The sequence below is a fragment of the Streptomyces sp. NPDC021622 genome, assembly GCF_040640795.1.
Classification (GTDB): domain Bacteria; phylum Actinomycetota; class Actinomycetes; order Streptomycetales; family Streptomycetaceae; genus Streptomyces.
In genome coordinates, this window is the sequence record NZ_JBFACK010000021.1 from 1 (window position 1) to 112532 (window position 112532).

General features: G+C 70.8%; 100 protein-coding genes, 1 rRNA gene and 1 pseudogene (1 of these 102 running past the window's edge). 66 read left to right on the forward strand and 36 right to left on the reverse strand.

What is annotated here, in order from left to right:
- Positions 1-200: 200 nt before the first annotated feature.
- The 3 genes and pseudogenes from rrf (at position 201) to AB0G47_RS33860 (ending at position 2429) form a co-directional block, all read left to right on the forward strand.
- Positions 201-317: ribosomal RNA gene (gene rrf / locus AB0G47_RS33850) — 5S ribosomal RNA — on the forward strand.
- Positions 318-461: 144 nt separating this feature from the next.
- A pseudogene (locus AB0G47_RS33855) lies at positions 462-1397 on the forward strand (hypothetical protein); the annotation flags it as partial.
- A gap of 225 nt (positions 1398-1622) precedes the next feature.
- Positions 1623-2429, forward strand: a complete 807-nt coding sequence (locus tag AB0G47_RS33860; RefSeq protein ID WP_360778057.1) for a tetratricopeptide repeat protein — start codon at positions 1623-1625, stop codon at positions 2427-2429.
- 78 nt (positions 2430-2507) lie between these two features.
- Here AB0G47_RS33860 and AB0G47_RS33865 read toward each other — a convergent pair whose 3' ends face one another.
- A complete protein-coding gene (locus tag AB0G47_RS33865) occupies positions 2508-3785 on the reverse strand; it encodes a DUF1015 domain-containing protein (protein WP_360777797.1) in 1278 nt (425 codons plus the stop codon).
- Between the two features lie 72 nt (positions 3786-3857).
- On the opposite strand from AB0G47_RS33865, the gene AB0G47_RS33870 reads away from it, so the two are divergent.
- The gene (locus AB0G47_RS33870; RefSeq protein ID WP_360777799.1) at positions 3858-4886 is read left to right on the forward strand and encodes an HAD hydrolase-like protein; all 1029 of its coding nucleotides are present in this window, start codon (positions 3858-3860) and stop codon (positions 4884-4886) included.
- Positions 4887-4989: 103 nt separating this feature from the next.
- Here AB0G47_RS33870 and AB0G47_RS33875 read toward each other — a convergent pair whose 3' ends face one another.
- The 3 genes from AB0G47_RS33875 to AB0G47_RS33885 are packed head-to-tail and all read right to left on the reverse strand — an operon-like array spanning position 4990 to position 7867.
- Positions 4990-5823 (reverse strand): siderophore-interacting protein, encoded by an 834-nt coding sequence (locus AB0G47_RS33875; protein WP_360777801.1) that lies wholly within the window; start codon positions 5821-5823, stop codon positions 4990-4992.
- Entirely contained in the window at positions 5823-6833 is a 1011-nt protein-coding gene (locus tag AB0G47_RS33880) for an ABC transporter substrate-binding protein (protein ID WP_360777803.1), read from the reverse strand. Before AB0G47_RS33880 ends, AB0G47_RS33875 begins: the two co-directional genes overlap by 1 nt.
- On the reverse strand, positions 6833-7867 hold the full coding sequence (locus tag AB0G47_RS33885; RefSeq protein WP_360777804.1) for an ABC transporter substrate-binding protein: 1035 nt from the start codon (positions 7865-7867) through the stop codon (positions 6833-6835). Before AB0G47_RS33885 ends, AB0G47_RS33880 begins: the two co-directional genes overlap by 1 nt.
- A 53-nt stretch (positions 7868-7920) precedes the next feature.
- Between AB0G47_RS33885 and AB0G47_RS33890 the strand changes: the two genes are divergently transcribed.
- From AB0G47_RS33890 to AB0G47_RS33900, 3 genes are read left to right on the forward strand one after another with little or no spacing between them, the layout of a single operon-like run.
- On the forward strand, positions 7921-8964 hold the full coding sequence (locus tag AB0G47_RS33890; protein ID WP_360777806.1) for an iron chelate uptake ABC transporter family permease subunit: 1044 nt from the start codon (positions 7921-7923) through the stop codon (positions 8962-8964).
- Entirely contained in the window at positions 8961-9989 is a 1029-nt protein-coding gene (locus AB0G47_RS33895; RefSeq protein ID WP_360777808.1) for an iron chelate uptake ABC transporter family permease subunit, read from the forward strand. The genes AB0G47_RS33890 and AB0G47_RS33895 overlap by 4 nt, the downstream gene beginning before the upstream one ends.
- Positions 9990-10021: 32 nt before the next feature.
- Positions 10022-10948, forward strand: coding sequence for an ABC transporter ATP-binding protein (locus AB0G47_RS33900; RefSeq protein ID WP_360777809.1), 927 nt, complete (start codon positions 10022-10024; stop codon positions 10946-10948).
- On the opposite strand, the gene AB0G47_RS33905 is transcribed toward AB0G47_RS33900, so the two are convergent.
- Positions 10932-11279, reverse strand: a complete 348-nt coding sequence (locus AB0G47_RS33905; protein ID WP_360777811.1) for an SCP2 sterol-binding domain-containing protein — start codon at positions 11277-11279, stop codon at positions 10932-10934. The genes AB0G47_RS33900 and AB0G47_RS33905 overlap by 17 nt on opposite strands.
- Before the next feature lie 42 nt (positions 11280-11321).
- Here AB0G47_RS33905 and AB0G47_RS33910 point away from each other — a divergent pair, with 42 nt between their 5' ends.
- From AB0G47_RS33910 to AB0G47_RS33920, 3 genes are read left to right on the forward strand one after another with little or no spacing between them, the layout of a single operon-like run.
- On the forward strand, positions 11322-11639 hold the full coding sequence (locus AB0G47_RS33910) for a hypothetical protein (protein ID WP_360777813.1): 318 nt from the start codon (positions 11322-11324) through the stop codon (positions 11637-11639).
- Between the two features lie 7 nt (positions 11640-11646).
- Positions 11647-12462, forward strand: a complete 816-nt coding sequence (locus AB0G47_RS33915; protein ID WP_266868597.1) for a TlyA family RNA methyltransferase — start codon at positions 11647-11649, stop codon at positions 12460-12462.
- 11 nt (positions 12463-12473) lie between these two features.
- Positions 12474-13379: an NAD kinase gene (locus tag AB0G47_RS33920; RefSeq protein ID WP_360778058.1), complete on the forward strand. Its 906-nt coding sequence runs from the start codon at positions 12474-12476 to the stop codon at positions 13377-13379.
- Positions 13380-13485: 106 nt separating this feature from the next.
- Here AB0G47_RS33920 and AB0G47_RS33925 read toward each other — a convergent pair whose 3' ends face one another.
- A complete protein-coding gene (locus AB0G47_RS33925; RefSeq protein WP_360777815.1) occupies positions 13486-14835 on the reverse strand; it encodes an FtsX-like permease family protein in 1350 nt (449 codons plus the stop codon).
- A 210-nt stretch (positions 14836-15045) separates the two neighbouring features.
- Here AB0G47_RS33925 and recN point away from each other — a divergent pair, with 210 nt between their 5' ends.
- The 3 genes from recN to AB0G47_RS33940 all read left to right on the forward strand — a co-directional run bounded on the left by recN (position 15046) and on the right by AB0G47_RS33940 (position 19065).
- The gene (gene recN / locus AB0G47_RS33930; protein ID WP_360778060.1) at positions 15046-16773 is read left to right on the forward strand and encodes a DNA repair protein RecN; all 1728 of its coding nucleotides are present in this window, start codon (positions 15046-15048) and stop codon (positions 16771-16773) included.
- A 141-nt stretch (positions 16774-16914) separates the two neighbouring features.
- On the forward strand, positions 16915-17673 hold the full coding sequence (locus tag AB0G47_RS33935) for a hypothetical protein (RefSeq protein ID WP_360777817.1): 759 nt from the start codon (positions 16915-16917) through the stop codon (positions 17671-17673).
- A gap of 255 nt (positions 17674-17928) precedes the next feature.
- Positions 17929-19065: a glycosyltransferase family 4 protein gene (locus AB0G47_RS33940; RefSeq protein ID WP_360777819.1), complete on the forward strand. Its 1137-nt coding sequence runs from the start codon at positions 17929-17931 to the stop codon at positions 19063-19065.
- A gap of 212 nt (positions 19066-19277) precedes the next feature.
- On the opposite strand, the gene AB0G47_RS33945 is transcribed toward AB0G47_RS33940, so the two are convergent.
- Positions 19278-20921: a PucR family transcriptional regulator gene (locus tag AB0G47_RS33945; RefSeq protein ID WP_360777820.1), complete on the reverse strand. Its 1644-nt coding sequence runs from the start codon at positions 20919-20921 to the stop codon at positions 19278-19280.
- Between the two features lie 159 nt (positions 20922-21080).
- On the opposite strand from AB0G47_RS33945, the gene AB0G47_RS33950 reads away from it, so the two are divergent.
- Both AB0G47_RS33950 and AB0G47_RS33955 read left to right on the forward strand, forming a co-directional pair.
- Entirely contained in the window at positions 21081-22604 is a 1524-nt protein-coding gene (locus tag AB0G47_RS33950) for an APC family permease (RefSeq protein ID WP_360777822.1), read from the forward strand.
- 10 nt (positions 22605-22614) lie between these two features.
- Entirely contained in the window at positions 22615-24240 is a 1626-nt protein-coding gene (locus AB0G47_RS33955) for an NAD(P)/FAD-dependent oxidoreductase (protein ID WP_360777824.1), read from the forward strand.
- Positions 24241-24272: 32 nt separating this feature from the next.
- Here the strand turns inward: AB0G47_RS33955 and AB0G47_RS33960 are convergent, their stop codons facing one another.
- Positions 24273-26084: a glycoside hydrolase family 15 protein gene (locus AB0G47_RS33960; protein ID WP_360777826.1), complete on the reverse strand. Its 1812-nt coding sequence runs from the start codon at positions 26082-26084 to the stop codon at positions 24273-24275.
- A 409-nt stretch (positions 26085-26493) separates the two neighbouring features.
- Between AB0G47_RS33960 and AB0G47_RS33965 the strand changes: the two genes are divergently transcribed.
- The 11 genes from AB0G47_RS33965 to AB0G47_RS34015 all read left to right on the forward strand — a co-directional run bounded on the left by AB0G47_RS33965 (position 26494) and on the right by AB0G47_RS34015 (position 39064).
- A complete protein-coding gene (locus tag AB0G47_RS33965; RefSeq protein WP_360777828.1) occupies positions 26494-28155 on the forward strand; it encodes a CTP synthase in 1662 nt (553 codons plus the stop codon).
- Positions 28156-28243: 88 nt separating this feature from the next.
- A complete protein-coding gene (locus tag AB0G47_RS33970; RefSeq protein ID WP_360777830.1) occupies positions 28244-28870 on the forward strand; it encodes an NUDIX hydrolase in 627 nt (208 codons plus the stop codon).
- 279 nt (positions 28871-29149) lie between these two features.
- Entirely contained in the window at positions 29150-31129 is a 1980-nt protein-coding gene (locus AB0G47_RS33975; protein ID WP_360778062.1) for a tetratricopeptide repeat protein, read from the forward strand.
- Between the two features lie 145 nt (positions 31130-31274).
- Positions 31275-32390 carry an alanine dehydrogenase gene (ald, locus tag AB0G47_RS33980; protein WP_360777832.1) on the forward strand — a complete coding sequence of 372 codons (1116 nt, stop codon included), beginning with the start codon at positions 31275-31277 and terminating at the stop codon, positions 32388-32390.
- 366 nt (positions 32391-32756) lie between these two features.
- Complete coding sequence (locus AB0G47_RS33985) at positions 32757-33899, forward strand: ParA family protein (RefSeq protein WP_360777833.1); 1143 nt, start codon at positions 32757-32759, stop codon at positions 33897-33899.
- Positions 33884-34441 (forward strand): hypothetical protein, encoded by a 558-nt coding sequence (locus AB0G47_RS33990; RefSeq protein ID WP_360777835.1) that lies wholly within the window; start codon positions 33884-33886, stop codon positions 34439-34441. The genes AB0G47_RS33985 and AB0G47_RS33990 overlap by 16 nt, the downstream gene beginning before the upstream one ends.
- An 18-nt stretch (positions 34442-34459) precedes the next feature.
- On the forward strand, positions 34460-35449 hold the full coding sequence (locus tag AB0G47_RS33995; protein ID WP_360777837.1) for a segregation/condensation protein A: 990 nt from the start codon (positions 34460-34462) through the stop codon (positions 35447-35449).
- Complete coding sequence (gene scpB, locus AB0G47_RS34000) at positions 35446-36087, forward strand: SMC-Scp complex subunit ScpB (protein WP_266868619.1); 642 nt, start codon at positions 35446-35448, stop codon at positions 36085-36087. The genes AB0G47_RS33995 and scpB overlap by 4 nt, the downstream gene beginning before the upstream one ends.
- Positions 36088-36097: 10 nt before the next feature.
- Positions 36098-37234 (forward strand): pseudouridine synthase, encoded by a 1137-nt coding sequence (locus AB0G47_RS34005; protein WP_360777839.1) that lies wholly within the window; start codon positions 36098-36100, stop codon positions 37232-37234.
- A 73-nt stretch (positions 37235-37307) separates the two neighbouring features.
- Positions 37308-38057, forward strand: coding sequence for an NUDIX domain-containing protein (locus AB0G47_RS34010; protein WP_360777841.1), 750 nt, complete (start codon positions 37308-37310; stop codon positions 38055-38057).
- Positions 38054-39064 carry an ADP-ribosylglycohydrolase family protein gene (locus tag AB0G47_RS34015; protein ID WP_360777843.1) on the forward strand — a complete coding sequence of 337 codons (1011 nt, stop codon included), beginning with the start codon at positions 38054-38056 and terminating at the stop codon, positions 39062-39064. Before AB0G47_RS34010 ends, AB0G47_RS34015 begins: the two co-directional genes overlap by 4 nt.
- On the opposite strand, the gene AB0G47_RS34020 is transcribed toward AB0G47_RS34015, so the two are convergent.
- Genes AB0G47_RS34020 through AB0G47_RS34035 form a run of 4 tightly spaced genes read right to left on the reverse strand, consistent with a single transcriptional unit; the run spans position 39061 to position 41561 of the window.
- On the reverse strand, positions 39061-39759 hold the full coding sequence (locus AB0G47_RS34020; RefSeq protein ID WP_360777845.1) for a nucleotidyltransferase domain-containing protein: 699 nt from the start codon (positions 39757-39759) through the stop codon (positions 39061-39063). The two genes, AB0G47_RS34015 and AB0G47_RS34020, sit on opposite strands and share 4 nt — an antisense overlap.
- A gap of 22 nt (positions 39760-39781) precedes the next feature.
- Positions 39782-40246, reverse strand: coding sequence for a Rieske (2Fe-2S) protein (locus tag AB0G47_RS34025; protein WP_360777847.1), 465 nt, complete (start codon positions 40244-40246; stop codon positions 39782-39784).
- Positions 40243-40836, reverse strand: a complete 594-nt coding sequence (locus AB0G47_RS34030) for a DUF6529 family protein (RefSeq protein WP_360777849.1) — start codon at positions 40834-40836, stop codon at positions 40243-40245. Before AB0G47_RS34030 ends, AB0G47_RS34025 begins: the two co-directional genes overlap by 4 nt.
- Before the next feature lie 44 nt (positions 40837-40880).
- Positions 40881-41561, reverse strand: coding sequence for a hypothetical protein (locus tag AB0G47_RS34035; RefSeq protein ID WP_360777851.1), 681 nt, complete (start codon positions 41559-41561; stop codon positions 40881-40883).
- A 259-nt stretch (positions 41562-41820) separates the two neighbouring features.
- Between AB0G47_RS34035 and aroH the strand changes: the two genes are divergently transcribed.
- The 5 genes from aroH to der all read left to right on the forward strand — a co-directional run bounded on the left by aroH (position 41821) and on the right by der (position 46243).
- The gene (gene aroH / locus AB0G47_RS34040) at positions 41821-42183 is read left to right on the forward strand and encodes a chorismate mutase (protein ID WP_360777852.1); all 363 of its coding nucleotides are present in this window, start codon (positions 41821-41823) and stop codon (positions 42181-42183) included.
- A complete protein-coding gene (locus tag AB0G47_RS34045) occupies positions 42180-43265 on the forward strand; it encodes a prephenate dehydrogenase (protein ID WP_360777854.1) in 1086 nt (361 codons plus the stop codon). The genes aroH and AB0G47_RS34045 overlap by 4 nt, the downstream gene beginning before the upstream one ends.
- Positions 43266-43354: 89 nt before the next feature.
- Positions 43355-44050, forward strand: coding sequence for a (d)CMP kinase (cmk, locus tag AB0G47_RS34050; RefSeq protein ID WP_360777856.1), 696 nt, complete (start codon positions 43355-43357; stop codon positions 44048-44050).
- 56 nt (positions 44051-44106) lie between these two features.
- Positions 44107-44694, forward strand: a complete 588-nt coding sequence (locus AB0G47_RS34055; protein WP_360778063.1) for a lysophospholipid acyltransferase family protein — start codon at positions 44107-44109, stop codon at positions 44692-44694.
- A 79-nt stretch (positions 44695-44773) separates the two neighbouring features.
- Complete coding sequence (der, locus tag AB0G47_RS34060; RefSeq protein WP_360777858.1) at positions 44774-46243, forward strand: ribosome biogenesis GTPase Der; 1470 nt, start codon at positions 44774-44776, stop codon at positions 46241-46243.
- Between the two features lie 91 nt (positions 46244-46334).
- Here der and AB0G47_RS34065 read toward each other — a convergent pair whose 3' ends face one another.
- Entirely contained in the window at positions 46335-46691 is a 357-nt protein-coding gene (locus AB0G47_RS34065) for a hypothetical protein (RefSeq protein WP_360777860.1), read from the reverse strand.
- A gap of 116 nt (positions 46692-46807) precedes the next feature.
- On the reverse strand, positions 46808-47587 hold the full coding sequence (locus tag AB0G47_RS34070; RefSeq protein ID WP_360777862.1) for a hypothetical protein: 780 nt from the start codon (positions 47585-47587) through the stop codon (positions 46808-46810).
- A gap of 522 nt (positions 47588-48109) precedes the next feature.
- On the opposite strand from AB0G47_RS34070, the gene AB0G47_RS34075 reads away from it, so the two are divergent.
- On the forward strand, positions 48110-48730 hold the full coding sequence (locus AB0G47_RS34075) for a transglycosylase family protein (RefSeq protein ID WP_360777864.1): 621 nt from the start codon (positions 48110-48112) through the stop codon (positions 48728-48730).
- Between the two features lie 110 nt (positions 48731-48840).
- A complete protein-coding gene (locus AB0G47_RS34080) occupies positions 48841-49473 on the forward strand; it encodes a transglycosylase family protein (RefSeq protein ID WP_360777866.1) in 633 nt (210 codons plus the stop codon).
- A gap of 2 nt (positions 49474-49475) precedes the next feature.
- On the opposite strand, the gene AB0G47_RS34085 is transcribed toward AB0G47_RS34080, so the two are convergent.
- The 3 genes from AB0G47_RS34085 to AB0G47_RS34095 are packed head-to-tail and all read right to left on the reverse strand — an operon-like array spanning position 49476 to position 53837.
- Positions 49476-50162 carry an ATP-binding cassette domain-containing protein gene (locus AB0G47_RS34085; RefSeq protein WP_360777868.1) on the reverse strand — a complete coding sequence of 229 codons (687 nt, stop codon included), beginning with the start codon at positions 50160-50162 and terminating at the stop codon, positions 49476-49478.
- Positions 50159-53323, reverse strand: a complete 3165-nt coding sequence (locus AB0G47_RS34090) for an ATP-binding cassette domain-containing protein (RefSeq protein ID WP_360777870.1) — start codon at positions 53321-53323, stop codon at positions 50159-50161. The genes AB0G47_RS34085 and AB0G47_RS34090 overlap by 4 nt, the downstream gene beginning before the upstream one ends.
- 4 nt (positions 53324-53327) lie before the next feature.
- Entirely contained in the window at positions 53328-53837 is a 510-nt protein-coding gene (locus tag AB0G47_RS34095; protein ID WP_360777872.1) for a hypothetical protein, read from the reverse strand.
- A gap of 200 nt (positions 53838-54037) precedes the next feature.
- On the opposite strand from AB0G47_RS34095, the gene AB0G47_RS34100 reads away from it, so the two are divergent.
- From AB0G47_RS34100 to AB0G47_RS34120, 5 genes are all read left to right on the forward strand, one after another.
- Positions 54038-54538 carry a hypothetical protein gene (locus tag AB0G47_RS34100; protein ID WP_360777874.1) on the forward strand — a complete coding sequence of 167 codons (501 nt, stop codon included), beginning with the start codon at positions 54038-54040 and terminating at the stop codon, positions 54536-54538.
- Positions 54513-55799: an ABC transporter substrate-binding protein gene (locus AB0G47_RS34105; protein WP_360777876.1), complete on the forward strand. Its 1287-nt coding sequence runs from the start codon at positions 54513-54515 to the stop codon at positions 55797-55799. The genes AB0G47_RS34100 and AB0G47_RS34105 overlap by 26 nt, the downstream gene beginning before the upstream one ends.
- Positions 55800-55962: 163 nt before the next feature.
- A complete protein-coding gene (locus AB0G47_RS34110; protein WP_360777878.1) occupies positions 55963-57228 on the forward strand; it encodes a glycosyltransferase family 4 protein in 1266 nt (421 codons plus the stop codon).
- Positions 57225-58100, forward strand: a complete 876-nt coding sequence (locus AB0G47_RS34115; RefSeq protein ID WP_360777880.1) for a hypothetical protein — start codon at positions 57225-57227, stop codon at positions 58098-58100. Before AB0G47_RS34110 ends, AB0G47_RS34115 begins: the two co-directional genes overlap by 4 nt.
- A 78-nt stretch (positions 58101-58178) precedes the next feature.
- Positions 58179-59183 (forward strand): YafY family protein, encoded by a 1005-nt coding sequence (locus AB0G47_RS34120; RefSeq protein WP_360777882.1) that lies wholly within the window; start codon positions 58179-58181, stop codon positions 59181-59183.
- Here the strand turns inward: AB0G47_RS34120 and ctaD are convergent.
- Positions 59098-60822 (reverse strand): cytochrome c oxidase subunit I, encoded by a 1725-nt coding sequence (gene ctaD / locus AB0G47_RS34125; RefSeq protein ID WP_360777883.1) that lies wholly within the window; start codon positions 60820-60822, stop codon positions 59098-59100. The two genes, AB0G47_RS34120 and ctaD, sit on opposite strands and share 86 nt — an antisense overlap.
- Positions 60823-61237: 415 nt before the next feature.
- On the opposite strand from ctaD, the gene AB0G47_RS34130 reads away from it, so the two are divergent.
- Positions 61238-61453: an I78 family peptidase inhibitor gene (locus tag AB0G47_RS34130; protein WP_266868660.1), complete on the forward strand. Its 216-nt coding sequence runs from the start codon at positions 61238-61240 to the stop codon at positions 61451-61453.
- 105 nt (positions 61454-61558) lie between these two features.
- Here AB0G47_RS34130 and AB0G47_RS34135 read toward each other — a convergent pair whose 3' ends face one another.
- Both AB0G47_RS34135 and AB0G47_RS34140 read right to left on the reverse strand, forming a co-directional pair.
- The gene (locus AB0G47_RS34135) at positions 61559-62578 is read right to left on the reverse strand and encodes a phosphatase PAP2 family protein (RefSeq protein ID WP_360777885.1); all 1020 of its coding nucleotides are present in this window, start codon (positions 62576-62578) and stop codon (positions 61559-61561) included.
- A 238-nt stretch (positions 62579-62816) separates the two neighbouring features.
- Positions 62817-63977 (reverse strand): glycosyltransferase family 39 protein, encoded by a 1161-nt coding sequence (locus AB0G47_RS34140; protein ID WP_360777887.1) that lies wholly within the window; start codon positions 63975-63977, stop codon positions 62817-62819.
- Positions 63978-64217: 240 nt separating this feature from the next.
- Here AB0G47_RS34140 and AB0G47_RS34145 point away from each other — a divergent pair, with 240 nt between their 5' ends.
- Both AB0G47_RS34145 and AB0G47_RS34150 read left to right on the forward strand, forming a co-directional pair.
- On the forward strand, positions 64218-65849 hold the full coding sequence (locus AB0G47_RS34145; RefSeq protein WP_360777889.1) for an MFS transporter: 1632 nt from the start codon (positions 64218-64220) through the stop codon (positions 65847-65849).
- Between the two features lie 114 nt (positions 65850-65963).
- On the forward strand, positions 65964-67157 hold the full coding sequence (locus tag AB0G47_RS34150) for an acyl-CoA dehydrogenase family protein (protein ID WP_360777891.1): 1194 nt from the start codon (positions 65964-65966) through the stop codon (positions 67155-67157).
- A gap of 13 nt (positions 67158-67170) precedes the next feature.
- Here the strand turns inward: AB0G47_RS34150 and AB0G47_RS34155 are convergent, their stop codons facing one another.
- Positions 67171-67611 carry a cell division protein SepF gene (locus tag AB0G47_RS34155; RefSeq protein WP_135331402.1) on the reverse strand — a complete coding sequence of 147 codons (441 nt, stop codon included), beginning with the start codon at positions 67609-67611 and terminating at the stop codon, positions 67171-67173.
- Between the two features lie 291 nt (positions 67612-67902).
- Between AB0G47_RS34155 and AB0G47_RS34160 the strand changes: the two genes are divergently transcribed.
- Positions 67903-69168 carry a DUF5685 family protein gene (locus tag AB0G47_RS34160; RefSeq protein WP_360777894.1) on the forward strand — a complete coding sequence of 422 codons (1266 nt, stop codon included), beginning with the start codon at positions 67903-67905 and terminating at the stop codon, positions 69166-69168.
- Between the two features lie 73 nt (positions 69169-69241).
- Here AB0G47_RS34160 and AB0G47_RS34165 read toward each other — a convergent pair whose 3' ends face one another.
- On the reverse strand, positions 69242-70204 hold the full coding sequence (locus AB0G47_RS34165; RefSeq protein WP_360777896.1) for an ABC transporter substrate-binding protein: 963 nt from the start codon (positions 70202-70204) through the stop codon (positions 69242-69244).
- Between the two features lie 456 nt (positions 70205-70660).
- Here AB0G47_RS34165 and AB0G47_RS34170 point away from each other — a divergent pair, with 456 nt between their 5' ends.
- The 10 genes from AB0G47_RS34170 (at position 70661) to AB0G47_RS34215 (ending at position 81017) form a co-directional block, all read left to right on the forward strand.
- Positions 70661-71518: an amino acid ABC transporter permease gene (locus AB0G47_RS34170; protein WP_360777898.1), complete on the forward strand. Its 858-nt coding sequence runs from the start codon at positions 70661-70663 to the stop codon at positions 71516-71518.
- A complete protein-coding gene (locus AB0G47_RS34175) occupies positions 71515-72393 on the forward strand; it encodes an amino acid ABC transporter permease (protein ID WP_360777899.1) in 879 nt (292 codons plus the stop codon). The genes AB0G47_RS34170 and AB0G47_RS34175 overlap by 4 nt, the downstream gene beginning before the upstream one ends.
- Complete coding sequence (locus AB0G47_RS34180; RefSeq protein ID WP_360777901.1) at positions 72390-73151, forward strand: amino acid ABC transporter ATP-binding protein; 762 nt, start codon at positions 72390-72392, stop codon at positions 73149-73151. Before AB0G47_RS34175 ends, AB0G47_RS34180 begins: the two co-directional genes overlap by 4 nt.
- 25 nt (positions 73152-73176) lie before the next feature.
- Complete coding sequence (locus AB0G47_RS34185; RefSeq protein ID WP_360777903.1) at positions 73177-74148, forward strand: ABC transporter substrate-binding protein; 972 nt, start codon at positions 73177-73179, stop codon at positions 74146-74148.
- Between the two features lie 100 nt (positions 74149-74248).
- On the forward strand, positions 74249-75244 hold the full coding sequence (locus AB0G47_RS34190) for an LLM class flavin-dependent oxidoreductase (RefSeq protein ID WP_360777905.1): 996 nt from the start codon (positions 74249-74251) through the stop codon (positions 75242-75244).
- On the forward strand, positions 75237-76592 hold the full coding sequence (locus tag AB0G47_RS34195) for an NtaA/DmoA family FMN-dependent monooxygenase (protein WP_360777907.1): 1356 nt from the start codon (positions 75237-75239) through the stop codon (positions 76590-76592). Before AB0G47_RS34190 ends, AB0G47_RS34195 begins: the two co-directional genes overlap by 8 nt.
- A gap of 5 nt (positions 76593-76597) precedes the next feature.
- Positions 76598-77425 (forward strand): DUF1684 domain-containing protein, encoded by an 828-nt coding sequence (locus AB0G47_RS34200; protein ID WP_360777909.1) that lies wholly within the window; start codon positions 76598-76600, stop codon positions 77423-77425.
- A gap of 259 nt (positions 77426-77684) precedes the next feature.
- The gene (locus AB0G47_RS34205) at positions 77685-78584 is read left to right on the forward strand and encodes a S1 family peptidase (RefSeq protein ID WP_360777911.1); all 900 of its coding nucleotides are present in this window, start codon (positions 77685-77687) and stop codon (positions 78582-78584) included.
- 190 nt (positions 78585-78774) lie between these two features.
- On the forward strand, positions 78775-79656 hold the full coding sequence (locus AB0G47_RS34210) for a slipin family protein (RefSeq protein ID WP_360777913.1): 882 nt from the start codon (positions 78775-78777) through the stop codon (positions 79654-79656).
- 275 nt (positions 79657-79931) lie between these two features.
- Positions 79932-81017: a S1 family peptidase gene (locus AB0G47_RS34215; RefSeq protein WP_360777914.1), complete on the forward strand. Its 1086-nt coding sequence runs from the start codon at positions 79932-79934 to the stop codon at positions 81015-81017.
- Between the two features lie 165 nt (positions 81018-81182).
- On the opposite strand, the gene AB0G47_RS34220 is transcribed toward AB0G47_RS34215, so the two are convergent.
- Entirely contained in the window at positions 81183-82214 is a 1032-nt protein-coding gene (locus AB0G47_RS34220; protein ID WP_360777916.1) for a DUF3533 domain-containing protein, read from the reverse strand.
- Positions 82215-82377: 163 nt separating this feature from the next.
- Here AB0G47_RS34220 and AB0G47_RS34225 point away from each other — a divergent pair, with 163 nt between their 5' ends.
- The 5 genes from AB0G47_RS34225 (at position 82378) to AB0G47_RS34245 (ending at position 89972) form a co-directional block, all read left to right on the forward strand.
- On the forward strand, positions 82378-85818 hold the full coding sequence (locus tag AB0G47_RS34225; protein WP_360777918.1) for a DNA polymerase III subunit alpha: 3441 nt from the start codon (positions 82378-82380) through the stop codon (positions 85816-85818).
- Positions 85815-86798 (forward strand): hypothetical protein, encoded by a 984-nt coding sequence (locus AB0G47_RS34230; RefSeq protein ID WP_360777920.1) that lies wholly within the window; start codon positions 85815-85817, stop codon positions 86796-86798. Before AB0G47_RS34225 ends, AB0G47_RS34230 begins: the two co-directional genes overlap by 4 nt.
- 170 nt (positions 86799-86968) lie before the next feature.
- On the forward strand, positions 86969-88246 hold the full coding sequence (locus AB0G47_RS34235; RefSeq protein ID WP_360777922.1) for a sensor histidine kinase: 1278 nt from the start codon (positions 86969-86971) through the stop codon (positions 88244-88246).
- Positions 88243-88914, forward strand: coding sequence for a response regulator transcription factor (locus tag AB0G47_RS34240; protein ID WP_360777924.1), 672 nt, complete (start codon positions 88243-88245; stop codon positions 88912-88914). The genes AB0G47_RS34235 and AB0G47_RS34240 overlap by 4 nt, the downstream gene beginning before the upstream one ends.
- Positions 88915-89102: 188 nt before the next feature.
- Entirely contained in the window at positions 89103-89972 is an 870-nt protein-coding gene (locus tag AB0G47_RS34245) for an alpha/beta fold hydrolase (protein ID WP_360777926.1), read from the forward strand.
- A 59-nt stretch (positions 89973-90031) separates the two neighbouring features.
- On the opposite strand, the gene AB0G47_RS34250 is transcribed toward AB0G47_RS34245, so the two are convergent.
- Both AB0G47_RS34250 and AB0G47_RS34255 read right to left on the reverse strand, forming a co-directional pair.
- Positions 90032-91009, reverse strand: a complete 978-nt coding sequence (locus AB0G47_RS34250; protein ID WP_360777928.1) for a lytic polysaccharide monooxygenase — start codon at positions 91007-91009, stop codon at positions 90032-90034.
- A 304-nt stretch (positions 91010-91313) separates the two neighbouring features.
- A complete protein-coding gene (locus AB0G47_RS34255; RefSeq protein ID WP_360777930.1) occupies positions 91314-92000 on the reverse strand; it encodes a response regulator in 687 nt (228 codons plus the stop codon).
- 194 nt (positions 92001-92194) lie between these two features.
- On the opposite strand from AB0G47_RS34255, the gene AB0G47_RS34260 reads away from it, so the two are divergent.
- The 4 genes from AB0G47_RS34260 to AB0G47_RS34275 are packed head-to-tail and all read left to right on the forward strand — an operon-like array spanning position 92195 to position 95676.
- Positions 92195-93178 carry a tripartite tricarboxylate transporter substrate binding protein gene (locus AB0G47_RS34260; RefSeq protein ID WP_360778065.1) on the forward strand — a complete coding sequence of 328 codons (984 nt, stop codon included), beginning with the start codon at positions 92195-92197 and terminating at the stop codon, positions 93176-93178.
- A complete protein-coding gene (locus tag AB0G47_RS34265; protein WP_360777932.1) occupies positions 93175-93726 on the forward strand; it encodes a tripartite tricarboxylate transporter TctB family protein in 552 nt (183 codons plus the stop codon). Before AB0G47_RS34260 ends, AB0G47_RS34265 begins: the two co-directional genes overlap by 4 nt.
- Before the next feature lies 1 nt (position 93727).
- The gene (locus AB0G47_RS34270) at positions 93728-95236 is read left to right on the forward strand and encodes a tripartite tricarboxylate transporter permease (protein ID WP_360777934.1); all 1509 of its coding nucleotides are present in this window, start codon (positions 93728-93730) and stop codon (positions 95234-95236) included.
- On the forward strand, positions 95233-95676 hold the full coding sequence (locus AB0G47_RS34275; RefSeq protein ID WP_360777936.1) for a GNAT family N-acetyltransferase: 444 nt from the start codon (positions 95233-95235) through the stop codon (positions 95674-95676). Before AB0G47_RS34270 ends, AB0G47_RS34275 begins: the two co-directional genes overlap by 4 nt.
- A gap of 22 nt (positions 95677-95698) precedes the next feature.
- Here AB0G47_RS34275 and AB0G47_RS34280 read toward each other — a convergent pair whose 3' ends face one another.
- Positions 95699-95839, reverse strand: a complete 141-nt coding sequence (locus AB0G47_RS34280; protein WP_266868703.1) for a hypothetical protein — start codon at positions 95837-95839, stop codon at positions 95699-95701.
- 109 nt (positions 95840-95948) lie between these two features.
- Between AB0G47_RS34280 and AB0G47_RS34285 the strand changes: the two genes are divergently transcribed.
- A complete protein-coding gene (locus tag AB0G47_RS34285; protein WP_360777939.1) occupies positions 95949-97064 on the forward strand; it encodes a methyltransferase domain-containing protein in 1116 nt (371 codons plus the stop codon).
- Here AB0G47_RS34285 and AB0G47_RS34290 read toward each other — a convergent pair.
- Positions 97046-97789, reverse strand: a complete 744-nt coding sequence (locus AB0G47_RS34290; protein WP_360777941.1) for a metallophosphoesterase — start codon at positions 97787-97789, stop codon at positions 97046-97048. The genes AB0G47_RS34285 and AB0G47_RS34290 overlap by 19 nt on opposite strands.
- Before the next feature lie 100 nt (positions 97790-97889).
- Between AB0G47_RS34290 and AB0G47_RS34295 the strand changes: the two genes are divergently transcribed.
- Positions 97890-98519 carry a CGNR zinc finger domain-containing protein gene (locus AB0G47_RS34295; RefSeq protein WP_360777943.1) on the forward strand — a complete coding sequence of 210 codons (630 nt, stop codon included), beginning with the start codon at positions 97890-97892 and terminating at the stop codon, positions 98517-98519.
- On the opposite strand, the gene AB0G47_RS34300 is transcribed toward AB0G47_RS34295, so the two are convergent.
- Both AB0G47_RS34300 and AB0G47_RS34305 read right to left on the reverse strand, forming a co-directional pair.
- Positions 98489-99007, reverse strand: a complete 519-nt coding sequence (locus AB0G47_RS34300) for a DUF402 domain-containing protein (RefSeq protein ID WP_360777945.1) — start codon at positions 99005-99007, stop codon at positions 98489-98491. The two genes, AB0G47_RS34295 and AB0G47_RS34300, sit on opposite strands and share 31 nt — an antisense overlap.
- Positions 98988-99914 (reverse strand): GNAT family N-acetyltransferase, encoded by a 927-nt coding sequence (locus AB0G47_RS34305; RefSeq protein ID WP_360777947.1) that lies wholly within the window; start codon positions 99912-99914, stop codon positions 98988-98990. Before AB0G47_RS34305 ends, AB0G47_RS34300 begins: the two co-directional genes overlap by 20 nt.
- 70 nt (positions 99915-99984) lie before the next feature.
- On the opposite strand from AB0G47_RS34305, the gene AB0G47_RS34310 reads away from it, so the two are divergent.
- Positions 99985-100374, forward strand: coding sequence for a GntR family transcriptional regulator (locus tag AB0G47_RS34310; protein WP_360777949.1), 390 nt, complete (start codon positions 99985-99987; stop codon positions 100372-100374).
- A 194-nt stretch (positions 100375-100568) separates the two neighbouring features.
- Here AB0G47_RS34310 and AB0G47_RS34315 read toward each other — a convergent pair whose 3' ends face one another.
- Positions 100569-101663, reverse strand: coding sequence for a DUF5925 domain-containing protein (locus AB0G47_RS34315; protein ID WP_360777951.1), 1095 nt, complete (start codon positions 101661-101663; stop codon positions 100569-100571).
- 142 nt (positions 101664-101805) lie between these two features.
- On the opposite strand from AB0G47_RS34315, the gene AB0G47_RS34320 reads away from it, so the two are divergent.
- Positions 101806-103230 (forward strand): xylan 1,4-beta-xylosidase, encoded by a 1425-nt coding sequence (locus tag AB0G47_RS34320; RefSeq protein ID WP_360777953.1) that lies wholly within the window; start codon positions 101806-101808, stop codon positions 103228-103230.
- A gap of 33 nt (positions 103231-103263) precedes the next feature.
- Here the strand turns inward: AB0G47_RS34320 and AB0G47_RS34325 are convergent, their stop codons facing one another.
- The 6 genes from AB0G47_RS34325 to AB0G47_RS34350 form a co-directional block, all read right to left on the reverse strand.
- Positions 103264-107055: a lipopolysaccharide biosynthesis protein gene (locus AB0G47_RS34325; protein WP_360778067.1), complete on the reverse strand. Its 3792-nt coding sequence runs from the start codon at positions 107053-107055 to the stop codon at positions 103264-103266.
- A gap of 151 nt (positions 107056-107206) precedes the next feature.
- Positions 107207-108007, reverse strand: a complete 801-nt coding sequence (locus tag AB0G47_RS34330; RefSeq protein WP_360777955.1) for a polysaccharide deacetylase family protein — start codon at positions 108005-108007, stop codon at positions 107207-107209.
- Complete coding sequence (locus AB0G47_RS34335) at positions 108004-109041, reverse strand: glycosyltransferase family 2 protein (protein WP_360777957.1); 1038 nt, start codon at positions 109039-109041, stop codon at positions 108004-108006. The genes AB0G47_RS34330 and AB0G47_RS34335 overlap by 4 nt, the downstream gene beginning before the upstream one ends.
- Positions 109038-109871, reverse strand: coding sequence for a glycosyltransferase family 2 protein (locus AB0G47_RS34340; protein ID WP_360777959.1), 834 nt, complete (start codon positions 109869-109871; stop codon positions 109038-109040). Before AB0G47_RS34340 ends, AB0G47_RS34335 begins: the two co-directional genes overlap by 4 nt.
- Before the next feature lie 391 nt (positions 109872-110262).
- A complete protein-coding gene (locus AB0G47_RS34345; RefSeq protein WP_360778069.1) occupies positions 110263-111363 on the reverse strand; it encodes a GNAT family N-acetyltransferase in 1101 nt (366 codons plus the stop codon).
- A gap of 1 nt (position 111364) precedes the next feature.
- Positions 111365-111697 carry a hypothetical protein gene (locus tag AB0G47_RS34350; protein WP_360777961.1) on the reverse strand — a complete coding sequence of 111 codons (333 nt, stop codon included), beginning with the start codon at positions 111695-111697 and terminating at the stop codon, positions 111365-111367.
- Between the two features lie 332 nt (positions 111698-112029).
- Between AB0G47_RS34350 and AB0G47_RS34355 the strand changes: the two genes are divergently transcribed.
- On the forward strand, positions 112030-112532 hold the 5' portion of the coding sequence (locus AB0G47_RS34355; RefSeq protein ID WP_360777962.1) for an SGNH/GDSL hydrolase family protein. 322 nt of this gene lie beyond the right edge of the window; 503 of the gene's 825 nt are visible here — the first part of the coding sequence; the start codon lies at positions 112030-112032; its stop codon lies off the right edge, out of view.

The following is a 112532-nucleotide window of genomic DNA, read 5'->3' on the forward strand; positions in this document are numbered from 1 at the left end:
AGATCTGGAAGCCCGGTAACGGGTGGAGGTGACTGGTACTAATAGGCCGAGGGCTTGTCCTCAGTTGCTCGCGTCCACTGTGTTGGTTCTGAAACAACGAACAGTTGTGTCGGCTGAACAGCGTCACTACTTAATTGAAGAGTGTGCTTGTTCGCTGCCCTGTTTGAGATCCGGCGATTTCGCTGGATATTTCATAGGGTTTCGGTGGTCATAGCGTGAGGGAAACGCCCGGTTACATTCCGAACCCGGAAGCTAAGCCTCAAAGCGCCGATGGTACTGCAGGGGGGACCCTGTGGGAGAGTAGGACGCCGCCGAACAATCTTTGGAGGACCCTTGGTCCCAGCGTCCACGCTGGGACCAAGGGTCCTTTTTGTTTTTGTCGAAGCGCGCCGGCTACCCGGCTGCGCGAGAATGACTGCGGTACCGAAGACTAGGAGTCACCGATGTCCACCAACTCTCCCGACGAGCGACCGGAGCGCGAGCAGCGCCGCCGGGACGGTGGCGACCGGGGCGGATACCGCGGTGGGGCGCCCCGTCGGGACAACGACCGTGGCGACCGCAGCGGCGGGCGTCCCCCGTTCCGCCGGGACGACCGTCCCACTTCTGGCGGACCGCGCCGTGATGACCGTGACAATCGTGGCGGTCCGCGTCGTGACAACGACCGCGGGGGTGAGCGTGGCGGCTTCCGTCGCGACGACAGCCGTGGCGGCGGCGACCGTCCCGGGTTCCGGCGCGATGACCGCCGGGATGACCGCCGGGATGACCGGCGTGACGACCGTCGGGACGACCGCGGTGGCTTCCGCCGCGATGACAACCGTGGCGGTGGCGGCGGCTACCGCGGGCGGGATGACCGTGATGGCGGAGGACGTCCCCCGTTCCGTCGCGATGACCGCTCGACCTCCGGTTTCCCGCGCCGTGACGACCGTCGGGACGGGGATCGTCCCGCGTTCCGTCGTGACGACCGCTCGACCTCCGGCTCCCCGCGTCGCGATGACCGCCGTGACGATCGCGGTGGTGACCGTGGTGGTTTCCGTCGCGACGACAGCCGCGGTGGTGGCCGTCCCGGCTTCCGCCGTGACGGGGATCGTCCCGGGTTCCGTCGTGATGACCGCCGCGATGACCGCGGCGGTGACCGTGGTGGCTTCCGCCGCGATGATCGACGTGACGACCGACGCGATGACCGGCCCCGTGGTGGCGGCGACCGTCCCGGGTTCCGCCGTGACGACCGTCGTGATGACCGCGGTGGCGATCGTGGTGGATTCCGTCGGGATGACAGCCGTGGCGGCGGCGACCGTCCCGGGTTCCGGCGCGATGACCGCCGGGATGACCGGCGTGACGATCGCGGTGGTGACCGTGGTGGCTTCCGTCGCGATGACCGTCGTGACGATCGTGGCGGCGACCGCGGTGGTGACCGTGGTGGGTTCCGGCGTGATGACAGCCGTGGTGGTGGCGGTGGCTACCGTGGGCGGGACGACCGTGGGCCGCGTCGTGACGACAGCCGTGGCGGACGGCCCGGCGGGTTCCGCGGGCGGGACGACCGGCGTGATGACCGGCGCGACGGCGACCGTGGTGGCTACCGCGGGCGTGACGACCGGGACCGTGACCGCGAGCCCATCAAGCGGCTGCCGATCCCGGACGACGTCACGGGGCACGAGATCGACAAGGACGTACAGCAGGAGCTGCAGAGCCTTCCCAAGGGGCTTGCCGAGGACGTCGCCAAGAACCTGGTGATGGTCGCCAACCTGCTCGACGAGGACCCGGAGCAGGCCTACGCGTACTCGCGGGTCGCGCTGCGGCTCGCGTCGCGTGTCGCCGCTGTCCGCGAGGCGGCGGGCTTCGCCGCGTACGCGACGCAGAAGTACAGCGAGGCGCTCGCCGAGTTCCGGGCCGCCCGGCGGATGACCGGCAGCGTCGAGCTGTGGCCCGTCATGGCGGACTGCGAGCGTGGTCTCGGCCGGCCCGAGAAGGCGCTGGACATGGCCGGTGGGCCTGAAGTGGCGAAGCTGGACAAGGCGGGGCAGGTCGAGATGCGGCTCGTGGCCGCCGGCGCCCGGCGTGACATGGGGCAGATCGATGCTGCCATCGTCACCCTGCAGAGCCCTGAGCTGGCGTCGAACTCCGTGCAGCCGTGGACCGCGCGGCTGCGGTACGCGTACGCCGACGCGCTGCTCGCGGCGGGGCGTGAGGACGAGGCGCGCGAGTGGTTCGCGAAGGCCATCGAGTCCGACAAGGACGGCAGCACCGACGCGTCGGACCGGCTCGCCGAGCTGGACGGTGTCGAGTTCGTGGACGCTCTTGATGAGGACGGTGCCGATGCGCTCCCGGAGTCCTCGGACAGTGATGTCGCCGTCGTCCAGAGCGACGTGGACGACGAGGGCGATGAGGGTGATGACGATGACGTTGATGGTGCCGGAGACGGCAAGGTCTGAGCGTTGATCTAGATACGACGACGGGCGGGATCCCAGCAGGGGTCCCGCCCGTCGTCGTATCCGCGTGCTGCGGGAGGTTCAGACGTCGAGGCTGCGCAGGACCAGGCCCGATGCGGGCTTGGGGCCGAAGGATGTCGACTTGCGGGGCATCGTGACCCCTTGGCGGGCCAGGTCGCGGACGACCTCTTCGCGGACCGGGTGCATCAGGATCGCCGTGCCGCCGTCGCGCTCTGCCTTCTCCACGGTCGCTTCGGTGTCGTGGATGTAGGCGATGTGCTCAGGGGCGTCGGGGATCTGCCAGATGTGGTCGAGGAGCGTGGAGTGCAGGACCGTCGCGTCGAGGGTGCGCCAGGCCTCGGGGCGGTCGGCGCGGATCGTACGCGCGAGGAGGGCGGGGGAGGGGCGGTCGACGAGGTGGTAGCGGCCGTCGCCGGCGAGGAGGAAGGCGTTGCCTTCGGTGGCGGCATCGGCCAGGGCTTCGAGCGCGCGGGGCAGGGCGCCGTCGACGGTGCGGACGCGGAAGGTGTCCGTGAGAGCGGCCAGGGCGTCCGCGACCGGGAGTTGGTGCAGGTAGCGGTGGATGGCGCGGACCCGCAGGGGGTAGCGCGCGGTGTCCACCAGGAGGACAAGGCCGTAGTCCCACGGGCCGGGGGACGGGTGCTCTGAGCGCAGCCGCAGGTTGGTCGCCCAGCGGTGGTGTCCGTCCGCGATCAGGGCCTGGTGGCGGGCGAGATCTGTCTGGATCTCGGCGAGCTCGGCGGGGTCGGTGACCGCCCACAGGCGGTGGCTGAAGCCGTCCTCCGTGGTCGTCGACAAGAGAGGCTTGTTCAGTACGGTGCGCTCGATGAGCGCCAGCGCGCCCGTGGCGTTGCCGTCGGAGCGGTAGGTCAGCAGCAGCGGTTCGAGGTTGGCGCTCGTCGCGCGCATCAGGGCCGCGCGGTCCTCGACGACATGGGGCATGACGCCCTCGTGGGGCAGGACGATGCCGTCCGCCGCCTCCGAGAGGCGCAGGGCGCCGATGACGCCGCGTTGCAGGATATCGCCGTCGCGCTGCTCGTAGACGTAGAGGCTGGGCACCGGGTCGGGCGCGAGGATGCCCTGGGCGAGCCAGGACCGCAGGGTGTCCGCGGCCTGGTCGTTGCGGGCGGCGGGCGTGGTGGCCTGCGGGAGGATCAGCCGGACGATGTTGTGCGGGTCGGCGGACTCCAGGTGGAGCAGGCCGTCGGGCCGTACGACCACGTCGTACGGAGGAGACGTCACGGCGGCCAGGCTGCCGACCCGTTCGGGGACGTAGCGCACGCCTCGGAACGGGATCAGGTCGAGGCCGTGGTCGTCCGTGTCACCCGCTGTGTTCATTGCAGCATCGTATGTGTGTCAGTGGCATAAGCGATGATCGGGGGAGTGGGATCGACCGAGGAGCGATGTGTAATGAGCCAGACCGTCAGGACGCGGCCCGATGGCAGCCGGAATGTGCTGAGCGAGGCGTATGACACGGCGCTGCTCGATCTGGACGGGGTGGTGTACGCGGGAGGGCAGGCGATCGTGTACGCCGTCGAGTCGCTGGGTGCGGCGCGGGAGGGCGGGATGCATCTCGCGTACGTGACGAACAACGCGCTGCGCACGCCGGACGCGGTCGCCGGGCATCTGACGGAGCTGGGCATCCCGACCGGGGCGTCGGATGTGATCACGTCGGCGCAGGCGGCCGCGCGGCTCGTGAGCGAGCAGGTCCCGGCGGGGGCACGGGTGTTGGTGATCGGCGGGGAAGGGCTGCGGGTCGCGCTGCGGGAGCGGGGGCTCGAGCCGGTGGAGTCGGCCGAGGACGAGCCGGTGGCGGTGGTGCAGGGGTACGGGGGGCCGGACCTGGCGTGGGGGCGGTTCGCCGAGGCCTGTTACGCGATCGCGCGCGGGGTGCCGTGGTTCGCGTCGAACACGGACCTGACGATTCCGAGTGCGCGGGGCATCGCGCCAGGCAATGGTGCGGCGGTCGAGGTGGTCCGCATCGCGACGGGCGCCGAGCCGCAGGTGGCGGGCAAGCCGCTGCCTCCGATGCACCGCGAGACGATTCTGCGCACCGGTGCCGAGCGGCCGTTGGTCGTGGGGGACCGGCTCGACACGGACATCGAGGGAGCGTTCAACGGCGGGGTGGACTCGCTGCTCGTCCTGACCGGAGTGACGGACGGCGCCCACTTGCTGGCGGCCCCGCCCGAGCACCGGCCGACGTATGTGGACGCGGATCTGCGCGGCATCCTGACCGGGCAGCCCGAAGTGACCTCGGCGGAGGGCGCGTTCGGCTGCGGCGGGTGGACCGCTTCGGCGCGGGGGGCCGAGCTGGTGCTTGACGGTGAGGGCGACGTGCTTGATGGGCTGCGGGCGCTGTGTGGCGCGGCGTGGACGCATGCGGGGGACGGGGTGTGCGCGCTGGACGGGGGGAAGGCGTTGTCGCGGTTGGGGGTGTAGGCGGGGCTGGGACTGGAGGGTGCCCCTCCCCGCGCCCCAATCGACCGAAGGCCCCGCCCCCGGCCGGCAGAGGCAGGTGCAGGGCCTTCGGTGGACGACGGGCTCAGGCCGTTTCGTTGCGGTCTATGAGTTCGTCGGTGGTCGTGCCTCGGCGCCAGTAGCCCGAGAACGACACCCGCTTGCGGTCGAAGCCGCGGTCGGTGACCAGGTGGCGGCGGGTGGCCTTGACCGTTGCGGACTCGCCCGTGATCCAGGCGTACGGGGTGCCCGACGGGAGCTCCGCGGTGCGGATCGCCGACGGTGTCGCGCCGGTCTCCGTGAGCCAGGTGATTTCCGCGTCGGCCTTGGTGGACAGGTCCTGCCGGTCCGCCGGGTCGTGGACCTCGATCCAGACGCGCGTCGGAGTGCCGGGCGGGAGCGTTTCGAGGATGCTCGCCACCGCCGGGAGCGCCGACTCGTCGGCGGTCAGCAGGACCCAGTCGGTGTCCTGCGGCAGCCTGAAGTCGTAGGCGCCGTTCTCCTCCTCGATCGGGGCGAGCACGCCTATCCGGGAGCCGGGGGCCGCCTTCCGTGCCCAGCTGGTGGCCGGTCCGTCCGACGGCGAGGGGGCAGGGCCGTGCACCGCAAAGTCGACGATCAACTCATCGGGGTCGCGGCGCAGTTCACGCGTGGTGTACGTACGCATGATGCCGCGTACGTCGGGGTCGAGGGCGAGCCAGTCGGCGTACCAGTTGGCCGCGTCGCCCTCCGTCGTGTCCGGCATGACCGGGGCGTCCTGCCCCGGGTGTGGCAGGAACACCTTGATGCGCTGGTCGCGGCCGGCCGAGGCCATCCGTGCCAGGCCGTCGCCGCCGAGTGCCACGCGGATCATGGCGGGCGTGACGTACTCGGTCCGCAGCACGTGCATGTCGAAGAAGTGGTACGGGGAGTCGGTCATCAGTTGAGCCTCTGCGAGTTCTCGATGGCGGCGGCGAGTCGTTCGAGCACCGGGGCGAAGCCGGCGTAGCTGTAGCGCTCCTCCATCGACCAGGGCGTGGTCTGGCCGGCCTTGACGGCGGGGAGCAGCTCCCAGGTGGGCTTCTTCGCGAGCTCCTTGGGCGGCAGCGCGCTCGAGCGGTTGTCCATCATGATGAGATCGGCGCGGTACTTGTCGGCGTTCTCCCAGCTGAGGAACTCCCAGAAGCCCCATTCATCGCTCTTCTTGCCCGCGACGAACTCGACGCCGAGGTCCTTGAAGTAGTTCAGGTCGCAGTACGAGTCCGGCACGGCGACGTAGAACTGGTCGGCGTCGCCGGTCATCGCGAGGACCTTCAGGCCGGGCTTGGCCTTCGCCGCCTTGCGCAGTCGGCTTTCGGCCTTGTCGAAGCGGGCCTTGGCGGCCCGTACCTTCTCCGTCTCGAGGTCGGCGCCGAGCGACTCGGCGAGCTCGGTGTAGCGCTTCAGCGGTTCGAGCAGGGAGGTGCGGGCGCCCTTGATGCCGACGGTGGGCGCGAGCGCCTCGATCTTCTTGGTGCTGTCCGCGGGCACGAACCAGAGAGCGGGCGGCGGGAACATGTTGCTGATCAGGACGTCGGGCTCGAGGCCCGCGTACTTCTCGATGTTGAACTGGTTGAAGGACTCGCCGAGGCTCGTCAGTTTGTCGACATCGAGATCGCCCGCCTGGGGGTTGGGCTTGCCGTCCACCGGCTTGGACGGGCCGAAGATTCCGGTGCATTCGACGCCGTAGTCGTACAGCGCGGCGGCCGTGCTGACGTAGGCGACGATGTTCTTCGGGGCGTGGTTCACCTTGGCGGTTCTGCCGCGGTCGTCCTTGAAGCTCCAGGCCTTGGAGTCGGAGTCCTTCTCGGGCTTCTTCTCGCTCCCGCAGGCCGTGAGCAGGGCGCTGACGCCGATGGCGCCGCCGGCGGTGAGCAGGCCGCGGCGGGAGAGGGGGCGGTGGGTGTTCATCAGACGGCCTTCTTCGACTTGTCGACGGCTGCCGCGAGCTGCTCGATGAGCGGCGCGTAGCCGGCGTGACTGAACTGGGCCTCGTTGGACCACGAGATGACCTGGTCCGCCTTGACAGCGGGGAGTTTCGCCCAGGTCGGCTTGGACTTCTTGAGCTCGTCGGCCTTGAGGTTGCCCGTCCGTTTGTCGACGAGGATCAGATCGGCTTCGTACGTGTCGGCGTTCTCCCAGCCGAGCTCCTGGAAGAAGCCGCCCTTGGCCGTCTTGTCCGGGGTGACGAACTCGATGCCCAGGTCGGCGTAGTGGCGCAGATCGGTGAAGTCGGCGGGGTTGCCCACGTAGAGCAGGTCGGGCTGCGCCGAGATCGCCATGACCTTGATGCCGCCGCGCGCCTTCGCGGCCTTCGCGGACTTGCGCAGGGTCTCCGACGCCGCCTCGAAACGCTTCTTGGCGGCGGTGACCTTCTCCGCCTTGAGGTCGGCGCCCAGGGATTCGGCGAGTGCGGCGAAGCGGCCGATCGCCTTCGTCAGCGAGGTCTTGCCGGTGAGGATGCCGACGGTCGGGGCGAGCGAGGTGATCTTCTTGGCGGATTCCTCGGGGACGTACCAGAGAGTCGGCGCCACGTTCATGGTGCTCACGAGCAGCTCCGGCCGGAGGCCGGCGTACTTCTCGATGCTGAACTCGCCCCAGGCGTTGCCGAGGATCGTCACTTTGTCGACATCGATGTCGGCGGCCTGCACATCGGGTTCGCCGTTCCTCAGCTTCGTCGGGCCGAAGACGCCGGTGCACTCGATGCCGAAGTCGTGCAGGGCGGCGGCCGCGCCGATGTAGGCGACGATGCGGCGCGGGGTCTTGCCTGCCTTCGCGGTCGTGCCGCGGTCGTCCTTGAAGCTCCAGCCGTCGCCCGATGTTTTCGCGCCATCGTCCGAACTGCCGCCGCATGCCGAAAGAAGTCCGCCGAGGCCGAGGGCTCCGACGCCGCCGAGCACACCACGGCGGGTCAGAGCGGGAGGTATCGGGCGCCGAGCATGCATGGCTGGTGCTTCTCCCGTCGAAGTCGAGTGCGAGGGTAGGCTAACCTAACCTGGTGTTGGTCGACAGTCCCCCCGAAGCCGGCGCGGAGACCGCTCCCGCGCCACCCAACCGCCGTGCGATACGCAGCGCCGGGCTCCTTGTCTCGGTCGGTGTGCTCGTGCTCGTCGCCGTGGCGAGCATCGCGGTCGGTGCCAAGTCGATGCCCCTGGACCATGTCTGGCACGGTCTCTTCCAGGACACCGGGACGTACGACGATGTCGTCGTCGCGGAGCGGCTCTCGCGCACGCTGCTCGGACTGCTCGTCGGTGTGGCCCTCGGCCTCTCCGGAGCCGTCCTGCAGGCGCTCACCCGCAATCCGCTGGCCGATCCCGGACTGCTCGGCATCAACCTCGGCGCATCGGCCGCCGTCGTCACCGCCATCAGCTTCTTCGGCGTCACATCGCTGAGCGGCTATGTGTGGTTCGCGTTCTTCGGCGCGGCCGCGGTCGGCGCCCTCGTCTACGCGCTCGGCGGCACCCGCAACGCGACACCGGTGCGCCTCGCGCTCGCCGGAACCGCGCTCAGCGCCGCCCTCTACGGCTATCTGCAAGCCGTGATGATCATGGACGACGCGGCGCTCAACAAGATGCGTTTCTGGACGGTCGGTTCCCTGGCGTCGGCCAAGAACGAGACCATCCTGCAGGTCCTCGCCTTCTTCGTGATCGGCAGCGTGCTCGCGCTCGGCCTCGCCCGGCCGCTGAACGCCATGGCCATGGGCGACGACACCGCCCGCGCGCTCGGGGCCCATCTCAACCGCACCCGCGCCCTGTCCATGGCCGCCGCGACCCTGCTGTGCGGGGCGGCGACCGCGGCAGTCGGGCCCATCATGTTCGTCGGCCTGATGGTGCCGCACGTCGTGCGCTCCTTCACCGGGCCCGACATGCGCTGGATCCTGCCGTACGCGGCGGTCCTCTCCCCGGTCCTGCTGCTCGGCGCCGACGTCGTCGGACGCATCGTCGCGCGCCCCGCGGAGCTGCAGGTCGGCATCATCACCGCTCTGATCGGCGCCCCGGTCTTCATCATTCTCGTACGACGGCGGAGGCTGGCTCAGCTGTGAAGGCGATACGCACCCGGGGCGGGCTCAGCTTCCGTCTCGACGTCCGCACGGCCGTGGTCGTCGCCCTGCTCATCGTGGCCGCGCTCGCCGCGAGCGTCGTCCTGATCGGCACCGGCGACTTCGACATCCCCACCGCCGACGTCATCCGCACCCTGCTCGGCGACGGCGACGCCGGGCAGGAGTTCATCATCAACGACCTGCGGCTGCCCCGCGTCCTGGTCGGGCTCCTCGTGGGGGCCGCGCTCGGACTCGGCGGCGCCATCTTCCAGTCCATCTCGCGCAATCCGCTGGGCAGTCCGGACATCCTCGGTCTCGGGCAGGGGTCCACCGCCGGGGCGCTCATCATGATCGTCCTCTTCCAGGGCAGCGCGGTGCAGGTCGCGGGCGGTGCGCTCGTCGGTGGTCTGGTGACGGGCACGGCGATCTATCTCCTTGCCTGGAAGCGGGGTGTGCACGGCTTCCGGTTCGTCCTGGTCGGCATCGGCGTCTCCGCCTTCGTCACCGCCGTCAACGGCTATCTGCTCACCAAGGCCGACATCGTGGACGCCGCGCGCGCCGTCGTCTGGATGACCGGCTCCCTCAACGGCCGGGACTGGGAGCAGGTCTGGCCGCTGCTCGTGCTGTGCGCGATCCTGGTGCCGCTCGTCATGACGTACGCGCGACCGCTGCGGATGCTGGAGATGGGCGACGACGTCGGATACGCGCTCGGCGTGCCCGTCGAGCGCACCCGCCTCGTCCTGATGGGCTCGGCCGTGCTGCTCACCGCGGCCGCGACCGCCGCCGCGGGGCCCGTCAGCTTCGTGGCGCTCACCGCGCCGCAGCTGGCCAGGCGGCTCACCCGCTCGCCGGGACCGAACCTCATCCCGTCCCTGTGCATGGGCGCCACCCTGCTGATCGTCGCGGACTGGGCCTCGCAGCGGGCGTTCGGCGCCGATCAGCTGCCCGTGGGCGTGGTCACCGGTGTGCTCGGCGGTGTCTATCTGCTCTGGCTGCTCGTCATCGAGCGCAAGGCGGGGCGGATATGAGCGGCGGGGCGCAGATCAACAGCGGGTCGCGTATGAACACCGGGAAGACCACCAACTCTGAAAGCACCGACAGGCAGGAGCGTGCCGCAGTGAACCGGCTCATCGCGGACGACGTGACCCTTGGCTACGACCAGCGCGTCATCGCCGAGAAGTTGTCCGTCGAGATACCCGACAACTCCTTCACGGTGATCGTCGGCCCGAACGCCTGCGGCAAGTCCACCCTGCTGCGCGCCCTGTCGCGGATGCTCAAGCCGTCGGCGGGCCGCGTCCTGCTCGACGGGAACGTCATCCAGTCGATGCCCGCGAAGAAGGTGGCGCGCACCCTGGGCCTGCTGCCGCAGTCGTCCATCGCGCCCGACGGGATCACGGTGGGCGACCTGGTGGCCCGCGGCCGCTACCCGCACCAGGGCCTGCTTCGGCAGTGGTCGGCGGACGACGAGCGGATCGTCGGCGAGTCGATGGCCTCGACCGGTGTCGCAGAACTGGCCGACCGCTATGTCGACGAACTGTCCGGCGGGCAGCGCCAGCGGGTCTGGATCGCCATGGCGCTCGCCCAGCAGACCCCGCTGCTGCTGCTCGACGAGCCGACGACGTACCTCGACATCCAGCACCAGATCGACGTACTCGACCTGTGCGCCGAACTCCACGAGGAGCAGGGGCGCACCCTCGTCGCCGTCCTGCACGACCTCAACCACGCGGCCCGGTACGCCACTCACCTCATCGCCCTGCGCGACGGCGAGGTCGTCGCCGAGGGCGCGCCGTCCGACATCGTCACGGCGGAGCTTGTGCGGGACACCTTCGGAATGGACTGCCAGATCATCGACGACCCGGAGTCGGGGACGCCGCTGGTGGTGCCGGCCGCGCGGCGAGGCCGCAAGAAGTCCGTGAAGACGGCGGGCGTCGGGGCTGAAGCCGGGGCCGAAGCAGGGGCCGAAGTCGGGGCTAAAGCAACGTCCTGAGGCGGAGCAGATCGCGCAGGCCTGCCTCCAGCTTGACCCGGCCGGAGGCCCAGGCCTTCGCGAAGTTCAGCTCGCCGTCCACCATCGCCACCAGATCGTCGCCGGACATGGCGAGCCGGATCTCGGCCTTCTCCCTGGGTACGCCGGGGTAGGTGTCGAGCACCGTGATCCGGCCGTTCTCGAGACGGCCCGCGAACGAGACGTCGAGGTCGGTGATGCGGCAGCTCAGCGAGCGGTTGAGCGCTGCCGCACTGCGCACGCCGCCTTCCGCGCCCGCCAGGTTGTCCGAGAGTTTGTCCAGTGCCGCGCGGCACTCTTCGATCGTCGCCATCGTGATCGACGGTACCCCAGCGCTTCGCGGTAGCGTCGTGGCATGAACGACTCGTTGCCGGGCCCCGGGCCCGAGGTCGCGGAGCCCGAGGCTGAGCCTGTGGAGGCCTACGACCCCGCGGGCCCCGCGCCGCTCGGCGTGGAGCGCGCGCCGACCGGTGACGCGGAGGTGGACGCCCTGCTCCAGCGTCTCGGCGATGCCGACCACCTCGCCACGGACGGCCACATCGAGGTGTACGAGGATGTGCACCGGGGACTGCGTGACGCGCTGACCGCGCTCGACGCACGCCCCGGGCCGCCGGCGCCCTCGCCTTCGTCCCCGCACACACCGTCGTACACACCCTCGTACAACAGGAGCTGAACAGAACGTGGCAGGAGTGGCACGCCGCCGCCTCGACGCCGAGCTGGTCCGTCGCAAGCTGGCGCGCTCACGCGAGCACGCAAGCCAGCTGATCGCCGCGGGGCGGGTGACCGTCGACAAGAACACCGCGACGAAGCCCGCGACGCAGGTGGAGACCGCCGCGGCCATCGTGGTCGCGGCCGACGAAAGCGACCCCGACTACGTCTCGCGCGGCGGCCACAAGCTGGCGGGCGCGCTCGCCGCGTTCGGGCCGCAGGGGCTTGTCGTCGAGGGGCGGCGCGCGCTGGACGCGGGCGCTTCCACCGGAGGCTTCACCGATGTGCTGCTGCGCGCCGGTGCCTCCGGTGTCGTGGCCGTGGACGTCGGGTACGGACAGCTCGCCTGGTCGCTGCAGAGCGACGACCGGGTCACCGTCAAGGACCGTACGAACGTACGTGAGTTGACGCTGGAACTCATCGACGGCGTCCCCGTCGACCTGGTCGTCGGCGACCTCTCCTTCATCCCGCTCGGGCTCGTGCTGCCCGCGCTCGTGCGGTGCGCCGCCCCCGACGCCGACCTGGTCCTCATGGTCAAGCCGCAGTTCGAGGTCGGCAAGGAGCGCCTGGGCAGCGGCGGTGTGGTGCGCAGCACGGAGCTGCGGGCCGACGCCGTGCGCACGGTGGCGCGGCAGGCGTGGGGGCTGGGCCTCGGCGTGCGTGGCGTGACTGCGAGCCCCCTGCCCGGCCCTTCCGGAAATGTCGAGTACTTTCTGTGGCTGCGTGCCGGGGCGCCCGAACTGGACCCGGCGGACGTTGACCGTGCCGTGGCGGAGGGGCCCCGTTGACTCAGACCCGAGTGACCCAGACCCGAGCTCGTACTGTTTTCCTGCTCGCGCACACCGGGCGGCCCGCGGCCATCCGCAGTGCCGAACTCGTCGTCCAGGGACTGCTGCGCAGCGGCCTCGGCGTACGGGTCCTCGAGGCGGAGGCGGCCGATCTGCCGCTGCCGCCCGAGGTCGGCCTCGTGAAGGAGGCGACCCCCGAGTGTCTCGACGGCTGTGAGCTGCTCGTCGTGCTCGGCGGTGACGGGACGCTGCTGCGGGGCGCCGAATTCGCGCGGGCCTCCGGGGTGCCGATGCTCGGCGTGAACCTGGGGCGTGTCGGCTTTCTCGCCGAGGCCGAGCGCGACGACCTCGACAAGGTAGTCGACCGGGTCGTCACCAAGGCGTACGAGGTCGAGGAGCGGATGACCATCGACGTCGTCGTGCACAGCAACGGCGATGTCGTGCACCGCGACTGGGCGCTCAACGAGGCCGCCGTGCAGAAGATGTCGGCCGAGCGGATGCTCGAGGTCGTGCTCGAGATCGACGGTCGTCCGGTCACCGGCTTCGGCTGCGACGGCATTGTGTGTGCCACCCCGACGGGGTCCACCGCGTACGCCTTCTCGGCGGGCGGGCCCGTGGTGTGGCCGGAGGTGGAAGCGCTCCTCATGGTGCCGATCAGCGCGCACGCCCTGTTCGCGAAGCCGCTGGTGACCTCGCCGGACTCGGTGCTCGCCGTCGAGGTCCAGCAGCACACGCCGCACGGGGTGCTGTGGTGCGACGGGCGGCGGACCGTGGAACTGCCCGCGGGGGCGCGGGTCGAGGTGCGCAGGGGAGAGGTGCCGGTTCGGTTGGCGCGGCTGCACCATGCGTCCTTTACGGACCGGCTTGTGGCGAAGTTTGCGCTGCCGGTTTCTGGGTGGCGCGGGGCTCCTCACTAGCGCTCCGGTGGGGGTGCGGTTCGTTTGGCTGCGGGTCGGTGGGGGCTTGTCGCGCCCACGCGGCGGAGCCGCAAATGTCACAGCCCCGCGCCCCTTACGGGGCCGGTTACGTCGCGCTCACCACGGATATGGCCCTCCTCCGCATCACCGCACGCACCGGAAGGCCCGTCGCAAGGAGTGTCAGGAGCAAGGTGCCCGTCGCTATCCCCGTAGGCACGCCCCACGGCAGGTAGGGCATCGACGAGCCGAAAGCCGTGCTCAGGATGGGTGCCAGTGTGCCCAGTGCGACGGCGGCGCCCAGCAGCAGCGCGGTGCCCGCCACGGCCACGGCCTCCCAGGCCGCCATGGCGCGCACCTGGGCCCGCTGGCTGCCGACCACCCGCAGCAGTGCGACATCGCGGCGGCGCTCGAAGGAGATCATGGCGAGGGTGTTCGCCGCGGCGATCGCGGCGAAGCCCGCGTACAGACCCGTGCCCACATAGTCGAGCCAGACCTCGCCCGTGCTGCCCGCCGAGCCCGTGTGGTGCTGGGCCGTGGTGTGCATGCCGATCTTGGTGAGGCCGAAGCCCACGACCAGGACGAGCGGCACCACCGCGGCGGAGAAACGGCGGGGCTGCGAGCGGACGTTGAGCATGGCGAGGCGCGCGCTCGGGCCGAACCGGCCGACCAGCGCCGAGACCAGCCAGGCCGCGGGCCCGATGATGCGAGGGCCGAGCAGTCCGGCGCCGACGCAGAAGAGGATCAGGACGAGGAACGCGCCCTCGCCCGCCTCGTCCGCGGGCTGCCGGGACAGGAGCACCGCGACGGCGCACGCCCCCGCGACCGCTGTCAGGCCGAGCGGCGCCCGCAGCACGCCGAGACCGCGCCGCCCGGTCGCCGCCTCGCTCAGGGCGCGGGCCGGGCGCAGCAGCGAGAACCGCAGGGCCGAAAGGAGCGCGGCGAGCGTCGTCGTCACCACGGCCACGCCGAGGCACACCGGCAGGGCGACCCAGCTGAAGCGGAAGGCCGCCTCCGCGGGGAGCAGCCCGTGCTCGACCATGCCCGCATGCCACCAGCGGGCGACGAAGCCGCCCAGAACGAAGCCGGCGAGGGCAGCGGGGATCGACGCGGCGAGGGCCTGACCGGCCACCGCGCGGCGGACCTGCCGGGGTCTGGCACCGATGGAGCGCACCATGGCCAGCTCGCGGTGCTGCTGCGCCACGGCCGTGCCCATCGTCGACGCGACCACGAATATCGACATGTAGATCGAACCGATCAGGAGCACGACGGCCATGTCGCCCACGCCGTTCTCGGCGATCTGATCGCGCGCCCGCGCGGAGAGCCCCTCCGTGCCGGTCGTGCCGAGCATCATCGTCGATGCGCTCACCACGGTCGCCGCGAAGAGCGCGGCCGCCGCCGTGCCCACGAAGGCCGGGCGGTGCGCGCGCAGCGCCGCCAGTGCGAGTCCCGTTCTCATACAGATCATGGTGGGGTGCTGGGGCCACCGGGCACCATGAGGCAAGCAGGAAGATCACGGTGGGGTAATCCCCACCCCCAAATCCCCACCCCCTGCGGGTGACAGCGTCCGTTCGGTCCGCCTTTGCCACCTGCGCCTTCGCGGAAGGTGGCCAGGGGCCGTCGCACACCCGGGCTCTGACCTCGTAAGGTCGTGTCCGTGTTGGAGGAGATGCGGATACGGTCGCTCGGAGTCATCGACGACGCGGTCGTCGAGCTGTCACCGGGTTTCACCGCCGTGACCGGTGAGACCGGTGCGGGCAAGACGATGGTGGTCACCAGCCTTGGCCTGCTGCTCGGCGGGCGCGCGGATCCCGCCTTGGTGCGGATCGGCGCCAAGGCGGCGGTCGTCGAGGGCCGGATCACCGTGCCCGACGGCGCATCGGCGGCCGTGCGCGCGGAGGAGGCGGGGGCCGAACTCGACGAGGGCGCGCTGCTGATCAGCCGTACGGTCTCGGCGGAGGGGCGCTCACGGGCGCACCTCGGCGGCCGTTCGGTGCCGGTGGGTCTGCTGTCCGAACTGGCGGACGACCTCGTCGCGGTGCACGGTCAGACGGATCAGCAGGGGCTGCTCAAACCGGCCCGGCAGCGCGGCGCGCTCGACCGGTACGCGGGCGACGCGGTCACCGTGCCGCTGGCCAAGTACACGGCGGCGTACCGCAGGCTGCGGGCCGTCACGACCGAGGTCGACGAGATCACCACGCGCGCGCGGGAACGCGCCCAGGAGGCGGATCTGCTGCGCTTCGGCCTCGACGAGGTCGCGGGCGTCGAGCCGCGGGCGGGCGAGGACGTCGAACTGGCCGCGGAGGCCGAGCGGCTCGGCCACGCCGAGGCGCTCGCGTCCGCGGCCACGGCCGCCCACGCCGCGCTCGCGGGCAACCCCGAGGACCCGGAGGGCGTCGACGCCACGACGCTGGTGGCGGGCGCGCACCGGGCCCTGGAGGCGGTGCGTTCCCACGACGCCGCCCTCGCCGCGCTCGCCGAGCGGATCGGCGAGATCGGGATTCTGCTGGGCGACGTGGCGGGCGAACTGGCCGGTTACGCCGATGACCTCGACGCCGATCCGCTGCGGCTCGCGGCGGTGGAGGAGCGGCGTGCCGCGCTGACCCAGTTGACCCGGAAGTACGGCGCCGACATCGACGCCGTCCTTGCCTGGGCCGAGGAGGGGGCCGCGCGGCTCACCGAACTCGAGGGCGACGACGACCGTCTGGAGGAGCTGACCGCCGAGCGGGACGCGCTCCGGGGCGAACTGGCGGGACTCGCACAGGTGTTGACCGACGCCCGTCAGGAGGCGGCTTCGCGGTTCGCGGCGGCCGTCACCGAGGAGCTCGCCTCCCTCGCGATGCCGCACGCGCGCGTGACGATCGACATCACCGCCACGGAGGTGCCCGAGGGCGCGGACGGTGTGCCGGTCGACGGACGTCTCGTCGCGTACGGCCCGACGGGCGTCGACGAGGTGGAACTCCTCCTGGCCCCGCATCCGGGCGCTCCGCCACGGCCGATCGCCAAGGGGGCATCCGGCGGTGAGCTGTCGCGCGTGATGCTGGCCGTCGAGGTCGTCTTCGCGGGCACGGATCCCGTTCCCACGTACCTCTTCGACGAGGTCGACGCGGGCGTCGGCGGCAAGGCCGCGGTCGAGATCGGGCGGCGCCTCGCCCGCCTCGCCAAGTCGGCGCAGGTCGTGGTCGTCACGCATCTGCCGCAGGTGGCGGCGTTCGCCGATCGGCAGCTGCTGGTCGAGAAGACGAACGACGGGAGCGTCACCCGCTCCGGGGTCCTGGTCCTTGAGGGCGAGGACCGGGTGCGGGAGCTGTCCCGGATGCTGGCGGGGCAGGAGGACTCGGAGACCGCGCGGGCCCATGCGGAGGAGTTGCTGGCCACGGCCCGGGGGGACGGGTAGCAGGCCGGGGGCCTTGGGGCGGCCGGTGCGTACCGTTGATCACCGGCTTCGCCGAGTTCGTCCTCAAGCGCCGGACGGGCTGAGATTCGCCGTCCTCAGCCGTCGGACAGGGCCGAGAGTCCCCGGCGTACGCTGACACGCATGATCGCCCGCCGCTTCACCGCCCTCCTCTCCGCCGCCGCCGTCACCCGCGCCGCCACCGCCGCGCTGCGTTCCCGCGCCCCCGGCGGCCCCGACCGCTGGGAGCGGAAGAACTACGCGGGGCGGGCAGTGGAGTTGTACGCCGGGCCCGCTGCCGCTCTGGGGGCCGCGGCCGGGGGTGTCGCCCTGGCGGGCAGGCCCCGCGCCGCCACCGCACTGGCCGTGCTCGCCGCGGGTGCCTGCGGGGTGTACGACGACATGGCGGGGGCGGGTGATCCGCGCCGAGGGTTCCGCGCGCACCTGTCGGCATTGCGCGGCGGTGAAGTCACCAGCGGGGCCGTGAAGTTGTTCGGGATCTCCGCGGCCGGTCTCGCCGCCGGCGCGCTGCTCAAGGAGCGGCCGGTGGACAAGCTGCTCGCGGGGGTCGTCATCGCGGGCACCGCCCACTTCGTCAACCTCGTGGACGTACGCCCCGGACGCGCCGCCGGAGCGGTGCTCGCCCTGGGGGCGCCGGGACTGCTGCGCAAGGGCACCGCCGGGGTTCTCGCCGCCGCCTCCATGGGCGCCGCCGCGGCCGTGCTCCCGGAGGACCTGGGGGAGCGCGCCATGATCGGTGACGCCGGAGCGCACGCCCTGGGTGCGGCCCTGGGCGCCGCCATCGTCGCGGGCAACGGCCGCGCGGGTCTGGCGGCGCACGCCGCGGGCCTCGTCGCCGCGGCGGCGTACGGAGAGAAGGTCAGCGCGGCCGCCGGGGTGTAGCGCCCGCCTCCCTCGGCAGGCGAGCCACGCCGAGCCACCCGAAAGCCTTCCGTCCGTCGAGGCCCCGCTGCGAAGATGCCTGGGCCGCAGGGCATCCGCGGCGCTGAAACCCCCTTGTCCTCACCCATGTGAGTGATCCGCTTCAGGGAGTTGCCTGCCCCCGTGCGGAAGTGACCTTTCGGCGGTGCCGGAACGTCCGTACGGACTGGCATCCTTGGCGCAGCCCCCCGACGCCGACTCAGGAGCCCCGGCTACGTGAGCCACGTGAGCAGCCACTCACCGCACGGCCAGACGCCGCTGCACACCGTGCAAGTGCTGGGCGGCGGAAGCGCGGGCAGCAGCGCCCACGTCAGGTCGCTCGCCGCGGGCCTCGCCGCGCGGGGCGTGCGGGTCACGGTGTGCGCCCCTTCCGATGCGGCCACCGCGTACGACCTGACGGGCACCGGCGCCCGGCACGTCCACGTGCCCCGCCGCAGCGATCCGGCATCCGTCGCCTCCCTCCGTGTGGCGTGCACCGACGCCGACCTCGTGCACGCGCACGGGCTGCACGCCGCTCTGCGCGCCGCGCTCGCGCTCACCGGCCGCCGTATCCCGCTCGTCGTCACCTGGCACACCCGCGCGCATGCGGAAGGCGCGCGCGCCCACGTCCTTCGCGCCCTGGAGCGGCGCGTCGCCAAGGCCGCGGCCGTGGTCCTCGGCACCTCATCCGACCTCGTCGACCGAGCCCGCCGCAGGGGCGCGCTGGACGCCCGGCTCGCCCCCGTCACGCTCCCCACGCCGCGCGCGGCCGCCCGTGACGACGAGGAGCCCGACGGTCTGCGCCACAAGGCACGCGCCGAACTCGGCGCCGTGGACCGGCCGTTGATCGTGGCGGTCGGCACGCTGGAACGCCACCGCGGCTTCGACGTGCTGCTCGACGCCTCGCGCGCGTGGCGCCACCTCGACCCGCTGCCGCTGCTCGTCATCGCCGGTGAAGGGCCCGAGCGGGCCGAGCTGAAGCGCCGTATCGAGGGCGAGGGTCTTCCGGCCCGGCTCGTGGGGCGGCGCGACGACGTGCCCGAGCTGCTCGCCGCTGCCGATCTCGTGGTGCTGCCCAGCAGCTGGGAGTCCCGCTCCGTGCTGGCCCAGGAAGCCCTGCACGCGCGCGTGCCGCTGGTCGCGACCGCGGTGGGCGGCGTGCCCGAACTCGTCGGCGACGCCGCCGAACTCGTCCCCTACGGCGACGCGGCGGCCCTCGCCACGGCCGTCGCGCGCCTCCTCGCGGACCCCGAGCACCGGGAGCGGCTCAAGGACAAGGGCACCGCCCAGGCGGCGACCTGGCCGACCGAGGACGAGACGGTCACTCAAGTCCTCAGCGTCTATGACGAGTTGACGCAGCCGCGGGCCATGTAGCGGAGAGCGGCGCGGGCGGCTGCAGCACAGTGCGGCGCCCGCGGCGTCGCACCGCAGCTGGGCAGGCCGCTCCTGGTCACGAGCCCGCGGGCGTCGGCAAGTCTCACGCGCGCGGGCGCCGACGGGTCCTCGCACCCGCGCGGGCCGTCGCCCGCGGGCCGAGCCTCGGCCAGCCGCCGCGCGGACCGCCACGGCACATGCCGCCCCGCCCCCTACGGCACATGCCGCCGCGCCCGCAGCGCCAGGCTCAGCGCGAGCACCGTCTGCGGGTCGTCCAGGTCCGTCCCCAGGAGCTCGCTGATCCTGGCGAGGCGGTTGTACAGCGTCTGCCGGTTCAGGTGCAGTTCGCGCGCCGTCTCCGCCTTGCGGCCGGCATGCGCCAGGTACGTCTGCAGGGTGGGCAGCAGCGGCGGCTTCGAGCGCCGGTCGTGGGTGCGCAGGGGGCCGATGGCGCGGTCCACGAAGGCTGCCAGGGCCGAGTCGTCGTAATTGTGCAGGCGCCACAGGAGGAGGTCGATGTCCAGGCGGCGCGCGTCGTACCAGGGGCGGTCGATAAGCCCCTGGGCCGCCGTCGCCGTCTCCGCCGCGTGCCGCAGGCCCGCCGACGCCGCCGCCCAGCCGCCCGCGACCCCGACCACCACGACCGGCGGCTGCGCCCCCGCCCGCTGCATCCCCGCCCGCTCGACGCCGGCCCGCAGCGCCGCCGCGACCCGGTCGGCCACCGCGGTGCGCTCGGACTCCGTACGGAGCCCCAGGAGCAGCGGCACGCGGCCCTCGACCGGGCGCACGCCGAGCAGCACCGGCACGCCCACCGCCGCCAGCTCCTCCGCGACCGCACGCGCGAGGACGGCCCAGCCGCCGCCCGGCGGCAGCCCGTCCGCGAGCCGCATCACGACCGGGAGCAGCGGGCTCTCGCCGGGCTTGAAGCCGAGCACCCGCGCCTGGGCGGGCGCGTCGTCGGCCGTGATGCGCCCCTCCGCGAGATCGGTCAGGAAGTCGCCGCGGCCGCGTGCCGCGAGCTCCTCCTCCTGCCTGGCCTGCATCAGGACCACCGCGAGCGAGCCCGCAGCCCGCTCCGCCGCGATCCGGTGCACCGGAAGCAGCACGGACTCCACGGCGAGCAGTACGAGCCGGGCGCGCACCGAGCCGGCGCCGGGTCCGCCGCCCGGCACGTCGACGAGCACCGCGCCCGCGGGCGGTCCGTCCCGGTCGACGGTGCGGCCCCGCAGGCCCTCCCACACCTGGAGCGGATCGGCACACTCCGTGCCCGCCCCGGCGGCGTATAGAAGCTGCCCGTCCGCCGTCTCGAGGAACACCGGATTGCCGCTGAAGTCCGCGAGGACGCCGAGGACCTGCGGCACACCGCCGCCGCCGAGCAGCGCCTCCGTGCAGCGCCGGTGGACCTCCTCGGCCCGCTGGAGCAGCGCGTAGTGGCCGTTGACGATCTCCGTGTGCACCTCTTCGGTGACCGTCACGAAGGGCACCTCGCGGTGCAGCTGCACCAGGGGGAGGCCGGCCGCGCGCGCCGTCTCCACGATCGCCGCGGGCAGCCGGGTGAAGCGCGGGCCCAGCTCGACGACGAGCGCCGCGATGCCGCGCTCGGCGAGCTTGCGCACGAAGGCGCGCTGCTCGGCGGGGCGTGCGCCGAGGCCGAGGCCGGTCGTCAGGAGCAGCTCGCCGCCCTTGAGCAGCGAGGCGATGTTCGGCACCTCGCCGGCGTGCACCCACCGCACGGTGCGCTGCAGCCGTTCCGCTCCCGCGACCACCTCCGGCAGTCCGCCGCGCAGCCCCGGAAGCTCCAGGGCCCGCTGCACGGTGATTCCGCCCTGAGTGCCCTGCGTGCCCTGACTTTCCATGGGGCGGACGCTACCTGCGCACACGTTCCGGGAACATCTCCGGCCGGTTACGGCCATGGCCGAAAGCGCCCCGGGCCCGACAACTCGTCGCCCCCGCACGCCAATTGCACGACCCCCTGTCGCTTGTGGCGTACGTCACTCCACGGCAAGGTGCCCGCCATGCCAGAGCAGAAGCCAGAGCAACCCAGCACACCCGAGGTCCACCGCCTCAAGGCGAACTCCGTCGGTCTCGTCGGCGTCGTCTTCATGGCCGTCGCCACCGCGGCGCCCATCACGGCCATGACCGGAAACCTGCCCATCGCCGTCGGCGCGGGCAACGGCACCGGCGCGCCCGCGGGCTATCTCTTCGCGACCCTCGTCCTGACGGTCTTCTCCGTCGGATACGTCGCCATGGCCAAGCGGATCACCGCCGCCGGCGCCTTCTACGGCTATATCTCGCACGGCCTCGGCCGGATCGCGGGCATGGCGTCCGGGATGCTCGCCGTCCTCGCGTACGTCGTCTTCGAGGCGTCCATCGTCGGCGTCTTCGCCTACTTCGCCAAGACCACCGTCCATGATCAGCTCGGCGCCGATCTGCCGTGGATCCTGTACGCGGCCGCGATGCTCGCCGTCACCGCCGTCCTGTCGTACTTCGACATCAACCTCACCGCGAAGGCGCTCGGCGTGATGCTGATCGCCGAGATCGCCGTCCTCTTCGCCGTCGCCACCGCCGTACTGATCCACGGCGGCGGCCCCGACGGCATCCCCGTCGAGCCGATCAACCCGAAGAACGCCTTCACCGGCACATCCGCAGGCCTCGGCCTCTTCTTCGCCTTCTGGTCCTGGGTCGGCTTCGAGTCCACCGCCATGTACGGAGAGGAGTCCCGCAACCCCAAGAAGGTCATTCCGCGCGCCACTCTCATCTCGGTCGTCGGCGTCGGGCTCTTCTACATCTACGTCTCCTGGATGACCATCGCGGGCAACGGGCTGAGCGGTTCGGTGAAGGTCTCGCAGTCCACAAGCCCGCTCGACCTGTTCTTCGACCCGGCGCACTCCTTCATCGGTGCCTGGGCCGTCGACACCTTCCAATGGCTCCTGATCACCGGCTCGTTCGCCTGCGGCATGGCCTTCCACCAGTGCGCGTCGCGCTATCTGTACGCGGTCGGGCGCGAGGGGTTCCTGCATCGCGGCCTCGGCCGTACGCACCCCGCGCACGGCTCCCCGTACGTCGCCTCCTACGTCCAGTCGGCGATCGCCGTCGCCCTGGTCGCCGCCTTCTGGCTCACCGGCCAGGACCCGTACATCCACCTCTACACCCTGCTCGCGATCCTCGGCACGATGGCGATCCTCATCGTGCAGACCCTCTGCTCGTTCGCCGTCATCGGCTACTTCCGCAGGAACCACCCCGAGGACCGGCACTGGTTCAAGACCTTCCTGGCCCCGCTGCTCGGCGGCATCGGCATGATCGCCGTGGTCGTCCTGCTGGTGATCAACATGGACACCGCGGCGGGCACGGCCGCCGGCTCCCTCTTCTTCAAGGCCATCCCCTGGATCGTCGGCCTCGTCTTCTTCGGGGGCCTGGGGCTCGGCCTGTATCTGCGGGCGAAGCAGCCCGCCCGCTACGAGATCATCGGCCGGATCGTCCTGGAGGACGCGGCCGAACGCACCGAAGACACCGAGCCCACGACGTCCGCCACCGTCTGAGGAGATCCCCGTGTCCCGTACGAACCCGATGCACGCCTTGAAACGCCTTGCCGCGGAGCACGGCGAGGCCCAGCGGCTCGGAGTACCCCTCGCCGAACTCCGTGGCGCCGCCGCACGGCCCGGCCGAAGAGCCGTCCTCAAAGGCGCCGCGGGCCTCGCCGTCGGGGCCGCCGCTCTGTCGGCCGCTCCCCGCGCCGCGGCCGCCACGACCGGCAAGGGCGCACCCCGCACAGCCGTCGTGGGAGCCGGGATCTCGGGCCTCACCGCGGCCCTCACCCTCCACGACGCGGGCCTGAACTGCACGCTCTACGAAGCCAGTCCGGACCGGGTCGGCGGCCGGATGTACACCCAGCGCGGCCACTGGGCGTACGGCCAGACCTCCGAGATCGGCGGCGAGCTGATCGACACCAGCCACAAGAAGATCCTGGAGCTCTGCCGCCGCTTCGACCTCCCCGTCGAGGACTTCCTCGGCGGCGGCCCGAGCGGAGCGGAGGAGATCCTCTGGTTCAACGGCGCCTACTACCCGCGCGCCCAGGCCGACGACGACTTCAAGGCGGTCTACCAACTCCTGCGACGCGACCTGTCGGAGGCGGGCGAGGTCTTCTGGAACCAGACCACTCCGACCGGCACCGCCCTCGACAACATGTCGATCCACGAATGGATCGAATCGCGCGTGCCGGGCGGGCACGAATCCCCGCTCGGCCGCTGGTTCGACGTCGCCTACAACGTCGAGTACGGCGCCGACACCACCGACCAGTCCGCGCTCGCCCTCGTCCTGCTGATGGGCTACCAGACCAATCCGGGGCACTTCAACATCTGGGGCCTGTCCAACGAGCGCTACCACATCACCGGCGGCAACGACCAACTCCCGCGCGCCATCGCCGACTTCCTGCCCGACGAGACACTGCGCCCCGGCTGCGCCCTGACCGCCGTACGCGCCAACGCCGACGGCACCCAGACCCTCACGTACACCGAAGCGGGCGCCGTCCGCACCGCCACCGCCGACCACACGATCCTGTGCCTCCCGCTGCCGGTGCTCCAGCAAATCGACCTGACCAAGGCCGGGTTGGACACCCGCATGACGAATCTGCTGCGGGACGCGCGGATGGGCCACTGCACCAAGCTCAACATGCAGTTCTCGAGCCGCCCCTGGCGCGGCACCGGCGCCTGGCCCGGCGTCAGCGCGGGCGACTGCTTCACCGACGCCGACTTCCAGCAGACCTGGGACACCACCAAGATCCAGCCGGGCACGGGCGGCATCCTCATCCAGTACGGCGGCGGCACCCTCGCCAAGTCCCTGTCACCGGCAGGCCCGTTCAGCACCGAGACGGACCCCTACGTACGCGACCTGTCCACCCGCCACCTCGGCCAGATCGACCAGGTCTTCCCGGGCACCAAGGCAGCCTGGACCGGCAAGGCCCAGCTCTCCGCCTGGCACAAGAACCCCTACGCGCTCGGCGCCTACTCGTACTGGCCCGTCGGCTATCTGCACCGCTACGCCGGCTACGAAGGCACCCCGCAGGGCAACCTCCACATCGGCGGCGAGCACTGCAGCTACGACTTCCAGGGCTTCATGGAGGGCGGCGCGACCGAAGGGGAGCGCGCCGCCCGGGAGGTGATCGGGAAGCTCACCTAGGGCTCAGGGGCTACTCACCTAGGGCTCAGGGCCTAACCGCCGTATGCCCCCGAGGCCGTCAGCCGCAGTGCCGTGTCGATCAGCGGCACGTGGCTGAAGGCCTGCGGGAAGTTGCCGACCTGGCGCTGCAGCCGCGGATCCCACTCCTCGGCGAGCAGCCCCAGGTCGTTCCGGAGCGCGAGCAGCTTCTCGAAGAGCTTGCGGGCCTCGTCGACCCGGCCGATCATCGCCAGGTCGTCCGCCAGCCAGAACGAGCAGGCCAGGAAGGCGCCTTCGTCACCTTCCAGGCCGTCCACGCCCGCGTCGTCGCCCGAGGTGGGATAGCGCAGGATGAAGCCGTCCGACGTCGAGAGCTCACGCTGGATCGCCTCGATGGTGCCGATGACGCGCTTGTCGTCGGGCGGCAGGAAGCCCATCTGCGGAATCAGCAGCAGCGAGGCGTCAAGCTCCTTGGAGCCGTACGACTGCGTGAATGTGTTCCGCTCCTTGTCGTAGCCCTTCTCGCAGACGTCACGGTGGATGTCGTCGCGCAGCTCGCGCCACTTCTCCAGCGGGCCGTCCGCGTCGCCGGACTCGATGAGCTTGATCGTGCGGTCGACGGCGACCCAGCACATCACCTTGGAGTGCACGAAGTGGCGGCGCGGTCCGCGCACCTCCCAGATGCCCTCGTCGGGCTGGTCCCAGTGCGCCTGCAGGTAGCGGATCAGCTTGAGCTGGAGCAGCGAGGCGTAGTCGTTGCGGGCCAGGCCCGTCATGTGCGCCAGGTGCAGGGCCTCGGTGACCTCGCCGTACACATCGAGCTGGAGCTGGTGCGCGGCGCCGTTACCGGCCCGGACCGGCGTCGAGCCCTCGTATCCGGGAAGCCAGTCCAGCTCGGCCTCGCCCAGCTCGCGCTCGCCCGCGATGCCGTACATGATCTGCAAATTCTCGGGGTCGCCCGCCACCGCGCGAAGCAGCCACTCGCGCCAGGCGCGGGCCTCCTCGCGGTAGCCGGTGCGCAGGAGCGAGGAAAGCGTGATCGCCGCGTCGCGCAGCCACGTGTAGCGGTAGTCCCAGTTGCGGGAGCCCCCGATGTCCTCGGGCAGCGAGGTGGTGGGCGCGGCGACGATGCCGCCGGTCGGCGCGTACGTCAGGGCCTTGAGCGTGATCAGCGAGCGGACCACGGCCTCGCGGTAGGGCCCGTGGTACGTGCAGTGCTCGACCCACTCGCGCCAGAAGTCCTCGGTCGCCGTGAGGGCACCCTCGGGATCGGGCAGCGCGGGCGGCTGCTTGTGCGAGGGCTGCCACGAGATGGTGAACGCGATCCGGTCACCCGGCGCGACCGTGAAGTCCGAGTACGTCGTGAGGTCCTTGCCGAAGGTCTCGGCCGGGGTGTCGAGCCACACCGAGTCGGGCCCGGCGACGGCCACCGTGCGCCCGTCGACCTTGTGCACCCAGGGCACCACACGCCCGTAACTGAACCGCATGCGCAGCGCGGAGCGCATCGGCACCCGGCCGCTGACGCCCTCGACGATGCGCACCAGCTGCGGGGCGTCGGTGTCGCGCGGCGGCATGAAATCGGTCACGCGGACCGTGCCGCGCGGGGTGTCCCACTCGGACTCCAGGACCAGCGAGTCGCCGCGGTAGGTGCGCCGCGCCGCCGTCGGCGGTGGGGCGTCCGGGCTGTGCGCGGGTCCAAGGCGCCAGAATCCGTGCTCCTCCGTGCCCAGCAGGCCGGCGAAGACGGCGTGTGAGTCGAAGCGGGGCAGGCACAGCCAGTCGACCGTGCCGTCCCGGCAGACCAGTGCGGCGGTCTGCATGTCTCCGATGAGTGCGTAGTCCTCGATGCGCCCGGCCACGTGCATCTCCAGTCAAACGGCCACGTCGCCCTCGCGGGGCGCTCGCTCTACGGTCAGAGTTCGCTGTAAAACGAACTGCGCGAGCCTCTTGTTCCTGGAGAACGGGCGGGGGTGATGCCGTTGGTCGGACGGCTCGGCAGCAAGTGTCCGAGCAGGATACGACGCACCCCGGTGATCTGCGCGCCGCTCCGGACAACGCGGGTGCGCCGAACGGGTGAGCGCCAGGTGAGGCGGCTGTGAAGAGAGTGTCGGAGCGTGGCCGGAAGCAGCCTCGTCCCGTCGCTGATACCCTGGTAGCCCGTGAGCCGGTGGTCATAGAACCCCCGAACCGCAGCGACGGCACCTCCCCCGAATCCCCGGTGAGAGCGCCGGTACGCACCTTTCAGACCGCGACCACGGGAGCCCCCCTTTGGCTATGCAGCCCAAATCCACGACGACCAAGCACATCTTCGTCACCGGGGGTGTCGCCTCTTCCCTCGGCAAGGGTCTGACTGCCTCCAGCCTGGGTGCGCTCCTCAAGGCTCGTGGCCTGCGCGTCACCATGCAGAAGCTCGACCCGTACCTGAACGTCGACCCGGGCACGATGAACCCCTTCCAGCACGGCGAGGTGTTCGTCACCAACGACGGCGCCGAGACCGACCTGGACATCGGCCACTACGAGCGCTTCCTCGACGTCGACCTCGACGGCTCGGCCAACGTCACCACCGGCCAGGTCTACTCGCAGGTCATCGCCAAGGAGCGGCGCGGCGAGTACCTGGGCGACACCGTGCAGGTCATCCCGCACATCACCAACGAGATCAAGCACCGCATCCGCCGCATGGCCACGGACGACGTGGACGTCGTCATCACCGAGGTCGGCGGCACGGTCGGCGACATCGAGTCCCTGCCGTTCCTTGAGACCGTCCGCCAGGTCCGCCACGAGGTCGGCCGCGACAACGTCTTCGTCGTGCACATCTCGCTGCTGCCCTACATCGGCCCCTCCGGCGAGCTGAAGACCAAGCCGACCCAGCACTCCGTCGCCGCCCTGCGCAACATCGGCATCCAGCCGGACGCCATCGTGCTGCGCGCCGACCGCGAGGTGCCGCTGTCCATCAAGCGCAAGATCTCGCTGATGTGCGACGTCGACGAGGACGCGGTGGTCGCCGCCATCGACGCCAAGTCGATCTACGACATCCCGAAGGTCCTGCACACCGAGGGCCTGGACGCCTACGTGGTGCGCAAGCTGGACCTCCCGTTCCGCGACGTGAACTGGACCCAGTGGGAGGACCTCCTGGACCGGGTGCACAACCCGAACCACGAGGTCACCATCGCGCTGGTCGGCAAGTACATCGACCTGCCCGACGCCTACCTCTCCATCACCGAGGCCATGCGCGCCGGCGGTTTCGCCAACAAGGCCCGCGTCAAGGTCAAGTGGGTCACTTCGGACGACTGCAAGACCCCGGCGGGCGCCAAGAAGCAGCTCGCCGACTGCGACGCGATCCTGATCCCCGGCGGCTTCGGCGACCGCGGTGTCGCCGGCAAGGTCGGCGCGATCCAGTACGCCCGCGAGAACAAGGTGCCGCTGCTCGGCATCTGCCTTGGCCTGCAGTGCATCGTCATCGAGGCGGCCCGCAACCTCGCGGACATCCCCGACGCCAACTCCACCGAGTTCGACGCCGCGACCTCCCACCCGGTCATCTCCACCATGGCCGAGCAGCTCGACATCGTCGCCGGTGAGGGCGACATGGGCGGCACGATGCGCCTGGGCATGTACCCGGCCAAGCTCGCCGAGGGCTCGATCGCGCGTGAGGTGTACGACGGCAAGGAGTACGTCGAGGAGCGCCACCGTCACCGCTACGAGGTGAACAACGCCTACCGCGGCGAGCTGGAGAAGAAGGCCGGCCTGCAGTTCTCCGGCACCTCCCCCGACGGCAAGCTCGTCGAGTACGTCGAGTACCCGCGCGACGTCCACCCCTACCTGGTCGCCACGCAGGCCCACCCGGAGCTGCGCTCGCGCCCGACGCGTCCGCACCCGCTCTTCGCCGGCCTGGTGAAGGCGGCCGTGGAGCGCCAGACGGCGGCCAAGAAGGGCAAGTAACACAAGGGTTGTACGGTTGCCGGGGTACGCGTCTTTCGAGGTGCGTGCCCCGGTTTCTGTTTGTGTGCGTGTGGGAGGACAGGGCGACATGACGATCAAGGACACCGCCGAGGAGTGGCAGGTCACGGCGACGGAGACCCCGTTCGTCGGCAACAAGACCTCCGTCCGCACCGACGACGTGGTCATGCCCGACGGGACCGTCGTCCGCCGCGACTACCAGGTGCACCCCGGCTCGGTCGCCGTGCTCGCGCTCGACGACCACGGCCGCGTCCTGGTCCTGCGCCAGTACCGCCACCCGGTCCGCCAGAAGCTCTGGGAGATCCCGGCAGGACTGCTCGACATCCCCGGCGAGAACCCGCTGCACGCCGCCCAGCGCGAGCTCTATGAAGAGGCGCACGTCAAGGCGGAGGACTGGCGCGTCCTCACCGACGTCTACACCACGCCCGGCGGCTGCGACGAGGCCGTACGCATCTTCCTCGCCCGCGATCTCTCCGAGGCCGAGGGCGAGCGCTTCGAAGTCTCCGAGGAGGAGGCGGACATGGAGCTGGCGCGTGTACCGCTCGAAGAGCTCGTGCGCGGCGTGCTCGCCGGCGAACTGCACAACAACTGCCTCGTCGTGGGCGCCCTTTCGCTCACCGCCGCGCTGAACGGCGACGGCGTCGACGCGCTGCGCCCGGCCGAGGCGCCCTGGCCCGCGCGTCCCTTCGAGGCGTGACACCGCTGTTCGGGCCGTTCGGGCGTTCCGGTACGACGATCCGCTGATCCGATCGGGCGACTTGTGCGCCCCGCGTGACGGGGGACGCCCCAGGGCCTGAACTAGGCTCTGGAAGCGTCCCGACCGGAGTCCCGGCGGGTTCGCGCGCAGGCGGACGGAGCATGTCCCGTGACGGATCAGGCGGTCGACACGGACGGTTCGACGGCGGGCGGCACGGTGCCGCGGCCCGCGTCGGCCCGGACTTCCGGGGAAGGCCAATTCACCGGCCGGCGCCGGGAGTTGAAGGAGCTCCGCGCCGACATCGACCGCGCCGGCCTCGACACCATCTCGGGCCGCAAGGCGCCACGCGCGCGGGTGCTGCTCATCGCGGGACGCCCGGGCTCGGGCCGCACCTCCCTCGCGGAGGAGCTGGCCCGGCAGGTCGCCGACAAGTACCCGGACGGCATCCTCCGCGCCCACCTCACGGAACCCGACGGCACGCGCGTGCCCACCGAGCGCACGGCGCGGGAGCTGCTCGACGTCCTGGAGGTGCCCGCACCGCCGGGTGCCGACGAGGACGAGCTGACCGAGGTGCTCCGCGAGGCCCTGGCAGGACGCCGGTGTCTGCTGCTGCTCGACGGAGCCGCCGATGCCGAGCAGGTCGACCCGCTGATCCCGGACGCGCCCGACTGCCTGGCCGTCGCCGTCTCCGAGGGCCCGCTCACCGGAATCCCGGACGTGCGGCCCTGCACGCTCGGCGGCCTGGACACCGCCGCCGGCGTCGAGCTGCTCTCCCGCGCCGCGGGCCAGGTGCGCGTCACCGTCGACCCGCGCTCCGCGGAGAGCCTGGTCGAGGCGTGCGCCGCGCACCCCGCGGCCCTCGTCCTGGCCGGCGGCTGGCTCTCCGTGCGGCCCAAGGCGGCCCTCGCCGACCTGGCCAAGCAGGTGCACGACCGCCCCGACGAGGGCTCCGCGCTCGCTCGCGTCTTCCAGCTCTCGTACGCCTCGCTGCCGGGCCCCGCCGCGCGGATACTGCGCTTCCTCTCCCTCGCCCCCGCGGGCCACGTCGACCCGCACACCGCGTCCGCCCTGGCCGGCTGCTCGGTCTCCGCCGCCCGCGCCACCCTGGACGACTTCGTGAAGCTCGGCCTGGTCAGGGCCGTGGAGTCGCCGCTGCCGCAGTACGAGGTGCCCGGCTGCCTGACGCCGCTCCTGCGCTCCCTCACCGAGAGCCAGGACCGCCCCGCCGAGCTGCAGCTGGCGCGGGCCAGGATGCTGGAGCGGACCGTACGGCTCCTGCAGTCCTGCCGGGCGATCACCGAACCGGACGGCTCGGCGGCCCGCAAGAAGCTCGCGGGGCTGCCGCGCGCCCTGCGCTTCCCGCACCGGGCGGCCGCCGCCGAGTGGCTGCGCATCCGGCAGCCCGCGCTGCTCGCCGCCGCCCGCCTCGCGGTCGCCGACGGGGAGCTCGACACCCTCGCCCGGCGCCTGATGTCGGCCCTGACGCGGGCCTTGGTCGCGCACCGCGGCACGGAGGACGCGGCTCCCGAGCTGTACGGCATCCATCAGCTGGTCCTGGATGTCGCCGAGCGCAGGGATCTGCCCCGCGAGCAGGCGGCCGCGCTGCTCAATCTCGCGGATCTGGATGCGCGCACGGGACGTACACAAGAGGCGCTGGTGCGATATCGGTCAGCTTTGGACGCCGGACGCAGAGCAAATGACCCGTACGCGACCGGCCGGGCAATGGAATCCGTAGGTGGCGCGTACCAGGAGCTGGGGGACTGGTCGCGGGCGTCGGACTGGTTCGGCCGGGCCCTCGCCCAGCGCCTCGGCCGGGACGAGCGTGCCGACGCGGCCCGGCTCTACGGCCGCATCGGCGCCGCGCACACCTATGCGGGGCGCTACGGAGAGGCACTGCGCAACTGGAGCTCCGCCGTCACCGGGTACCGCAAGTGCGGCGATGTGGCGGGCCAGGCAAGGGCGTTGAGCGAGCTGGCTCGGGTGCAGGAGTACGCGGGGCGGCCCGAGGAGTCGCTGCACACCTGCCAGGAGGCGGTCGAGTGGGCGCGGCAGGCCGGCGACGTACGTCTCCAGGCCGCGCTGCAGCTCAGGCTGGCCGACACCCTGGAACGTCTCGGCGACCCGGCGGCCGCCCGGCTGCACCGCGCCGCCGCCAAGCGCATGCTGGGAACAGAGCTCGAGGAGGTCACAGGGCTTGCATCGAAGGACGGACCGGCGGGTTCCGCCTACGAAATCCGTAGCGCTTCCGCAGAAGATTGATGCATTGAAAGGCTAGACAGCGAGAAGTCCTTCATTAGACTGGCTCCGCCGCGTACTTCCGTGGTGTCTTCCGATGCGCCCTCTTGTGTATCGGTACGTAGTTCATTGCCCGAAAAATCCCTGAGCCAAGAGGACCGTGATCCACGTGAAGGTCGGCATCCCCCGCGAGGTCAAGAACAACGAGTTCCGGGTGGCCATCACCCCCGCCGGTGTGCACGAGCTGGTGCGCCATGGCCACCAGGTCGTCATCGAGCGGAACGCCGGTGTCGGCTCCTCCATCACGGACGACGAGTTCGTCTCGGCCGGCGCCCGGATCCTGGACACCGCCGACGAGGTCTGGGCCACCGCCGACCTCCTGCTGAAGGTCAAGGAGCCCATCGCCGAGGAGTACCACCGCCTCCGCAAGGACCAGACGCTCTTCACCTACCTGCACCTGGCCGCCTCCAAGGAGTGCACGGACGCGCTCCTGGAGTCCGGCACGACCGCCATCGCGTACGAGACGGTCGAGACCGCGAACCGCGCGCTCCCGCTGCTCGCCCCGATGTCCGAGGTCGCGGGCCGCCTGGCCCCGCAGGTCGGCGCGTACCACCTGATGGCCGCCCAGGGCGGCCGCGGTGTCCTGCCCGGCGGTGTCCCGGGTGTGGCGGCCGGCAAGGCCGTCGTCATCGGCGGTGGCGTCTCCGGCTGGAACGCCGCGCAGATCGCCATCGGCATGGGCTTCCACGTGACCCTGCTCGACAAGGACATCAACAAGCTCAAGGAGGCGGACAAGATCTTCGGCACGAAGATCCAGACCGTCGTCTCCAACGCCTTCGAGCTCGAGAAGGCCTGCCTCGACGCCGACCTCGTCATCGGCGCCGTGCTCATCCCGGGCGCCAAGGCCCCGAAGCTCGTCACCAACGAGCTCGTCTCGCGCATGAAGCCGGGAAGTGTCCTTGTCGACATCGCGATCGACCAGGGCGGCTGCTTCGAGGACTCGCACGCGACCACGCACGCCGAGCCGACCTTCCCGGTCCACAACTCGGTGTTCTACTGCGTCGCCAACATGCCCGGCGCGGTGCCCAACACCTCGACGTACGCGCTGACCAACGCCACGCTGCCGTACATCGTCGAGCTCGCGAACCGCGGCTGGGTCGAGGCCCTGCGCCGTGACCACGCGCTCGCCCTGGGTCTCAACACCCATGACGGCAAGGTGGTTTACAAGGAGGTCGCCGAGTCGCACGGCCTCGAGCACGTCGAGCTGGAGACGCTCCTCGGCTGATCCTGACCACTTTCGTCAACGAGAGTCGTCAATCTCACGCCTGCGGCCGGACCTTGAGAGGGGTCCGGCCGTATGCGTATGTCCGTGGACATGGTCAACTCGCCTTGAACGTAGCCCTTTAACCGATTCGCCCACCCCGGAAATGTGCCAATGGCACCCCACGCGCCCTTGACATGGGGGCGTTCGATTGCCGACACATCGGGCCGGGTCCGGCGGATTGTGTTGCTGCGGACCGGTGACACGCCATAGAGTCGCCAACCGTCGGCATGGTGTCACGCTGACCTATCGAGAAATTTCCTGGTCACCAAGGAGGTAAGACGACTTGTGAATGAGTCGACATTTGCTCCCGGGGGTGGTCAACCAGGAATGCCTGCGCGGGACCAAGGACCCGTGGGGCTCGAGGCTGTCGGCTCCGTCGCTGTCCGCACCTTCGAAGCCCGCCAGAAACCGCAGCCGACGCAACCGACATCGTCTGCACCCCAGAGCATGGATGGCCATCACGTGAACGCCATGGCCGGCGACCGGAGTGGCGAGAACACCACCCACACCCAACTCGCCGACTACGAGGAACTGCCCCAGGGGCACTTCTACGACCCTGACGCCGAGTACGAGCCCGATCCTGAGTACGCGGCCACGCTGGCCCCGGACGCGGCCCGTCAGCGCCGTGAGCGCATCGGTCCCACGGGACGCCCGCTGCCGTACTTCCCGATCCCGGGCCCGCTGACCGATCACGGCCCCGCGAAGATCATCGCGATGTGCAACCAGAAGGGCGGCGTGGGCAAGACGACGTCGACCATCAACCTGGGTGCCGCGCTCGCGGAGTACGGACGCCGGGTCCTGCTCGTCGACTTCGACCCGCAGGGCGCCCTCTCGGTGGGCCTCGGGGTGAACCCGATGGAGCTGGACCTGACGGTCTACAACCTGCTCATGGAGCGGGGCATGTCGGCCGACGAGGTCCTCCTGAAGACCGCGGTCCCGAACATGGACCTGCTGCCCAGCAACATCGACCTGTCCGCCGCCGAAGTGCAGTTGGTCAGCGAGGTCGCCCGAGAGTCCACGCTGCAGCGGGCGTTGAAGCCGCTGATGCAGGACTACGACTACATCGTGATCGACTGTCAGCCCTCGCTCGGCCTGCTCACCGTGAACGCCCTGACGGCGGCTCACAAGGTGATCGTGCCGCTCGAGTGCGAGTTCTTCGCGCTGCGCGGTGTGGCCCTCCTGACGGAGACCATCGAGAAGGTCCAGGAGCGGCTCAACCCCGACCTGGAGCTCGACGGCATCCTCGCCACCATGTACGACTCGCGCACGGTGCACAGCCGTGAGGTGCTCGCGCGGGTGGTCGAGGCCTTCGACGATCACGTCTACCACACGGTCATCGGGCGCACGGTCCGCTTCCCGGAGACCACGGTCGCCGGTGAGCCGATCACGACGTACGCATCGAACTCCGTCGGCGCCGCCGCCTACCGTCAGCTCGCCAGGGAGGTGCTCGCCCGGTGTCACGCCGAGTGAGTCTGCCGGGGGCCGACGAACTGTTCCGTACGACCGGGGGGATGGCGCTGCAGTCGTCGTCTCCGCGCCGCCAGACCAATGGCGAGCCGCGGGTGCCGGCGCCCGCGGGGGAGAGCGACGAGACCGCCGCCGGTGACTCCCCCGGGGGCACGGGCGACGCGGACGGCGGTGAGTCCGCCGAACACGGCGCCGCCGACGCGGAGTCGGGGGCCGGGGAATCCCGTAGCCGCACGGCGTCCGCCGATGGCGAGAAGGGCGGCGGCCGGTCCGCAGGCGCCGCCTCCACCGCGCAGGCGCGGCGGCGGGCGCGGGCGGCCAATCGGCGGCCGAGCGGGCGTGAGCGGCACGACGAGAAGATCACCGTGTACGTGTCCGCCGAGGAGCTCATGGATCTTGAGCACGCCCGCCTTGTGCTCCGGGGTGAGCACGGTCTCGCGGTCGACCGCGGGCGGATCGTCCGCGAGGCGGTGGCCGTCGTCCTCGCCGATCTCGAGTCCCGCGGGGACGCGAGCATTCTCGTACGACGGCTGCGTGGGCGGTAGGGGTAGCCTTCCCGCCTGATGGCCTTGAACGACGAATCCGCACCACCTGCCCGCCGCCGCGCCCTGGGGCGCGGTCCCGCGGTGGCTCCGGCGGAGGAGCCCGCCCACGACCAGGAACCGGCGGTCGAGCCGGAGGCGGTGGCGGAGCCGGAGACGTCGGTCGAACCGGAGGCGCCCGCCGAGCCTGCCGACGGGCGGTTCAAGGTTCGGCTTGCGAACTTCGAAGGGCCCTTCGATCTGCTGCTTCAGCTCATCTCGAAGCACAAGCTCGATGTCACCGAAGTCGCGCTGTCCAAGGTGACCGACGAGTTCATGGCGCACATCCGGGCCATGGGACCCGACTGGGATCTCGACCAGACCACCGAGTTCCTGGTGGTCGCAGCCACCCTGCTCGACCTCAAGGCGGCCCGGCTGCTTCCCACCGCCGAGGTCGAGGACGAGGCTGATCTCGCGCTGCTCGAAGCGCGGGACCTGCTCTTCGCGCGACTCCTTCAGTACCGCGCGTACAAACAGATCGCGGACATCTTCAGCGGGCGGCTGGAGGAGGAGGCGCGGCGCTATCCCCGGACCGTGGGGCTTGAGCCGCACCATGCCGAGCTGCTGCCCGAGGTCGTCATCAGCATCGGCGCGGAGGGGTTCGCCCGGCTCGCCGTGAAGGCGATGCAGCCGCGGGCGAAGCCTCAGGTGTACGTCGACCACATCCATGCCCCGCTGGTCTCCGTGCAGGAGCAGGCGGGGGTGGTCGTGGCGCTGCTGCGGGAGCGGGGCGAGGCCAGCTTCCAGGCGCTCGTCGAGGACGCGGGGGACACCCTCACCGTGGTCGCCCGTTTCCTGGCGCTGCTCGAGCTGTACCGCGAGAAGGCCGTGGCCCTGGACCAGGAGGACGCCCTGGGCGAGCTGATGGTGCGGTGGACCGGCGGCGACGGCGACGGGCAGCCGACGGTGACCGACGAATTCGACCGGGCCCCGGAGCTGCCCGGCGAGACGAGCGAGGAGCAGAGGGCATGAGCAGTCCCGCGGGAGACCTGGCCGGCGCCGTCGCCGATCTGGAGCTGCGGCCCGCCCTGGAGGCCGTCCTCATGGTCGTCGACGAACCGGCAACCGAGGAGCACCTCGCCAAGGTCCTCGACCGGCCCCGGCGGCAGATCGCCGACGCGCTGCGCGAGCTGGCCGACGAGTACACCGTGCAGCGGCGGGGCTTCGAGCTGCGGCTCGTGGCGGGCGGCTGGCGGTTCTACACGCGCCCCGAGTACGCGGCGGCGGTCGAACGCTTCGTGCTCGACGGGCAGCAGGCCCGGCTCACCCAGGCGGCTCTGGAGACCCTCGCGGTCGTCGCGTACCGCCAGCCGGTCAGCCGTTCCCGGGTCTCCGCCGTGCGCGGAGTGAACTGTGACGGCGTGATGCGCACCCTTCTCCAGAGGGGTCTGGTGGATGAGGCGGGCGCGGAACCCGAAACAGGTGCGATCCTGTACAGGACGACGAACTACTTTCTGGAGCGGATGGGCCTGCGTGGCCTTGACGAGCTCCCGGAGCTCGCGCCCTTCCTCCCCGAGGCGGACGCGATCGAGGCCGAGACGCAGGAAGGTGTCCCGTCGTTCGACCCGGACGCTCCTGATGCGCCGGGTTACGAGGACGCAGACGACTAACGGAAATTTGATGCGAAGCAGCAGCGGCAGGAACAGCAGCGGAAACAACGGCGGGAGCCGTGGTGGCAACAGCGGCGGCCGAGGCAGCAGCGGTGGCCGCGGCAATTACCGGGGTGCCGGTAACAGCCGCGACGACAAGCAGGGCGGCAGCGGCCGTCCGAAGAAGCCGCGTCCGGAGGAGCGGCGCTACGACGTGGGCTCCGGCGGCACGCAGGACGGCCCGAAGTCGGGCCGTGGCGCCTCGGCGCGCGGCGGCGCCAAGGGCGGCCCCAAGCAGAGCCCCAAGCAAGGACAGGGCAGTACACGGGGGCGTTGGGCTCCGGCCACCTCCCGTGAGTACGACGCGCGGGCCGAGGAGCGCAACCGCGAGCGGTACGCGGGCAAGCCGAAGACCAACCTGCCCAAGACCTTCCCGGGCGCCGAGCAGGAGGGCGAGCGGCTGCAGAAGATCCTCGCCCGCGCGGGCTACGGCTCGCGCCGTGCCTGTGAGGAGCTGGTCGAGCAGGCCCGTGTCGAGGTCAACGGCGAGATCGTGCTCGAGCAGGGCATGCGGGTCGACCCGGAGAAGGACGAGATCAAGGTCGACGGCCTGACGGTGGCGACCCAGTCGTACCAGTTCTTCGCCCTGAACAAGCCGGCCGGCGTCGTCTCCACCATGGAGGACAGCGAAGGCCGCCAGTGCCTCGGTGACTACACGAACAACCGCGAGACGCGGCTGTTCCACGTGGGACGGCTCGACACCGAGACCGAGGGCGTCATCCTGCTCACCAACCACGGTGAGCTGGCGCACCGCCTCACGCACCCGAAGTACGGCGTGAAGAAGGTCTACCTGGCGCACATCGTCGGCCCGATCCCGCGTGACCTGGGCAAGCAGCTCAAGGACGGCATCGAGCTGGAGGACGGGTACGCGCGTGCGGACCACTTCCGCGTCGTCGAGCAGACCGGCAAGAACTACCTGGTCGAGGTGACCCTGCACGAGGGCCGCAAGCACATCGTGCGGCGCATGCTGGCCGAGGCCGGGTTCCCGGTCGACAAGCTGGTGCGGGTGGCCTTCGGGCCGATCACCCTCGGCGACCAGAAGTCGGGGTGGCTGCGCAGGCTCTCGAACACCGAGGTCGGCATGCTGATGCAGGAAGTCGACCTGTAGACACCTCTCAGGGGTTGTGACTGCCCGCCCATTCTCTTTATAGTCGTCATGACTATTAAGGGGGTGGGCGGGCATGTCTGTGTCCGGGACCTACGACAAGTACGCCTTCGAGCCGTTCGCCGTCACCGTCGACCTCGCCGTCTTCACCGTCCGCGCGGGCCGCCTTCACGTGCTGCTCGTCGAGCGGGGCCAGGAGCCGTACGCGGGACGCTGGGCGCTGCCCGGCGGGTTCGTGCTCCCCGAGGAGTCGGCCGAGACCGCGGCGGGCCGTGAGCTCGCCGAGGAGACCGGCCTCACGGACGCCGCCGGGCTCCACCTGGAGCAGCTGCGGACCTACAGCGAACCGGACCGCGACCCTCGGATGCGGGTCGTCTCGGTGGCGTTCGCGGCGCTCGTGCCCGATCCTCCCGAGGTGCGCGGCGGCAGCGACGCGGCCCGCGCGGCCTGGCTGCCGTACGGCTTCGCGTACGGGCCGCTCGCCTTCGACCACGAGCGGATCCTCGCCGACGCCCATGACCGCGTCCGCGCCAAGCTCGAGTACACCGGCCTCGCCACGGCCTTCTGCCCGCCCGAGTTCACGCTCGGCGAGCTGCGGCAGGTCTACGAGACGGTGTGGGGCGTCGAGCTCGACCCGGCCAACTTCCGGCGCAAGGTGCTCGGCACGCCCGGCTTCGTCGCGGCGATCCCCGGGGCGGCGCGCCTGACCGGCGGGCGCGGAAAGCCCGCAGCCCTCTACCGCGCGGGCGGCGCCACCGAGCTGCACCCGCCCCTTCTCCGCCCCTCGGCCATTGCCTCGGATCTCTCGGAAGGAAAGACCTCATGAAGCGCGCCGCCACCGGATCCCTGATCGGGCTCGCCCTCGGGGACGCGCTCGGCTTCCCGACCGAGTTCAACGACGTACCCTCGATCCTCGCCAAGTGCGGGCCCTGGCGGGAGATGGAGCTGCCGAAGCCCGCGTTCGTCACGGACGACACGCAGATGACGCTCGCGCTCGGCCGTGCGCTCAAGGCCGCGTCCGCGCGGGGGCTCTGCGGGCCCGAGCGGTTCGCGCACCTCACCCGCCGGGAGTTCGTCGCCTGGAACTTCTCGCCGGACAACAACCGCGCCCCCGGCAACACCTGCATCACCGCCTGCGAACTGCTCGCCGACGAGCAGCGGCCCTGGCGGGACGCAAGCCAGCTGCACTCCAAGGGCTGCGGCGCCAATATGCGGGTCGCGCCGCTCGGGCTCATGCCGTGGCTGAGCGAGGAGATGCGGGCCGGCGCCGCACAGACCCAGTCGGCGCTCACCCACGGCCACCCCACGGCCCTGGCGGCCAGCGACCTCACGGCGTACGCGGTGAAGCTGCTCGCCGAGGGCACGGAACCGATGGGCCTGGTCGGCCTGCTCCGGTCGTACGCCATCGACAACCGCACCCGGTACCGCGAGGACTGGCTCGGCGACCTGTGGACCCGCTCCCAGGACCCGACCCCCGAGCACTTCATCGCGCGCGGCTGGGACGAGTGCCTCGCGATACTCGAACGACTCGCGGCGGCGCTCAAGGACGCCAACCCGGAGACCGACCCCTGCCTCGCCACCGGCGCGGGCTGGATCGCCGAAGAGGCGCTCGCCACCGGCCTGCTCTGCTTCCTGATGTTCCCCGACGAGCCCCTCACCGCCCTGCGCAGGGCCGCCTGCACCTCGGGCGACTCCGACTCCATCGCCTGCCTGGCCGGCGCGTTCGCGGGTGCCCATCTCGGCGCGGACGCCTGGCCCGCCGAGTGGGCCGAGCGGATCGAGTACCGGACGGAACTGCTCGAACTCGGGGCACTCTGGGACGGCGAGGCCTAAGCCGCAGCTGCCGCCGACGCGCGGCGCACCCGGAACAGGAAGTCCTCGACCCGGCGGCGGTCCGGCTCCGGCGGGAGCGGCGTGCGGGCGGCGGCCGCGTCCGCCTCCGCCGCCAGCCGGTTCATCCACGCCTCGACGTCTGTCCACGCGACCTCGCCGCGCTTGACCGCGAGGAGCGGCTCGCGCTGCTCGCCCACGTCGACGACCAGCTCGCCGGTAAGCAGCAGGTCGCGGCTGCTCATCAGGAGGCGCAAAAGGTGCATCGCGTGCTTCCAGCGGGGCGCGCCGTACAGGCGTACGTCAGCGTCGAGCTTCTTGCGCTGGCCGAGCGCGTAGCCCGCGAAGCTTGCGTGGACGTGGCGGGACAGGAACGCCCCGCGCAGTGCGAGGAGTTCGCGGCCGGTGTCCGTGAGGTGCTCGACGAGCGGGGAGTGCAGACACTCCAGGATGTTCGGGTTGGCGCGCAGCGCGAGCTCGCAGAAGCGCTCCAGCTCCCAGCTGAACTGCTCATCCGCCGGTCCGTCGACATGCGTCGGCGGCTTCTCGAAGTGCCAGAAGAGCGGCGTGGGCGCCAGGAAGACGCCCCTGCGGTCGGTGTCGCTGCCGTCCGTGGCCAGGCCGAAGGCACGCGAACCCATCACGCACGAGTAGACGGTGTGGTCGCGTACGAGGTCCAGGTCGCTCAGGCGCTGCATGCGGTGAGCGTACGGGCCGGGGTCAGCCGAGCGTGATCGAATTTCCGGTGACCGTGATCTTCTGCGCGGGGAGCGCGCGTGGCGCGGGTCCGTCCGCCACCGAGGCGTCCGCCACGCGGTACTTGCTGCCGTGGCACGCGCAGTTGATCGTGCCGTCCGTGACCTCGCTGACCGTGCAGCCGGAGTGCGTGCAGACCGCGGAGAAGCCCTTGAAGTCGCCCTTCTCGGGCTGTGTCACGACGACCTTCTCGTCCTTGAAGATCTTGCCGCCGCCGACCGGGATGTCCGACGTCTTGGCCAACTCGTCGGCCGCGGGCGGCTTCTGGGACTTCCCGTCGCCGGAGGAGGTCGGTGCGGCGGAGGACTTGGTCTCGGGCGGCGGCTCCGGCTCCGCGCCCTCGTCGCCGTACTTGCTGCATCCGGCGGCCAGCGCGACCGCGCCGCCGGTGGCGAGGACCGTGCGCCGGGTGGGGGTCGTACCGCTCATGTCGTCACTCCGAACGTACGGAAGAACCACAGCGCCGACGTCAGCCAGATCACCGTGAGGACCGTGAAGACCAGGCCTCCGATCACCGGAAGCAGCCAGCCGGGCAGCTTCTCCGAGCGGAGCAGCAGCATCTTGGCACTGAACGCGCCGAAGAAGAAGCAACCGAGCAGCGAGTGCCACATCACCCGTGTCGAGTACGTCTGATAGCCGAGCGCGTAGAGGCAGTGCACCGCCACGGGCACCGACACAAGGAACGCGATCCGGCCCGACCAGCGGTGCAGCGCCGCCGACCAGGACGGGCCGGGAAGACGGCCGTACACCATGAACGCCGAGCCGACCTGGACGAGCGCGAAGGCGAACGCCGTCGTGCCCAGCCAGGCCTTGACCGCGCTGGTGCTGCTGAACCCGGCGAGGTTGAAGGCCGTGCCCTCCGGGTCGTGCGTCTTGCCGTACACACCGAGGCCGACCGCGACCGCCGCGGCGACCAGTGCGGGCACGAGATAGCGGGCGGGGTGCGGGCGGCGGTGGTCGCCCGTCGCGGGGGGCGGGCCGAAGCCGCCCTGGGTCGCGGCGTTCGGATCGACGCTCATGGTGGCTCCCTGGTCGGGCGCGGCGGGGTCGGGGTGCGGACGGGTCAGGGCACGACGGGGCGGGCGGTGAGGCGGCCGCCGTCGAAGGGCACGGCGCCGGACTCCGGGTCCAGGCGCGGGGCGGGCGCGGGCTTGCCGTCGCGCTTGAGGATGCCGACCTGGCTGCCGTCGGGGAGCACGATCCAGCCGCCGTCGACCTCGGCGCCGCGCACCTCGGTGGTCGCGCGGTACAGGCCGGAGGGCTTCTTCGCCCTGTCCGCGGTGAAGTCCCATGTCTTCTTGTCGATGTCGACCGTGCCGCGGACCTTGTCGTCGTCGCGCAGGGTGCCGTCCAGCTTCGCGCCGTGCTTGCCGGTCAGCCGCATCGAGCCGTCGTCCTCGACCTTGCCCTTCAGCCAGGACTCCGTGTTCCGTCCGTCGCAGAAGTACGCGATGGCCTTGCCGTCACGGATCGAGATGGAGACGGCCGAGGTGTCGTCGTCCGTACGGCCCGCGTACTCGGCCTTGGCCGGAGGCTTCTTCGACGGCTTCTTCGTCGGCTCCTTCGAAGGATCGTCGGTCGGACTCTTGGAGGGGTCGCTCTTGGAGGGCGCCGGTGACGCGGCACCGGGCGAGTCCTCTCCGTACGACGAATTGCCCGTCCCCGTCGTCGCGTTGAGCGACAGCATGAACAGGGCTAGCAGTAGCCCCCCGAGAAGCGTGTACAGCGGTCCCGAGCGCTTCATACGGGCCTCCCCCGAGGCGTGGGCCGTGCCGGCTCCTCCATGCAAGCGGACCCGCGCCCCCTGCGTCCAGGGCTGAACCGTCACGGATCGTTCCAAGTGGCGACAGAAGGCGATCAGGGCGACATTGGCAGGGCACCCGAGACTGCCGAGGGGCACGCGGCGTCCGTCTCGGCAGGCGGGCGCCGCGCACTCGTCCCCGGGGCCCTGACTACCCTTGTGACCACAGCAAGTCGTAGATACGCGAGCGAGGAGCAGCACTGTGGCGGTACGAGCGGTCCGGGGCGCCGTCCAACTGGAGCGGGACGCGGCCGACCACATGGACGAGCAGGTCAGCGAGCTGCTCACCGCCATCCTCGAGCGGAACGGACTGACCCAGGACGACCTGATCAGCATCTGGTTCACGGCGACGCCCGATCTGCACTCCGACTTCCCGGCCGCGGCCGCGCGCAAGCTGGGCATCGTGGACGTCCCGCTGATCTGCGCGCAGGAGCTGGAGATCAACGGCGCGATGCGCCGTGTCGTCCGGGTCCTCGCGCACATCGAGACCGACAAGCCCCGCTCCGAGATCACGCACGTCTACCTCGGCGCCGCTGCCACCCTTCGCAAGGACATCGCCCAGTGAGAACCGCCCTCGTCATCGGCACCGGCCTGATCGGCACCTCCGCCGCGCTTGCGCTCGTCTCGCGCGGAGTGACCGTGCACCTCGCCGACCACGACCCCGGGCAGGCCCGCACGGCGGCCGCGCTCGGCGCCGGCACGGACGAGGAGCCCGAGGGCCGCGTCGACCTGTGCGTCGTCGCCGTGCCGCCTGCGCATGTCGCCGCGACCCTGGCCGACGTCATGGGGCGCGGGGCCGCGCGCGGCTACCTCGACGTGGCCAGCGTCAAGGGCGGGCCGCGCCGTGAGCTGGAGGCGCTCGGCATCGACCTCACCCCGTACATCGGTACGCACCCCATGTCCGGCCGCGAGCGCAGCGGCCCCCTGGCCGCCACCGCCGACCTCTTCGAGGGGCGGCCGTGGGTGCTGACCCCGACCCGGGACACCGACACCGAGGTCCTCAACCTCGCCCTCGAACTGGTCGCGCTCTGCCGCGCGGTGCCGGTCGTCATGGACGCCGAGGCGCACGACCGCGCGGTCGCGCTCGTCTCGCACATGCCGCACCTCGTGTCCAGCATGGTCGCCGCCCGCCTGGAGGACGCCGAGGAGACGGCGGTGCGCCTGTGCGGGCAGGGCATCCGTGACGTCACGCGCATCGCCGCGTCCGACCCGGGGATGTGGATCGACATCCTGTCCGCGAATCCCGGCCCGGTGGCCGACCTCCTCGCGGCGGTCGCCACGGACCTGGACGAGACGGTGACCGCGCTGCGCGCCCTGCAGTCGGCGGACGAGTCCAAGCGGCGGGACGGCGCTGCCGGAGTCGAGGGCATGCTGCGGCGTGGCAACGCCGGGCAGGTGCGGGTACCGGGCAAGCACGGGGCGGCGCCTGCCACGTACGAGATCGTCGCGGTGCTCATCGACGACCAGCCCGGCCAGCTGGCCCGGATCTTCGCCGACGCGGACCGTGCCGGGGTCAACATCGAGGACGTACGCATCGAGCACGCGACCGGGCAGCAGGCGGGCCTGGTCCAGCTGATGGTGGAGCCGAAGGCGGTGCCGGTGCTGAGCGCGGCACTGCGGGAACGGGGCTGGGCCATCCGGCAGTAAGAGGCGCTCGCGGGAGCCAGTAACCTTGTGCGGGGCGTGTCTGCGCCCCGCCTCCTTGCCCCGCGTCCTGAGAAAGGTGCCCGCACCCCGTGGAAACCGCCGAAACCGCCACCCAGGCTGCCGTCATCGTCGCCATCGACGGACCCTCCGGCACGGGCAAGTCGAGCACCTCCAAGGCCGTCGCCGCCCAGCTCGGCCTCAGCTACCTGGACACCGGCGCCCAGTACCGCGCGATCACCTGGTGGATGGTGAGCAACGGCATCGAGCTGACGGACCCGGGCGCCATCGCCGCGGCCGCCCAGAAGCCCGAGATCATCTCTGGCACCGACCCGTCCGCCCCGACCATCACGGTCGACGGCACGGACGTCGCGGGCCCGATCCGCACGACCGAGGTCACCTCCAAGGTCAGCGCCGTCAGCGCCGTGCCCGAGGTCCGCGCCCGGATCACGGACCTGCAGCGCTCCATCGCCGCGTCCGCCGAGAAGGGCATCGTCGTCGAGGGCCGTGACATCGGTACGACCGTCCTGCCCGACGCCGACCTGAAGATCTTCCTGACGGCCTCGCCCGAGGCCCGCGCCGCCCGCCGCTCCGGCGAGCTCAAGGGCGCCGACGTCAAGACGACCCAGGAAGCCCTCATCAAGCGGGACGCGGCCGACTCCAGCCGCAAGACGTCCCCGCTGGCGAAGGCCGGCGACGCCGTCGAGGTCGACACCACCGAGCTCACGCTCCAGCAGGTCATCGAGTGCGTCGTCACCCTCGTCGAGGAGAAGCGGGCCTCGAAGTGAGTGCGGCTCCATCGGAACGCGGTGCGGAGGTCGGCCGCCGTATCGGCGTCGGCCTCATGTACGGGCTGTTCAAGCCCCGCGTCCTGGGCGCCTGGAAGGTCCCCGCGGCAGGACCGGCGATCCTGGCCGTGAACCACTCGCACAACGTCGACGGTCCGATGGTGATGGGCACGGCCCCGCGGCCCACGCACTTCCTCATCAAGAAGGAAGCGTTCATCGGCCCCCTTGACCCCTTCCTGCGCCGCATCGGGCAGCTGAAGGTGGACCGTGAGATCGCCGACCGCACGGCGATCACCCGCGCCCTCGGGGTCCTGGAGGACGGCGGCGTCCTCGGGATCTTCCCCGAGGGCACCCGGGGCGAGGGAGACTTCGCCTCGCTGCGCGCGGGCCTGGCCTACTTCGCCGTACGCAGCGGAGCGCCGATCGTGCCCGTCGCGGTCCTGGGAAGCACGGAGAAGCGCGGACGGTTGATAAAGGGGCTGCCGCCGCTGCGCAGCCGGGTCGACGTCGTCTTCGGGGACCCCTTCGAAGCGGGCGACGGCAGCGGACGGCGTACGCGCAAGGCGCTGGACGAGGCGACCGTGCGCATCCAGGAGCGGCTCACCGCCCACCTGGAGAACGCCAGGCGCCTGACCGGGCGCTGAGCGAGACTTTCAGTAGTGGCCCGTCGCCAGAGAGAGACGGTCCACCGATCACCACGATGAACGACGAGGTACGGACTTCATGAACGACCAGATCCAGCCCGAGGGCTCGGAGCACGAGCACGGGGCGCTTGGCGATGCCGAGTACGCGGAGTTCATGGAGCTCGCCGCGGAAGAGGGCTTCGACGTCGAGGACGTCGAGGGCGCGATCGAGGCGGCGGGCCACGGCCCGCTGCCCGTCCTCGCCGTCATCGGCCGCCCCAATGTCGGCAAGTCGACCCTCGTCAACCGCATCATCGGCCGCCGCGAGGCCGTCGTCGAGGACCGCCCCGGCGTGACCCGCGACCGCGTGACGTACGAGGCGGAGTGGGCGGGCCGCCGCTTCAAGCTCGTCGACACCGGCGGCTGGGAGCAGGACGTGCTCGGCATCGACGCGTCCGTCGCCGCCCAGGCCGAGTACGCGATCGAGGCGGCCGACGCGGTCGTCTTCGTCGTGGACGCCACCGTCGGCGCCACCGACACGGACGAGGCCGTCGTCCGGCTGCTCCGCAAGGTGGGCAAGCCGGTCGTCCTGTGTGCCAACAAGGTCGACGGCCCGTCCGGCGAGGCCGACGCCACCGCCCTGTGGGCCCTCGGCCTCGGCGAGCCGTACCCCGTCTCCGCGCTGCACGGCCGCGGCACCGGCGACATGCTGGACGCCGTCCTGGAGGCGCTGCCCGAGGCGCCCGAGCAGACCTTCGGCGCCGCCATCGGCGGCCCGCGCCGCATCGCACTCATCGGCCGCCCGAACGTCGGCAAGTCCTCGCTGCTCAACAAGGTCGCGAACGAGGACCGCGTGGTCGTCAACGAGCTCGCGGGCACCACCCGCGACCCGGTCGACGAGCTCATCGAACTCGGCGGGATCGTCTGGAAGTTCGTGGACACGGCGGGCATCCGCAAGCGCGTCCACCTGCAGCAGGGCGCCGACTACTACGCCTCCCTGCGCACCGCCGCCGCCGTCGAGAAGGCGGAGGTCGCGGTCATCCTGATCGACGCCAGCGAATCGATCAGCATCCAGGACCAGCGCATCGTGACGATGGCCGTCGAGGCGGGCCGCGCCATCGTCCTCGCGTACAACAAGTGGGACACCCTCGACGAGGAGCGCCGCTACTACCTGGAGCGGGAGATCGAGACCGAGTTCCAGCAGGTCGCGTGGGCGCCCCGGGTCAATGTGTCGGCGACGACCGGCCGCCACATGGACAAGCTGGTCCCCGCGATCGAGACGGCCCTTGAAGGCTGGGAGACGCGCGTCCCGACGGGCCGTCTGAACGCCTTCCTCGGCGAGCTGGTGGCCTCCCACCCGCACCCGGTGCGCGGCGGCAAGCAGCCCCGCATCCTCTTCGGCACGCAGGCGGGCACCAAGCCGCCGCGCTTCGTCCTCTTCTCCTCCGGCTTCATCGAGCACGGCTACCGCCGCTTCGTGGAGCGCAGGCTGCGCGAGGAGTTCGGCTTCGAGGGCACGCCGATCCACATCTCGGTGCGGGTGCGCGAGAAGCGCGGCCGCAAGAAGTAGCAGCCACGCAGCAACGAACGGGTGAGGCCCCGCCTTCTTTGAATTCTTTGCGGAATCCGAAGAAGGCGGGGCCTCACCCGTGTGCGGTGCCTCAGTTCCCCCTGCGCGGTCCCGGTGGCAGCGCCGCGGGGAACTGCTGGTGGCCCGTGCCGTGCTGCTCCTGGCCGTAGCGGGTCACCTGCAGCTGGCTGAGCGTGTTGTGCCGCTGGCCCTGCCGGTCGCCCACCCGGTGCATGCCGTACGGCATGGCACCGAAGGCCGTGAAGCCCAGATCCTCCTCGCCGCTGCGGTCACCCGGCAGGGCCTTGAACGACCTGCGGTACTCCGAGTACAACGCGTCGTAGATCGGCGTGGCCGAGTAGGTGCCCTCGGTGTCCTGCGGCGAGCGCATGGACGGAATGGGGTTCTGGTAGGCGGGCCGGTGGCGAGTGGGGTCGTATGTGTGCACGTATGTGCCAACGACCCCATGCGCGTACGGATGCGGGGGGCCGCGCCGCTTTCGCGCGGCGCCGGGGGTGTGACCGGCGCGTTCGCGGCTCGCGGCGCGGCCCGGGAGTGGTCGGCTCAGGTGCCCGCGAGCGGCATCGCGGCGCCCACCAGGCGCCCGTGCGCCGCCGCGTTGTCCAGGGCGCCGCGCAGCAGGTCCTCGCGGGGCTGCCGGCCGATGGAGCCGACCGGCGCCGCGAACACGAGCACCATCTGCAGCTTGTTGGCCGCGGCCCGCCAGGCGTCGGTGACCTGGAGCGGGTGGTGCGCCTGCCACCAGGCGACGGAGCCGCCGTCGGCGCCTGGCTGGAGCACGGCGTGCAGCTGGCCCATGGCGAGCAGCACCGACCAGCCGTGCAGCACGTCGGGCACGGTGTCCAGCGAGGTCACCGGCATGTAGCCCTGCTCGATCAGGAGCGGCAGGAAGTCGTCGCCGCCGCCCGCGGCGGCGCCGGGGCGCACGATGGCGCCGGTCGGTTCGACGACGAGCGCGGGGTGCAGCTCGCCATCGATGAGGACGAGACCGCTGGTCACGCCGAGGACGGCCTGGTCGGGCGCTCCTCCGGCGGGCCCGGTCCCGTCATCGCCGGTGATCGAGCGGACGGCGCCCTGGAGCTGCTCCTCGGAGACCTGGACGATCTGGGAGGGCAGGCAGGTGGCGTGGGCGAAGGCGAGTACGGCGGTCTCGTTGCCGATGAACAGGACCGTGCTGGTGCGTTCCTGCTCCGAGTCGCCCGGGGTACGGCAGGAGGTGCAGTCGTAACTGCCCGGGGCGTTCTCTCCGGCGAGCAGCCGGTCGGCTTCTTCGTCGCCGATCTCGGCGCGTACGTCGTCGCCGACGTCGAGCATGCGCGGCACGGGTGGCTCCTCGGAATCGATGCGTGGGAGCCGGCGGTGTCCGGCTCATAAGGAGACAACGGGCGATCAGTGGCGCAAGTCACGCGCGAGAGCGAACGGAATCGAACCATCCGCAGCGGAGGGTGAGCTGTCCGGCGGAATTCGTCACTCCGTGCCAACGCCTGGCGGGTACAGGGAAGTTGGGGCGGTGAGGTGGGTCACAGATCCACTGAGATGCAGGTCGACAAATACTGAAATCAGTGAATTAAGTGGCTGGCCGAAAATCGACGATACCGGCGGTAACGGTCAACTGGCCTGGAATGACAAGGAGTTGGTTGATATAGGGGTGAGTGGGCTCCTAGATTCCCCCCTCGTGTGCAGCGAGCACCGCTCAGGTACGTCCGTCGGGTGCACCAGCCAGCTCAAGCACCGCGGCACGAGAGTGCCGACTCCGGCGGACGGGGTGGAGTGGACCTCAGGCGTCAGATGCGCGATGAGGACCACGGCATCAGGGGGAGCCTGGGTCCTTCGAGAGGGACATACATGTCCGCACATCCCAAGCGCGTTCGCAGGACTGCAGTGATCGGCGGAGCGGCGTTGCTCGCCCCGCTGGGACTGCTCACCGCCACCGGCCAGGCCGGAGCGGCGGACAGCGGAGTGTGGGATCGCATCGCTCAGTGCGAGAGCGGCGGAAACTGGAGCATCAACACCGGCAACGGCTACTACGGAGGACTGCAGTTCTCCGCCAGTACCTGGCGCGCGTACGGCGGCGGGGCCTACGCGGCGACCGCCGACAAGGCGTCCAAGGCGCAGCAGATCGCTGTCGCCACCAAGGTGCAGCGCGCTCAGGGGTGGGGCGCGTGGCCCACGTGCTCGGCACGGGCGGGAGCGTCCGGCAGTGCGCCGGGGGCGGCGGCTCCCGCGGCGCCCAAGGCCGTCAAGGAACGGCCCGCGAAGGAACGGCCCGCGAAGGAGCGCGGCCGTACGCCGAGCCACACCGACCGGGGTTCCGGCCGCGGTGACTACACCGTCAAGCGAGGGGACACCCTCAGCAGGATCGCGGCGGAGCACGGTGTCGGCTGGCGTCAGGTCTACGCCGCCAACAAGGCGGTCATCGGCGGCGATCCGAACATGATCGTGCCGGGGCAGCGGCTCGACCTCTGAGCCGGTCCGCTTCGGGCATGGCCCTGCCCGGTCGTCCGATCGGGTGGGGCCGTGTCCGTGCCGGGCGCGGCACGCCTTTGCGCCGCTGCCGCCCTGCCTAGCGTGTCCGGATGTACCCGATGCGGATGTTCCCGACGCGGATGTTCCCGATGTCGATCGAGCGGCTCCGGTCGCTGTGGCCCGCCGCGCTGCTCGCCACCGCGGTGTCCCTGTCGGCGACGATCGTGCCGGCGGCCGCGTCGGCCGCTCCGCCGCCGCTGCCCGGTCCCCCTGCCGCCGCCGCGGCGTACGACTGCTCCCGTACCGAGGGGCCGTGGACCTGCCTCGCCCAGTGCGAGAGCAGCGGACGGTGGAATGTGAACACCGGAAACGGCTTCTACGGAGGGCTGCAGTTCTGGCAGCCCACCTGGGAGAAGCACGGCGGGCTCAAGTACGCGCCGCGTGCTGATCTCGCCACCAAGGAGGAGCAGATCAAGGTCGCCGAGAAGGTGCTGCGGAAACAGGGGTGGGACGCCTGGCCCGCGTGCTCGAAGAAGATCCCGAAGGAGATCCGGGACGGGCTCGCCAGGGTGCATGTGGTCAAGAAGGGCGAGACGCTGAGCTCGATCGCCCGGCGCTACAAGGTCAAGGGCGGCTGGCAGGCCCTCCACAAGGCCAACCGGAAGATGGTCGGGAGCCGTCCCGATGCGCTGAACCCCGGCGCGGAGCTGATCATCCCCCGGGCGGGGGCCAACCGGTCCTGAGGTCATGGCCCGGGTGGTGGTCTTTCGGCCAGCTCCGCCGCCTCGCCGCTGAACACGACCTCGCCCCTGCGCAGTTCGTGCACCACCACTGCCGTCCGGCTCGCGCGTTCGCGTACGCCGGGCGGCAGTCGCTGTTCTGCGGTGATCACGCAGGTGTCCGGGGCCAGGGTCATGAGGAGCTCGTACGTCCGGGACGCCACCGCCGGTGACATGCCCTGGGTGGGCTCGTCCACGAGGATCACCCGGGCCGGGGTCAGCAGGGCGCGGGAGAGGGCCAGCATGCGTTGCTCGCCGCCGGAGAGGGTGCCTGACCGGCGGGGGAGCAGGGGGCCGAGTTCGGGGTACGCGTCCAGGGCGGGGGCGAAGTCGCCCTTGGGGGCCGAAAGGGCGAGGTTCTCGCGGACCGTGAGGGTGCCGTAGATCGCCTGTCTGTCCGGTACGAAGCACAGGCCTCGCCTCGCGCGTTCGTGCGGGGTGAGCCGGGTGACGTCCCTGCCGTCCCAGGTGACGGTGCCCGCGGAGAGGGGGGCCGTGCCGGCCAGGGCGCGCAGGGCCGTGGTGCGGCCGGAGCCGTTGCGGCCGAGGAGGACGGTGAGGCCGTGGGGGTGGGCGGCGAGGGTCACGCCGTGCAGGGCTTCCAGGGGGCCGTAGCGGACGCGGGCCTGGTGGAGTGCGATGCCGGTGCTCATGGTGCTGCCCTGTGGAGCACTTCCGTCGGCGGGCCCGATGTGATGATGCGGCCCGCCGTCATGACGTGCACGGTGTCGGCCAGGTCCGCCACCAGGTCCAGGTCGTGCTCCACCACGAGCAGTGCCATGCCGTCCGCCGCGAGGGCGCGCAGGAGGCGGGTGAGGGCGGCGGCCTCGGCGGTGTCCAGGCCGGCCGCGGGCTCGTCCAGGAGGAGGGTGTGCGGGGTGCCCGCCAGGGCTCGGGCGAGTTCTACGCGTCGGAGGGTGCCGGTGGGGAGGTCCGCCGCGGGGTGGTGGCGGGTGGGGCCGTCCAGGGAGAGGAGGCGGAGGGCGTGGGTGGTGGCCTCCGGGACGTCCGCTCGGCTCTGGTCCGCGGCGACTTGGACGTTCTCGGTGATGGTCAGGGACGGGAAGACCGACAGCTGCTGGAAGGTGCGGGCGACGCCGAGGCGGGTGCGGGTGTGGGCGGGGAGGTGGGTGATGTCGCGGTCGTCGAGGGTGATGCGGCCGGAGTCGGGGCGGAGGGTTCCGGCCAGGCAGTGGAAGAGGGTGCTCTTGCCCGCTCCGTTGGGGCCTACTACGGCGGTGATGTGGCCCGGGGGTACGGCCAGGGTTACGCGGTTCAGGGCGGTGAAGCCGTTGTAGGTGAGGGTGATGTCGTGGGCGGCGAGGGTTGCGGGGGACTGGGGAGCGGTTACGGGGGTTTGGGGTGAGGAGCCGTCGCGCCCTTGGTCCGGTTGTGGGGCGGGGCCGCGCCGGTATGTCCGTACTCGCCATCTCGGTCTGAGCGCTTTGCTGCTGCGGCTGGGGAGTCCTGCGAACCGTGCTCCGTGCGGACATACCGACACGTCCCCTCCCGTCTCACGGGCGCCTGCCGGCCGAATCAACTTCCGGTCCGAGCGACGATCGTTTCCGGTTTCGGGTTCGTCGGCCGTGCGGGGATTGTCTCCGGTTTCGGGTCTGTCGGCCGTGCGGGGTTCGTCTCTGGTTCCGGGTTCGTCGGCCGTGCGGGGTTCGTCTCTGGTTCCGGGTTCGTCGGCCGTGCGGGGATCGTTTCCGGTTTCGGGTCTGTCGGCCGTGCGAGGGTCGTCTTCAGTTCCGGGGCCGTTCGCTGTGCCCCTGCTGCTTTCCCCACCGTCGCCCTCGCCAGGACCGTTCCTGGCTCCGGGCCCGTCCCCTGTGCCGGGCCCGTCTCCCGTCGCGGGCCGGGCGTCTGTGCTGGGCCCGTCTCCCCCACCGTCCTTGCTGTGGGCAGGCGTTCCGCACGGCGGAACGGGTGGGCACAGCCTCAGCTGCCGGGTGCCGATGGGCGTGGTGGCGAGCAAGGCCTCGCGGGCCCGCTTGCCCAAGGGGGTCAGCGTCGGATGCCGGGTCAGGCGGGCCGTTGCTGAGCGCAGCGCCTCGTAAGGACCGCCGGGGAAGCGACCGATCAGTACCGCAAGGATGCCGATCAACGCCGCCGCCACACCGCCCCGCGCCCCCGCGTCCAGGCCCACCAGAAGCGCCGCCGCGATCAGCGCCCCCAGGAGGCTGTCCGCGCCCAGGACCAGTACCGCCGCGAACCAGAGGAGGCCGCGTACGGGGTCGTACGCCGCGGGGTCGAAGGCCCGCAGCCCCATGCCCAGCATTCCGCCGCCGAGAGCGGCAAGCGCCGCGCCCGCGACGAACGCGGTCAGCTTCAGGGTGCGGACGGGGACCCCCGAAGCCGCCGCCCCCGCCTCGTGGTCCCGCATCGCGGCCAGGGCGCGGCCCATGCGGCCCCGCCGCAGCGTGGTGGCGAAGAGCAGCGCCGCGGCGAGGAGGAGCAGTTCCAGTACGTAGTACGCGCGGTCCCCCGCGAAGCCCGCGGGGCGGTCCAGGTTCAGGCCCGACGTCGCGTACGGCTGCGCGAAGACGAAGCGGCTGACCCCGACGCCCACCGCGAACGTCGCGAGGGCGAGCGCCAGGCCGTGGCGGCTGATCGCGGGCCAGCCGGTGAGGAGGCCGAGGGGGGCCACGAGGAGGACGGCTACGGCAAGGGCCGGGAAATGGGGGAGTTCCGGCAGGCCGGGGAAGCGGCCCGCCGCGAGGAGAGCCGTGAACAGCGCGCCGAGCCCCGCATACGCCGCCTGGCCCAGGGAGATCTGCCCTCCCCTGCCCGTGACGATCACCAGGGAGAGGAGAATGACCGCCAACGCCGGGACCTGGACCGATGTCGTCAGGTCCGAGCCCGCGAAGCCCAGCGGGATGAGGAAGAGGACCACGGTCACTATCCACGCGCCGGGCGGTGTCGGCACGCGTGCCGTCGCCGTGCGGGGGAGCGTGGTCCGCGCGCCGATGCCGGGGAGCACCAGGGCCGCGACGAGCAGCGCCACCACGAAGAGGTTCGCGCCGAGCGCCTGGACCAACGGCTCCGCCCAGCCCGAGGGATGAAGGCGGGTCAGCTGGCTCTGGGCCACCCCGAGGCCCAGGGCCACCACGACCGCGATCGCCAGGCTCCGCATCCGCGCCGCCACCGCGACGGCCACCACCTCCATGACCAGGAGCGGCATGCCGTAGGGGTCCAGGCGTACGAAGGGGGCGAGCAGCGCTCCGGTGAGGCCCGCCGTGAACGCGCCGAACGCCCAGCCCGCCGCCGCCACCCGGTCCGCGTCGATACCGCCGAGGACGGCGAGGGACCGGTTGTCGACCACCGCCCGCAGCTCACCGCCGAAGCGGGTCCAGCGGGTGACCGCCCAGACGGCCGCCGCGAGCGCCACGGTCACCGCCAGTTGGGCCCAGGGGTCCGATGAGACGAGCACGGGCGCGTCCGCCTTCGCCCCGGGGCCCCACAGCAGCGCGGCGCCCCCCACGAGCAGTACGAAGACGCCGATGGACGCCACCAGGGTCTGGGCCGGGTCGCTGCCGAGGACCGAAAGGGGGCGGAAGACCGCTCGCTCCAGGAGGAGGCCGATGGCCGGGGCGACGAGGAGGAGGGTGACCGTTGTCGCCAGCCAGAGCGGCCAGTTCCACTCGACCGTCAGCTCGCGCAGGACGTACGCGCAGACCATCGCGATCGCCCCGTGCGCGAAGTTGAGCACACCCGTCGCGCGGTACGTGACGATCAGGCCGATGCCGGTCAGGGCGGCCGCGCTGCCGACTGCGAGCCCGGCCAGCGTCAGGTCGTACGTCAGGGACGCCACCGGGTCAGTGCTCCGGGGACGGGGCGGCGGGGGCCTGTGGTTCGCAGATGGGGCAGGGGTCCAGGTCGCCGGTGGCCAGGATGCGGGCGTCCGCGGGGACGGCCTCCGGCTTGCCCGCGACCAGGGGGCAGTCGGCCCGGTGCCAGAGCGTGCCGCCGGGGATCATCAGGAGGTCGCCGCTGGTCGCGACGGGGGCCGGCTGTTCGCTGACCGGGGGAGGCGCTCCCGCCGCCACGAGGAGGCCGTACAGCTCCTCCACGCGGGCCGCGGCCAGCGCGCTCCTGCCATGGGCGAAGAGCACCGCCCCGGCAATGATCAGCGCCGCGCCCGGCACCGTGCAGGAGGCCAGATACGGCAACTGCCGCTCGGCGAAGCGTTCACCCGACATGCCGTACCAGCCGATCACGCTGAGCACGGCGCCGACGGCGAGGGCGGCGAACGCCGCCCAGAGGACCGGGCGCACGGCGCGGAGCCGAGCCGTACGAGCTGTCCGAACCGGTTGAGCCGCCCGCATTTGGCCCCCTGGGACATGTCGGTCACGTCGATGGGCTGTCCATGTCAGTCGATGGCTTGCACTATGCCTTCTGGAAGCTGACCCTGAAAGAACCGGGCCCTGATGGCTCGGACCGACACCCGGTGGTGAGCCAGATGGTTCTCTGGACCAGCCCCAGGCGGGGGATCGATCGCGAGCGGGGAAGGGTGCGGAGCGCGGCTTTGGCGGCTGCCGCGGTCCTGCTGATCGTTCCGGCCGCCGTGGCGTGCGGCGACGACAGCGGCGGGGGCGGCGAGAGTACCCCGCCGAAACCGTCGGCCGAGAAGACGACCGAAGCACCCGCGGACGACGCGACCGCGCCCGCGGATCCCGCGGCGGCCGAGAAGCAGGTCAAGGAGAACTGGGAGGAGTTCTTCGACCCTGCCACCTCCCTGAAGGACAAGGAGGCCCTGCTCGAGGACGGCACGAAGATGCGCGCCGTCCTGGAGAGCTTCAGCGGTGACGAGCGCGGCAAGCAGGTCAGTGCCGATGTGAGCAAGGTCGAGTTCACCTCCGCGACCGAGGCGGATGTGACGTACGCACTGACGTTGAAGGGCGCCACCGCGCTGCCCGACGCCTCGGGGACCTCCGTCAACCAGGACGACACCTGGAAGGTCTCCGTCAAGACCCTGTGCGCGCTGGTGAAGCTGAGCGGCAATGAGTCGCCCGGTCCGGGCTGTTGAGCTCCTGGCCGTATCCGCGCTGCTCGTCGTGGTGGCCGGGTGCGGCAGCAGGCTGCCCGAGAGCGACTTCGAGGACCGGGCCACGGCCCCCGTCCCGTCGGGGGAGGGAGGTGCGCCGATCCCCGTCGGCATCATCACCAGCGCCACGAGCCCGGTCGGCGGCTCGGCGTTCACCGGGCCGCGGGACGGGGCGAAGGCGTACTTCGAGCGGCTGAACGCGCGCGGCGGCATCGACGGGCGCAAGGTCGAGGTGCACACCTGTGACGACGGCGGCAGTGGCGTCGGCAACAACGAGTGCGTGCACAAGCTGGTCGACGAGGAGCAGGTTGTCGCGCTGGTCGCCACCACGTCGATGGAGTACGCCGGGGCCGCGCGCGTCTCCCGCGCGCGCGTGCCCGACATCGGGGGACAGCCGATCGGGTCCGCGTACGACACGTATCCGCATCTGTACGGGATCTACGGCAGCCTCGCGCCGAGGGACGGGAAGCCGGGCTGGGGCGGAAAGCTGTACGGCGGCACCGAGGTCTACCGCTACTTCAAGCGGGAGCAGGGGGCACGGACCGCCGCCGTCGTCTCCTACAACCAGTCCGCGTCGGCCGCCTACGCCCGGCTCGTCACCCGCGGCCTGGAGGCCGAGGGCTACAAGGTGGTCACCGAGCAGGTCGACTTCGCGCTGCCCAACTTCCGCGCCGCGGCGGCCGACCTGAAGGAACAGGGCGCCGACCTCGTCTTCGACGCGATGGACACGCACGGCAACGCCCAGCTGTGCGAGGCGATGGACGACGTCGGCGCGAAGGTCACCGCCAAGGTGACCAACGTGCAGAACTGGACATCTTCTGTCGCCGACGACTACAAGGACGCACCGCGCTGCCGCAACGCCCTGTGGGCCACCGGAGCGAGCCGCAACTACGAGGACGAGGACCAGCCGGAAGTACGCGCGTTCCGTGACGCCCTGAAGGGAAAGGCGCTCTCCCAGTGGCACCTTGAGGGCTGGGCAGCGGCCATGTGGTTCACGGACGCGGCGAAGTCCTGCCGGGGCGACGTCACGCGCGCGTGCGTCGACCGCTTCATGAACCGCGGTGAGCCGTACACCGCGCGCGGGCTGCTGCTCCCGGTGACCTACGAGCAGCGGGCCGAACCGCCGAAGACCCGCAGGACGTGTGTGTCCGTGGCCCGCTGGAAGGACAGTGAGGGCTGGGTCACACAAGGAGAGATGGACAAGAACTGCTTCGAAGTGCCCCAGCTCTCCTACCAGCCATGATGCGTGTGCCCGCCAAGAAGTTCCCGAAGGCGACTATCGATGGCGCAACTGTTGGGGAACAAGATGATGATGAAACCCAACCCTCTGGCCGGATTCCCCGTCTAACCCTGCGGTAGGCGGACGAGACGGACTGTCCGCGGGGAAGCGTGGGATACGGGGACGCATGCATATCTCTTTCCTGATTCACAACGCGTACGGAATCGGGGGGACGATCCGGACGACGTACAACTTGGCGAACAAGCTCGCCGAGCAGCACGACGTCGAGATCGTCTCCGTCTTCCGCCACCGGGACGAACCCGTCTTCGCCCCGGACCCGCGCGTCGCGCTCAGCCACCTCGTGGACCTGCGCAAGGAGAGTCCCGGCTTCGAAGGGCAGGACCCCGACGCCCTGTTGCCCGCCCGTACGTTCCCCGCCTCGGAAGGGCGTTACGACCAGTACAGCGCCCTCACCGACCGGCGCATCGCCGGGCATCTGGCATCGGTGAGCGCCGATGTGGTGGTCGGGACGCGCCCCGGGCTCAACGTGCACGTCGCGCGTGAGACCGCGCGCGGACCGCTGCGCGTGGGCCAGGAGCACCTCACGCTCGACAGCCACTCCAAGGAACTGCGCCGCCAGTTGCGCAGCGTCTACCCCCGCCTCGACGTCCTGACCACGACGACCGAGGCCGACGCCCGCGCCTACCGCCGCAAGATGCGACTGCCCGGCGTCCATGTCCAGGCCGTGCCCAACCCCGTGCCCGCGCCGGGCATCGAGCCCGCCGACGGCTCCCACAAATGGGTCGTCGCGGCCGGGCGGCTCGCCCCCGTCAAGCGGTACGACCTGCTGATCAGGGCCTTCGACAAGGTGCGGCGCGAGCGGCCCGACTGGCGGCTGCGGATCTACGGCGGGGGCAAGCAGAAGGAGAAGCTGCGCGCCCTGATCGATGAACTCGGCCTCTACAACCACGTGTTCCTGATGGGCCCCGCCCACCCCATCGAGCCCGAGTGGGCCAAGGGCTCCATCGCGGCCGTCACCTCCAGCCTGGAGTCCTTCGGCATGACGATCGTGGAGGCGATGCGCTGCGGCCTGCCCGTCGTCGCCACCGACTGCCCGCACGGGCCCGGCGAGATCATCGAGAACGGTGTCGACGGGCGCCTCGTCGAGGTCGGCAACACCGACGCCATCGCGGGCGGACTGCTCGAACTGATCAACAACGACTCGCTGCGGCAGCGGATGGCGGGCGCGGCGCTCCAGGACTCCGAACGCTTCGACCCGGCCCGGATAGCCGAGCGCTACGACGCGATGTTCAGCGGAATGCTCGCCCGCGGCAGCTCGTTCGGCGGCCGGATGCGCGGCTCGCTGCACCGCACGCGCGGCGCGCTGCTCGGCGGTGCGTACGCCCTGCGGGACATCGGACACGGCATACAGACGAAGGGATCCCCCGCATGACGGCCTTGGCCACCTCGGACGCCTCGACGCCCTGTGACGCCGGGAGCGGGCAGGATGTGGCCGCGGCACCGCGCGCCGACTGCATAGCCGACTCGGCGGGCGGTCTGACCTTCGACGTCACCGACCCGGGCGGGGCGGGCGCGGCCCATCTGCTGCTTCGCCGCCGCGAGGCCGCGTCCCCCGATGAGGACGTGCGGCTCCCGCTGTCCCCGGGCGCCGACGGCAGGCTGCGGGCCGCGCTGCCCAGCAGCGTCGAGCTCGCCGAGGGCCGCTGGAACGCCTACGCGCAGGTCGAGGGTGGCACACCGCGCCGCCTCGCGCCCGGCGTGAACGACCTGCGCTCACTGGTCGACCGCGCGCCGAGCGGCGCCCGCGGCCACATCGCCGTACGCATTCCGTACGCCACCAAGCAGGGCAACCTCTCCGTACGCAGCTGGCTGCGTGCCCCGCACGCGGAGATCGGCGAGATCGAGATCGCCGGCGCCGCGGTCACCGTGCGCGGGCGGGTCTACGGCACCGCGGTGACGGGCGCCGCGTACGCCGAGGCGTCCCGCAGGGCCGAGCCCGACCGCGTGGAGAGCTGTGAACTGACCGCCGACGGGCCCGAGTTCGGCTTCGGCCTGCGCTGCGACAGGCTCGCCGAGAGCGGCCCGGGGCCGTGGGACCTGTGGCTGCGCCCGCTGGGGGAGAGCGGGCCCCGGATCCGCCTTGCCCGGCTCCTGGACGACGTACCGGACAAGAAGCCGATCTTCACGTACCCGGCGGCGCGGATCGAGACGGCGGCGCACGGGCCGCTGGACGCGGGCCCGTACTACACGAACGACAACGACCTTTCGGTACGGATCCGCGAGGCGAGCGCGATCGGGGGCTGACCTCTTCCGGCTTTTTCCGGCCTCTTCCGCCCTCTTCGCGGACAGTGGCTGTCCGCGACGCCGGGCACAATCACCCCCATGTTGGAGACCTCCGCACGACTGCTCCGCCTGCTCTCGCTGCTGCAGGCCCACCGCGACTGGTCGGGGGCGGACCTGGCCGACCGGCTCGGCGTCACCCCGCGCACCGTCCGCCGTGACGTGGACCGGCTGCGCGAGCTCGGCTACCCCGTCAACGCGAGCCCCGGCACGGGCGGCGGCTACCAACTGGGGGCGGGCGCCCAGCTGCCGCCGCTGCTCCTGGACGACGACGAGGCGGTCGCGGTGGCGGTGGGCCTGCGCACCGCCGCGGGGCAGGGCATCGAGGGCATCGGTGAGACCTCCGTACGCGCCCTGACCAAGCTGGAACAGGTGCTGCCCGACAGGCTGCGGCGCCGGGTCGGCGCGCTGAACGCCTTCACCGTGCCGATGCTCAGGCCGCAGCGGCAGCAGGCCGTCGACCCCGTGGTCCTCACCGAACTCGCGGGCGCCTGCCGGGACTCGGAGCGGCTGCGCTTCGACTACCGCGACCACGGCGGCAGTTCGAGCCGCCGCACCGTCGAACCGCACCGCCTCGTCTGCACCGAGCAGCGCTGGTATCTGGTCGCCTGGGACGTGGACCGCGACGACTGGCGCACGTTCCGCGCGGACCGCGTCGAGCCCAGACCGCCGCACGGCCCGCGCTTCACCCCGCGCACCCTGCCCGCCGACGACCTCGCCGCGTACGTCTCCAAGGGCGTCTCCACCCGTGCGTACGCCGCACAGGCGGTGATCCGGCTGCTCGTGCCCCTGGAGACGGCCGCCGAGCGGGTCACCCCGTCGGACGGGACGCTGGAGGCCGAGAGCGAGGGGAGCTGTCTGCTGCACACGGGAGCCATGAGCCTGGACGTCATGGTGATCCATGTGCTGCTGATGGGCTTCGAGTTCGAGGTCGTCGAGCCGGCCGACCTCACCGGCCGGCTCAGCTCGGCGCGGGACCTGCTGAGCCGGGCCCTGGACCGGGGGGCTCGGCCCGCGGAGCCGGCGGCCGGGCGTCCGGCGCCTTGAGCGCCGCGTACTCGGGATGGTGCAGATCGAACGCCGGGGACTCCGAGCGGATCCGGGGCAGCGTGACGAAGTTGTGGCGCGGTGCCGGGCAGGAGGTCGCCCACTCCAGGGAGCGGCCGTAGCCCCAGGGGTCGTCGACCTCGACCTTCTTGCCGTACTTGGCGGTCTTCCAGAGGTTGTAGAGGAACGGCAGCGTGGACATGCCGAGCAGGAACGCCCCGATCGACGAGATGGTGTTGAGCGCGGTGAAGCCGTCCGCCGCCAGGTAGTCCGCGTAACGGCGCGGCATGCCCTCGGCGCCCAGCCAGTGCTGCACCAGGAACGTCGTGTGGAAGCCGACGAAGAGCGTCCAGAAGTGGATCCTGCCGAGCCGTTCGTCGAGCAGCTTCCCGGTGAGCTTGGGCCACCAGAAGTAGAAGCCGCCGAAGGTCGCGAAGACGACGGTGCCGAAGACGACGTAGTGGAAGTGCGCCACCACGAAGTACGAGTCGGTGACATGGAAGTCCAGGGGCGGCGAGGCCAGGATGACGCCCGTCAGGCCGCCGAAGAGGAAGCTCACCAGGAAGCCGATCGCCCACAGCATCGGGGTCTCGAAGGACAGTGAGCCCTTGAGCATCGTCCCCGTCCAGTTGAAGAACTTCACCCCGGTGGGCACCGCGATCAGGAAGGACATGAAGGAGAAGAAGGGCAGCAGGACCGCGCCCGTCGCGAACATGTGGTGCGCCCACACGACGACCGAGAGCCCGGTGATGGCCATCGTCGCGCCGACCAGCGGCACATAGCCGAAGATCGGTTTCCGGCTGAAGACCGGGATGATCTCCGTGATGATGCCGAAGAACGGCAGCGCGATGATGTAGACCTCGGGATGCCCGAAGAACCAGAAGAGGTGCTGCCACAGCAGCGCACCGCCGTTCTCCGAGGCGAACACCATGGAGTGGAAGCGCCGGTCCGCCTCCAGGACGAGCAGCGCGGCCGCGAGCACCGGGAACGCGATGAGCACCAGGATCGACGTAAACAGCACATTCCAGGTGAAGATGGGCATCCGGAACATCGTCATGCCGGGCGCCCGCATCCCGATGATGGTCGTCAGGAAGTTCACCGAGCCGAGGATCGTGCCGAACCCGGAGAGCGCGAGCCCCATGATCCACAGGTCGGCGCCGATGCCCGGCGACCGCTCCAGGCTGTTGAGCGGGGCGTAGGCGAACCAGCCGAAGGCCGCGGGCCCGCTCGGCACGAGCAGTGAGCCGAGCACCATCAGGCCGCCGAAGAGGAACAGCCAGTACGAGAGCATGTTCAGGCGCGGGAAGGCGACGTCGGGCGCGCCGATCTGCAGCGGCATGATCTCGTTGGCGAAGCCCGCGAAGGTCGGGGTCGCGAAGAGCAGCAGCATGATCGTGCCGTGCAGGGTGAACATCTGGTTGAACTCGTTGTTCGACATCAGCTGCAGCCCGGGGCGGGCGAGCTCGGCCCGCATCATCAGCGCCATCACGCCGGCGGCCAGGAAGAACACGAACGACGTGATCAGGTACAGATGACCGATCTTCTTGTGGTCGGTGGTGGTCAGCCAGTCCACGAGAACCCGGCCGAGATGCCTCTCCCGGACCGGTGGTGCCGCCGCCTGTGCGGTCTCAGTCCCCATCGCCTGCCCCTTCGCCGTCGCGCCCTGGGCCTGACCGAAGCACCCGCCATGATGCTCGCGTCACACCCGACTCCGACAGAGGGCGTACCGGCCCGCTGTGCCGGAACCCTGAATTCCCTATGCGGTGTCACATCCTGTGGACCGCCCACGATTCGGAAATGCGGAGGGTCTGTAAAGGCAACTCGCCGACCTTTTGGCCGCCCCATTCGCGCCGTATCAGAAGTGTCTCGGGGAGCCTGTGGGAAATCCATGAATCACTTCCGGACGCGTACGGAACCGCCCGTACGTGTGACGGAGTTAGGGTGAAACGGGCGTCGTGATGCTGTGACAAAAGTGTGACCGGGGTGGGATAGGTGACGCATGGTGTCCGGCCCCGGCCTTCCCCGGCGGGGCCGCGCCGCCTAACGTGGCGGCCATGGCACCTATTCCGACCCCTCCCGCCGAACCCCAGGACACCCCGGACGCCTACGTCGGCCTCGCCGCCGAAGGCGCCGAGCGGCAAGCCCGCGAGCGTGGCTGGTCCACCGTCAGGTCGCTGCCGCCGGGCGCGATCATCACCATGGAGTACCTCGCGGGGCGGCTCAACTTCGAGGTCAAGGAAGGCGTCGTGATCCGCTGCTGGAAGGGCTGAAGGCCGCTTCCGGCCCGGCCGTGCGCATGGCGAAGGCCCCGGCTCCTGTGAGGGAACCGGGGCCTTCGCCATGCGGGGGTGTGGTTGTGCGTACCGTCCCCGCTGCTAGGAGGTCGGACCGCCTGCCATCGGGCGGGCCGACGATGCGGGGCGCGAGCCCCGCTCGGAGTGCGGCGGGCGGCGGCTGCCCGCCGGGGTGACCGGGCTGCGCTCGGAGCGCGGTGTGTGCGGTCCCGGCGCGAGATAGGCCGGGGCGCGGGCGGGCCGCGCGGCGCCGACCGGCTCGAGGACCGGCGGCTCGTCGGCCGGAGCGCCGGGCCGCGGCACCGGAGCGGGCAGCGGGGCGGCCGGGGCCGAGGCACCGGTGCGGCGGCGGCGCAAGCTCTCCCGCACGTCGAAGATCCAGCCCTCGATCCGGTCGATCAGCGGCTCCACCCAGGGCAGGGCGAGCAGGATCAGCAGACCGGCGGCCCAGCCGAGCAGCACATCGCTCAGCCAGTGCGTACCGAGGTAGACGGTGGTCAGACCCACGCTGAGGGAGACCACGGCGGAGAGCGCCGACAGATAGCGGCGGGTGACCGGGGTGGAGGCAAGGTAGGCCAGGATTCCCCAGGTCACGACCGCGTTGGCGGTGTGGCCGCTGGGGAATATATCGCCGCCGAGCCCCATCTCGTGGGCGCCGATCGTGGTGGCGTAGTGCGGGCCGAGGCGGCCCATGCCGATCTTGGCCGCGCCGACAGTGACGTTGAGCAGCAGCAGGGAGGCGCCGAACATCAGGAGCGGGCGGATGGTGTGCTGCCGCCAGGAGCGCCAGCCCAGCCAGGCCGCGACCATCACGGCGGTCGGACCGCGCTGGCCGAGGACCACCCAGTAGTCGAGGAACGCGTGGATCTCGGGCCACTGCTGATAGGGCCGGAAGAACATGACCTGCCAGTCGAACCGCACCAGCCAAGAAGTGGTCAGCACGGCGACCACGATGGCGAGGTAGAAGGCCAGGGTCGCGCTGAAGAGCACGATCCGGTGCCTGCTCATCCTCGGCACATCGAGGCCGGCCGGTCGCTCCGGCTCACGGTCTAGCCGGGCGAAGACCCGATCCAGACGGGTGAGGTTTCGTTCGGTACGCACTCAATCGACGTTACAGCGAGTGAGTGCGGAACTAGGCCGAATCAGTGGCTTTGTGATGACGATGTGATGTGGCATTGATCTCAGACGGTGGCTTATTCCCCGCCTTTCCCTATTCCGCGACGATCTCCTTACCCAATTCTTTGATCATTATCGCAGCAGTTTTATGGCGCTTATTTATTCGTTCACCGGGACCTGGCCCGGAATTTTCCGCTCGATCACCGGAGGGGCGAGTTAATGATCATGGAGGTCCCGAGCCGTTGAGCCAGAATGCCCCGTACACCGCGCTCGCCACGGCCACACCCCCGAGCACCAGCGCCGACCTGGACGTACGCAGCCGGGCGAGGGCCACCGCGAGCGGCAGGAGCAGCGGGAACGCGGGCAGCAGGAGGCGCGGCTTCGAGCCGAAGTAGCCGGCCGCGCACAGGGCGAGCGCGACGACGAAGCCCGTGTAGACGAGAAGCGTAAGTGGCTGCTTCTGGCGTACGCCGATGACGTACAGCCAGATCAGCAGGGCGACCCCGATGATCAGGCCGACGCCGGCCAGGGCCGCGGGGAAGCCGGTGAACTTGTCGCCGATGAAGCGCGCGAAGGCGTAACCGAAGTCGAAGCCGTTGCCCCACCCGGCCTGGACGTCGAGATAGCCGAAGAGACCGTCGCCGGTGCGGTGGCCGACCCAGAGCACATATCCCGCCGCGCCGAGCGGTGCCAGAAGCACCCCGAGGATCATCCGCGCGTCGGCCCGCCGCTCCCGGTGGACGCGGACGGCGGCCGTCACCCAGATCGCGGCGACCACCGCGGCGCCCACGGGGCGGGTGAGACCCGCGAGGGAGGCGAACACTCCCGCCCACACCCAGCGGCCCGTGAGCACCGCGTACAGCGACCAGGCCGCGAGCGCGGTGAACAGTGACTCGCTGTACGCCATCGACTGCACGATGCCGACCGGCAGCACCGCCCACAGCGCGACCGCGCAGATCCCCGCCCGGCGCCCGTACAGATGATCGGCGACCGCGAAGATCCCTCCGGCCGCGCAGAGCGACGCGAGCCAGCTCACCACCAGGCCCGCATCGGCGTACGACAACGGGCTGACCGCCGAGACAAGCCGCTCCAGCCAGGGGAGCAGGGGGAAGAACGCCAGGTTGGAGTGGACGCTGCCGTCCGGCAGCTTCACCTCCCAGCCGTAGCCGAACTCGGCGACGCGGGTGTACCAGAGCGAGTCCCAGCGGGCGGTGAGCAGCGTGTGCGGGCTCTTGCCCGCCGCGGCGCTCCACACCGCGAGGACCGCGATGCCCAGGGCGCGCACCCCGGCGTAGGCGAGGAGCGCGGGCGCGGCACGGCGCAGAGCGGTCCCCGCGCGGGCGCCGTACGAGGGCCGCGGCAGGCATTGATCGAGGTCGGTCACGGGCTCGATTATCGGCGTACGCAGGAACCGCGCGGCGGCCCGGGTGCGTGGTCCATGCGTGGTCCATGGGTGGGCGGCGTGGCGTACGCCACACGGTCTGCGCACAACCATGAGAGGTCCGCCACGCGCCACGGCCGTGAACTCGCGTACTCTGACGGCTCACTCGCCTTTCGCCGCCGCCAGCTGGGAGATCACGTCCCGCGGGCCGCCGATGCGAGGGATCACTGGGAGGTATCGCACATGTCGGGGACAACCACGGCCACTGCTCCCTCCGGCCGTCGGGTGCCCAGGTCGCAGGAGGGCGCCAACCGCTGGCTGGTGCTCGTCGTCCTCTGCGTCAGCCTGCTGCTCGTCGCTGTCGACGCCACGGTGCTGCACGTCGCGGTGCCCGCCGTCACGGAGGACCTGAAGCCCGGCGGCATCGAGCTGCTGTGGATCGTCGACGTCTATCCACTGGTCTGCGCCTCGCTGCTCATCCTCTTCGGCACCCTCGGTGACCGGGTGGGCCGGCGGCGTGTGCTGCTGCTCGGATACGCGCTCTTCGGCGTGGCCTCGGCCGTCGCGGCCACGGCGGACAACGCCCAGGTCCTGATCGCGGCCCGCGCCCTGCTCGGCGTCGGCGGCGCGATGATCATGCCCGCGACCCTCTCGATCCTCCGGCAGGTCTTCCCCGACCGGCGCGAGCGTGCCGTCGCCATCGGCGTGTGGAGCGCGGTGGCCGGCATCGGCGCCGCGGGCGGGCCGCTGCTCGGCGGCTTCCTGCTCGAGCACTTCTGGTGGGGCTCGGTCTTCCTCATAAATATCCCGCTGATGCTGGTCAGCCTGCCCATCGGGCGCTGGCTGCTCCCCGAGTCGACGGGCGACCGCAACGGACCGTGGGACGTCGTCGGCGCGCTGATGGCGGCGGGCGGCCTCTTCGGTCTCGTCTTCGCGGTGAAGCGCGCGGGCGGCGGCGAGTCGCCGTTCGGCATGACGACCCTCCTCTCGTTCGCCGTCGGCACGGCCCTCCTGATCGGCTTCGTGCGCAGGCAGCGGCGGCGCAAGCATCCGCTCATAGACCTGTCGATGTTCGCGCGGCCCGCGTTCTCCACCTCGCTCGGCTGCATCGTGCTCGCGATGCTCGCCCTGGTGGGCCTGGAACTGGTCGCCGCGCAGTATCTGCAGCTGGTGCTCGGCCTCTCCCCGATGGAGACCGGTATGCGGCTCGTGCCGCTCACCGTCGCCGCGATGGCCGCGGGCCTTGCCGGATCGAAGCTGCTGCACCGCTTCGGCCCGCGCACGATGGTCGCCTCCGGCTTCACCCTCACCGCGGTGGCCGTGATGGTGCTCACCGGGATGGGCGACCGGGCCAATGACCCGCTGCTCCTGACCAGCTTCGTCCTGCTCGGCCTCGGCCTGCAGACCACGCTCTTCGGCTCGTACGAGTCGATGCTCAGCGAGGCGCCCCAGTCGCAGGCGGGCGGCGCCGCCGCCATCGGCGAGACCTCGTACCAGCTGGGCGCGGGCATCGGCATCGCGCTGCTCGGCAGCGTCATGAACGCTGCGTACGCGCCGGGGCTCTCCTCCGTACCCGGCGTCCCCGCCAAGGAGAGCGCCGCCGCGGGGCACTCGCTCGGTGAGGCGTACGAGATCGCGTCGCGGCTCGGCGGCAACGCGGGGACCGCGCTGCGCAACGCCGCGCGCGAGTCCTTCGTGCACGGGCTGCATGTGACCCTGCTGGTCAGCGCGGGGCTGCTGCTGCTCGGCGCGCTGATGGCACTGCGCCTGCCGCGGACCATGGAGTGCGGCGCGGCGGAGCCCGAGGCCAAGGCCGAGCCGGGGATACCGGCGCCCCGTGACGCGACGGTGGTCGCCGCGGAGTCGGTCCGCTGAGCCGGTTCCCGGCCGGGCCCGAGGTGGCCTGGACGTGCGGGACACCGCGTCGTAGCGTCAGCGCGAGTCGTCAGTAGCTAACACTGCTAGTTTTTGCGCCGCCGGAGGCCCGTCATGTCCGCAAGCAGCCGCACCCTGCCGCCCTTCGACCCCACCGACCCGCTCGGCATCGACGACCTCCTCGACCCGGAGGACCTCGCGATCCGGGAGACCGTCCGCACCTGGGCGGCCGACCGCGTCCTGCCGCACATCGCCGAGTGGTACGAGAAGGGCGAGCTGCCCGGCATCCGCGATCTTGCCCGCGAGCTCGGCTCGATCGGCGCGCTCGGCATGTCCCTTCAGGGCTACGGCTGCGCCGGCGCGAGCGCCGTCCAGTACGGGCTCGCCTGCCTTGAGCTGGAGGCCGCCGACTCCGGCATCCGCTCGCTCGTCTCCGTGCAGGGCTCCCTCGCCATGTACGCCATCCACCGCTTCGGCTCCGAGGAGCAGAAGCAGCGCTGGCTGCCGGGGATGGCCGCGGGGGAGATCATCGGCTGCTTCGGGCTCACCGAGCCCGACCACGGCTCCGACCCGGCGTCCATGCGCACGTTCGCGAAGAAGGACGGCACCGACTGGGTGCTGACCGGCCGCAAGATGTGGATCACCAACGGATCCGTCGCGGGCGTCGCCGTCGTCTGGGCGCACACCGACGACGGGATCAGGGGATTCGTCGTGCCGACCGACGCCCCCGGCTTCTCGGCGCCCGAGATCAAGCACAAGTGGTCGCTGCGCGCGAGCGTCACCAGCGAGCTGGTGATGGACGAGGTGCGGCTGCCCGCCGACGCGGTGCTTCCCGAGGTCACCGGCCTCAAGGGCCCGCTGAGCTGCCTCTCCCACGCGCGCTACGGCATCGTCTGGGGAGCCATGGGCGCCGCCCGCTCCTCGTTCGAGGCGGCCGTCGCCTACTCCAAGACCCGCGAGCAGTTCGGCCGGCCCATCGGCGGCTTCCAGCTCACCCAGGCCAAGCTCGCCGACATGGCGGTCGAGCTGCACAAGGGCATCCTGCTCGCGCACCACCTCGGCCGGCGCATGGACGCGGGCCGGCTCCGCCCCGAGCAGGTCAGCTTCGGCAAGCTCAACAACGTACGAGAAGCGATCGAGATCTGCCGTACGTCACGGACGATCCTCGGCGCCAACGGGATCTCGCTCGAATACCCCGTGATGCGGCACGCGACGAACCTCGAGTCGGTCCTCACCTACGAGGGCACCGTCGAGATGCACCAGCTCGTCCTGGGCAAGGCGCTCACCGGCATCGACGCCTTCCGGTGAGCGGCCTCGCCCGCTAGCTCTGGTTGAAGAAACCGTCAACGGGGCGGCTCGCCGCCTCCCCGTTGACGATCTGTGTGTCGGCGGGCGTGAGCAGGAAGACCCGCGTGGCCACGCGCTCGATGGAGCCGCGAAGGCCGAAGGTCAGGCCGGCCGCGAAGTCCACGACGCGCTTGGCGTCGCCGGGCTCCATCGAGGTGAGGTTCACGATGACCGGGACGCCGTCCCGGAACATCTCGCCGATGCCGCGTGCGTCCCGGAAGCTGTCCGGGGTCACGGTCCCGATCCGGCGGCCCTGCTCCTCGGCCGTCTCGCTCGCCACCCGCACCCGCGGGTCGGTGACCCAGGCATCGCCGGGTCCCTCGGCACCGTCATCGTCGTAGCCGTCGTAGTAACGCTCGTCATTGTTGTCGTCGACGAGGCCAAGCCAGGCACTCGCCTTGCGCACCGATCCCATGGACGCCTCCTCTCACAGCGGGCTTTCTGCTTTCCGCATCCCCATGTTCGTCCATGATGCGGATGATGCGCCAAGTGGATAGTCGCCGCGCGGGGTTTTCGTGACGGTACTGGTGCAGAGTCAACGGCCCGAAGCACGTTATTCCTCAAGGGTCTTGCCGTATACGGTTGCTGACTGTGAGTGAAATATGATTTTCACGGCGTTTGGGTGACGGCCGGTGCGTCCGGGTGAACGGACCCCTGGATACGATGCCGGAGTTGATCGTTCGCCGGGCTTCTCGGGGGAGTCGTCTTGTTCGGAATCGTCAGGCCATGCAGCCACCGCCTCGGCGAGGGTCTGAAGACACAGTGGATGGCGCATCTGTGCGGGCTCTGCCTCGCGCTGCGCGGTGACCACGGGCAGTTCGCCCGCGTCGTGACCAACTACGACGGCCTGATCATCTCGGTTCTGACGGAGGCTCAGGCCGAGAAGTCGACCGGCTGGCGGCGCACCGCGGGGCCCTGTCCGCTGCGCGGCATGCGGACCGCCTCCGTCGCGCAGGGCGAGGGCGCGCGGCTCGCCGCCGCCGTCTCGCTGGTGCTCGCGTCGGCCAAGGTGCGCGACCACGTCGTCGACGGGGACGGGCTCTTGGCGCGCAGGCCGGTGGCCGCCGCCGCGCGGAAGGTCGCGCGGAGCTGGGACCGGGCGGGCGCGCGGACCGGTGCCGATGTGGGCTTCGACACGGCGGTCCTGGTCGACGCCGTCGAACGGCAGGTCGGCATCGAGGGCTTGGCGGGCCCCGGCACCTCGCTTCTGACGGTCACCGAACCCACCGAGACGGCGACGGCGGCCGCCTTCGCGCACACCGCCGTCATAGCGGGCAGGCCCGGCAACTCCGAGCCGCTCGCCGAGGCCGGTCGGCTCTTCGGCAGGCTCGCGCATCTCCTGGACGCCGTGGAGGACAAGGAAGCTGACGCCGCGTCGGGTGCGTGGAACCCCTTGGCGGCGACGGGTACGGGCCTTGCGGAGGCCCGGCGGCTCGCCGACGACGCCGTGCACGGCATCCGGCTCGCGCTGCGGGATGCCGAGTTCACGGACGGCAAGCTGGCGCATGTGCTGCTCGCACATGAGCTGAGCAGGTCGGTGGACCGTGCCTTCGGGACCGAGTCGTGCGGGCACAGCCATGAGGTGACGGCCCATCAGGGGGGTTCCTTCGGGCCGCCGCAGGGGGGTGGTCCCTATGGTCCGCCGCAGGGCGGCAATCCCTATGGGCAGCAGTCTCCGTACGGGGGTGGCAATCCGTACGGTGGCGGGGCTCCGGGCGGTCCCGGCGGGCCCGGTGGCTTCGGAGGCGGCCCCGGATTCGAGCCGGTCCCGCCCCCGAAGCCGGAGAAGCGGGGCTTCTGGGCGGGGTGTGCCGTTGCCATCGGGCTCTGCTGCACCTGCAAGCTGTGCTGTGCGGATTCGTACGAGGGTCCCTGGTCCCGCAAGAAGCGGGAGGGTTGTTGCAACAACTGTGGTGACAGTGGGTGCTGCTCGTGCTGTGAGTGCTGCGCTTGTTGTGACTGCGGGCTTTAGGTACCCGGCGGTCTTTGCGGTCTTTGCTTCGTCTGCGGGTGGGTGGGGGCTTGTCGCGCAGTTCCCCGCGCCCCTATGGGGCGGCGACCTCCGGCGGTGAGATCTGCGACTTCTCTATCGCCGAGCCCTGCGTGTCCCACTTCTTCAGGATGCGGGCATACGTGCCATCGGCGATCAGCTGGTTCACCGCCGCCTGGAACGCCGGCGCCAGCTTCGTGCCCTTCTTGAAGGCGAAGCCGACGTCGAGGCGGTGGTACTCGCCCAGGAACTTCAGGCCCTCCTGGTGGGCGACCGCATAGCGCAGGCCGTTGATCGTGGACATCACCACATCGCTGCGGCCCTGCTGGAGCGAGCCCCAGATCGCGCTCTGCTCGGCGTACGTCTTCACGCTGTACGGCTTCTTGCCGGCGTCGTCGCAGACGCGCTTGTTGTCCTCCAGGGTGACCTCGAACGTGGTGCCCGCGCCGGTCGCCACGTTCAGGCCGCACAGCTGCTTGAAGTCGGTGACCTTCTTCAGCTTGCTGTCGTCACGGACGGCGAAGCCCTGGCCGTCATTGATGTACGTGACGAAGTCGATCGTCTTGCGCCGCTCCTCCGTCACGCCGAAGTTGCCGGTGCCCAGGTCGTACTTGCCGCTGTCCAGGGCGGGCAGGATCGCCTCGAAGCTCGCGGGCTCCCGATTCAGCTTCAGGCCGAGTGTCCTGGCGACCGCCTCCGCGAAGTCGGCGTCCTGGCCGACGATCGTCTTCCCGTCCTCCAGATAGGTGTTGCCCGGTGGGCTGCCGCCGACGGCGGTCGCCAGATTGAGGGTGCCCCGTTCGCGTACGTCCGAGGGGAGCAGCTCCGCCGCCGCCTCGTTCTTCTTGACCGAGGAGACCACGTCCGTGGTGGGGATCTTGTCGCTGTTGCCCGCGGGTGCCGCGCCGCCCGTGGTGTCGGCGGAGCCGCCCGAACCGCAGGCGGTGAGCGTGAGCGTGGCGGCGGTGATCAGGGCGAAAGCTGCGGGGATGCGGCGGGAGTACGGGGGCTTGCTCATGGCGTGACGGTCTCCATCAGGCAGCAGGGCAGGGCGAAGCGGACGTGCGAGGGGAGGGGGTGCCGCTGCTCATGGCGGTGCAGCAGTGGCGTACGCGTGTGAAGGCGGGGTCAACGGCGCGCGGGCGCACGGGAGATGCAAGGCGGGAGAGACCCGGGAAGAGTGGGAACAGAGAAGGGCTCAGTGCGCAGGGGGTCGGCTCAGAGAGTCGTCGAACACGACGCGGACCACACTCGACCGAAGTCGATGTGGGAGCGCGTGACCAGCCACTGCTGCGAATGCATGGGGCAAGTGGAGCAGGCATCCGTTTCCGCGTCAACTGCCGTGAGACGTAACGCTCATATCCTGGACAGTCTTGACAGGGCGCGTGAACCGCCCCTTACTCTCAAGGCGGATCGTGCTGAGGGGCTCGGTCCGTGTGAAGGCATCACCTCCCGTATCCACGGAGCCTTCGCCATGTCTTCCGACACGCTCGCCAAAGCCGCGACCGCCCCTCCACAAGATCCCCCGCCCGATCTCCCGCGCATCGTGCCGCAGCGCCGCGCGGGACAGTGGGCAGCAGCCGCCGTGGTCCTGGTGCTGCTCGGGCTCGCCGTCAACTCCGTCGTACGCAATGACGCGTTCCAGTGGGACGTGGTCGGCGAACACTTCACCTCCGCGTCCGTGCTGCGCGGCCTGTGGCTGACGCTCTGGCTGACCGCCGTCGTCATGGTGCTCGGCTTCGCGCTCGGCACGCTGCTTGCCGCGGGGCGCCTGTCGGCCAACCCCGTGCTGCGGGGCGTGAGTTGGGGATATGTCTGGCTCTTCAGGTCGATGCCGATCCTGGTGCAGCTGCTGTTCTGGTTCAACATCGGGGCGCTGTACCCGTACCTCTTCGGCGTGAAGACGGTGAACCTCCTCGGGCCGATCAGCATCGCCGTCATCGGGCTGACCCTGCACGAGGCCGCGTACGCCGCCGAGGTGGTGCGCGGCGGCATCCTCTCCGTCGACCGCGGGCAGATCGAGGCCGCGCAGGCGCTCGGGCTCGGCCGGTGGCGCAGATGGCGGCGGATCGTCCTGCCGCAGGCCATGCGTTCCATCGTGCCGCCGGCCGGGAACATGCTGATCGGCACGCTCAAGGGCACCTCGATCGTCAGCGTGATCGCGGTGCAGGACCTGCTGTACTCCGTGCAGTTGGTCTACCACCGCACCTACCAGGTGATCCCGCTGCTCCTGGTCGCCACCATCTGGTACGTCGTGGTCACCTCGCTGCTCAGCGTCGGCCAGTACTACGTGGAGCGGCACTACGCGCGCGGTTCGGAGCGGACCCGATGAGCGTGACGGAGCGCAGGCCGTCCACCGATGACCTCGCCAAAGAGGATTTCGGTGCGCTGAAGGTCGTCCCGGTGCGCCACCCCTGGCGCTGGTTGGCCGTCGCCGTCACGGCCGTCCTCGTCGCCCAGTTCGTGCACGGGCTCGCCACCAACTCCGGCTGGGAATGGGGGGTGTTCGCCGAGTTCTTCACCGCCGACGTGATCCTGGAGGCGGTCTGGGTCACCCTCCAGCTCACCTTCTACGGCACGGCGCTCGGCTTCGCGCTCGGCATCGTGATCGCCTTCATGCGGCTCTCCGCGAGCCCCTTCCTGAAGTCGGTGGCCTTCGCCTACATCTGGGCGTTCCGGTCGATCCCGCTCATCGTGCAGCTGCTGTTCTGGTTCAACCTGGCCTATCTCTACAAGGAGTTGCAGTTCGGCATCCCGTTCGGGCCCGGCTTCTTCTCCTTCGACACGATGGGGCTCGTCGGCGCGATGAGCGCGGCCGTCCTCGGCCTTGCGCTGCACCAGGCCGCGTACGCCGCCGAGATCGTGCGGGCCGGCGTACTGGCCGTCGACAGCGGCCAGTTGGAGGCAGCGGCCGCGCTCGGCATCCCCAGGCTGCGGCAGATCCGCCGCATCGTGCTCCCGCAGGCGATGCGCTCGATCCTGCCCAACGCCGCCAACGAGATCATCTCCCTCTTCAAGGGCACCTCGATCGTCTCCGTGATGGCGATCGGCGAGCTCTTCTACCAAGTGCAGGTCATCTACGGCCGCAACGGCCGCGTCGTGCCGCTCCTGATGGTCGCCACCGCCTGGTACGTGCTGCTCACCACCGCCCTCTCCGTCCTCCAGCACTACGTCGAACGTCACTTCTCCAAGGGGGAATCGCGATGAGCGCGATGGTCGAACTCCGGTCCGTGCACAAGTCCTTCGGATCGCTTGACGTGCTGCGAGGCATCGATCTGGAGGTGCGGGCCGGCGAGGTCACCGTCGTCCTCGGCCCCTCCGGATCCGGCAAGTCCACGCTCCTGCGCGCCATCAACCACCTGGAGAAGGTGGACAAGGGCTGGATCAGCGTCGACGGCGCGCTCGTCGGCTACCGGCGCTCCGGCGACAAGCTGTACGAGCTGCGCGAGCGCGAGGTGCTCAAGCAGCGCACCCAGATCGGCTTCGTCTTCCAGAACTTCCATCTCTTCCCGCATCTGACCGTCCTGGAGAACATCGTCGAGGCGCCGGTCTCGGCGCTGAAGCGGCCCCGCAAGGAGGCCGTCGCGGACGCCGAGGCGCTGCTCGCCCGGGTCGGGCTCGCCGACAAGGCGGACGCCTACCCCAAGCAGCTCTCCGGCGGACAGCAGCAGCGCGTCGCCATCGCCCGCGCGCTCGCCGTCGAGCCGAAACTGCTGCTCTTCGACGAGCCGACGTCCGCGCTCGACCCCGAGCTGGTGGGTGAAGTCCTCGACGTCATCAAGGACTTGGCGCGCCAGGGCACCACGATGATCGTCGTCACCCATGAGATCGGCTTCGCGCGCGAGGTCGCCGACACGGTCGTCTTCATGGACGACGGACTCGTCGTCGAGCAGGGCGCCCCCGGTGACGTACTCGACCGGCCGCGGCACGAACGTACCCGCGCGTTTCTTTCCAAGGTCCTTTAGTTCAAGTCCTTCTAGGAGCTTTTGCATGCTTTCCCGACGTACCCTCGCCGCCTCCGTCGCCGCACTGGCCATCGCGCCGCTGCTCGGCGCCTGCGGCGGGGACAGCGACGCCGCGACCGGCGGCGGCAAGCCCGGCACCAAGAAGGTCGGCGACATCAACATCGGGCCCGATCAGAACCGCGTACGTGGCAAGAAGGTCGACGCGATCGCCGATCTCGTACCCGAAGAGGTGCGCAGGCGCGGCACGTTGCGGCTCGGCGGCGGCGCCGACTCGACCGCACCGCTCGGCTTCTACGCCACCGACGACAAGACCCGCATCGGCTCCGAGGTCGACATCGCGATCCTGGTCGCCGACACGCTCGGCCTGAAGCCGAAGTTCGAGCAGGTGTCCTGGGAGAACCTCTTCGTCGGCCTGGACAGCGGGAAGTTCGACGGGGTCTTCGGCAATGTCACGGTGACCGAGGAGCGCAAGCAGAAGTACGACTTCGCGACGTACCGCCTCGACAACATTGCCTTCGAGGCGCGGGAGGACGCCGACTGGACGGTGAAGAAGCCGGCGGACGTGGCGGGGAAGACGATCGCCGTCTCTTCCGGCACCAACCAGGAGAAGATCCTTGTCGACTGGAGCAAGGAGAACGAGAAGGCCGGGCGTGAGCCGGTTGACATCAAGTACTTCCAGAAGGATTCCGACTATTACCTGGCCCTCCAGTCGGGGCGTATCGACGCGTATCTCGGGCCCAATCCTTCGGCGGCGTATCACGTGGCTTCTGCTGGTCAGACGAAGATCGTCGGCACGGTTTCTGGCGGGGGCGCCTTGGTGCAGGGGGAGATTGCCGCGACTACCCGCCGGGGGAGCGGGCTTGTTGATGCTTATGCCGCGGCGCTGAATTTCCTGATCAAGGACGGGAGTTATGGGGAGGTTCTGAAGCGGTGGGGGCTTTCCAGTGAGGCCGTGGCGAAGTCTCGGATCAATCCGCCGGGGTTGCCCAAGCCGTAGCCGTTTTCAGCTGCGGGTGCTTCGTGGTTGCTCGCGCAGTTCCCCGCGCCCCTTCGGGGCGCTCCCCTCGGGGGCGTCTTCTCACCGGAAAGGTTTGTCAATGACCCTTCACCTCGCCGTCTCCATCGATCAACCGGGGGTCTACGAAGCCGGCCCCTACGCTGAGTCGGCCCTGCTTGCCGAGCGTGGGCTGCTCGACTTTGTGACGCTCGGGGACTCCTTCGGGCGGCCGGGGGCCGATGCGCTTGCCGTGCTTGCGCGGGTCGCGCCCGGCACCGGGCGGATCGGGCTCGTCCCCACCGTGACGACCACACACACCGAGCCTTTCCATGTGCAGGCGGCCGTGGCGACCCTGGACTGGGTCAGCCACGGGCGGGCCGGCTGGGCGGTCGACGTGTCGGACACCGAGGCGGAGGCCCGGCTCTTCGGACGGCGGCATGCCGCGTCGGCCGGTGAGCTGTGGCGGGAGGCCGGTGAAGTCGCCGATGTGGCCCGGTGGTTGTGGGACAGCTGGGAGGACGACGCCGAGATACGGGACGTGGCCACCGGCCGCTTCATCGACCGGGACAAGCTGCACTACGTCGACTTCGAGGGGAGCCATTTCTCCGTCCGGGGGCCTTCCATCGTGCCCCGGCCGCCGCAGGGTCACCCGGTGACCGTCGTCGATGCCACCGCTCCGCACGCCCGCGACACCGCGGCGCGGTACGCGGATGTCGCGCTTGTCCGTGTCGCCGGGCTCCCCGGAGCGGAGGCCGCGCGTGCCGAACTGCGGGCGGCCGCTGCCGGGTTCGGGCGCGACCCGGACGCGCTGAAGGTCCTCGCCGACCTCACCGTGGACCTCGGCGACGGCGAGGCCGTCGTCGACCTCGCCGAACTCATCGCCTCCTGGCACGCGTCCGGCGCCGTCGACGGATTCCACCTGCGGCCCGCCGAGCCGCTCCGCGACCTGGAGCGGCTGGTCAACGGCACCGTGGCGCTGCTGCAGCACCGCGGGTTGTTCCGCACGTTCTATCCGGGCAGCACCCTGCGGGAACACCTGGACCTCGCCCGGCCCGCCAACCGTTACGCCGCGCTCGCGGGGGACCGTCATGAGTGAACGTACGCAAGCGTCGAAGAAGCGGCAGTTGCACCTCGCCGCGCATTTCCCCGGCGTCAACAACACCACCGTCTGGGCCGATCCGCGGTCCCGCTCGCAGATCGACTTCGCGTCGTTCGAGCATCTGGCCCGCACCGCCGAGCGCGGTCTCTTCGACTTCTTCTTCCTCGCGGAAGGACTTCGGCTGCGCGAGCACAAGGGGCGCATCCATGACCTGGACGTCGTCGGGCGGCCCGAGTCCCTCACCGTCCTGACCGCGCTCGCCGCCGTCACCGAACGCCTGGGCCTGGCCGGGACGGTCAACGCGACCTTCAACGAGCCCTACGAACTGGCCCGCAGGCTCAGCTCGTTGGACCATCTCAGCGCGGGCCGCGCCGCCTGGAACGTCGTCACCTCCTCCGATGCCTTCACCGGCGAGAACTTTCGGCGCGGCGGCTATCTCGACCGGGCGGACCGGTACACCCGCGCCGCCGAGTTCGTCAGGACCGCGCGCGAGCTGTGGGACTCCTGGACGCCGCAGGGCGAGCCGCGGCCCTTCGCGCACCACGGGCAACACTTCGACATCGAGGGGGAGTTCACCCTGCCGCGCTCGCCGCAGGGGCATCCCGTCGTCATCCAGGCGGGGGACTCGCCCGAGGGGCGGGAGTTCGCCGCGTCCGCTGCCGATGTCGTCTTCACCCGGCACGGCACGCTGGAGGCGGGCCGTGAGTTCTACGCCGACGTGAAGGGCCGTCTCGCCACGTACGGCCGAGAGCCGGATGACCTGAAGATCATGCCCGGCGTCACCTTTGTCCTCGGCGACACCGCCGCCGACGCCCAGGAGCGCGCCGCCGAGATCCGCCGCCAGCAGGTCTCCCCGCAGAACGCGATCCTCGCCCTGGAACAGGTCTGGGGCGTGGATCTGTCCTCGTACGACCCGGACGGGCCGCTGCCCGACATCGACCCGGACCCCGGATCGACCCTCGTCCAGGGCCGGGTAAAGATCACCGATGCTTCCCCAAGCTCTCGGCTTCGCTCGAGCAGGGGAGGCCCCATCGAGATCGCCGAGAAGTGGCGTGCGCTCTCCCGGGCCAAGGGGCTCTCCATCCGGCAGACCGTCATCGAGACCACGACCCGACAGTCGTTCGTCGGCACACCGGAGGCCGTCGCCGCCGAACTGGAGGAGTTCGTGGCGACCGGCGCCGCCGACGGATTCATCCTCGTCCCGCACCTCACCCCCGGCGGGCTCGACGACTTCGTCGACCGGGTGGTGCCGCTGCTCCAGGAGCGGGGCGTGTACCGCACGGAATACCGGGGCACGACGCTGCGCTCACACCTCGGGCTGCGCGAGCCCATATGGAAGGGTTGATCACCATGAGCACCGAAACGAGCGCCGGGAACAACGACGCCGTACAGGACTGGAAGCACTGGCACGAGCAGCGGACGGAGACGGTCTCCGCGCCCTACGGCCCGCTCTCCCTCACCGGCACGCACTGGCTCGCGGACTATCCGGAGGGGCAACTTCCGGACATCCCCGGGCGCTGGACCGACGCGGGCGACGAGCTCGTCCTGACCGCCGGTCCCGGCGACGGCCTCACCCTCGACGGGGAGCCCTTCGGCGGCGAGGCCCGCCTTGCCGCCGACCCCGGCCCTGTCGGCGCGGCCCGCGTCGCGCTCGGCGAGCGGCGGTTCGTCGTGCTCCGGCGCGAAGGGCTCTGGGCGGTCCGCGACTTCGACCCGGAGTCCGCCACGCGCCGCGCCTTCCAGGGCATCGAGGCCACCGCGTACGACGAGCGCTGGGCGGTGCCGGGGCGCTTCACTCCGTACGACGCCGAAAGCACCGTCGACGGCGTACGCACCGTTCGCGTGGGCAACGCCGACGGGGTGGAGCGCGGGCTCGGTCTCGGCGGTGAGCTGGCCTTCGACCTGGCCGGAAACCGGCACACGCTCCAGGCGTCGGTGGAGGGCGACGGCTCGTTGTGGGCGGTGTTCGCGGACACGAGCAGCGGGGTCTCCAGCTACCGTTTCCGCTTCCTGCGGCCCGCCGCGCCGGACTCGGAAGGGCGCACGACGGTCGACTTCAACCGGGCGCTTCTGCCGCCCTGCGCCTTCGCCGACCACTTCATCTGCCCCTTCCCGCCGCCCGGCAACACCCTCACCGCCGAGATCGCCGCCGGAGAACGGAACCTTCTCGGCCGGTGACACGTCTGACTGGGAGCCGATGACCCAGAGCCCCGGTGGCGTACGACAGGTACGACAGCCACCGGGGCCGGTCGACGTGTATCCGGCTGACGGCCGAAAGCCGCCCTTGTGCGGGCACGCCTCGGCCCGAATACTCCCGAGCAGCGCTTGTCAGGGGCACGGCGTATCCGGAATCCGGTCCGCCCTTTGTTTCTTGGCTGCGCCTCACGGGCTCCCAACCCACGCGGGCCCACTGACTTCCCCTCGGGAGGAACAACAAGTGAGGATCAAGCGCACCACCCCCCGCAGTGGCATAGCGAGACGCACTCGTCTGCTCGCGATCGCCACCGGACTTGTGGCCGCCGGCGCGCTCGCCGTACCCGCCGCGAACGCCAACGACGTCACCACCTTCAGCTCGGCGCAGCTCACCAAGGCGGGCGACGCGGTGCTCGACGCCGATGTCGCGGGCACCGCGTGGAGCGTCGACAAGGCGACCAACCGCCTTGTCGTCACCGCCGACAGTACCGTCTCCAAGGCCGAGATCGCCGAGATCAAGAAGGCGGCGGGCAGCAACGCGGGCGCCCTCAAGATCGAGCGCACCCCCGGCAAGTTCAACAAGCTGATCTCCGGCGGCGACGCCATCTACGCGTCCAGCTGGCGCTGTTCGCTCGGCTTCAACGTCCGCAGCGGCACCACCTACTACTTCCTGACCGCCGGGCACTGCACCGACGGTGCGGGCACCTGGTGGGCCAACTCCGCGAAGACCACGGTGCTTGGCACCACGCATGGCTCCAGCTTCCCGACCAACGACTACGGCATCGTCAGGTACACCAACACGTCGATCACCAAGTCGGGCACGGTCGGCAGCCAGGACATCACCAGCGCGGGCAACCCCACCGTGGGTCAGGCCGTCAAGCGGCGCGGCTCCACGACCGGCACCCACAGCGGCTCGGTCACCGGTCTCAACGCGACCGTCAACTACGGCGGCGGCGACATCGTCTACGGCATGATCAAGACCAATGTCTGCGCCGAGCCCGGCGACAGCGGCGGTCCGCTGTACGCGGGCACGAAGGCGCTCGGCCTCACATCGGGCGGCAGCGGGAACTGCTCCTCGGGCGGCACGACCTTCTTCCAGCCGGTCACCGAGGCGCTGAGCCGGTACGGCGTGAGCGTCTACTGATTGCGTACGCCTGATCCGCATATGAGTGTCTGATCCACGTACGAGCAAGACTGCAGCCAGCAGCAGGTGCACCTCCGCCCGGGCGTCGGGCGGGGGTTCACCCTTGTCTCCCGTCTCCCTTTGTGCGCCGTGCGGGGTTACCTTCGAAGTACACGCCCAACACGCCCAATTCGGACCCTGGGGGGCCGGCATGGTCGAGGAGCTGGTGACGGCGGGAGTGGCCGTCGGGTCTGTCGGAGCGGTCTATTTCATGGCGGCGGCGCGTGTCGTCAAGCAGTACGAGCGGGGTGTGGTGCTCCGGCTCGGGCGGCTGCAGCGTTCGGTGCGCGGGCCGGGGTTCACGATGATCGTCCCCGGGATCGACCGGCTCCGTAAGGTGAACATGCAGATCGTGACGATGCCGGTGCCCGCGCAGGACGGGATCACGCGGGACAACGTGACGGTGCGCGTTGACGCCGTCATCTACTTCAAGGTGGTCGACGCGGCCGAGGCGGTCGTGCAGGTCGAGGACTACCGTTTCGCGGTCTCGCAGATGGCCCAGACGTCCCTGCGCTCGATCATCGGCAAGAGCGACCTGGACGATCTGCTCTCCAACCGCGAAAAGCTCAACCAGGGCCTTGAGTTGATGATCGACTCGCCCGCCATCGGGTGGGGTGTGCAGATCGACCGGGTCGAGATCAAGGACGTATCCCTTCCGGAGACGATGAAGCGGTCGATGGCGCGGCAGGCGGAGGCGGACCGTGAGCGCCGCGCCCGGGTCATCAACGCCGATGCCGAGCTGCAGGCCTCCAAGAAGCTCGCCGAGGCCGCCCACGAGATGTCGGAGGAGCCCGCGGCCCTCCAACTGCGGCTGCTGCAGACCGTCGTCGCGGTCGCCGCCGAGAAGAACTCCACGCTCGTCCTGCCCTTCCCCGTCGAGCTTCTGCGCTTCCTCGAACGGGCCCAGCAGGCCCAACCACCGGCCCCGCAGCCGCAGCAGGCGCCGTCCCCCGCACTCTCGGAATCCGGTGCGCAGGATTCGGAAGCCGGAGAGCCGGCGGCGCGCGGAGAGTCGAAAACAGGACAGGACTAGTCCTCACCCGCTGCCGAAGGGCCGATCGCACGCGGTGTTTGCAACGGGAACCGACGTGGCGAGACCGGGTTCGGTGAAGGGGCAGGGGGCGCACGGTGTTTGTCGCGTGCGCGTCCTGAAGTAGACCTTGTGTGCTACCGGACGGTCTCGGAATAGTGGACCGCACCCTTTGGCATGGACGCGGCTTTCCCAGCGTGTGCGACTCCGTGCCGGTACGCCTTCCGGCCCCAAGGTCCCCACACCGAACGGGCCGACCCCCCACAGGAGGACGTCAGTTGAAGCACCGACGCATACCCAAGGGACGCGCGGCCGCCGCAGGCGCGGGCGTTGTCGCGCTGATCGCCGCCGGAGTCACCTTCCAGACTGCGAACGCGAGTGAGAGTGCCCCGACCCCCACGCCGGACACCCTCACGGTCGCAAAGGCCGGAAAGCTCGCCACGTCCATAGCCAAGGACCTCGGCGTGGACGCCGCGGGCACGTACTACGACGCCAAGGGCAAGAACCTCGTCGTGAACGTCCTCGACGAGACGGCGGCGGAGACGGCCGAGGCGGCCGGGGCCAAGGCGAGAATCGTCGAGAACTCCCTGGCCGAGCTGAAGAGCGCCCGCTCGACGCTGAGCGACAAGGCGTCCATCCCCGGCACCTCGTGGGCGGTCGACCCGGCCACCAACAAGGTCGTCGTGACGGCGGACCGCACGGTCAAGGGCGCCGAGATGGACAAGCTCGACGCCGTGGTGAAGAAGCTCGGGTCGAAGGCCGAACTCCAGCACAGCAAGGGGGAGTTCAAGCCCTTCATCGCAGGTGGCGACGCCATCTGGGGCGACGGCAGCCGCTGCTCGCTCGGCTTCAACGTGGTCAAGGACGGTGCGCCGCACTTCCTGACCGCGGGCCACTGCACGGAGGCGGTCACCAGCTGGTCGGCGGAGCAGGGCGGCCCGGTCATCGGTGAGAACACCGACTCCAGCTTCCCCGACAACGACTACGGCCTGGTCAAGTACACGGGCGACACCCCGCACCCGAGCGAGGTGAACCTCTACAACGGCTCCACCCAGGCCATCGCCAAGGCGGGCGACGCGACCGTCGGCCAGAAGGTGCAGCGCAGTGGCTCGACCACGCAGCTGCACGACGGCACGGTCACCGGCCTGGACGCCACCGTGAACTACGGCAACGGCGACGTCGTCAACGGACTCATCCAGACCGACGTCTGCGCCGAGCCCGGTGACAGCGGCGGCGCGCTCTTCGCGGGCGACACCGCGCTTGGTCTGACCTCGGGCGGCAGCGGTGACTGCTCCGCCGGCGGTGAGACCTTCTTCCAGCCGGTGCCGGAGGCGCTGAGTGCCCTTGGTGCGGAGATCGGCTGAGGCTGGTCGCTGATCCGCCGGTCGCTTTGCGGAGTTTCTGGTCCCACCCCTGCTGTTATCAGTGGGGGTGGGGCTTTTTCGGTACGGGGTGGGTGCTGCTGTCTGATCTCTGCGGGCCGTATGTGGCTGGTCGCGCAGTTCCCCGCGCCCCTTGCGGGGCGCTGCTCACCCGATGGGTTTGCCCGCGAGGTCGAGTGAGCCGGCGTCCGCTCTGTGCCGGGCTGACATCGCCAGGGTGACGATGACTCCCACGGCCGCCCAGGCGGTGAGCACCACCAGTGGTTCGGTGATCGCGTTGGCCTCGAAGTACGCGATGGAGCGCGCCGCCCAGGTGCCGGCGCCCGGTGGCAGCCAGGGGCCGATCGCCTCCCAGAAGGGCGGCAGCATCGGCAGCGGGAAGGCGCCGCCCGCGCTCGGGTTGCCCGCGATGACGACGATCAGGACGGCAAGGCCGATGCCCACGATGCCGGTGAGCGCCTGCAGGGCGAGCGTGATCATGCCGACCCCGAAGACGACCAGGGCGCCAAGGCCCCACAGGGCCAGGACGCTGCCGGGCAGGGCGCCCAGGATCGGCCCGATGATGACCGCGCCGCCCAGTCCGCCCGCGATCGAGTAGAGCGCCATGACGCAGGTCCTGATCAGCGCGCGCGAGAGGTTGGCGGCCCGGGAACCCGCGCTGATCGCCAGGATCGAGGCGCAGAGATAGCCGCCGACGCACCAGCCGACGACCAGGTAGAAGGACGAGAGCCCGTCGAAGTCTTCGGGGGACGCGGGCGCCACGTCCACGGTCCTGACCGTCCGGTTCTCCGCCGCTTCGAGCTGGGTGACGATCTTCTCCAGCGTGGTGGCGAGGACGGTGCCGCCGCCGGAGGCGACCAGGAGCGTGTCGGTGGTGGCCCGGGGGTTGATGATCAGGGCACCGTCGATGTCACGGTTCATGATCTGCTTCCGGGCCGTGGCCTGGTCCTCGACCACGCGGGGGTCGAGCGGCTCATCGGGGAGGCTCCCGAGCCGGGCCGACGCCTGCTCGGCGGCGGGCCCCGGAGCGACAACCCCGAAGGGCACGTCCCTCGGCTTCGGATCGTGCAGCGCCCCCACGTAGGAGGCGATGAACAGCAGCTGCAGGGCGAGTACGCCGATGACCAGCAGGGCTGCTCGCGGGGTGACGGCGCTCTTCAACTCATCGGTGAAACTCATGCCCCCACGCTCGGGGGCCCCTGCCGTTCTCGCAGGTGGGCGGGTCCGAATGAGCGACAGACGGCGGCGCGTCGCACACGTGTCGTACGTACGTTCGAAACTTGGTCTATGGTGGAGGTGGGGGCTGTGAGGTCGGATCGGTTCAGGTTTTCAGGAGGTGCGTGTGCCAGGGTTCACGCATCTGCACACCGTCTCCGGGTTCTCCCTGCGGTACGGGGCCTCGCACCCGGAGCGTCTTGCCGAGCGCGCCGCCGAGCGGGGCATGGACGCCCTCGCGCTCACCGACCGGGACACCCTCGCGGGGGCGGTCCGGTTCGCCAAGGCCTGCGCGAAGGCGGGGGTGCGGCCGCTGTTCGGCACCGAGCTCGCGGTGGCCGAGACCGCCCCGGCGCGGGGCGAGCGGCGGCGGACCCCGGTGCGCGGCGGTGCCTTCATCGACGAGTCGACCCCGCGGGTGACCTTCCTCGCCCGGGACGGCGCCACCGGCTGGGCCACGCTCTGCCGCCTGGTCACCGCCGCGCACCGGACCGGCGAGGGGCAGCCCGTCCTGCCGTGGGAGGAGAACCACGGCGACGGCCTGACCGTGCTGCTCGGCCCCGCGTCCGACGTGGGGCGCGCGCTCGCCGCGGGGCGCCCCGACCGGGCCGCCCGCCTCCTCGCCCCCTGGCGCGAGCGCTACGGCGACGCGCTGCGCCTGGAGTCCGTCTGGCACGGCCGCGAGGGCACCGGGCCCGGCTCGCTGCGCCTGGCCGCCCGCACCGTCGGCTTCGCCGCCGAGCAGGGCATCCGCCCCGTCCTGAGCAACGCCGTGCGCTACGCCGACGCCGGCATGGGCCCGGTCGCCGATGTGCTCGATGCGGCCCGCCGCCTCGTCCCCGTCGACCCGACCAAGGAACTCGACGGCGGCGAGCGGTGGTTGAAGGGCGCGGGCGACATGCTGCACATCGCCGAGCGCGTCGTCGGGGCCGCCGGCTTCCGCCGCGACACCGCCCACCGTCTCGTCGAGCAGACCCGGACCGCCGCCGCCGAGTGTCTCGTCGACCCCGATGACGACATCGGCATCGGCTCCGTGCGCTTCCCCGAACCGCACCTCGTCGGCGCGGGGCGCCGCACCGCGCAGCGCGTCCTGGCGTCGCGGGCGGCGGCGGGCATGGTGCTGCGCGGCTATGACTCACGGCGCGCGTACTGGGAGCGGATGCACCACGAGCTGGACATCATCGCCTACCACGGCTTCGCCTCCTACTTCCTCACCGTGGCCCAAGTGGTCGACGACGTACGCGACTTGGGGATCCGGGTCGCGGCGCGCGGCTCCGGCGCGGGTTCCCTGGTCAACCACCTCATCGGCATCGCGCACGCCGACCCCGTCGAGCACGGGCTTCTCATGGAGCGGTTCCTGTCCACGCGGCGGTTCGTCCTGCCGGACATCGACATCGACGTGGAGTCGGCCCGCCGCCTGGAGGTCTACCGCGCGATCATCGGCCGCTTCGGCACCGAGCGGGTCGCGACCGTCGCCATGCCCGAGACCTACCGGGTGCGGCACGCCGTACGCGATGTGGGCGCCGCCCTGTCCATGGACCCGGCCGAGATCGACAGGATCGCCAAGTCCTTCCCGCACATCCGCGCCCGCGACGCCCGCTCGGCGATGGCGGAGCTGCCCGAACTGTCGGCGGTGGCGGGGGAGATGAAGCGGCACGGCAGGATGTGGGAGCTTGTCGAGGCGCTCGACGCGCTGCCCCGCGGCATCGCCATGCACCCGTGCGGGGTGCTGCTCTCCGACGCCTCGCTGCTCGCGCGTACGCCGGTCATGCCGACCAGCGGCGAGGGCTTCCCCATGTCCCAGTTCGACAAGGAGGACGTGGAGGACCTCGGGCTGCTCAAGCTGGACGTGCTCGGCGTGCGGATGCAGTCGGCGATGGCGCACGCCGTGGGGGAGATCGAGCGGGCCACGGGCTCCCGTGTCGACGTGGACGCGGTGCCGCCGGGGGACCCGGCGACGTATCGACTCATCAGGTCCGCCGAGACGTTGGGCTGCTTCCAGATCGAGTCGCCGGGCCAGCGTGACCTGGTCGGACGCCTTCAGCCCGCGACCTTCCACGACCTGGTCGTCGACATCTCGCTGTTCCGTCCGGGACCCGTCGCCGCCGACATGGTGCGGCCCTTCATCGAGGCCAGGCACGGCCGCGCGCCCGTCCGCTATCCGCACCCGGATCTCAAGGGGCCGCTGAAGGAGACGTACGGAGTCGTCGTCTTCCACGAGCAGATCATCGAGATCGTCGACATCATGACCGGCTGCGGGCGCGACGAGGCGGACCGGGTGCGGCGCGGGCTCTCCGATCCCGAGTCGCAGGGGCGGATCCGGTTCTGGTTCGCGCAGCAGGCCGCGGCGAAGGGGTACGACGCCGAGACGATCGGCCGGACCTGGGAGATCATCGAGGCCTTCGGGTCGTACGGCTTCTGCAAGGCGCACGCGGTGGCCTTCGCCGTGCCGACGTATCAGTCGGCGTGGCTGAAGGCCCATCACCCGGCCGCGTTCTACGCGGGGTTGCTCACGCACGACCCCGGGATGTACCCGAAGCGGCTGCTGCTCGCGGATGCGCGGCGGCGCGGGGTGCCGATCCTTCCGCTGGACGTGAACCGGTCCGCGGTCGCTCACCGTATCGAACTGGTGTCTGATAATCCGGGGGGCTCCCGGTGGGGGCTGCGGCTCGCGCTCTGCGACGTGCACGGCATCAGCGAGGCCGAGGCCGCCCGGATCGCCGACGCGCAGCCCTACGCCTCGCTCGTGGACTTCTGGGAGCGGGCGAGGCCCTCGAAGCCGGTCGCGCAGCGGCTCGCCCAGGTCGGCGCGCTCGACGCGTTCGGCGCCAACCGCCGCGATCTGCAGCTGCACCTGGCCGAGCTGCGGCGCGGCGCGCGCGGCTCGGCAGGAGCCTTCGGGGCCCAACTCCCCTTGTCCGGCGGGCGGAAGACGGCGCCCGCCGGTCTGCCCGACCTGGACGACGCGGAACGCCTCAGCGCCGAACTCGGCGTCCTCGGCATGGACTCGTCGCGCCATCTCATGGGCGATCACGCCCAGTTCCTCAAGGAGCTCGGCGTGCTGACGGCCCGTCGGCTCCGGGGGGCCGAACACGGCGCGACCGTGCTGGTCGCTGGCGCCAAGGCGGCCACCCAGACCCCGCCGATCCGCTCCGGCAAGCGCGTCATCTTCACGACCCTGGACGACGGCACCGGCCTGGTCGACCTGGCCTTCTTCGACGACGCCCACGAACGGTGCGCGCACACCGTCTTCCACTCCTGGCTGCTGCTCGTCCGCGGTGTGGTGCAGCGCCGCGGGCCGCGCAGCCTCAGCGTGGTCGGCGCGGCCGCCTGGAACCTGGCCGAACTGGTGGAGCTGCGCCAGGAAGGAGGCCTCGACGCGGTGGCCGAGCGCCTGACCGAGCAGCCGCCGGAACCGGAGCCCGCAGCGGCCCCGGCGGACGGCGGCCGGCGCATCCGGATGTCCACGGGGTACGAGATGCACCCCTGGGCCGACCTGCAGCCGCCCGGTGAACGGGCGGCCACGGGGCGGAAGTTGTGGCACCAGAGCCCGGGGAGCGCGGGATGAGCACTCTCTGTATACGTTTCCTGCTGCCGCCCATGTACGAGGCGGCCCTGCCCCGGCTGATCGCACTGGTCGGCGAGTTCAGCCCGGTCGTGGAGGCCCTGCCGCCCGACGGTGTGCTCGTCGACGTACGGGGAGCCATGCGCTACTTCGGGCGGGACGCCGTCGAGCTCGCCGCGGTGATCCGGGTGCGGGCGCTCGCCCTGTACGGGGTGGACTGCGTGATCGGCGCAGGGCCCGGGCCGATGCTGGCGCGGATGGCCGTACGCGGCGCCGTGCCGGGAGTGACCCGGGTCGTGGGCCGGGAACCGGAAGCCGTCGCGGAGTTCCTCGGCCCGAAGCCGGTCGCCGAGCTGCCCGGGGTCGGCCGCGCCACCGCCCGCACCCTGTGCGAGTACGGGCTCGACTCCGTCGGCAAGGTGGCCGCCGCGCCGCTGTCCACGCTGCAGCGGCTCATCGGCGCCCGCGCCGGCCGTGAGCTGCACGAGAAGGCGCACGGCGTCGACCGCGCACGGGTCGTGCCGAACGCGGCCGCCCGCTCGATCGCCGCCGAACGGCCCTTCCCCCGCGACGAGTTGGACCCCACCCGGCACCGGCGCGCACTGCTCTCGATCACCGAGGAGCTCGGCGTCAGAATGCGAGGCGAAGACCAGGTGTGCCGCTCCCTGACGCTCACCGTGCGGTACGCGGACCGCACCGGTTATTCGACGACCACCCGCACCCGCGCCCTGCCCGAGCCGACCGCGCACTCCAGCGCACTGACCGCGACCGCGTACCGGATGTACGAGGCGCTCGGCCTGCAACGCGCCCGGGTGCGCGGCATCTCCCTGCGCGCCGAAGGGCTCGGCCCCGCCGAACAGGCCGCCCACCAGCTGATGTTCGACCCGGCGGACGACAGGGCGCGCCGCATCGAGGAGGTCGCCGACCGGGCACGGGCGAAGTTCGGCCCCGGCGCGATCGTGCCGGGGACGCTGGCGGCGTAGGCCCCGGCCGTGGGCTTGCGGGCCAGGGCGCGCAGGTGGGCGCGGACGGTGCGGCCGCCGTGGAGCCCGGCATCGAGCCGTCGGCCACCCACCCGGCGGGCTCCGGTAGCCCACGGGCGTACGACCCTGGGCCAATACCCCTGCGCGGGACGGGCACATACGATCGGCGCATGGACATCGAGGCAGGTCAGGCGGCGCCCGAGCAGGGCAGGGGCCCGCGTGTGGCCGGGCGGCTGTGGCCGCCCGTGCGCACCGGCCTTGCCTGGAGCGGGGCGGTCGTCTACCCCTTCGTCACCTACGTCACGTTCGACCACGGGCAGCAGGGCTTCGAGATCCTGATGGTCCTCGCGTCGGTCGCGCTCACGGCCGTGGTCGCCGCGCTGCTCCGGCGCCGGCCGCTGCCCGCCCTGGTCTTCCTGCTCCTGGGCGCGGTGACGGCGACGATGGAGATGCGGAAGACGGAAGTCAGCTATCTGCAGATCTTCGTCGGGGTCTGCGCCGTCGGCTATCTCGCCGCCACCCGCCCGCGCCGTACGTCGGTCGCCGCCGCCCTCATGGCGTTCACGGCACAACTGCTCAGCCTCTTCGCCTTCCCGCCCGACGGCGGTTGTGATCCCACCGCGGGCGTTCCTCCCAAGAGCATGGTGAACGGCTGCGCACCCTCCGGCTGGGTGAGCAACAACGGCGAGACCGTCGCGTTCATCGCCGTCGCCCTGATCGCCGCATGGATGGTGGGCAGTTCGTCCCGCGAGCGCCGGGCACACGCGGAGGCGCTGCGGAGCCAGGCCACGGCCCGCGCCATCACCGCCGAACGCCTGCGCATCGCCCGCGAGTTGCACGATATGATCGCGCACAGCATCGGCGTCATCGCCATCCAGGCGGGCGTGGGCAGCCGCGTCATCGAGACCCAGCCCGCCGAGGCCCGCAACGCGCTCACCACCATCGAGACCGCCAGCAGGGAGACCCTCGCGGGCCTGCGCCGGACGCTGGTCGCGCTGCGCAAGCCGGAGCCGGGTGCTGAACCGGCCTCCAGTCACGAGGACTTGACGCCCCGCGAGCCGGCCCCCGGCCTCGCCGACATCGACCGCCTCGTCGCGTCCGCGCTGGACGCCGGGGTCCGGGTCGAGCTGCGGTGGCCGGGCGGGCGCGAGCCGCTGCCCGCCGACATCGACCTGGCCGCGTTCCGCATCCTGCAGGAGGCGCTGACCAATGTCGTACGGCACGCGGGCACGGAAAGCTGCCGGGTGAGCGTCGAGCGGCGGGCCGCCGAGCTGTCCATCGAGATCGAGGACGGCGGGCGTGGCGGGCTGCCCGCGGGCACCGGCTTCGGCCTGGTCGGCATGCGGGAGCGAGTCGCCCTGCTGCACGGCCGGTTCACCGCAGGGCCGCGCCCCGAGGGCGGCTTCCGGGTGGCGGCGCTGCTGCCGGTGCCGGAGGAGGGACGGTGACGGACCGCGTGGTGCGCGTCGTACTGGCCGACGATCAGCCCCTGGTCCGCGCGGGCCTGCGCGTACTGATGGCCGACAGTTCTGAGCTCGACGTCGTGGGCGAGGCGGGGACGGGCGCCGACGCCGTCCGGCTCGCCAGGGACGTACGCCCCGATGTCGTCGTGATGGACATCCGCATGCCCGGCATGGACGGCATCGAGGCCACCCGGCTGATCACGGCGGAGACCGACGCGACCCGCGTCCTGGTCCTGACGACGTTCGACGACGACGATTACGTGTACGGGGCGCTGCGCGCGGGCGCGAGCGGGTTCCTCGTCAAGGACATGGCGCTCGACGACATTCTCGCGGCGATCCAGGTGGTGGCCTCGGGGGACGGCCTGATCGCGCCGAGCGTCACCCGCCGTCTCATCGAGGAGTTCGCGGCGCGGCCGGAGCCTGCGTCGCAGGCCCGGCGGACGGTCGAGGGCATCACGGACCGCGAGTGCGAGGTCCTGACGCTGGTCGGGCGGGGGCTGTCCAACGCGGAGATCGCGGCCGAGCTGTTCATCACCGTGGCCACGGTGAAGGCTCATGTAGCGCGGCTGTTCACGAAGCTGGGGTCCCGTGACCGGGTGCAACTGGTCATCATCGCTTACGAGTTGGGGCTCGTCGCGCCGCCGCGTCATTAGCCCCCAGGGGGCAACCGTGCCAGTGATCGCTGGAAGTTTTACCGACGCGTAACTTCACACTTTTACTACTCGCCCGTAATTTGGCGTGTGCACGGCATCCTCGTGATCCGGATCACAGGGCTCGCTCATCGTCACTGCCTTGAGCAACTTCCTTGAGCAACTCCCCTGAGCCGCAAGGAGATCACCCGATGCTGCCCTGGAGACGAGCGCTCAGAGCGCTTGCCGCCGCCCTGCTCATGACGGGCGCGCTCACCCTGACCCCCGCCGCGCACGCGGCCCCGGACGCTTCGTCCGCTGCTGCGACCTCATCGAGTGGCTGGAACGACTACAACTGCAAGCCGTCCGCCGCCCACCCGCGCCCCGTCGTCCTCGTCCACGGCACCTTCGGCAACTCCGTGGACAACTGGCTCGTCCTGGCGCCCTACTTGGTGAGGCGCGGCTACTGCGTCTACTCCCTCGACTACGGCCAGCTGCCCGGAGTGCCGTTCTTCAACGGGCTCGGCCCGATCGACAAGTCGGCCGAACAGCTCGACGGCTTCGTCGACAAGGTGCTCGCCTCCACGGGCGCCGCGAAGGCGGACCTCGTCGGCCACTCGCAGGGCGGCATGATGCCCCGCCACTATCTGAAGTTCCTCGGCGGCGCGGCGAAGGTGAACGCCCTGATCGGCCTCGCGCCCGACAACCACGGCACCACCCTGCTCGGCCTGACCAAGCTGCTGCCCTACTTCCCGGGCATCGAGGACCTGCTCACCACCAAGACACCTAGCCTCGCCGACCAGGTGGCAGGATCGCCGTTCCTCACCAAGCTCAACGAGGGTGGCGACACCGTGCCCGGCGTGCGCTACACCGTCATCGCCACCAAGTACGACGAGGTGGTCACCCCGTACCGCACACAGTTCCTCGACGGCCCGGGCGTACGCAATGTGACCGTCCAGGACCTGTGCCCCGTCGACCTCTCCGAGCACGTGGCGATCGGGATCCTCGACCGGGTCGCCCACCACGAGGTCGCCAACGCGCTGGATCCGCAGCACGCGACACCTAGTACGTGCCTGTCCTGACCGGTGACGAACAGCGGGCCGCTGCCGACTCGGCAGCGGCCCGCTCTGTTCGGGATGGCTCAGCGGCCGTGACGCGCCGTCCTGCGGCGGGCCGTGGCGAACATGGCCGCCGCACCCAGGGCGAGGGCGCCGGCGCCACCGATCGCGATGTACGGGGTGGTGCTGTCGCCGCCGGTCTCGGCGAGGTTCTCGTCGGTGGCGGCGGGCTTCGCGGCGGCGCCGTTCACCTCGGGCTCGTTGGCGGGGGTGTCCTGCGCCGGGGCCGCCTCGGAGGCCTCGGCGCCCGTCTTGGCGTCGCTGTCGCCGTGGCCGTGGTGCTCGACGGTCGACTTCTCGGAGCCGGCCTCGATGTCCTTCTCGGAGGGCGCGGAGGCCGTCGGGGCGGGGGCCGTGCCGCCGCCGCTGTCCTTGCCGAAGACGACGTCGGAGCAGGTGTAGAAGGCCTCGGGGGAGTCCGAGCGCTGCCAGATCGAGTAGATCAGGTGGCGGCCCGACTTGGCCGGGACCTTGCCGTCGAAGACGTAGTCACCGTTCTCCATCTTCGGGTCGGTGACCTTGACGAACGGCTTCTCCTCCAGGTCCGACCACTTCAGGGGCTTGGTCGGGTCGTACGAGTCCTTCGTGACGTACAGCTCGAAGGAGCCCTTGTGCGGGGCGGTGCCCTTGTAGTGGAACGTGTGGTTGCCGGCGGCGAGCTTGCTGGACGGCCAGTCGGCGCGCGGCAGGTCGAGGCCCTTGTACTTGTCGTTGCCCGCGCTGCACAGCTTGCCGTCGGGGATGATCTCCTTCGACTTCCCTGCGGCGTTGGCGATGTTCACGCCGTTCCAGTCGTAGAAGGCCTGCGCGCCACTGGCCGCGACGGCCGCCTTGCAGGCAGCCGACTTCGGGGCCTCCGGACCCTCCTGGAAGCAGGCGGACACCCGGCTCACCGGGTCCGTCATCGAACCGTGCGCTGCCGCGGGCGCGGCGGACAGGACGGTCAGGGCGAGCGGTGTGACACCGGCGGCGAGTGCGGCGACCTTGCGGCGAGCATTCATGGGGTGGATCTCCTCAGCGGCGGTTCTGGAGGGGGGTGGGGGACACGAGGCGGCCGCGAACGGCCGGTGCTGCCCCCCGAATACGTGCAGCGCCGACGGTTCGTGGCGGCCCCGGCGACGAGAAAGCTAGCCCCTCTGAATCCCGAATTCGCCTGCTGAGGGCGGGTGATGGTGATCCTTATGGTCGAGTTAAGGAAGGGCTAACCGGGAGCTGAGACTGAGCCCGTCGGACGCATCTGCGGGTGCGTCGTGGCTGATCGCGCAGTTCCCCGCGCCCCTTCGGGGCGCTGCCCGGCGGGACGGCTCACCGGACCCACCGATACCGCCGCTCCGGCCGCCCCGTCCCCCCGTACCGCAGCGTCACCTCGGCCCTCCCCGTGTCCGCGAAGAACTCCAGGTACCGTCGCGCGCTGACCCGGGAGAGTGCTCCCTCCTGGGCGCACTCCGTCGCCGAGAGGCCGTCCGGGTGGCGGCGCAGGGTCTGTTCGACCAGGTCGGCGGTGTGTGCCGCCAGGCCCTTCGGCAGTTCGCGGGAGCCGGGCGGGCGGGTGCCGAAGAGCTGGTCGACGTCCTCCTGGCGGGCCTCGTCCAGACCGTCGAGGCGGGCCCGCAACGCCGCCACGTGCAGCAACTGCTCCCGCAGCGCGGCCTGGTTGAACGGCTTGATGAGGTAGTGCAGTGCTCCCGCCCGCAGCGCCGCCCGCACGATCTCCGCGTCCCGCGCCGCCGTGATGAACAGCGCGTCCACCGGCTGCCGGTCCCGGTCGCGCTCCTCGACGGCACGCAACTCCCGTAGCACCGCGATGCCGTCCATATCGGGCAGATAGACATCAAGGAGTACGAGATCGGGGCGGAGGCGTTCCACCGCCTCCAGCGCCTGCGCACCGCTGTGCGCCACCCCCACCACCGAGAATCCGTCCACCGAGGACACATAACGGCTGTGCAGTTTGGCGACCATGAAGTCGTCGTCCACGACCAGCACCCTTGTCATCGCCGCAGGCTATGGGCGCGACCACAACGACCACAACGTCCGTTGATTCCGGAAGAGAGACAGCTTCTTAACGCGCAGGCAACATGTGGGCCACCTCACAGGAATCCCCGTCCCCGCGGATGGCGGCCGGGTTCCCGCCCCCCACCGGGAACCCGGCCCCACCAACTCCTACGTACCGACAGGTGGTGGCACACGTGCGTCTGCGCACACCCCTTGCCCTGCTCGGGGCCGCGCTGCTCGTGCTCGCAGGGCCGCCGCTGCTCTCGACGGGCAGCGGCGCCGAGACCGGCACACAGATCCCCGGCCTGCGCTTCATGGTCCCCAACACACCGGGCGGCGGCTACGACATCACCGCCCGTACCGCGGCGAAGAACGCCGAGGACGCCGAGCTCACCCACAACATCGAGGTGTTCAACCTGCCCGGCGCCGGCGGCACCGTGGGCCTGAGCCGCCTCGTCGGCGAGCACGGCAACGGCAAGCTCGCGATGTCCATGGGGCTCGGAGTCGTGGGCGCCGCACGCTCCAACCACGCGCCCAAGACCCTCGCCGACACCACCCCGATCGCCCGCCTCACCGAGGAGCCGGACGTCGTGGTGGTCGCCAAGGACTCGCCGTACAAGGACATCAAGCAGCTGATCACCGCCTGGAAGAAGAACCCGGGCAAGCTCCCCGTCGGCGGCGGCTCGTCCCCCGGCGGCCCCGACCACCTCGCCCCGATGCTGATGGCGCGCGCCTCGGGGATCGCCCCCAAGAAGGTCAACTACGTTCCCTTCGACGGCGGCGGCGAACTCCTCGCGTCGATCCTCGGCAAGAAGGTCGCCTTCGGCGTCTCCGGCGTCGGCGAGTACCTCGACCAGATCAAGTCGGGCGAGCTGCGGCTGCTCGCGGTCACCGGACCCGAGCGCGTCGACGGCCTGGAGGGACCCACCCTCAAGGAGTCCGGCTACGACGTGGACTTCACCAACTGGCGCGGCATCGTCGCCCCGCCCGGCCTCTCCGAAGCCGAGCGCGACAAGCTCACCGGCCTCGTCAGGAAGCTCCACGACTCCCCTCAGTGGCGCAAGTCCCTCAAGACGAACGGCTGGGACGACGCCTTCCTCACCGGCGACAAGTTCGGCGACTTCCTGGAGGCCCAGGACAAGCGCGTGGTGTCCGTCCTGAAGGAGCTCGGGCTGTGACGACGACAACCACCGAAAACCCGCCGACCCCGCCCGAGGAGTCCGGGAACAGCCGCCGCACCTGGCTGCGCGAGCACTCCGAACTCGGCGTGTGCGTCATGCTGTTGGCCCTCGGCGTGCTCGTCCTCACCGACGCGCTCACCATGGACGTCGACATCGCCCAGCGCGGCCCGATCGGCCCCAAGACGGTCCCGATCGTGGTCGGCATCGGGCTCCTGGTCGTCGCCGTGCTCCTCGCGGTCGACGTCCTGCGCGGCGGCCGCGGCGAGGCCGAGGGCGGCGAGGACATCGACCTGTCCGAACCCGCCGACTGGCGCACCGTCCTGCTGCTCGCCGGGGTCTTCCTCGGCGCCGCCGTCCTCATCGAACCGCTCGGCTTCCCCGTCGCGGGCGCACTGCTCTTCTGGGGCGCCGCGTACGCGCTCGGCAGCAGGCACCTGGACCGCGATCCGCTCATCGCGGCAGGCCTCTCCCTGATCACGTACGTCGTCTTCAACAACCTGCTCGGAGTCCCGCTCCCCGGCGGCCCGCTGATGGGAGTGCTCTGACATGAACGCCCTCAACTCCCTGATGGACGGCTTCGGCACGGCCCTCACCCCGCTGAATCTGCTCTGGGCCGCGGTCGGAGTACTCCTGGGCACCGCGATCGGCGTGCTGCCCGGCATCGGCCCCGCGATGGCGGTGGCGCTGCTGCTGCCCGTGACGTACGGCCTGGAACCGACCGGCGCGTTCATCATGTTCGCCGGCATCTACTACGGAGCGATGTTCGGCGGCTCCACGACGTCGATCCTCCTCAACACACCGGGGGAGAGCGCCGCGGTCGTGGCCGCCATGGAAGGCAACCCGATGGCCAAGTCGGGGCGCGGCGCACAGGCGCTCGCGGCCGCCGCCATCGGCCACTTCGCGGGCGGCATGATCGGCACCATGCTCCTTGTGGCGCTCGCGCCGACGGTCGCCGACCTCGCCGTCGACATCGGGGCGCCCGACTACTTCGCCATCATGGTCCTTGCGTTCATCGCCGTGACGTCGGTCCTCGGCTCGTCCCGCATCCGCGGCCTCGCCTCCCTCCTGATCGGTCTCACCATCGGCCTGGTCGGCCTCGACCAGATGACCGGGCAGCAGCGGCTGACGTTCGGCTCGCTCCAACTCGCCGACGGCATCGACGTGGTGATCGTCGCGGTGGGCCTCTTCGCGATCGGCGAGGCGCTGTGGGTCGCGGCCCACCTGCGCCGCACCAGCGGCGAGGCGATACCGGTCGGTCGCCCCTGGCTCGGCAAGGCCGACGTGAAGCGCACCTGGAAGTCCTGGCTGCGCGGCCCGCTCATCGGCTTCCCGTTCGGCGCGATCCCGGCCGGCGGCGCCGAGATCCCCACCTTCCTCTCGTACGTCACCGAGAAGCGCCTGTCCAAGAACAAGGAGGAGTGGGGCAAGGGCGCGATCGAGGGAGTGGCGGGCCCCGAGTCGGCGTCATCGGCATCGGCGGCGGGCACGCTGGTCTCGATGCTGACGCTCGGCCTGCCCACGACGGCCGTGGCCGCGGTGATGCTCGCCGCCTTCCAGCAGTACGGGATCCAGCCCGGCCCCCTGCTCTTCGAGCGCGAACCGGACCTGGTCTGGGGCCTGATCGCGTCCCTCTTCGTGGGAATGGTGCTCCTGCTCGCCCTGAACCTGCCCCTGGCCCCGGTCTGGGCGAAGCTCCTGCGCATCCCGAGGCCCTACCTCTACGCGGGCATTCTCTTCTTCGCGGCGGTGGGCGCGTACGCGGTCGGCGGTGAGGCGCTCGACCTGGTGATCCTCCTGGTCATCGGCCTGATCGGCTTCGGCATGCGGCGCTACGGACTGCCGGTCCTGCCCGCGGTGATCGGCGTCATCCTCGGCCCGAACGCCGAGCAGCAGCTGCGCCGCGCCCTGCAGATCAGCGACGGCAGCGTCAGCGGCCTGTTCGACACGCCTTTCTCCATCACGGTGTACGTCGTCATCGCGCTGATCGTGCTGTGGCCGCTGCTGAAGAAGGCGGTGGTGCGGGGGCGTGCCCGTGGCGTAGACGTAGACGCATGACAGCCGACATCCGCCCCGCCACCACCGCCGACGTCGCCGCAGTGAAGGCGGTGACGGACGCCGCGTACCGCCACTACATCGAGCGCATCGGTGTCGTGCCCGCCCCCATGGAGGCGGATCACGCGGCGGAGGTGGCGGCGGGGCGGGTGTATGTCACCGGGGATCCGGTCGTGGGCGTCCTGGTCCTCGTCCCACACGAGGACCATCTCTTCCTGGACAGCATCGCGGTCCACCCCGAGGCGGCGGGCCGGGGCGTGGGCGGCCGCCTCCTTGCGTTCGTGGACGCACGCGCGCGTGCCCTCGAGCTTCCCGAGGTCCGTCTCTACACGAACGCGATGATGTGGGAGAACCAGAAGATCTATCCGCGGTACGGATACGAGCTGGTGGAGCGCAGGGTCGACGGCCCCTACGACCGCTTCCACTACCGCAAGAGCCTCTAGTGCTCGCCCTGGCCCGGGGGTCTCATCCGTCCGGCCACCAGGTCCGCTGGACGTCCTTGCGGACCTCGGGTCGTTCACGGGGCCGGTCCTCGGCCTCGTACTTCTCGCGGATCTGTCGGGTGGTGGGCTTACCGACGGTCTTGTGCACGGTCACACGGCGCATGGCTGCCTCCCTGTACCTACCGATGTCCAAGGCGGTACGGCTGTAGACCTCTGCGGGGAGGGTTTCTCATCCGAGGCCGATTGTCAGTGGCGGGTGTCACGATCGGGGCATGACGATCGACTGGGACGCGGAGGCGGCCACCTTTGACGAAGAGCCGGACCACGGGCTGCGGGACGCGGTGGTGCGGGAGGCCTGGGCGGGGCGGCTGCGGGACTGGCTGCCGGAAACCGCGGGGGACGTGCTCGACCTGGGGTGCGGCACGGGCAGCCTGTCACTGATCGCTGCCGAGTACGGACACCGTGTGACCGCGGTGGACCTGTCGCCGAGGATGGTGGAGCGGGCACGCGAGAAGCTGGCCGGGCACGGGGCGGAGATCCTGGTCGGCGACGCGGCCCTGCCCCCGGTCGAAGGACGGACGTTCGACACGATCCTGGCCCGCCATGTCCTGTGGATGCTCCCGGACCCCGAGGCGACGCTCAGACACTGGTGCTCGCTGCTGCGCCCCGGCGGGCGTCTCGTCCTGATCGAGGGCGTATGGGGGACGACCGACCCCGCAGGCATCCCTGCCACCCGCCTGATCGAGGCACTGACGCCCTTGGTGGGCCGCCTGCACTCGGAGCGCCTGTCGGGTGACCCGCGCCTGTGGGGCAAGGAGGTGGCGGACGAGCGTTACGCAGTGGTGGGCGTCCTGCCGGCCGCCCCGCCCCGCCACAAGGAGGTGGTCGACGTCCACCTCATCCTGCGCCGTGGCGACGAGGTCCTCCTGGCCCGACGCGCCAACACGGGTTACGGAGACGGCCTGTTGAACGTCCCGTCGGGCCATGTGGAGCCCGGCGAGGACGTCCGCGAGGCCGTGCTCCGCGAGGCCCGCGAGGAGATCGGCCTCACCCTCACCCCGGCAGACGTCCGAGCCGCCGTGGTCCTCCAGCACCGCGGCCCCGGCGGCAATCCCCGCATCGGCTGGTTCTTCGAGGCAGACCACGGCAGGGGCGGCACCCCCTTCAACGCGGAGCCCGAAAAGTGCGAGGAACTCACGTGGCACGCGATCGACGCCCTGCCGGACGACATGGTGGCGTACTGCCGGGCGGGCCTGGAGGCATGGCGGGCGGGGGAGCGGTTCCTGCTGCACTGGCAGGAGGACGGCGATGCGGTGGGGCATGACGCGGCCGGCGCGCGGCGGGCTGTTCCGCTCGCGCCCGGCCAGGGTCAGGGGACCACGCGGTAGTGGGTCGTCAGGCGGTTGGTGCCGTCCAGGATGTGGAAGGCGAGGGCGGGGGGCTGGGTGCGGTCGGCGGGGGCTTCGCCCTCCCAGGGGAGGCGGAGGGTCCAGGTGATCGCCGGGCCGACGATCAGCGGGCGGTCGGCGAAGGTTGAGGCTGCGGCCGTGTGGGCGTGGCCTGTGATGACTGCCGTGACCTGGGGGTAGTCGGCCAGGAGTGCGGCGAGCTGCTCCGGCTGTTCGAGGCGGTGCGCGTCCGGGAGCGGGTGGTGGAGTTCGACCGGTGGCTGGTGGAAGGCGATCAGTGCCGGGGTGCCGGCGGGCAGGGTGTCGAGGGTCTCCGTGAGCCAGTCGTAGGTCTCGGCGTCCAGGCGGCCCTCGTCCCTGCCGGGGATCGTCGAGTCGCACATGAGGATCGCCGCCCTGCCGACGCGGTGCACGCGGTTGATGGGGCCGTCCGTTGGCGCCTCGCCGAGCAGGGCCTTGCGGTAGGCCGTTCGTACGTCGTGATTTCCGGGGCAGGTGAGCACGGGGAACGGGGCGGTGAGGATGGCCGCGGCCTCCTCGTACTCGGCGGGGTCGCCGTGGTCGGCGATGTCGCCGGTGACGAGGAGCGCGTCGACCGGCTGCGGAAGCGCTCTGAGGTAGTTCATGACGCGCGTGGCGCGTTCCGTCGCCCGCTCGCTGCCGTCCAAGTGCAGATCGCTGATCTGGGCCAGCAGGATCGTCATCGTCGAGTCCCTCCCCTATTCCCTAATGGTAAATAGTTCTTGTTCCGTTAGGGACTGTAGGGTGTGGTCGTCGACATGATCAAGAGGGAAGGGGGAACTCGTGGTGCGGCACCTGGCGTTGGAGCTGGCGAGCACGATCAGGCACGACGGGGAGGGCGGTGTCGCCGATGACCTGGAGTCCGTAGAAGGGGTGACCCGCTGGATCCGGGCGCAGGCCGAGCTCCTGCCCGAAGGCATCACTGGCATCACAGGCGGCGCCACCCCGGAGTTCCGCGCCGACGACGAACTCCGAGGTGAGGTGGTCGCCCTGCGGCAGGCGGTTCGGGCGCTGTTCGCGCAGGCGGTGAGCCCCGCTCCCGCGAGCTCCGCGGACGCGCACTGTCTGATCGCCACGGACCAGGCCCTGGCGCGGCTCAACGCCGCCGCCGCGGCGGAGCCTGTCACCCCGCAACTGGCCTGGCCGCACGACGAATTCCCCGCGGCCTCGCTGCGGCCCGCCGCGGAGCGCGAGCCCCGGGTGCGGCTCTCCGCCGCACTGGCCCGCGCCGCCATCGACTTCCTGGCGGGACCGGAGCGCGAGCGCCTACGCTCCTGCGCCGCGCCCCGGTGCGTGCGCTACTTCGTCAAGCGGCACGGTCGGCAGGAGTGGTGCAAGCCGTCCTGCGGCAACCGGGCCAGGGTCGCCCGCCACTACCGGCGTCAGCGCGAGGCGCCCGCGGAATCCTCGTAGCGGGGCAGCGACCCGGCACGCGCCAGGTCCTCCAGGACGTCCAGCGCCCAGACCGCCGCGGCCGCCGCCTCCGGGTCCTGCTCGGCCAGGCCGCTCTCCGCGAACTCGTCCTCGTCGAGCCGGACGATCGTCGCGCCGTCCGCCGAGCACCACAGGTCGAGATCCAGGTCCTCGACCACCAGCGCGGCGCCGTCCCGCACCGCGGGCCGTGTCACGTCGCAATACCAGCCCTTCAGCACCCCATCCGACGTACGGACCTCCTTCACGGAGTACCACCGGTCACGCCAGTAGTGCTCGGTGAAGACATCACCCGGCTCGAAGCGTACGAAGCCGAAGTCCCGTACTCCGTCCGCCGCCCACGGCGCGCGGACCGTCACCTGGTTGCCGTCGTCCGCCACGACCTCCGCCGGGTAGCGGATCTTGACGCGGCCCGCCTTCACCAGCGTCACCTCCACGGTCGTCGGGCTCTCAGCCGAGCTCCCGGACATGCCGTACCTCCGTCGCACAGATCTCGTAGCCGAACCACTTGTTGATGGCCAGCATCGGTTCGTTGCCGGCGTCGTTGCCGGTGAACGCCTCCGTGAAGCCGACGGCACGCGCCCGGTGCAGGGAGTCGTTCTTGGCCAGCTTCGCCAGGCCCCGGCCGCGGAAGGCGCGCCCGGTGCCGGTCATGCCGCTCGCGTAACGGGACGCGTCGTCCGTGCGGGCCAGGGTGAAGGCCGCCGGGCGGCCGTCCACCACGGCCACGGACGTCAGCTCGCGATTGACCAGGGGGTGGTTCCACGTCTCGGCGAGCCAGTGCTCGTAGTCCGTGAACTCCGCCGCCACATCGCTCGGTTCGTCCGCCACAGTCTCCGCGTCGAGTTCGAAGAGCGCGCGCGGGTCGTCCCCGAACTCCGCTCCCGTGCGCAACTCCACGCCGGCGGGCGGCTCCTGGCGGGGCGGCAGGCCCGCGGTCAGGTCGAGACGGAGGAAGTGGGCCGAGCGGCTCGCGCGGTAGCCGCGCTTGGCGGCGAAGGCGCGGTTCGCGGGCTCGTCGAGCACCCACGAGAAGAACGTAGTGGCGCCGCCGTTCGCCAGATGCTCCTCCGCCGTACGCAGGATCAGCGAACCGGCGCCGAGACCGCGCCGTTCGGGCAGTACGTAGACGTTGGCGAAGCCCTGGCCGGGATCGGGGCTGTCGTAGGCGATGCCCACCTGGGCCGTGCCGATGATCTCCCCGTCGATCTCGGCGGCCAACTGCCGGTACAGGGCGTCGGGATGGGCGTGCGCCAGGTCGAACGCGACCGAACCGGCCGTGGAGAGCATCGCCGGGACACAGGCACGCCGGACGGCGGCGAAGGCTTCGGCGTCCGGTGTGCTGCCGGGGCGCAGGGCGCGTACCAGGAGAGTCATGGAGCCGCACGTTACGCGCGGGGTGCGCCGGGGTGCCTCCGATTTTCCGTGCGTGCGGGACAATCACTGCGTGACTTTGAAGATCGAGATCGAGACCGATGGAGGCGCGGGCGACGCGCCGCCCTATGAGCAGGTGCGGGCCCAGATCGCCGAGCAGGCGCGGGGCGGGGTGCTGCCGGTGGGGTACAAGCTGCCCACCGTGCGGGGGCTCGCCCAGGAGCTTGGGCTCGCCGCGAATACCGTTGCCAAGGCGTATCGGGCCCTTGAGGCGGACGGGGTGATTGAGACGCGGGGGCGGCATGGGACGTTCGTGGCCGCCGCCGGGGATGCCGCGGAGAGGGAGGCTTCGGCCGCCGCCCAGGCCTTTGCCGAGCGGGTCCAGCGGCTGGGGCTCTCCGAGGGGGCGGCGTTGGACGCTGCGAGGGATGCGTTGCGGGCGGCTTATGGGGACTCGGGGTGACGCCTCGCTGAACCGGTGCCCGGCAGCTGGGCGTTGTGCCCACCCTTCCCCAAGCTCTCGGCTTCGCTCGAGCAGGGGAGACCCCACTCGCCGTGCGGAACGCCTGCCCACAACCAGAACAGCGAGGGGGCACTGCGGGGCACTGCCGGGTAATCGGGTGGGTGGGTGGGGAAAGCAGTTGGCCGGCCGCCGGGCTACAGATACAGCCCCGAGTCCGCCCCCTCCCGGGGATCCGGGACCGACGTAGGGGAAGTCCCGCGACGCAAGGCGTAGAGCTCGGCCAGGGTCGCGCCCTCGCGGGAGACGCCCTCGGCGGTGCCGAGCCAGGACACCGCTTCCGGGAGGGTCAGCGAACCCACCTCGATGCGGGCAAGGCACCGCCCCGGCCGCACGACCGCCGGGTGCAGCCGCTCCAGGTCCTCGTTGGTGGTGACCCCCACAAGGACATTGCGGCCCTGCCCCAGCAGCCCGTCCGTCAAGTTCAGCAACCGCGACAATGCCTGCCCCGCCGTATGCTTCGCCTCGCCCCGGATCAGCTCGTCGCAGTCCTCCAGGAGCAGCAGCCGCCAGCGGCCCTTCGCCGTGCCGTCGTCCTCGCCGATCGCGATGTCCATCAAGTAGCCCACATCGCTGAACAGCCGCTCCGGGTCGAGGACGCAGTCCACCTGGCACCAGTCGCGCCAGGACCGCGCGAGCGTCCGCAGCGCCGAGGTCTTGCCCGTACCGGGCGGCCCGTGCAGCAGCAGGAGCCGGCCCGAGATGTCCTCCGGGCCCGTCTTCATCAGGGAGTCCATGGCCTCGGCGACCGGCGCCGTGTAGTTCTCCCGCACCTCCTCCCACGTACCGGCGGAGATCTGCCGCGTGGTGCGGTGCGGGCCGCGCCTCGGCGACACGTACCAGAACCCCATGGTCACGTTGTCCGGCTGCGGTTCCGGCTCGTCCTGCGCGCCGTCCGTCGCCTGCTTCAGGACCTTCTCCGCGAGATCGGCGCTCGTCGCCGTCACGGTGACATCCGCGCCACGGTTCCAGCGCGAGACCAGCACCGTCCAGCCGTCGCCCTCGGCGAGCGTCGCGCTGCGGTCGTCGTCGCGGGCGGCCCGCAGGACGGCCGCGCCCGGCGGAAGCAGCGTGGAACCCGACTTGACGCGGTCGATGTTGGCGCTGTGGGAGAACGGCTGCTCGCCGGTGGCGAAGCGGCCGAGGAAGAGGGCGTCCACGACATCCGACGGGGAGTCGCTGTCGTCGACGTTGAGCCGGATCGGCAGGGCGTCCTGAGGGTTCGCAGACATGCCGCCATGATCCGGCACGCATACGCCCTTGTGCATCCCGGTTTACGTACTCCGTTCATGTGACGTCACGTGGCGTGCCCGTTACAGAGCTGTGGTACGGAACCTGTCCTACCGCCAACTCGCGCCGTTAGTCTTGCCCCTGATGGGACGTCATGGGTGGAATTCGGGGGCACTGCGGTGGCGGCTCACCGCACTGCTCGGCGTTGGTGTGGCCGCACTGGCCCTGATCCTGACCGTCATCACCACGCTTCCCGATGACGGCTCGGGCACCCAGGGCACCACGCGCGACGGGGACAAGGTGCACGGCACCCCCGCCGTCCCGCCCGACCAGGCGAAGCCGGACGTGGGCTGGGGCTTCACGCATACGCAGTACAGCGCGGACGAGGGCGAGGACGCCTCCGTGCAGCGCGCCGAGGAGCTGCTCGCGGGAAAGCCGAGCCCGCTGCCGCAGATCCAGCACATCATGGGCTGGGGCGCGGGCAACCCCGAGCCGGTCAAGGGCCGTTACGACTTCAGCGAGATGGACCGGCGGATGGACTTCATCCGCGCCACCGACGGCACGCCGGTCGTCACCCTGTGCTGCTCCCCGGACTGGATGAAGGGCGGCGAGTCCGGCGCCGGCAAGACCAATTGGAGCCAGGCCGCCCTGGAGACCGCACCGGAGCGCGCCCACTACAAGGACTTCGCCAAGCTCGCCGCGACCGTCGCCAAGCGCTATCCGGACGTACGCCACTTCATCGTCTGGAACGAGTTCAAGGGCTTCTGGAACAACGAGCAGGCCCGCTGGGACTACGAGGGCTACACCGAGCTCTACAACCTGGTCTACAAGGAACTCAAGAAGGTCAACAAGGACATCATGGTCGGCGGCCCCTACCTGGTCATGGACAGCGTCGACCCGCGCCAGACCGAGGACGCATCGACGAAGGTCAAGGGCGCCTGGGGCCGCATGGACCAGCGGGTCCTCGACGCCTTCGACTACTGGAACAAGAACAAGACGGGCGCGGACTTCGTCGTCGTCGACGGCTCCAGCTACACCACCGACGACGAGATGCTCCCCGACGAGTTCAAGGCCACGCAGAAGCTGACCGCGGTCAGCAAGTGGGTGCGCGAGCGCACCGGTGACCTGCCGCTGTGGTGGGCCGAGTACTACGTGGAGCCCGGCGACAGCAACGACGACCGCGACGACTGGTCCGAGGCGCACCGCGTCGCCGTCCAGGCCACCGGCCTGATGGCGATGGCACGCGGCGGCGCGAGCAGCGGCTTCTACTGGAACCCGCAGAACAAGGGCGCCGGTTGCGCCGGCTGCCTGTGGCGCTCCACCCGGCTCGGCGACGGCGGTACGGAACTGCCGATGCTGAAGATGCTCGCCCGGTTCAACGACGCGTTCCCGCCCGGCACGGAGTACGAGAAGGTCTCCGTCGCCGCGGACGACGTACCGAACGTCAGCGTGCTCGCCGACGACAAGACGGTGCTCGTCGTGAACACCCTGGACCGGACGATCAGCGCGAAGGTGGACGGCGAGCGTTTCGAGATGAAGGGGTACGAGGTGAAGTGGCTGAAGCGGTAGCCCACTTCAGCCGACCCCGGCCTCGGACCCGCCTCACGCCATCGTCAGGAACCGCTGGATCAGCGAAGCGAGCAGCACCGCGAGCAGCGGCAGCGAGAACCAGAAGCTGCCCTGCAGCCACTGCAGTTGGCGCACACTCGGCGGCACCGCCACCCGCACGACCTCACGGGTGGCGAGCAGCAGGACCAGCGCCACGGCCGCCAGTGCACCGATCACCGACCAGGGTGTCCACGTCACCTGCGGCCCGATCGGACCCGGCGCGGCCTTCTCGGCCTTCCCCTCCGGCTGCTTGCGCAGCGTGTAGAGGGTCGCGTCGTCGTTGGTGAGGACCTTCTTCAACTCCTGCCGGTTGTCCAGGTTCTTGATCAGCCGGGTGTCCCAGGTGGCCGAGTAGCCGACGTCCATCTGGAGATAGACCGTCTGGCTCTTGTTGATCATCAGATACGAGTTGGGGCCCGCGTCCTTGAGCGCCTTGACGAGGCTGGAGACGAGCACCGGGTCGGCGGGCGCCAGGGTGGGCACGTACTGGACCTTCTCCATGTCGCGGGTGCCCCACGGCATCGCGGGCGTCACGTTGTTGAGCGTGTCGTCGCTCATCCACAGCAGCCGGACGGTCGGTTCGTCGTGCTCGTACACGTAGTCCATCGCGGCGACTTCACCCGCACGGGTCCGCTCGAACGGCTCGTTGCCCCAGCGCGCCACCAGGAAGCCGCCCATCAGGACGAGTCCCGCCATCAGCGCGGCGAGCGGCGCAAGGCTCACCCGGTCGCGGTCCCGCTCCTTCGCGGTGATGCCCGCGCGCGGGAACAGGGCGAGACCGGCCAGGAGCGCGGCACCCGGCAGCGCGAACATGAAGACGCGCAGGGCCATTTCGCCGCCGTACGACTGCATGCCGAAGCCCAGGAACGGCACGAAGGTCAGCACGAGCAGCGAGCGTTCCGTGTACTTGTGGTCGCGCCGCCGCCACCAGCCCCAGCAGGCGAACGCCATGACGCTGCCCGCGAGCGCGACCCGCGCGTAGAGGACGAGTTGGTGGGTCGAACTGCCGCCTTCGATGCGCCCGGACACCGATGACGACACATTGCCGCCGACGCCGCCGATCCCGCCGAACAGCTCGTCGAAGTGCCCCGACCAGTACGGCTCGGCGAGGAAGCCGATCCAGACGAGGACCATGACGCCGAAGAGGATCGGCAGGCCGCGCAGCTCCGAGCGGCTCACCAGGACGAGCGCGGCGAGCACGCCGAGCATCACGAACGGCGTGAGCTGGTGCGCCGGCACCGTCGCCGCGAACAGCGCGACCAGGACCACCAGCAGCACCGCGCGCTGGCGCCGGTCGGCGGGCTCGACCTCGAGCTCGCCGGGCCGCCGCTTGGCCCACAGCACGTGCGGCGCGCGGAACCAGACGAGGAGCACCGCCACGAACACCAGATACAGCAGATAGGTGAAGCCCTGCGGGGAGAAGTAGTCCTGACCGACCCAGCCGCTCAGCGCGAAGATCCACAGCCCCGCCCAGCGGGCCCGCCAGGCGGCCCGCATGGAGCGGGTGAGCAGGAACATCGGTGCCAGATAGAGCAGTTGCATGGCCAGCGGCCACCAGCGGATCACCTCGGTCATGTCCGAGACGCCGCAGGCCTTCGCCACGAACGTGGCCGCGGCGAAGAAGCCCGGCCAGCTCCAGCGCGCGTCCAGGTCCGGCACCGCGGACCCGGTCCTGTCGATGTACTCCATGAAGCCCAGGTGCTGCCAGGCCGTCGCGAACCTCGGCTCGTCCTCCAGGACGGCGGGCAGCGCGTGCAGGCACACCACCGTGGCGATCAGGGTCACCAGGAGCAGCACCCGGTGCGGGCGGTCCATCCAGAGCAGCGAGGCGAAGACGACGATGAGCAGCGCGGCCCCGAGCAGCGTCGGCGCGGGCAGGATCGAGATGAGCCCGAGCCCGCCCATCTCGTCCAGGTCCGCCTCGCCGATGCCCGTGAGAGGCAGCCAGTAGAGGCCGAGCGCGAGGGTCAGGAGCAGCGCCATCACGGCGATGCGCAGGCGCGGGAACGGCTCGGGGACGTCGACGGGTTCGGGCGGGTCGACCGGCCTCGGCGGCGCTTCGGGCAGGTCCGGGACGCGTACGCCGGTGCCCCGCTCCTCGGCCTCCGACGTGCGGTGGGAGGCCGAGGAGGGGACCGGGGGAGCCGTGGTGGATTCGGGGGAGCCCGTCGGCGGCTCCGGGTATGCCGTCGGTGGTTGTGGGGCGGCCGTGGGCGGTTCCGGCGACTTCAGGGGCGATCTCAGCGCCCAGGTCGGCCGGTGATCCATGGCGTCCCCCTTGTCGCCCTTGTCGCCCTTGTCGCCCTTGCCGGCACCGGCCGTCCGGCCCTTCGCCGCCGGTGTCCCGGAAGCGGGCGTCCCGGGCCCCGGCCGCACGTCCGGCCTGCGCTCCGGATGCTCGAAGTCGAGCTGTACGGAGAGATGCAGCGTGTCCGAGTCGAGCCTGTCGCGCAGCGCCCAGGCGGGCCCGCGCCGCTCCTTGTGCCGCCCCGCGTCCTCGACCGCCGGCGACGGCGGCGCCTCCGGCGTCCCCAGGTCGGCCAGGTCGCCGTCCGGTGCCGCGCCGTCGGCCGGCGTGGACGAGGGAGCCGCCCGCGCCACGCGATACAGCTTCGGCGCCGCGATCGCCACGATCACCGTGAGGCTGCAGATCTCCGCGACGCCCGCGCCCGTGAGCCCCATCCGCGGCAGCAGAAGCAGCGTCAGACCAAGCACGAGGACGCACAGCAGGCCCTGCATCCAGGCGATCCCCGACGTACGGCTCTGCGCGCGCTGCACCGCGAAGTACGTCTCCATGACGACCCGCAGCGCCGCGCCCACCGCGAACCAGCGAAGCAGCGGTGTCGCCGCGTCCGCGTACCCCTGTCCGAAGACGCTCAGGATGAACGGCGCGCCGATGAAGAGCAGACCGCACACCGGCAGCATGATCCGCGCCATGCGGCGCAGCGCGGCCCGGGTGTTCGCGGCGAGCCGCGCCGGGTCGTGCGCGCCCTCGACGGTCAGCGACGCACCCATGTTGATGGCGAGCAGGTTGACCGTGCCGCCGATCGTGGTGGTGATGTAGAAGTACGCGTTGTCGACCGAGCTGACCTGCGAGGCGACGATCACCGGTACGAGATAGACCACGGCGAGCGAGAAGAGCGAGCCCGTGTAGTCGCCGGCCAGGAAGCGGCCCATCTCGCGCAGGGTCGGCGGCTGCGCCTTGTCCTGGGTCGCCTTCACATGCCGTGGCACGAGCCGCCGGAACACCAGCCAGCCGAGCGGGACGACCGACAGGGCGATCGCCGCGACCCACGACACGAACACGCCTGCCGTCGGGATCGCCGCGGCGAACGCGATGAGCAGCCCCAGCTTGACGACCGAGAAGATCGTGTTGCCGACCGGCACCCACAGCGCGCTGCGCAGCCCCGTGAGCACCCCGTCCTGCAGGGTCAGCAGCGACCAGGCGACGACCGCGGCGATGAAGCCGATGCCGGTCAGCGGGCCGTGCAGGAATCTGTACGAGGGCCCCCACAGGTCGAGGGTGAACAGGAAGATCAGCGCGGCGAACGCGACGACCACCGAACTGCCCGCGTACGTACGGAAGATGAGCTTTCCCGTGGCGCGTCCCGCGATGGGGATGAAGCGGGCGAGTGCCCCCGTCAGGGTGAGCGCCGTGAGCCCCGCGAGGAGCTTCATGGCGGCGATCGCCGCCGAGCCCTGGCCGACCGCCGACTCGGAGTAGTACCGGGCGGCGGCCAGCCAGAAGCCGACGCCGAGCACGCCGGAGATGCCGGTGTTCAGCATCAGCGCGTAAGCGTTGCGGAACAAGGGACTCCCGCCGCCGGAGCCACCCCTGCCGGGCAGCCGCAGTCTGCGCGGCCTGCCCGGCTTGCCGGACTGCGGCTGCTGTTCGGTACCGGGAGTCCCAGATATGTCTGCCTGGGCGGTCGTCGTGTCAGACACGGGTACGGATTGCCTTCCGGCGGGCCTGTCGGGCTCTGCGGACCACGGCGTACCCCTTGGTCAGGGCGCAGTCCTTTGCGAAGTTGCGGGTGATCGCACGGCCCTCGACGAGCCGCTCGAACTCCTCGATGCCGGTGGAACGGCGCACGGTCACCCGCTTCAGGGCGTACGGCCCCTGAGTGCGCCGCGCGAGGCCGTTGTTGACCGCGAGCGACTGGGCGAACCCGGCGCCGCGCACCGTGCGGCGCACCCGGCGGCTTGAGTAGCCGTACGGGTAGGCGAAGGAGAGCGGCCGGGTGCCGAGTTCGTCGGCGATGATGTCCTTGCAGCGAAGCAGCTCGAACCAGAGGTCTTCGTCGTCCAGCTGGTCGAGCTCCGGGTGCGTGTGGCTGTGCCCGCCGATCTCCGTGCCCGCCGCGGCCAGTTCGCGCACCTGGTCCCAGTCGAGCATCAGGTCGAGGCCGCCCCCGGTGTCGTACGCCCCGCGCAGCCAGCCCGTGGAGACGAAGAGCGTCGAGGCGAAGCCGTGCTTGGCGAGCACGGGCAGCGCGTGCCGGTGCACGCCCTCGTAGCCGTCGTCGAAGGTGATCAGGACGGGCCTGGCCGGCAGCGTCCGGCCGGGAGTGCGCCAGATCGCGGCGAGCCCGGCCGTGCTGAGCGGCGTGAAACCCCGCTCGCCGAGCAGCTCGAGCTGCTCGGCGAACGCCCCTGGCGACACGGACAACTCCCGTGTCGCCTCGGTCGGTTCATGGGCGATGGAGTGGTACATGAGGATCGGAACGGCGGCGCTCATCTCGGTCCCCCCTGAGCTGCGTCCCGCTCGATCTCCGTGACCGAGAAGGTGGCGCCCGCCCTGCGCGCGCGAACGCTCCCGACTACGTACCCCCCGGCCGCCGAGACCACTCCCGCGACGATGGCGCCCGCCCGGCCCGCGCCACCGGGGCGGGCGAGCAGCGCGTCGCGCAGACCGCGTCCCACACCGGCGGGCAGCACCCGCGTGGTGTACCTGCGCTCCGACTCAAGTCCCTTCTCGGCGCCCACACTTCGGGCCACCAGCGCCTTGGAGAGGCCTTCCGCGTACGTCCGCGTGCGGAAGTAGTGGAAGCGCTCCCGTGCGGCGGGGACGCGGTGGTGGATCACCGCACGGTCGTCGATGAGGAGCACCGCGTCGGGTCTGGCCCGCGCGAGGCGGATGCACAGCTCCGCCTCCTCGCCGCCCAGCGGCCGCTTGTCGCCGTCACGGCCGATGCCGGTCGCGAAGCCGCCCGCCGCATCGAAGGCGCTGCGGCGGAAGGAGGCGTTGCCGCCAAGCACGTTGCGCACCCGCACGCGCCCCTCGGGCAGCCCCTTGTACGTACAGCCGACGACCCAGTCGAACTCCTCGGGGAACCAGGCGGGCCTGCGCCGGGACTCCCAGACGGGCATGGTGCGCCCGCCCACCGCGAAGACCTTCGGGTCCGCGTACCCCTCGGCGAAGTGGCGCAGCCAGTCCCGCTCGGCCACGGCGTCGTCGTCGAGGAACGCGATGAACTCGCCGCCGGCTGCGGCGATGCCGGTGTTGCGGCCCGCGGAGAGGCCGCGGGGGCCCGCGTTGGCGAGCACCCGCACCCCTTCGGTCTCCTTGTACTCCTTGGCGAGCCGGTCGAGGAGCGAGGCGTTGTGGTCCACCACGAGCAGTGTTTCGAGGGCCGTCAGGGACTGCGCCCGCACCGAGGCGACCGCCGCAAGGATGTCCTCCCAGCGGTCCTCGGTGTAGACGCAGATGACGACCGAGAAGCCGACGAGGCCCGCGACCGTGCTTCCCCCGTGGTGGTCGGGACCGCTCAAGACACCTCTCCCTGACGCGTGCGGAAGGGGACACCACGGGTGCGGCGGCGCTGTTGCCCACGGCGGTTGGAGCGCTCCGTGAGGATCACCTTCAGGACCCGCAGGCCGTCGCGGACGGCGCTGAGATTGCTGGCGCCGTGGATGCGCAGATACTCGTGGCTGGGGATCTCCTGCACCTTCAGCCCGGCCTTGACCACCCTGATGTTCATCAGGGTCTCCACCTCGAAGCCGGTGCAGTCGAGGTCGATCTTGTCGAGGCAGTGCTTCCAGAAGGCGTTGTAGCCGTAGCACAGGTCGGTGTAGCGGGCGCCGAACTTGGCGTTCACGACGGAGCACAGGACGTGGTTGCCGAGCTTGCGGATCGGCGTCATGTCGTCCGTGGCACCGCCGTTGGCGAACCGTGATCCCTTGGCGAAGTCCGCGCCCGAGACGAGGGCGGAGACATAGCTGACGATCTCGTGACCGTCGGCCGAGCCGTCCGCGTCGACCATCACGATGATGTCGCCGGTGCACGCCTCGAATCCGGTGATCAGGGCGTCGCCCTTGCCCTTGCCGAGCTGCCGGACGACCTTGACGTCCGGCCACAGCTCCCGTGCCACGGACACCGTGTCGTCGGTGGAATTGCCGTCCACGAGCACGACCTCGTGGACCCAGTCGGGCAGCGTCTTGAAGACGTAGGGAAGATTCTCCGCTTCGTTCATCGCGGGAATCACGATGCTCACCGGCGGTGTGATCGCCAAGTGTGTGGATATCGGCCGGTAATTACCGGACGGCTTCGGCTTGTCTAACGGATCTTGGCCCGGCTCGGCCGGGCGCACAAAAGAACTCATGAGTCTGATCCCTCTCGTCCGGTGGACCGCCCACCCCCGGGCGGTCCGGCTATGTATCCGGTTCGAAAGGGGGGTTCTCACTCGCGCATGACGAAATAGATCTCCGTGCATGCCGAGTGAGCTGGCATCGCGCGGGACGTGACTCGGCACAGATCAAGTCGCCGAGCACGGCACCCCCCTACCGCGCCCCGCGCCGGAACCACCGCGATCTTGAGCCCTCCCCTAGATCGCATTGCGTGATGGACCGATGCGGGTGGATGTACGACGGTATTGATGATTGAGGCCGTATGGCAAGACCTGGAACGTGGCCTCACGTTTTTGATGATTTGGCCAGTCTTGGTGGACACATTGGTCGGCACATATGGAGCGCCCTCTTCCTTCTTCCTCCCCCTTATTCCTTCTTTCTTGATCGGAATTCACCGAAGCGTTTCAGCAGCTTGTCGGCCGGTTCAAAGAGTTCCGGCCTTGACAAGACGGTGTTGCGCAGCGCCCTGACCGGAGCGCGCCGCGCCCGGTGTCCGATCGCTGCCGGATGGCGCAGCGCCACCCACCCCTCGGACACGGTGAGTTCGCGTGTCTTCAGGGAGTCCTTGTACTGCTTCTGGCCCCGCCCCAGATCCATGTACGCGATGCCGTCGGCGGCGGCCGCCTCGGCCATCCGCAGATGCAGGATCAGGCCGGGCGAGTACTTCGCGAACGCCGGGTCGTAGGCCGGGAACCACTGGGCGAAGATCCGCTCGGAGCGCAGCCCGAAGTGCGCCGCGACCGGCACGTCGTCTACGTACAGCACGGAGAGCAGGCCGGCGAACTGGGCGGACCCGGTGTGGAAGAGCTGCCGCACGAGCTCGTTGATCCAGGCCTGCGCGAAGCGGTCGCTGCGGCCGGTCCTGCGGTACTGGGCCGACTTCCACTCCGTCAGGGTGCGCAGGACCGCCGGGTCGCGCTCGTCGTGCACATAGCGGACGGTGCCGTGGTCGCGACCGAGCCTGCGCTCCTTGGCGAGTGTCGTGCGCGTGAACTTCGGGGATTTTGCCCGGAGATGGCCGAGATAGGCCTCGTACCCCTGGTCCAGATCCATGACGGGCGACGCGAAGGAGCCGGAGGCGCCCGCCTCGAACGGCCCCTGGCCGCCGGCCAGATGGTCGAATTCCCACATCGCGAGCCCGCAGGCCCGCAGCAGCTCCCGCGCGTCCCAGGTGAAGCCGGGCCGGTGCACCAGGCCCTGGCAGTCGGAGACGCCGAGGCCGATGGCCCGGCCGACGCCGGTGATGGATCTCTGGTACGGGAAGAACGCCGCGGGCTCACCGGCTTCCCGGACGACCGCGATCCGCACCCCGCGCCGCCAGTGGCCCACCGCGAGGGTGAACTCCGGGGAGAGGAAAGGATTGGCCAGCTCGGGAGAGCCGTTGAGGTGGGCCTTGGACTGCAGCGCCGTCCAGGCCACCCGGTCGGCGGCGGTGAGTTCTCCGGGGCGGTGCACGGTGATGTCCACGTCAGGAGGTCCGCCTTCTCGGGGTGCGGCCACGCAGTCGCCGTACCAGTACCAGCAGGAAGATGAGCGAGCCGATCACGGTGACGGCCGCGACCCCGCCGCGCACCGACCACATGTGCAGGGCCAGCATGGCCTGGGCCACCAACAGGTTGACCGCGACGGCCCCGGAAACGGAAGCCACGATCCGGCCCCATGGTTCAAGTCCGCGCAGCGCGGCGCCGATTGCTCCCCCCGGCGCCGCGAGCAGGAAGAAGAGCGTGAAGGGTCCGCGCAGCGGTGAGTCGATGTCCGTGAGCGCGAGCATCGCACCGACGGCGCCGACCGCCACAGCCATGCCCCCGAGCAACGGAAGCAGATCTCCGTGACGGCTCGGGCGCTGTTCCGCGCCCGGCCCGGTGTCTGATGACGGTGCCTTGATCCTGATGGTCTGCATTGGCGACTTTGCCCCCCGAAGCGCCGGATGCCGGGCTTCAATGTCGCGCAGTCCGTGGCGGCCCGTCAAGATGCGGAGGGAGTGTGGAGATGTCCGATGCCGCCCCTTGAACTGGTGGGGAACTCCCTTGGTACGCAAGGGAATTGCGAGCGGACTTGTTGACATGAGCACTACCGACGGCGGATGGGAGGTGCTACCACAGTCGTGGGAGAAATCCTGCTAAGGGAGGTTCCATGAGATTGTCCCGAATCACGGCAAACATGTCCTCACTCCTCCTCGCCGTCGCCTTCGTCCTCACCGGGGCCACAGCGGCTCAAGCAGACCAGCGGACCGACCAACAGGCCGCGGCCACCGGCTATGTGGCACTCGGCGACTCCTACTCGTCCGGTGTCGGAGCCGGTGGATACGACAGCGGAAGCGGCGACTGCAAGCGCACTCCACGCGCGTACCCCGCGCTGTGGGCCGCCGCCAACTCACCGTCCAGCTTTAACTTCACGGCCTGTTCCGGTGCCCGTACGGGTGACGTCGTGGCCAACCAGCTCGGCCCGCTCGGCTCAGGGACGGGCCTCGTCAGCGTCTCCGTCGGGGGCAACGACGCCGGGTTCGCCGACGTCATGACGACCTGTGTGCTCCAGTCCGAGAGCAGCTGCCTCGCGCGCATCGCCACGGCGCGCACCTACGTCCAGAACACGCTCCCCGGCAAACTCGACCAGGTCTACTCGGCGATCAGCGGCAA

Excerpts from the sequence above, each read along its gene's own strand:
- AB0G47_RS34195 (WP_360777907.1), top strand. The coding sequence starts at position 75,237 with ATGAGTGAACGTACGCAAGCGTCGAAGAAGCGGCAGTTGCACCTCGCC.
- AB0G47_RS34030 (WP_360777849.1), bottom strand. The coding sequence starts at position 40,836 with ATGAGCGTCGATCCGAACGCCGCGACCCAGGGCGGCTTCGGCCCGCCC.
- AB0G47_RS34025 (WP_360777847.1), bottom strand. The coding sequence starts at position 40,246 with ATGAGCGGTACGACCCCCACCCGGCGCACGGTCCTCGCCACCGGCGGC.
- AB0G47_RS34190 (WP_360777905.1), top strand. The coding sequence starts at position 74,249 with ATGACCCTTCACCTCGCCGTCTCCATCGATCAACCGGGGGTCTACGAA.
- AB0G47_RS33910 (WP_360777813.1), top strand. The coding sequence starts at position 11,322 with ATGAACGACTCGTTGCCGGGCCCCGGGCCCGAGGTCGCGGAGCCCGAG.
- AB0G47_RS34270 (WP_360777934.1), top strand. The coding sequence starts at position 93,728 with ATGAACGCCCTCAACTCCCTGATGGACGGCTTCGGCACGGCCCTCACC.
- AB0G47_RS33945 (WP_360777820.1), bottom strand. The coding sequence starts at position 20,921 with ATGGAAAGTCAGGGCACGCAGGGCACTCAGGGCGGAATCACCGTGCAG.
- AB0G47_RS33865 (WP_360777797.1), bottom strand. The coding sequence starts at position 3,785 with ATGAACACAGCGGGTGACACGGACGACCACGGCCTCGACCTGATCCCG.
- AB0G47_RS34290 (WP_360777941.1), bottom strand. The coding sequence starts at position 97,789 with ATGACGATCCTGCTGGCCCAGATCAGCGATCTGCACTTGGACGGCAGC.
- scpB (WP_266868619.1), top strand. The coding sequence starts at position 35,446 with ATGAGCAGTCCCGCGGGAGACCTGGCCGGCGCCGTCGCCGATCTGGAG.
- AB0G47_RS33870 (WP_360777799.1), top strand. The coding sequence starts at position 3,858 with ATGAGCCAGACCGTCAGGACGCGGCCCGATGGCAGCCGGAATGTGCTG.
- AB0G47_RS34175 (WP_360777899.1), top strand. The coding sequence starts at position 71,515 with ATGAGCGTGACGGAGCGCAGGCCGTCCACCGATGACCTCGCCAAAGAG.
- AB0G47_RS34315 (WP_360777951.1), bottom strand. The coding sequence starts at position 101,663 with ATGTCTGCGAACCCTCAGGACGCCCTGCCGATCCGGCTCAACGTCGAC.
- AB0G47_RS33885 (WP_360777804.1), bottom strand. The coding sequence starts at position 7,867 with ATGCATGCTCGGCGCCCGATACCTCCCGCTCTGACCCGCCGTGGTGTG.
- AB0G47_RS34130 (WP_266868660.1), top strand. The coding sequence starts at position 61,238 with ATGGCACCTATTCCGACCCCTCCCGCCGAACCCCAGGACACCCCGGAC.
- AB0G47_RS34075 (WP_360777864.1), top strand. The coding sequence starts at position 48,110 with ATGTCCGCACATCCCAAGCGCGTTCGCAGGACTGCAGTGATCGGCGGA.
- AB0G47_RS34185 (WP_360777903.1), top strand. The coding sequence starts at position 73,177 with ATGCTTTCCCGACGTACCCTCGCCGCCTCCGTCGCCGCACTGGCCATC.
- AB0G47_RS34080 (WP_360777866.1), top strand. The coding sequence starts at position 48,841 with ATGTACCCGATGCGGATGTTCCCGACGCGGATGTTCCCGATGTCGATC.
- AB0G47_RS33995 (WP_360777837.1), top strand. The coding sequence starts at position 34,460 with ATGGCCTTGAACGACGAATCCGCACCACCTGCCCGCCGCCGCGCCCTG.
- AB0G47_RS34170 (WP_360777898.1), top strand. The coding sequence starts at position 70,661 with ATGTCTTCCGACACGCTCGCCAAAGCCGCGACCGCCCCTCCACAAGAT.
- AB0G47_RS34220 (WP_360777916.1), bottom strand. The coding sequence starts at position 82,214 with ATGAGTTTCACCGATGAGTTGAAGAGCGCCGTCACCCCGCGAGCAGCC.
- AB0G47_RS34095 (WP_360777872.1), bottom strand. The coding sequence starts at position 53,837 with ATGCGGGCGGCTCAACCGGTTCGGACAGCTCGTACGGCTCGGCTCCGC.
- ctaD (WP_360777883.1), bottom strand. The coding sequence starts at position 60,822 with ATGGGGACTGAGACCGCACAGGCGGCGGCACCACCGGTCCGGGAGAGG.
- AB0G47_RS34325 (WP_360778067.1), bottom strand. The coding sequence starts at position 107,055 with ATGCTGAACACCGGCATCTCCGGCGTGCTCGGCGTCGGCTTCTGGCTG.
- AB0G47_RS34155 (WP_135331402.1), bottom strand. The coding sequence starts at position 67,611 with ATGGGATCGGTGCGCAAGGCGAGTGCCTGGCTTGGCCTCGTCGACGAC.
- AB0G47_RS33900 (WP_360777809.1), top strand. The coding sequence starts at position 10,022 with ATGAACACCGGGAAGACCACCAACTCTGAAAGCACCGACAGGCAGGAG.
- AB0G47_RS34245 (WP_360777926.1), top strand. The coding sequence starts at position 89,103 with ATGCTGCCCTGGAGACGAGCGCTCAGAGCGCTTGCCGCCGCCCTGCTC.
- AB0G47_RS34015 (WP_360777843.1), top strand. The coding sequence starts at position 38,054 with ATGAAGCGCGCCGCCACCGGATCCCTGATCGGGCTCGCCCTCGGGGAC.
- AB0G47_RS34250 (WP_360777928.1), bottom strand. The coding sequence starts at position 91,009 with ATGAATGCTCGCCGCAAGGTCGCCGCACTCGCCGCCGGTGTCACACCG.
- AB0G47_RS34255 (WP_360777930.1), bottom strand. The coding sequence starts at position 92,000 with ATGACAAGGGTGCTGGTCGTGGACGACGACTTCATGGTCGCCAAACTG.
- AB0G47_RS34305 (WP_360777947.1), bottom strand. The coding sequence starts at position 99,914 with ATGACTCTCCTGGTACGCGCCCTGCGCCCCGGCAGCACACCGGACGCC.
- AB0G47_RS33950 (WP_360777822.1), top strand. The coding sequence starts at position 21,081 with ATGCCAGAGCAGAAGCCAGAGCAACCCAGCACACCCGAGGTCCACCGC.
- AB0G47_RS34300 (WP_360777945.1), bottom strand. The coding sequence starts at position 99,007 with ATGTCCGGGAGCTCGGCTGAGAGCCCGACGACCGTGGAGGTGACGCTG.
- AB0G47_RS34010 (WP_360777841.1), top strand. The coding sequence starts at position 37,308 with ATGTCTGTGTCCGGGACCTACGACAAGTACGCCTTCGAGCCGTTCGCC.
- AB0G47_RS34350 (WP_360777961.1), bottom strand. The coding sequence starts at position 111,697 with ATGGCTGTGGCGGTCGGCGCCGTCGGTGCGATGCTCGCGCTCACGGAC.
- AB0G47_RS34340 (WP_360777959.1), bottom strand. The coding sequence starts at position 109,871 with ATGAGTTCTTTTGTGCGCCCGGCCGAGCCGGGCCAAGATCCGTTAGAC.
- AB0G47_RS34055 (WP_360778063.1), top strand. The coding sequence starts at position 44,107 with ATGTACGGGCTGTTCAAGCCCCGCGTCCTGGGCGCCTGGAAGGTCCCC.
- AB0G47_RS34230 (WP_360777920.1), top strand. The coding sequence starts at position 85,815 with ATGAGCACTCTCTGTATACGTTTCCTGCTGCCGCCCATGTACGAGGCG.
- AB0G47_RS34020 (WP_360777845.1), bottom strand. The coding sequence starts at position 39,759 with ATGCAGCGCCTGAGCGACCTGGACCTCGTACGCGACCACACCGTCTAC.
- AB0G47_RS34115 (WP_360777880.1), top strand. The coding sequence starts at position 57,225 with ATGACGGCCTTGGCCACCTCGGACGCCTCGACGCCCTGTGACGCCGGG.
- AB0G47_RS34280 (WP_266868703.1), bottom strand. The coding sequence starts at position 95,839 with ATGCGCCGTGTGACCGTGCACAAGACCGTCGGTAAGCCCACCACCCGA.
- AB0G47_RS33960 (WP_360777826.1), bottom strand. The coding sequence starts at position 26,084 with ATGCACGTGGCCGGGCGCATCGAGGACTACGCACTCATCGGAGACATG.
- AB0G47_RS34275 (WP_360777936.1), top strand. The coding sequence starts at position 95,233 with ATGACAGCCGACATCCGCCCCGCCACCACCGCCGACGTCGCCGCAGTG.
- recN (WP_360778060.1), top strand. The coding sequence starts at position 15,046 with ATGCGGATACGGTCGCTCGGAGTCATCGACGACGCGGTCGTCGAGCTG.
- AB0G47_RS34210 (WP_360777913.1), top strand. The coding sequence starts at position 78,775 with ATGGTCGAGGAGCTGGTGACGGCGGGAGTGGCCGTCGGGTCTGTCGGA.
- AB0G47_RS34235 (WP_360777922.1), top strand. The coding sequence starts at position 86,969 with ATGGACATCGAGGCAGGTCAGGCGGCGCCCGAGCAGGGCAGGGGCCCG.
- AB0G47_RS34200 (WP_360777909.1), top strand. The coding sequence starts at position 76,598 with ATGAGCACCGAAACGAGCGCCGGGAACAACGACGCCGTACAGGACTGG.
- AB0G47_RS34005 (WP_360777839.1), top strand. The coding sequence starts at position 36,098 with ATGCGAAGCAGCAGCGGCAGGAACAGCAGCGGAAACAACGGCGGGAGC.
- AB0G47_RS34165 (WP_360777896.1), bottom strand. The coding sequence starts at position 70,204 with ATGAGCAAGCCCCCGTACTCCCGCCGCATCCCCGCAGCTTTCGCCCTG.
- AB0G47_RS34150 (WP_360777891.1), top strand. The coding sequence starts at position 65,964 with ATGTCCGCAAGCAGCCGCACCCTGCCGCCCTTCGACCCCACCGACCCG.
- AB0G47_RS34330 (WP_360777955.1), bottom strand. The coding sequence starts at position 108,007 with ATGAGCGCCGCCGTTCCGATCCTCATGTACCACTCCATCGCCCATGAA.
- AB0G47_RS34035 (WP_360777851.1), bottom strand. The coding sequence starts at position 41,561 with ATGAAGCGCTCGGGACCGCTGTACACGCTTCTCGGGGGGCTACTGCTA.
- AB0G47_RS33985 (WP_360777833.1), top strand. The coding sequence starts at position 32,757 with ATGCCTGCGCGGGACCAAGGACCCGTGGGGCTCGAGGCTGTCGGCTCC.
- AB0G47_RS33875 (WP_360777801.1), bottom strand. The coding sequence starts at position 5,823 with ATGACCGACTCCCCGTACCACTTCTTCGACATGCACGTGCTGCGGACC.
- AB0G47_RS33935 (WP_360777817.1), top strand. The coding sequence starts at position 16,915 with ATGATCGCCCGCCGCTTCACCGCCCTCCTCTCCGCCGCCGCCGTCACC.
- AB0G47_RS34145 (WP_360777889.1), top strand. The coding sequence starts at position 64,218 with ATGTCGGGGACAACCACGGCCACTGCTCCCTCCGGCCGTCGGGTGCCC.
- AB0G47_RS34110 (WP_360777878.1), top strand. The coding sequence starts at position 55,963 with ATGCATATCTCTTTCCTGATTCACAACGCGTACGGAATCGGGGGGACG.
- AB0G47_RS33925 (WP_360777815.1), bottom strand. The coding sequence starts at position 14,835 with ATGAGAACGGGACTCGCACTGGCGGCGCTGCGCGCGCACCGCCCGGCC.
- AB0G47_RS34320 (WP_360777953.1), top strand. The coding sequence starts at position 101,806 with ATGGGACGTCATGGGTGGAATTCGGGGGCACTGCGGTGGCGGCTCACC.
- AB0G47_RS34180 (WP_360777901.1), top strand. The coding sequence starts at position 72,390 with ATGAGCGCGATGGTCGAACTCCGGTCCGTGCACAAGTCCTTCGGATCG.
- AB0G47_RS33880 (WP_360777803.1), bottom strand. The coding sequence starts at position 6,833 with ATGAACACCCACCGCCCCCTCTCCCGCCGCGGCCTGCTCACCGCCGGC.
- der (WP_360777858.1), top strand. The coding sequence starts at position 44,774 with ATGAACGACCAGATCCAGCCCGAGGGCTCGGAGCACGAGCACGGGGCG.
- AB0G47_RS33905 (WP_360777811.1), bottom strand. The coding sequence starts at position 11,279 with ATGGCGACGATCGAAGAGTGCCGCGCGGCACTGGACAAACTCTCGGAC.
- AB0G47_RS34085 (WP_360777868.1), bottom strand. The coding sequence starts at position 50,162 with ATGAGCACCGGCATCGCACTCCACCAGGCCCGCGTCCGCTACGGCCCC.
- AB0G47_RS34105 (WP_360777876.1), top strand. The coding sequence starts at position 54,513 with ATGAGTCGCCCGGTCCGGGCTGTTGAGCTCCTGGCCGTATCCGCGCTG.
- AB0G47_RS34120 (WP_360777882.1), top strand. The coding sequence starts at position 58,179 with ATGTTGGAGACCTCCGCACGACTGCTCCGCCTGCTCTCGCTGCTGCAG.
- AB0G47_RS33970 (WP_360777830.1), top strand. The coding sequence starts at position 28,244 with ATGACGATCAAGGACACCGCCGAGGAGTGGCAGGTCACGGCGACGGAG.
- AB0G47_RS34285 (WP_360777939.1), top strand. The coding sequence starts at position 95,949 with ATGACGATCGACTGGGACGCGGAGGCGGCCACCTTTGACGAAGAGCCG.
- AB0G47_RS33965 (WP_360777828.1), top strand. The coding sequence starts at position 26,494 with ATGCAGCCCAAATCCACGACGACCAAGCACATCTTCGTCACCGGGGGT.